The sequence below is a fragment of the Bacillus sp. R45 genome (assembly GCF_021729365.1).
GTDB classification, from domain to species: domain Bacteria; phylum Bacillota; class Bacilli; order Bacillales; family Bacillaceae; genus Bacillus; species Bacillus velezensis.
Genome location: NZ_CP091421.1, coordinates 1935740 through 2050618 on the forward strand (window position 1 = coordinate 1935740; position 114879 = coordinate 2050618).

The 114879-nt window shown below is 44.2% G+C and carries 120 protein-coding genes, 1 tRNA gene, 1 other RNA gene, 3 pseudogenes and 1 riboswitch (2 of these 126 only partly in view); of the genes and pseudogenes, 27 read left to right on the forward strand and 98 right to left on the reverse strand.

The genetic code is table 11. From position 1 onward, the window contains the following. From L3V45_RS09155 to L3V45_RS09170, 4 genes are all read right to left on the reverse strand, one after another. Positions 1–4241 carry the 5' portion of a non-ribosomal peptide synthetase gene (locus L3V45_RS09155; protein ID WP_236837380.1) on the reverse strand. The gene continues 3418 nt to the left of window position 1, outside the view, so only the first 4241 of its 7659 coding nucleotides appear in the window; it begins with the start codon at positions 4239–4241; the stop codon falls past the left edge of the window. Positions 4242–4720: 479 nt separating this feature from the next. Then, positions 4721–6196 (reverse strand): D-alanyl-D-alanine carboxypeptidase/D-alanyl-D-alanine endopeptidase, encoded by a 1476-nt coding sequence (gene dacB / locus L3V45_RS09160; protein ID WP_014305120.1) that lies wholly within the window; start codon positions 6194–6196, stop codon positions 4721–4723. A gap of 18 nt (positions 6197–6214) precedes the next feature. Continuing rightward, positions 6215–7183 carry an aldose 1-epimerase gene (locus tag L3V45_RS09165; protein WP_272904914.1) on the reverse strand — a complete coding sequence of 323 codons (969 nt, stop codon included), beginning with the start codon at positions 7181–7183 and terminating at the stop codon, positions 6215–6217. Positions 7184–7298: 115 nt separating this feature from the next. Then, positions 7299–8687, reverse strand: coding sequence for an MATE family efflux transporter (locus L3V45_RS09170; protein WP_044053408.1), 1389 nt, complete (start codon positions 8685–8687; stop codon positions 7299–7301). A gap of 228 nt (positions 8688–8915) precedes the next feature. On the opposite strand from L3V45_RS09170, the gene L3V45_RS09175 reads away from it, so the two are divergent. The 3 genes from L3V45_RS09175 to L3V45_RS09185 all read left to right on the forward strand — a co-directional run bounded on the left by L3V45_RS09175 (position 8916) and on the right by L3V45_RS09185 (position 12082). After that, complete coding sequence (locus tag L3V45_RS09175; protein ID WP_015388142.1) at positions 8916–9458, forward strand: IseA DL-endopeptidase inhibitor family protein; 543 nt, start codon at positions 8916–8918, stop codon at positions 9456–9458. Between the two features lie 342 nt (positions 9459–9800). Continuing rightward, positions 9801–11627, forward strand: a complete 1827-nt coding sequence (locus L3V45_RS09180) for a T7SS effector LXG polymorphic toxin (protein WP_236837390.1) — start codon at positions 9801–9803, stop codon at positions 11625–11627. A gap of 14 nt (positions 11628–11641) precedes the next feature. Beyond that, complete coding sequence (locus tag L3V45_RS09185; RefSeq protein ID WP_024085400.1) at positions 11642–12082, forward strand: SMI1/KNR4 family protein; 441 nt, start codon at positions 11642–11644, stop codon at positions 12080–12082. Between the two features lie 60 nt (positions 12083–12142). Here L3V45_RS09185 and L3V45_RS09190 read toward each other — a convergent pair. The 33 genes and pseudogenes from L3V45_RS09190 to L3V45_RS09350 form a co-directional block, all read right to left on the reverse strand. Continuing rightward, positions 12143–12250, reverse strand: a pseudogene (locus tag L3V45_RS09190) (peptidoglycan-binding domain-containing protein); the annotation flags it as partial. An 11-nt stretch (positions 12251–12261) separates the two neighbouring features. Then, positions 12262–13593 carry a Kelch repeat-containing protein gene (locus L3V45_RS09195; RefSeq protein ID WP_070081923.1) on the reverse strand — a complete coding sequence of 444 codons (1332 nt, stop codon included), beginning with the start codon at positions 13591–13593 and terminating at the stop codon, positions 12262–12264. A gap of 61 nt (positions 13594–13654) precedes the next feature. Next, positions 13655–14593, reverse strand: coding sequence for an N-acetylmuramoyl-L-alanine amidase (locus L3V45_RS09200; RefSeq protein WP_236837398.1), 939 nt, complete (start codon positions 14591–14593; stop codon positions 13655–13657). Between the two features lie 45 nt (positions 14594–14638). Further along, entirely contained in the window at positions 14639–15061 is a 423-nt protein-coding gene (locus L3V45_RS09205) for a phage holin family protein (protein ID WP_222483151.1), read from the reverse strand. Positions 15062–15106: 45 nt separating this feature from the next. Beyond that, positions 15107–15487 carry a hypothetical protein gene (locus L3V45_RS09210; protein ID WP_236837399.1) on the reverse strand — a complete coding sequence of 127 codons (381 nt, stop codon included), beginning with the start codon at positions 15485–15487 and terminating at the stop codon, positions 15107–15109. After that, positions 15484–16665 (reverse strand): phage baseplate upper protein, encoded by a 1182-nt coding sequence (locus L3V45_RS09215; RefSeq protein WP_236837401.1) that lies wholly within the window; start codon positions 16663–16665, stop codon positions 15484–15486. The genes L3V45_RS09210 and L3V45_RS09215 overlap by 4 nt, the downstream gene beginning before the upstream one ends. 16 nt (positions 16666–16681) lie before the next feature. Next, positions 16682–19174, reverse strand: coding sequence for a peptidase G2 autoproteolytic cleavage domain-containing protein (locus L3V45_RS09220; RefSeq protein ID WP_236837403.1), 2493 nt, complete (start codon positions 19172–19174; stop codon positions 16682–16684). A gap of 108 nt (positions 19175–19282) precedes the next feature. Further along, a complete protein-coding gene (locus L3V45_RS09225) occupies positions 19283–20986 on the reverse strand; it encodes a phage tail spike protein (protein WP_025852360.1) in 1704 nt (567 codons plus the stop codon). Between the two features lie 11 nt (positions 20987–20997). After that, complete coding sequence (locus L3V45_RS09230; RefSeq protein WP_032858686.1) at positions 20998–21837, reverse strand: phage tail domain-containing protein; 840 nt, start codon at positions 21835–21837, stop codon at positions 20998–21000. Then, positions 21837–25712, reverse strand: a complete 3876-nt coding sequence (locus L3V45_RS09235; protein WP_236837405.1) for a phage tail tape measure protein — start codon at positions 25710–25712, stop codon at positions 21837–21839. Before L3V45_RS09235 ends, L3V45_RS09230 begins: the two co-directional genes overlap by 1 nt. A gap of 200 nt (positions 25713–25912) precedes the next feature. Then, positions 25913–26251, reverse strand: a complete 339-nt coding sequence (gpG, locus tag L3V45_RS09240; protein WP_015968224.1) for a phage tail assembly chaperone G — start codon at positions 26249–26251, stop codon at positions 25913–25915. 51 nt (positions 26252–26302) lie between these two features. Next, positions 26303–26905, reverse strand: a complete 603-nt coding sequence (locus L3V45_RS09245; protein ID WP_015968223.1) for a major tail protein — start codon at positions 26903–26905, stop codon at positions 26303–26305. Then, positions 26906–27259 (reverse strand): tail completion protein gp17, encoded by a 354-nt coding sequence (gp17, locus tag L3V45_RS09250; protein WP_230467099.1) that lies wholly within the window; start codon positions 27257–27259, stop codon positions 26906–26908. 23 nt (positions 27260–27282) lie between these two features. After that, positions 27283–27666, reverse strand: coding sequence for an HK97-gp10 family putative phage morphogenesis protein (locus L3V45_RS09255; protein ID WP_024085412.1), 384 nt, complete (start codon positions 27664–27666; stop codon positions 27283–27285). Then, the gene (locus tag L3V45_RS09260) at positions 27659–28018 is read right to left on the reverse strand and encodes a phage head closure protein (RefSeq protein WP_032858691.1); all 360 of its coding nucleotides are present in this window, start codon (positions 28016–28018) and stop codon (positions 27659–27661) included. The genes L3V45_RS09255 and L3V45_RS09260 overlap by 8 nt, the downstream gene beginning before the upstream one ends. After that, positions 27951–28298: a head-tail connector protein gene (locus L3V45_RS09265; RefSeq protein WP_236836916.1), complete on the reverse strand. Its 348-nt coding sequence runs from the start codon at positions 28296–28298 to the stop codon at positions 27951–27953. The genes L3V45_RS09260 and L3V45_RS09265 overlap by 68 nt, the downstream gene beginning before the upstream one ends. 15 nt (positions 28299–28313) lie before the next feature. Beyond that, positions 28314–28859, reverse strand: coding sequence for a collagen-like domain-containing protein (locus tag L3V45_RS09270; RefSeq protein WP_032858692.1), 546 nt, complete (start codon positions 28857–28859; stop codon positions 28314–28316). Positions 28860–28886: 27 nt separating this feature from the next. Beyond that, entirely contained in the window at positions 28887–29198 is a 312-nt protein-coding gene (locus L3V45_RS09275; protein WP_032858694.1) for a hypothetical protein, read from the reverse strand. A 15-nt stretch (positions 29199–29213) separates the two neighbouring features. Continuing rightward, the gene (locus tag L3V45_RS09280) at positions 29214–30416 is read right to left on the reverse strand and encodes a phage major capsid protein (protein ID WP_032858696.1); all 1203 of its coding nucleotides are present in this window, start codon (positions 30414–30416) and stop codon (positions 29214–29216) included. Positions 30417–30455: 39 nt separating this feature from the next. After that, entirely contained in the window at positions 30456–31082 is a 627-nt protein-coding gene (locus tag L3V45_RS09285) for an HK97 family phage prohead protease (RefSeq protein ID WP_032858698.1), read from the reverse strand. After that, the gene (locus L3V45_RS09290) at positions 31072–32322 is read right to left on the reverse strand and encodes a phage portal protein (RefSeq protein WP_032858700.1); all 1251 of its coding nucleotides are present in this window, start codon (positions 32320–32322) and stop codon (positions 31072–31074) included. Before L3V45_RS09290 ends, L3V45_RS09285 begins: the two co-directional genes overlap by 11 nt. A 5-nt stretch (positions 32323–32327) precedes the next feature. Beyond that, positions 32328–32558, reverse strand: coding sequence for a hypothetical protein (locus L3V45_RS09295; protein WP_032858702.1), 231 nt, complete (start codon positions 32556–32558; stop codon positions 32328–32330). Between the two features lie 11 nt (positions 32559–32569). Further along, positions 32570–34279 carry a terminase large subunit gene (locus L3V45_RS09300; RefSeq protein ID WP_032858704.1) on the reverse strand — a complete coding sequence of 570 codons (1710 nt, stop codon included), beginning with the start codon at positions 34277–34279 and terminating at the stop codon, positions 32570–32572. After that, a complete protein-coding gene (locus L3V45_RS09305; protein ID WP_032858705.1) occupies positions 34279–34785 on the reverse strand; it encodes a phage terminase small subunit P27 family in 507 nt (168 codons plus the stop codon). The genes L3V45_RS09300 and L3V45_RS09305 overlap by 1 nt, the downstream gene beginning before the upstream one ends. A 381-nt stretch (positions 34786–35166) precedes the next feature. Then, positions 35167–35541, reverse strand: a complete 375-nt coding sequence (locus tag L3V45_RS09310; protein ID WP_236836917.1) for an HNH endonuclease signature motif containing protein — start codon at positions 35539–35541, stop codon at positions 35167–35169. 348 nt (positions 35542–35889) lie between these two features. Further along, positions 35890–36828 carry a hypothetical protein gene (locus tag L3V45_RS09315; RefSeq protein ID WP_151292992.1) on the reverse strand — a complete coding sequence of 313 codons (939 nt, stop codon included), beginning with the start codon at positions 36826–36828 and terminating at the stop codon, positions 35890–35892. 167 nt (positions 36829–36995) lie between these two features. After that, positions 36996–37538 carry a tyrosine-type recombinase/integrase gene (locus L3V45_RS09320; RefSeq protein WP_236836918.1) on the reverse strand — a complete coding sequence of 181 codons (543 nt, stop codon included), beginning with the start codon at positions 37536–37538 and terminating at the stop codon, positions 36996–36998. Next, complete coding sequence (locus L3V45_RS09325) at positions 37535–37987, reverse strand: ArpU family phage packaging/lysis transcriptional regulator (RefSeq protein WP_236837433.1); 453 nt, start codon at positions 37985–37987, stop codon at positions 37535–37537. The genes L3V45_RS09320 and L3V45_RS09325 overlap by 4 nt, the downstream gene beginning before the upstream one ends. A gap of 54 nt (positions 37988–38041) precedes the next feature. Next, positions 38042–38218, reverse strand: a complete 177-nt coding sequence (locus tag L3V45_RS09330) for a hypothetical protein (RefSeq protein ID WP_236836922.1) — start codon at positions 38216–38218, stop codon at positions 38042–38044. Positions 38219–38308: 90 nt separating this feature from the next. Then, positions 38309–38968, reverse strand: coding sequence for a hypothetical protein (locus tag L3V45_RS09335; RefSeq protein WP_236836923.1), 660 nt, complete (start codon positions 38966–38968; stop codon positions 38309–38311). 22 nt (positions 38969–38990) lie between these two features. After that, entirely contained in the window at positions 38991–40280 is a 1290-nt protein-coding gene (locus tag L3V45_RS09340; RefSeq protein WP_236836924.1) for a PIN-like domain-containing protein, read from the reverse strand. A gap of 90 nt (positions 40281–40370) precedes the next feature. Next, entirely contained in the window at positions 40371–40547 is a 177-nt protein-coding gene (locus L3V45_RS09345; RefSeq protein WP_236836925.1) for a hypothetical protein, read from the reverse strand. Positions 40548–40558: 11 nt separating this feature from the next. Further along, positions 40559–40993, reverse strand: a complete 435-nt coding sequence (locus tag L3V45_RS09350) for a hypothetical protein (protein WP_236836926.1) — start codon at positions 40991–40993, stop codon at positions 40559–40561. Positions 40994–41101: 108 nt separating this feature from the next. Here L3V45_RS09350 and L3V45_RS09355 point away from each other — a divergent pair, with 108 nt between their 5' ends. Beyond that, positions 41102–41482 (forward strand): hypothetical protein, encoded by a 381-nt coding sequence (locus tag L3V45_RS09355; protein ID WP_236836927.1) that lies wholly within the window; start codon positions 41102–41104, stop codon positions 41480–41482. Between the two features lie 36 nt (positions 41483–41518). On the opposite strand, the gene L3V45_RS09360 is transcribed toward L3V45_RS09355, so the two are convergent. The 14 genes from L3V45_RS09360 to L3V45_RS09425 form a co-directional block, all read right to left on the reverse strand. Then, positions 41519–41791 carry a hypothetical protein gene (locus tag L3V45_RS09360; RefSeq protein ID WP_236836929.1) on the reverse strand — a complete coding sequence of 91 codons (273 nt, stop codon included), beginning with the start codon at positions 41789–41791 and terminating at the stop codon, positions 41519–41521. Continuing rightward, positions 41788–42003, reverse strand: a complete 216-nt coding sequence (locus tag L3V45_RS09365) for a hypothetical protein (RefSeq protein ID WP_236836930.1) — start codon at positions 42001–42003, stop codon at positions 41788–41790. Before L3V45_RS09365 ends, L3V45_RS09360 begins: the two co-directional genes overlap by 4 nt. After that, positions 42000–42230: a hypothetical protein gene (locus L3V45_RS09370; RefSeq protein ID WP_236836932.1), complete on the reverse strand. Its 231-nt coding sequence runs from the start codon at positions 42228–42230 to the stop codon at positions 42000–42002. Before L3V45_RS09370 ends, L3V45_RS09365 begins: the two co-directional genes overlap by 4 nt. Next, complete coding sequence (locus tag L3V45_RS09375; protein ID WP_236836934.1) at positions 42227–42604, reverse strand: hypothetical protein; 378 nt, start codon at positions 42602–42604, stop codon at positions 42227–42229. Before L3V45_RS09375 ends, L3V45_RS09370 begins: the two co-directional genes overlap by 4 nt. A 140-nt stretch (positions 42605–42744) precedes the next feature. Next, entirely contained in the window at positions 42745–42948 is a 204-nt protein-coding gene (locus tag L3V45_RS09380; protein ID WP_032859650.1) for an XtrA/YqaO family protein, read from the reverse strand. Between the two features lie 79 nt (positions 42949–43027). Next, a complete protein-coding gene (locus L3V45_RS09385) occupies positions 43028–43183 on the reverse strand; it encodes a hypothetical protein (protein ID WP_236836936.1) in 156 nt (51 codons plus the stop codon). Between the two features lie 12 nt (positions 43184–43195). After that, the gene (locus tag L3V45_RS09390) at positions 43196–43336 is read right to left on the reverse strand and encodes a BH0509 family protein (protein ID WP_151276547.1); all 141 of its coding nucleotides are present in this window, start codon (positions 43334–43336) and stop codon (positions 43196–43198) included. Between the two features lie 107 nt (positions 43337–43443). After that, on the reverse strand, positions 43444–43992 hold the full coding sequence (locus tag L3V45_RS09395; RefSeq protein ID WP_032859652.1) for a hypothetical protein: 549 nt from the start codon (positions 43990–43992) through the stop codon (positions 43444–43446). Further along, on the reverse strand, positions 43989–44147 hold the full coding sequence (locus tag L3V45_RS09400) for a DUF6906 family protein (RefSeq protein WP_015387915.1): 159 nt from the start codon (positions 44145–44147) through the stop codon (positions 43989–43991). Before L3V45_RS09400 ends, L3V45_RS09395 begins: the two co-directional genes overlap by 4 nt. Beyond that, positions 44144–44305: a hypothetical protein gene (locus tag L3V45_RS09405; RefSeq protein WP_154018700.1), complete on the reverse strand. Its 162-nt coding sequence runs from the start codon at positions 44303–44305 to the stop codon at positions 44144–44146. The genes L3V45_RS09400 and L3V45_RS09405 overlap by 4 nt, the downstream gene beginning before the upstream one ends. Then, entirely contained in the window at positions 44286–45143 is an 858-nt protein-coding gene (locus L3V45_RS09410; protein WP_032859439.1) for an ATP-binding protein, read from the reverse strand. The genes L3V45_RS09405 and L3V45_RS09410 overlap by 20 nt, the downstream gene beginning before the upstream one ends. Further along, positions 45094–45948 (reverse strand): phage replisome organizer N-terminal domain-containing protein, encoded by an 855-nt coding sequence (locus tag L3V45_RS09415; protein WP_161503422.1) that lies wholly within the window; start codon positions 45946–45948, stop codon positions 45094–45096. Before L3V45_RS09415 ends, L3V45_RS09410 begins: the two co-directional genes overlap by 50 nt. A gap of 228 nt (positions 45949–46176) precedes the next feature. Then, entirely contained in the window at positions 46177–46500 is a 324-nt protein-coding gene (locus L3V45_RS09420; RefSeq protein WP_017417255.1) for a DUF771 domain-containing protein, read from the reverse strand. A 63-nt stretch (positions 46501–46563) separates the two neighbouring features. Next, positions 46564–46770 carry a helix-turn-helix domain-containing protein gene (locus L3V45_RS09425; RefSeq protein ID WP_032858779.1) on the reverse strand — a complete coding sequence of 69 codons (207 nt, stop codon included), beginning with the start codon at positions 46768–46770 and terminating at the stop codon, positions 46564–46566. Positions 46771–46934: 164 nt separating this feature from the next. Between L3V45_RS09425 and L3V45_RS09430 the strand changes: the two genes are divergently transcribed. After that, positions 46935–47333 (forward strand): helix-turn-helix domain-containing protein, encoded by a 399-nt coding sequence (locus L3V45_RS09430; protein WP_014305167.1) that lies wholly within the window; start codon positions 46935–46937, stop codon positions 47331–47333. A 431-nt stretch (positions 47334–47764) separates the two neighbouring features. Here the strand turns inward: L3V45_RS09430 and L3V45_RS09435 are convergent, their stop codons facing one another. Further along, positions 47765–48865 (reverse strand): AimR family lysis-lysogeny pheromone receptor, encoded by a 1101-nt coding sequence (locus L3V45_RS09435; RefSeq protein ID WP_032858781.1) that lies wholly within the window; start codon positions 48863–48865, stop codon positions 47765–47767. A 242-nt stretch (positions 48866–49107) separates the two neighbouring features. On the opposite strand from L3V45_RS09435, the gene L3V45_RS09440 reads away from it, so the two are divergent. Then, positions 49108–50241 carry a tyrosine-type recombinase/integrase gene (locus tag L3V45_RS09440; protein ID WP_032858783.1) on the forward strand — a complete coding sequence of 378 codons (1134 nt, stop codon included), beginning with the start codon at positions 49108–49110 and terminating at the stop codon, positions 50239–50241. A gap of 127 nt (positions 50242–50368) precedes the next feature. Here L3V45_RS09440 and L3V45_RS09445 read toward each other — a convergent pair. From L3V45_RS09445 to L3V45_RS09455, 3 genes are all read right to left on the reverse strand, one after another. After that, a tRNA-Arg gene (locus tag L3V45_RS09445) sits at positions 50369–50441 on the reverse strand. 42 nt (positions 50442–50483) lie between these two features. Beyond that, positions 50484–51029 carry a site-specific integrase gene (locus L3V45_RS09450; protein ID WP_003153850.1) on the reverse strand — a complete coding sequence of 182 codons (546 nt, stop codon included), beginning with the start codon at positions 51027–51029 and terminating at the stop codon, positions 50484–50486. A 313-nt stretch (positions 51030–51342) separates the two neighbouring features. Continuing rightward, complete coding sequence (locus L3V45_RS09455) at positions 51343–51573, reverse strand: excisionase family DNA-binding protein (protein ID WP_003153848.1); 231 nt, start codon at positions 51571–51573, stop codon at positions 51343–51345. A gap of 243 nt (positions 51574–51816) precedes the next feature. Here L3V45_RS09455 and ggt point away from each other — a divergent pair, with 243 nt between their 5' ends. Next, positions 51817–53586: a gamma-glutamyltransferase gene (gene ggt / locus L3V45_RS09460; protein ID WP_052586070.1), complete on the forward strand. Its 1770-nt coding sequence runs from the start codon at positions 51817–51819 to the stop codon at positions 53584–53586. Between the two features lie 46 nt (positions 53587–53632). On the opposite strand, the gene L3V45_RS09465 is transcribed toward ggt, so the two are convergent. The 4 genes and pseudogenes from L3V45_RS09465 to L3V45_RS09485 all read right to left on the reverse strand — a co-directional run bounded on the left by L3V45_RS09465 (position 53633) and on the right by L3V45_RS09485 (position 56448). Then, entirely contained in the window at positions 53633–54808 is a 1176-nt protein-coding gene (locus tag L3V45_RS09465) for an MFS transporter (RefSeq protein ID WP_024085450.1), read from the reverse strand. A 143-nt stretch (positions 54809–54951) separates the two neighbouring features. After that, positions 54952–55254: an ArsR/SmtB family transcription factor gene (locus tag L3V45_RS09470; RefSeq protein WP_014305172.1), complete on the reverse strand. Its 303-nt coding sequence runs from the start codon at positions 55252–55254 to the stop codon at positions 54952–54954. Between the two features lie 37 nt (positions 55255–55291). Beyond that, positions 55292–55530 (reverse strand): annotated as a pseudogene (locus L3V45_RS19590) (His/Gly/Thr/Pro-type tRNA ligase C-terminal domain-containing protein); the annotation flags it as partial. Between the two features lie 51 nt (positions 55531–55581). Beyond that, the gene (locus L3V45_RS09485; protein ID WP_234949309.1) at positions 55582–56448 is read right to left on the reverse strand and encodes a LysR family transcriptional regulator; all 867 of its coding nucleotides are present in this window, start codon (positions 56446–56448) and stop codon (positions 55582–55584) included. Between the two features lie 118 nt (positions 56449–56566). Between L3V45_RS09485 and L3V45_RS09490 the strand changes: the two genes are divergently transcribed. Further along, a complete protein-coding gene (locus L3V45_RS09490; protein ID WP_234949310.1) occupies positions 56567–57547 on the forward strand; it encodes a zinc-binding dehydrogenase in 981 nt (326 codons plus the stop codon). A 375-nt stretch (positions 57548–57922) separates the two neighbouring features. Here the strand turns inward: L3V45_RS09490 and gltD are convergent, their stop codons facing one another. Together gltD and gltB are read right to left on the reverse strand one after the other, a co-directional pair. Continuing rightward, on the reverse strand, positions 57923–59404 hold the full coding sequence (gene gltD, locus L3V45_RS09495) for a glutamate synthase small subunit (RefSeq protein ID WP_003153838.1): 1482 nt from the start codon (positions 59402–59404) through the stop codon (positions 57923–57925). 16 nt (positions 59405–59420) lie between these two features. Then, positions 59421–63980 carry a glutamate synthase large subunit gene (gltB, locus tag L3V45_RS09500; RefSeq protein WP_236836938.1) on the reverse strand — a complete coding sequence of 1520 codons (4560 nt, stop codon included), beginning with the start codon at positions 63978–63980 and terminating at the stop codon, positions 59421–59423. Between the two features lie 145 nt (positions 63981–64125). On the opposite strand from gltB, the gene L3V45_RS09505 reads away from it, so the two are divergent. Further along, positions 64126–65028: a glutamate biosynthesis transcriptional regulator GltC gene (locus L3V45_RS09505; protein WP_003153836.1), complete on the forward strand. Its 903-nt coding sequence runs from the start codon at positions 64126–64128 to the stop codon at positions 65026–65028. A gap of 60 nt (positions 65029–65088) precedes the next feature. On the opposite strand, the gene proB is transcribed toward L3V45_RS09505, so the two are convergent. From proB to L3V45_RS09525, 4 genes are all read right to left on the reverse strand, one after another. Continuing rightward, positions 65089–66207, reverse strand: a complete 1119-nt coding sequence (proB, locus tag L3V45_RS09510) for a glutamate 5-kinase (protein WP_043867195.1) — start codon at positions 66205–66207, stop codon at positions 65089–65091. A 24-nt stretch (positions 66208–66231) separates the two neighbouring features. Continuing rightward, positions 66232–67080 (reverse strand): pyrroline-5-carboxylate reductase, encoded by an 849-nt coding sequence (proC, locus tag L3V45_RS09515; protein ID WP_076983312.1) that lies wholly within the window; start codon positions 67078–67080, stop codon positions 66232–66234. Between the two features lie 176 nt (positions 67081–67256). Further along, positions 67257–67625, reverse strand: coding sequence for a replication termination protein (gene rtp, locus L3V45_RS09520; RefSeq protein WP_003153833.1), 369 nt, complete (start codon positions 67623–67625; stop codon positions 67257–67259). A gap of 285 nt (positions 67626–67910) precedes the next feature. Then, complete coding sequence (locus tag L3V45_RS09525) at positions 67911–68627, reverse strand: 3-ketoacyl-ACP reductase (RefSeq protein ID WP_003153828.1); 717 nt, start codon at positions 68625–68627, stop codon at positions 67911–67913. Between the two features lie 129 nt (positions 68628–68756). Here L3V45_RS09525 and L3V45_RS09530 point away from each other — a divergent pair, with 129 nt between their 5' ends. Next, on the forward strand, positions 68757–69062 hold the full coding sequence (locus L3V45_RS09530) for a DUF948 domain-containing protein (protein WP_234949312.1): 306 nt from the start codon (positions 68757–68759) through the stop codon (positions 69060–69062). 65 nt (positions 69063–69127) lie between these two features. Further along, positions 69128–69889 carry a hypothetical protein gene (locus L3V45_RS09535; RefSeq protein ID WP_003153824.1) on the forward strand — a complete coding sequence of 254 codons (762 nt, stop codon included), beginning with the start codon at positions 69128–69130 and terminating at the stop codon, positions 69887–69889. Positions 69890–69919: 30 nt separating this feature from the next. On the opposite strand, the gene L3V45_RS09540 is transcribed toward L3V45_RS09535, so the two are convergent. Genes L3V45_RS09540 through L3V45_RS09550 form a run of 3 tightly spaced genes read right to left on the reverse strand, consistent with a single transcriptional unit; the run spans position 69920 to position 73690 of the window. Continuing rightward, entirely contained in the window at positions 69920–71167 is a 1248-nt protein-coding gene (locus tag L3V45_RS09540) for an RbtT/DalT/CsbX family MFS transporter (RefSeq protein ID WP_014305179.1), read from the reverse strand. 47 nt (positions 71168–71214) lie between these two features. Next, positions 71215–72681 carry an FGGY-family carbohydrate kinase gene (locus L3V45_RS09545; RefSeq protein WP_236836939.1) on the reverse strand — a complete coding sequence of 489 codons (1467 nt, stop codon included), beginning with the start codon at positions 72679–72681 and terminating at the stop codon, positions 71215–71217. After that, entirely contained in the window at positions 72674–73690 is a 1017-nt protein-coding gene (locus tag L3V45_RS09550; protein WP_024085460.1) for a 2-hydroxyacid dehydrogenase, read from the reverse strand. Before L3V45_RS09550 ends, L3V45_RS09545 begins: the two co-directional genes overlap by 8 nt. Positions 73691–73810: 120 nt before the next feature. Then, positions 73811–73903, reverse strand: a riboswitch (SAM riboswitch). A 146-nt stretch (positions 73904–74049) separates the two neighbouring features. Here L3V45_RS09550 and L3V45_RS09555 point away from each other — a divergent pair. Both L3V45_RS09555 and L3V45_RS19650 read left to right on the forward strand, forming a co-directional pair. Next, positions 74050–76113 (forward strand): molybdopterin oxidoreductase family protein, encoded by a 2064-nt coding sequence (locus L3V45_RS09555; RefSeq protein ID WP_095318464.1) that lies wholly within the window; start codon positions 74050–74052, stop codon positions 76111–76113. Positions 76114–76234: 121 nt separating this feature from the next. Continuing rightward, positions 76235–76373, forward strand: a pseudogene (locus L3V45_RS19650) (hypothetical protein). A gap of 43 nt (positions 76374–76416) precedes the next feature. Here the strand turns inward: L3V45_RS19650 and L3V45_RS09560 are convergent. Beyond that, positions 76417–76641, reverse strand: coding sequence for a hypothetical protein (locus L3V45_RS09560; RefSeq protein ID WP_025852269.1), 225 nt, complete (start codon positions 76639–76641; stop codon positions 76417–76419). Positions 76642–76837: 196 nt separating this feature from the next. On the opposite strand from L3V45_RS09560, the gene L3V45_RS09565 reads away from it, so the two are divergent. Further along, the gene (locus L3V45_RS09565; RefSeq protein ID WP_109567761.1) at positions 76838–77416 is read left to right on the forward strand and encodes a MarR family winged helix-turn-helix transcriptional regulator; all 579 of its coding nucleotides are present in this window, start codon (positions 76838–76840) and stop codon (positions 77414–77416) included. After that, positions 77409–77690 carry a hypothetical protein gene (locus tag L3V45_RS09570; protein WP_043867200.1) on the forward strand — a complete coding sequence of 94 codons (282 nt, stop codon included), beginning with the start codon at positions 77409–77411 and terminating at the stop codon, positions 77688–77690. The genes L3V45_RS09565 and L3V45_RS09570 overlap by 8 nt, the downstream gene beginning before the upstream one ends. Positions 77691–78082: 392 nt before the next feature. On the opposite strand, the gene L3V45_RS09575 is transcribed toward L3V45_RS09570, so the two are convergent. Further along, positions 78083–78829, reverse strand: a complete 747-nt coding sequence (locus L3V45_RS09575; protein ID WP_236836941.1) for an SDR family NAD(P)-dependent oxidoreductase — start codon at positions 78827–78829, stop codon at positions 78083–78085. A 199-nt stretch (positions 78830–79028) separates the two neighbouring features. Between L3V45_RS09575 and L3V45_RS09580 the strand changes: the two genes are divergently transcribed. Then, the gene (locus L3V45_RS09580; protein WP_173602960.1) at positions 79029–79358 is read left to right on the forward strand and encodes a winged helix-turn-helix transcriptional regulator; all 330 of its coding nucleotides are present in this window, start codon (positions 79029–79031) and stop codon (positions 79356–79358) included. A 598-nt stretch (positions 79359–79956) separates the two neighbouring features. Here the strand turns inward: L3V45_RS09580 and csaA are convergent. The 4 genes from csaA to L3V45_RS09600 form a co-directional block, all read right to left on the reverse strand. Beyond that, a complete protein-coding gene (gene csaA, locus L3V45_RS09585) occupies positions 79957–80289 on the reverse strand; it encodes a chaperone CsaA (RefSeq protein ID WP_003153809.1) in 333 nt (110 codons plus the stop codon). 68 nt (positions 80290–80357) lie between these two features. Next, positions 80358–81068, reverse strand: a complete 711-nt coding sequence (locus tag L3V45_RS09590; protein WP_003153808.1) for an AraC family transcriptional regulator — start codon at positions 81066–81068, stop codon at positions 80358–80360. 56 nt (positions 81069–81124) lie between these two features. After that, complete coding sequence (locus L3V45_RS09595; protein ID WP_236836944.1) at positions 81125–81685, reverse strand: TetR/AcrR family transcriptional regulator; 561 nt, start codon at positions 81683–81685, stop codon at positions 81125–81127. Then, positions 81685–82404 carry an MBL fold metallo-hydrolase gene (locus tag L3V45_RS09600; protein ID WP_043867202.1) on the reverse strand — a complete coding sequence of 240 codons (720 nt, stop codon included), beginning with the start codon at positions 82402–82404 and terminating at the stop codon, positions 81685–81687. Before L3V45_RS09600 ends, L3V45_RS09595 begins: the two co-directional genes overlap by 1 nt. 224 nt (positions 82405–82628) lie before the next feature. On the opposite strand from L3V45_RS09600, the gene L3V45_RS09605 reads away from it, so the two are divergent. Then, positions 82629–83150, forward strand: coding sequence for a CcdC protein domain-containing protein (locus L3V45_RS09605; RefSeq protein WP_003153804.1), 522 nt, complete (start codon positions 82629–82631; stop codon positions 83148–83150). 29 nt (positions 83151–83179) lie between these two features. On the opposite strand, the gene czrA is transcribed toward L3V45_RS09605, so the two are convergent. Then, positions 83180–83512, reverse strand: coding sequence for a Zn(II)-responsive metalloregulatory transcriptional repressor CzrA (gene czrA / locus L3V45_RS09610; protein ID WP_003153803.1), 333 nt, complete (start codon positions 83510–83512; stop codon positions 83180–83182). 191 nt (positions 83513–83703) lie between these two features. On the opposite strand from czrA, the gene L3V45_RS09615 reads away from it, so the two are divergent. Continuing rightward, complete coding sequence (locus tag L3V45_RS09615; protein ID WP_003153802.1) at positions 83704–84369, forward strand: lysozyme family protein; 666 nt, start codon at positions 83704–83706, stop codon at positions 84367–84369. A 64-nt stretch (positions 84370–84433) separates the two neighbouring features. Here the strand turns inward: L3V45_RS09615 and L3V45_RS09620 are convergent, their stop codons facing one another. Together L3V45_RS09620 and L3V45_RS09625 are read right to left on the reverse strand one after the other, a co-directional pair. Beyond that, positions 84434–84970: a DUF420 domain-containing protein gene (locus tag L3V45_RS09620; protein WP_003153801.1), complete on the reverse strand. Its 537-nt coding sequence runs from the start codon at positions 84968–84970 to the stop codon at positions 84434–84436. A 144-nt stretch (positions 84971–85114) separates the two neighbouring features. Continuing rightward, positions 85115–85897, reverse strand: a complete 783-nt coding sequence (locus tag L3V45_RS09625) for a VLRF1 family aeRF1-type release factor (protein WP_052586090.1) — start codon at positions 85895–85897, stop codon at positions 85115–85117. A gap of 188 nt (positions 85898–86085) precedes the next feature. Here L3V45_RS09625 and L3V45_RS09630 point away from each other — a divergent pair, with 188 nt between their 5' ends. Continuing rightward, positions 86086–86589 (forward strand): N-acetyltransferase, encoded by a 504-nt coding sequence (locus L3V45_RS09630; protein ID WP_014305189.1) that lies wholly within the window; start codon positions 86086–86088, stop codon positions 86587–86589. A gap of 64 nt (positions 86590–86653) precedes the next feature. After that, positions 86654–87631: a S66 family peptidase gene (locus L3V45_RS09635; protein ID WP_014305190.1), complete on the forward strand. Its 978-nt coding sequence runs from the start codon at positions 86654–86656 to the stop codon at positions 87629–87631. 31 nt (positions 87632–87662) lie between these two features. Here the strand turns inward: L3V45_RS09635 and L3V45_RS09640 are convergent, their stop codons facing one another. The 7 genes from L3V45_RS09640 to gerPC form a co-directional block, all read right to left on the reverse strand. Next, positions 87663–88055, reverse strand: coding sequence for a hypothetical protein (locus tag L3V45_RS09640; RefSeq protein WP_119891497.1), 393 nt, complete (start codon positions 88053–88055; stop codon positions 87663–87665). Positions 88056–88213: 158 nt separating this feature from the next. Next, on the reverse strand, positions 88214–89092 hold the full coding sequence (locus L3V45_RS09645; RefSeq protein WP_052586091.1) for a 3D domain-containing protein: 879 nt from the start codon (positions 89090–89092) through the stop codon (positions 88214–88216). Between the two features lie 235 nt (positions 89093–89327). Further along, on the reverse strand, positions 89328–91106 hold the full coding sequence (gene recQ, locus L3V45_RS09650) for a DNA helicase RecQ (RefSeq protein WP_003153793.1): 1779 nt from the start codon (positions 91104–91106) through the stop codon (positions 89328–89330). Between the two features lie 107 nt (positions 91107–91213). Continuing rightward, positions 91214–91399, reverse strand: a non-coding RNA gene (gene ssrS / locus L3V45_RS09655) — 6S RNA. 214 nt (positions 91400–91613) lie between these two features. Further along, a complete protein-coding gene (locus L3V45_RS09660; protein ID WP_003153791.1) occupies positions 91614–92240 on the reverse strand; it encodes an FMN-dependent NADH-azoreductase in 627 nt (208 codons plus the stop codon). A gap of 144 nt (positions 92241–92384) precedes the next feature. Then, positions 92385–92876 (reverse strand): TraR/DksA family transcriptional regulator, encoded by a 492-nt coding sequence (locus L3V45_RS09665; RefSeq protein WP_015388121.1) that lies wholly within the window; start codon positions 92874–92876, stop codon positions 92385–92387. A gap of 83 nt (positions 92877–92959) precedes the next feature. After that, positions 92960–93340: a spore germination protein GerPC gene (gene gerPC / locus L3V45_RS09670; protein ID WP_014305193.1), complete on the reverse strand. Its 381-nt coding sequence runs from the start codon at positions 93338–93340 to the stop codon at positions 92960–92962. Positions 93341–93432: 92 nt separating this feature from the next. Between gerPC and L3V45_RS09675 the strand changes: the two genes are divergently transcribed. After that, positions 93433–93666: a hypothetical protein gene (locus tag L3V45_RS09675; RefSeq protein WP_014305194.1), complete on the forward strand. Its 234-nt coding sequence runs from the start codon at positions 93433–93435 to the stop codon at positions 93664–93666. Here L3V45_RS09675 and L3V45_RS09680 read toward each other — a convergent pair. Beyond that, positions 93653–94135, reverse strand: coding sequence for an Hsp20/alpha crystallin family protein (locus L3V45_RS09680; RefSeq protein WP_003153787.1), 483 nt, complete (start codon positions 94133–94135; stop codon positions 93653–93655). The two genes, L3V45_RS09675 and L3V45_RS09680, sit on opposite strands and share 14 nt — an antisense overlap. Positions 94136–94205: 70 nt before the next feature. Here L3V45_RS09680 and L3V45_RS09685 point away from each other — a divergent pair, with 70 nt between their 5' ends. Then, positions 94206–94478 (forward strand): hypothetical protein, encoded by a 273-nt coding sequence (locus L3V45_RS09685; RefSeq protein ID WP_003153786.1) that lies wholly within the window; start codon positions 94206–94208, stop codon positions 94476–94478. Continuing rightward, positions 94475–94708 (forward strand): hypothetical protein, encoded by a 234-nt coding sequence (locus tag L3V45_RS09690; RefSeq protein ID WP_003153785.1) that lies wholly within the window; start codon positions 94475–94477, stop codon positions 94706–94708. The genes L3V45_RS09685 and L3V45_RS09690 overlap by 4 nt, the downstream gene beginning before the upstream one ends. Positions 94709–94752: 44 nt before the next feature. Here the strand turns inward: L3V45_RS09690 and L3V45_RS09695 are convergent, their stop codons facing one another. The 3 genes from L3V45_RS09695 to L3V45_RS09705 form a co-directional block, all read right to left on the reverse strand. After that, positions 94753–95097: a PH domain-containing protein gene (locus L3V45_RS09695; protein WP_003153783.1), complete on the reverse strand. Its 345-nt coding sequence runs from the start codon at positions 95095–95097 to the stop codon at positions 94753–94755. A gap of 292 nt (positions 95098–95389) precedes the next feature. Continuing rightward, complete coding sequence (locus tag L3V45_RS09700) at positions 95390–95530, reverse strand: DUF4025 domain-containing protein (RefSeq protein ID WP_003153781.1); 141 nt, start codon at positions 95528–95530, stop codon at positions 95390–95392. A 65-nt stretch (positions 95531–95595) separates the two neighbouring features. After that, positions 95596–95799: a DUF6501 family protein gene (locus L3V45_RS09705; protein ID WP_236836946.1), complete on the reverse strand. Its 204-nt coding sequence runs from the start codon at positions 95797–95799 to the stop codon at positions 95596–95598. Positions 95800–95981: 182 nt separating this feature from the next. On the opposite strand from L3V45_RS09705, the gene L3V45_RS09710 reads away from it, so the two are divergent. From L3V45_RS09710 to L3V45_RS09720, 3 genes are all read left to right on the forward strand, one after another. Next, on the forward strand, positions 95982–97469 hold the full coding sequence (locus tag L3V45_RS09710; protein ID WP_003153776.1) for an aldehyde dehydrogenase family protein: 1488 nt from the start codon (positions 95982–95984) through the stop codon (positions 97467–97469). Positions 97470–97565: 96 nt separating this feature from the next. Then, complete coding sequence (locus L3V45_RS09715; RefSeq protein WP_003153774.1) at positions 97566–99449, forward strand: terpene cyclase/mutase family protein; 1884 nt, start codon at positions 97566–97568, stop codon at positions 99447–99449. Beyond that, complete coding sequence (locus tag L3V45_RS09720) at positions 99446–100291, forward strand: superoxide dismutase (protein ID WP_003153772.1); 846 nt, start codon at positions 99446–99448, stop codon at positions 100289–100291. The genes L3V45_RS09715 and L3V45_RS09720 overlap by 4 nt, the downstream gene beginning before the upstream one ends. Before the next feature lie 40 nt (positions 100292–100331). On the opposite strand, the gene L3V45_RS09725 is transcribed toward L3V45_RS09720, so the two are convergent. Then, positions 100332–101669: a sodium-dependent transporter gene (locus L3V45_RS09725; protein WP_003153770.1), complete on the reverse strand. Its 1338-nt coding sequence runs from the start codon at positions 101667–101669 to the stop codon at positions 100332–100334. A 203-nt stretch (positions 101670–101872) separates the two neighbouring features. On the opposite strand from L3V45_RS09725, the gene L3V45_RS09730 reads away from it, so the two are divergent. Next, entirely contained in the window at positions 101873–102841 is a 969-nt protein-coding gene (locus L3V45_RS09730; RefSeq protein ID WP_003153767.1) for a bile acid:sodium symporter family transporter, read from the forward strand. A 27-nt stretch (positions 102842–102868) separates the two neighbouring features. On the opposite strand, the gene L3V45_RS09735 is transcribed toward L3V45_RS09730, so the two are convergent. The 9 genes from L3V45_RS09735 to cdaS all read right to left on the reverse strand — a co-directional run. After that, the gene (locus L3V45_RS09735; protein WP_003153765.1) at positions 102869–103615 is read right to left on the reverse strand and encodes an MBL fold metallo-hydrolase; all 747 of its coding nucleotides are present in this window, start codon (positions 103613–103615) and stop codon (positions 102869–102871) included. Positions 103616–103687: 72 nt separating this feature from the next. After that, positions 103688–104935, reverse strand: coding sequence for a 2-oxoglutarate dehydrogenase complex dihydrolipoyllysine-residue succinyltransferase (gene odhB, locus L3V45_RS09740; RefSeq protein WP_103695050.1), 1248 nt, complete (start codon positions 104933–104935; stop codon positions 103688–103690). Between the two features lie 15 nt (positions 104936–104950). Beyond that, positions 104951–107785, reverse strand: a complete 2835-nt coding sequence (gene sucA / locus L3V45_RS09745; RefSeq protein WP_236836948.1) for a 2-oxoglutarate dehydrogenase E1 component — start codon at positions 107783–107785, stop codon at positions 104951–104953. Positions 107786–108012: 227 nt separating this feature from the next. Beyond that, positions 108013–109929: a vWA domain-containing protein gene (locus tag L3V45_RS09750; RefSeq protein WP_015388114.1), complete on the reverse strand. Its 1917-nt coding sequence runs from the start codon at positions 109927–109929 to the stop codon at positions 108013–108015. Positions 109930–109939: 10 nt separating this feature from the next. Next, positions 109940–110830: an AAA family ATPase gene (locus tag L3V45_RS09755; protein ID WP_003153758.1), complete on the reverse strand. Its 891-nt coding sequence runs from the start codon at positions 110828–110830 to the stop codon at positions 109940–109942. Between the two features lie 77 nt (positions 110831–110907). Then, positions 110908–111498, reverse strand: coding sequence for a superoxide dismutase family protein (locus tag L3V45_RS09760; protein WP_234949315.1), 591 nt, complete (start codon positions 111496–111498; stop codon positions 110908–110910). A gap of 83 nt (positions 111499–111581) precedes the next feature. Continuing rightward, the gene (locus tag L3V45_RS09765; protein ID WP_234949316.1) at positions 111582–112823 is read right to left on the reverse strand and encodes a C40 family peptidase; all 1242 of its coding nucleotides are present in this window, start codon (positions 112821–112823) and stop codon (positions 111582–111584) included. Positions 112824–113141: 318 nt separating this feature from the next. Next, positions 113142–114353: a macrolide family glycosyltransferase gene (locus L3V45_RS09770; protein ID WP_063174267.1), complete on the reverse strand. Its 1212-nt coding sequence runs from the start codon at positions 114351–114353 to the stop codon at positions 113142–113144. Positions 114354–114471: 118 nt separating this feature from the next. Further along, on the reverse strand, positions 114472–114879 hold the 3' portion of the coding sequence (gene cdaS, locus L3V45_RS09775) for a sporulation-specific diadenylate cyclase CdaS (protein ID WP_014305204.1). It continues 219 nt past the right edge of the window; the window shows 408 of its 627 coding nt (coding positions 220–627); its start codon lies beyond the right edge, outside the window; it ends in the stop codon at positions 114472–114474.

The window sequence follows — 114879 nt, forward strand, 5'->3', positions numbered from 1 at the left end:
AAACTTGATACATCATGTTCGGTATGCTCTGATCGTGACGCCTTCAGACCGGCCAGATTTATCTCCTCCCGCTCCATATTCTGAAGAATAAACATCACGTCAAACAGCGGATTGCGGCTCATGTCCCGCTGCACGCCGAGCCGTTCCACAAGCTCTTCAAACGGATAGTCCTGATGCTCATACGCCTCAAGCGCCGCCTGGCGGACTTCCGCCAAATAATCGGTGAACCGTTTGTCCCCCTTCGGCTCCGTTCTGATGGCAAGCGTGTTGACGAACATGCCGAGAATCGGTTCAAGGTCTTTGTGCGGACGCCCGGCAATCGGCGAGCCGACGATGATGTCTTCCTGCCCGCTCAATCTCGCGAGTAACGTATTGTACGCGGCGAGAAGCACCATATACAAAGTGGAGCCGTGATCCCGGGCGATGCGGTGAAGGCCGGATGCCGTTTCAGCGTCAAGCGTGCACGATACGCTGCCGCCCGCAAAGCTTCTGACCGCCGGACGGGGCTTGTCAGCCGGAAGCTCAAGCACCGGAAGCTCTCCTTCTAGCCTCTTCAGCCAATAGGCTTCCTGCTTCTGATATCCTTCTTTCTCCTGAAACGACCGCTGCCAGACGGCATAGTCTTTATATTGAAGGCGCATCGGCGCAAGCGAACGGCCTGCGTACAGCTCGCCGAATTCTTTAATCAAGGTATTGACGGACACACCGTCAGAAATAATATGATGCATATCCGTTAATAAAAGATGGTGTTCTTCCGATTCTTTCACGAGGGCCGCACGGAAGAGCGGCGCTTCCTCCAGACAAAACGGCCGGACGAATGCGTCAGCTGACTCGGCCTCATCGAGCTGAAACGGCACGCTGTCATGGATGCACTGCACCGGTTCGCCGTCAGGCCCCGTTTCAAAGGACGTTCTGAGCGACTCGTGCCGCTCAACAAGCTGCCGGAACGTCTCCTCCAACCGGCTGCGGTCAAGCGGGCCCGTCAGTTCCAGCACAGCCGGCATATTGTAGCCGACACCGCCGTCTTCAAGCTGCTGGAGCACATACATCCGTTTCTGCGCTGAAGACACCGGGTAGGTATCTTGTGTTTGCGCAGGCTGAATCGCTTCATACGGGCTTTCTTCCAAGTCCTGAATAACCGAAGCGAGCTCTTCCACCGTCGGCCGGGCGAAGATGTCCTGTAACGGCACCTGAACACCGAACTCTTTGGCGATGCGGGAGACGAGAGCCGTCGCTTTTAACGAATGGCCGCCCCGCTCAAAAAAGTGATCCCGGATGCCGACGGGGCCGTTTTTCAGCACCTCTTCCCAAAGGACGCAAAGCTTCATTTCCGTGACGTTCCGCGGGGCGGTGTACGCCTGTCTGTCTGCCGATCCGCCGGGAGCCGGCAGCGCGCGGCGGTCAAGCTTTCCGCTCGGCGTGACCGGCCATTCGGTCATCTTTATGAACTGAGCCGGCATCATGTAGGCCGGAAGGCGTGCCGCAAGCTCCGCCCGCACGTCATCGCTTTTTCGTCCTTCAATATAGGCGTAAAGCGCGGTTTCGCCGTGTTCGGTCCGGGCGGTGACCGCCGCCTCACGAATGCCGTCGATGCGCCGGATCGCCGCTTCGATTTCCCCCGGTTCAATCCGGTAGCCGCGGACTTTCACCTGTCCGTCTGAACGCCCAAGCCATTCGACAAGGCCGTCTTCTGTCCAGCGTGCGATATCGCCCGTCTGATACATGCGTTCTCCCGGATAAAACGGATCAACGACAAAGCGCTCCTCCGTCAGCTCAGGGCGGTTCAGATAGCCCCGGGCCACGCCGGTCCCCGCGATGTACAGCTCTCCTGCCACGCCCGCAGGCTGGATGGTTCCTCCGCTATCTAATACATACAGACGGGCACCAGGAACGGGTTTTCCGATCGGAAGCCTTGTCCGTCCGCTGTCCCGTTTTCGGTCACAGACGTAAAACGCCGCATCAACCGTCGCTTCCGTCGGTCCATAGCCGTGAATGAGCACGGTCTCCGGCAGAAGATCGGCAAACCGGGCAGCCGTAAGCGGGGAAAGAGCTTCCCCTCCGGCGAACACGCGTGTCAGTGTTCTGCCGAGGCGTGTTCTTGTTTCCTCAGGCTCCGTTTCCAGCGCGTCTAAAAAGCTGTTGACCATCGCCGGAATAAAATGCGCGGTCGTCACCTTTTCTGAGGCAAACGCTTCAATCATCCGCACAGGATCTTTCTCCCAGCCGGCAGGAAGCAGATACACGGAGGCGCCGGACATCGTCCACCAAAACAATTGCCAGATGGAGGCGTCGAATGAAAAGGATGATTTCAGCACGATAATATCCTCTTCCGTTAACGGAAACTGCCCTTGCATCCCTGATAAAAAGGCGGCGGCCTGACGGTGTTCAACAGCCACTCCCTTCGGTGTTCCCGTCGAACCGGACGTATAAATGATATAAGCGAGCGAATCAGCATCCGCTTCGTCAGAGACAGCCCCTGTCTCCGTCTCACTTGTCAGAGAAGAAAGAGACGCTTCTAGCGTTTCACCGGAAAAACCGGAAACGGATAACCCCGGCTGTGCAAGCAGGAGACAAGCGCCGCTGTCCTCAAGCATATAGCGCAGCCTGTCCTCAGGATAGTCCGGGTCAAGCGGCACGTAGGCGCCGCCCGCTTTTAACACGGCAAGCACTGAAACCGCCATCTCCGGCGAGCGTTCAGCGAGTACGCCGACCATGCTTTCTTTGCGGACGCCTTTTTGGCGGAGCCGGACGGCGAGCCTGTCCGTGTACTGATCGAGCTCGGTGTACGTCAGCATACCGCCCGGAAAACGAAGCGCCGGACGATGCGGCGAAAGCGCGGCGCGGCGGGCAAACAGCCCGTGAAGCGTCGGGGCCGGCGGTTCAGCCGTTTCTGTACGGTTAAACGCAGTTAACACCCGTTTCTTTTCTTTTTCATCCGCCATATCAATATGCCGAATCAGCCGGTTTGGATTTCTAACGGCATTTTCAACGATCGTCAGCAAATGAGTTTGAATTCGTTTAATCGATGTTTTAGTAAATAAAGCGGATTGATAATCAAAATTCAGCTCAATCAATCCCGTATCTGTCCGCTCCTTAATTAAAATGGACAGCTCATTTGCCGTATGCCCGCTGAAAAACATCGCCGTTTCATAATCGAAACCTTCTGCCTGACGCCACGCGAGAGGCTGGTATTGCATCGAAATCCCGATGATATTTTGCAGGTCGTGATGAATCTGCCTTAATTCATTGACAAAAAGATTGTAAGGATATTTCTGGTGCCGCATAACAGACAGCTGCTGTTTTCCTACACTGCGGACAAAAGACACGAACTCCGCATCCGGATCTGCCGTCATTCTGATCGGCAGCGTGCTGACGAACATGCCGAGCATATCCTTTTCGAGCTTGGAACCGCGGTTTCCGTAATAAGTACCGATGGCAATATCCTTTTTAGCCGTCAGACGGCTGATGCATATGTATAACGAAGCCATAAACAGAGAGATGATGCTGACATTATGATCTTTGCAAAAACGCCGGATTGATTGTTCTAAGGAGTGGGAAAGAGTGATTGTATCTCTTGAAGCTGCAGTGCTTTGTCTAAGATGAGAGGTTCGTTCCGCCAGTGAAAGGTGTTCCGGAACGGTTCGGTATGTTTCAGTCCAAAATGAACGGTCTTTTTGAAAACGGGAAGACTGTAAGTATTGCTGTTCTTTTTCCATGTAGCTGAGATAGGAAGGGCTTTGGTGTTCGGCCAAATCCTCGCTTCGCATGATTTTTTGGTAGATTTCAATGAGCTGATTGCCAAGCAGATTGAGCGAGATGCCGTCCATAATAATATGGTGAAATTTTGAATAAAGCCAAACTTCTTCGTCTGACATGACAAGCAGGGTAAAATGATACAGCGGTGAATGAAACAGCTTGAACGGAACACGCGTCTGTTTGTCAATCCATGCATCCCGCTCTGATTGATCAATATGAGTAAAATCAACGGTCTCTAAAGAAATCGGCCGATGCCAGGCCAGATACAGCTGGGGTTCTGAGCCGTCCCCTTCCGTCAGTTGAAACCTGAGCGAATCATTTTGCAAGATAGAGAAATCTAAAGCACGGCGCAATACGTCAAAGTCGATATTCCCCCTGAATTTGACGCACGCCGCAAGATTGCAGATACTTGTGCCCGGCTCGAGCAGCTCTGTAAACCAGACTCTTCTTTGGGCGTGAGTTAAAGAATAAACAGTGTTCTTCAATGGAATCCCTCCAATTCAATTTAAGAGGATAAGAAAGTGAAATAATTACAATTAAATTTCGACAGCATATGACTAAATCATCCATATAAGCATTATTTTAAAACATATTTTAGAAATCACAATAAAAAATTAAATTTTTTCTAACATTTTTTAGAATATAGTATATATTCCTCACTTCACTTCTTCATTTCTATAATTTTTATACCATGTAAAACAGTATGTATGTACACTGCAAACTGGTTCTAAAACACTATAATAAGGAATAAAATGTATAATTAATTGCGCTTTTAAAAAGGTTTTGCCTTCCGAAAAGAAATTTTATGATAAAAAATGAAAAATCAGTGAACAAGTAAGAAAGTATCATGTAAAAAAAAGGAAGAATGTTGCCGATATTACTTTTTGAAAAGATTGATTCATAATCGCAATATAATGTTTTACAGACACCAAAAAAGCCGAACCCTCTAAGGATCCGGCCCTTCTTATTGATTTGCCAGCACGACTGCGATTTTGTCTTCAATGTCTTTTCCGTCATCTTCGTCAAGCAGCCCGTTTTGAAGCACGGAAAAAATAAGCGTATCTCCTGTTTTTGTGTCTGCATAGCCGGCAATCGAACTGACTGATGTTAGTGACCCGGTTTTTGCTTTAATTTTGCCCTCTGCCGGAGTATTCTTCAGCCGGTTCCGAAGAGTGCCTCCCGTCATTCTGTCGCTTGCACCGGCGACAGGGAGCGAACGAAGGAAAGCCGGGTACCACTTCTCTTTCTGAACCGCATACAAAAGCTCTCCGATTTGGCCGGCGGATACGCCGTTAATATGAGAAACGCCGGATCCGTCTCTTGCAATCAATTCATCCGGATTGAGCCCGAACGATTTGAGCTCCGATTTCATCACGTCCAAGCCCTTTTCCCAGCTGCCCTCCCCTTTTTTCACTTTTCCCATTTCCTTGATCAGAATTTCGGCGTGCCCGTTGTTGCTCAGTTTCATAAACGGGATCAATAATTCTGAAAGAGGCATGGATGTCCGTGATGTGACAAGCTGGGTGCGGTGCGGCATTGGGTCTGTTCTGATTTTCCCTTTTACAGTTATACCCTGTTTAGTAAGCGCTTGTTTCCATAAATCTAAAGCATAGGACGACGGATCCCACACTGCCGCCCATTCTCTTGCCTTTGCCGAGCCGGCAGGTATGGCTCCCTTTATCGTAATCACATTGCCACCGTGCTCCCGTTCAACCGTCAATTCTTTCTTTTCATCAGAAGCGACGGTTTTTACTTCATTTTTCACACGAACGATGTCCGTATAGGGAGAAATTGAAATGCGCGGCTTTTTACCGGGCTGTTTCGCCGGGCTGATTTCCGCAATCACCGTTCCGGTATCATAATCCTCATTTGGGGAAGCGGTAAGAGCTGATACTTGCGCGCCATAATATTGGCCTTCATCACTCCACGGAAGATCAACTGAATACCTGGTATCGTCATACCACGAATCATCCCCGACCAGATCTCCTTTAATGACATGGATGCCTCTGGCTTTGACCTGTTTAGCCATCTTCTCAAAATCAGAAGCCAATAGGGTCGGATCGCCTTTTCCCCTGAGATAAAGGTTTCCGCGCAGCTGTTTTCCTCTCACGGCGCCGTCTGCCCGTACTTCTGTCTTAAAGGTGTAATCTTCTCCGAGAACGGAAAGCGCCGAAGCTGCCGTCAGCAGTTTCATCAATGATGCAGGCCTCAGCCGCATATCTTCCCGGCTGCCGAACAGCACCTCCCCTGTTTTTGCTGACCGGACACTGACGCCCGCTGAAGCCCCCTTTAAAGCGGGTTCTTCATCCAGAATGTGTTCCAGCTCTTTTTGCAAAGTATTTTTTTGTTCAGCCGCCTTAGCCGCATCATCAATATAAGGAACTTCGGCAATGATCAAAAGCAGAATCACCGCGCACAAGCGTTTCACATATGTTTTCAATGTTATCCCGCCTCTTTCCTATTCTTCGTCATGCAAAATGGTGATCCTGGATGACGCAGCCGCTTCTTCGCCCGGTTTCAGAATCTGAAGCCCTGTCAGTGATGCAGGCTGATTCAGATTAAATGCATCTGTAACGGAAGTATAAGGCTCAAGACTGACAAACCCCTGCTTTCCGTCACCGTTATATACCACCCAATGCTTGAAAGACGTGTCTGCCTGATACAAAACGGATAATTTCTCATTCGGATGATAAATAACAGCTTCGTTATTGCCGCCATTCCGTCCGGAAGAAAGAAAAACATGGTCAAACTGTTTATTTTTCAAAGACATCCCGTGACGGAACGCTTCTTTATCAGGAACATCCAATAAACGGCCCGTCGGTACGAAACGTTCATTTAATTCCCACATGCGGTCAGCCGTCAAAAATAGACGGGATCGCTCTTCATTGAAAACAAATGTGGAATGATAGCCTAGCCCCCAAGGAAAAGCCTCCGTTCCCTTATTCATAATCAGCGCCCGCTGCGTAAACACATTGTCTTTTAATGTATAGGTCATCCGGACAATGACATCGTGCGGAAATTGTTTATGAACACGGGGAATCTTTGAAAGATCAATTTCTGTTTCGACTGTCATTCCATCCCCCTCTTCTCTCGCTGCCGCCGCTTTCCAATGCTGATTGTGAAGAAAGCCGTGAATATGATTATGTTTATCCTCTTCGTTTATCTCGAATTGATACGCGCGCCCGTCAAAACGAAACGTCCCGTCCGTAATCCGGTTCGGCGGGAATAAAACGGGAATGCCGTACAGCATCGGTTTTTTGAGGAATTCCTCCGCAGTTTCCGGTTCTCTCAGAAGCCGCATACCGGTTCTTTTATCCCGAAGCGATATGACATTTGATCCCCACTCCGGCACAATGATGCATTCAGCCTGATCAGTCTCCGCCTTTATGGCTGAAACTCCTAAATAAGTCGTATGTTCAATCGTCATAAGCACCTGCCCTTTCCTTGTTTTCTAGCATGTATAGGAATTCCATTTTCTAAACTCATTTTCCTTCTCTAAAAAAAACATCGCCCGTATGAATTGAGCGATGTGCGGTAAAACCTTATTGAATCAGCCGGGTAATCTGTTTTTTCTTCCATACAAACCGGTAATACCCGTATTGCAGCAGCAGGCTGACGACAAAAGCCGCCGGATAACCGACCCAAATGCCAAGAATGCCGAGATTCGTATAATGAGAAAGAATAAAGGCCACAGGCACTTCAATTCCCCAAATCGTAAAAATGCTGATAATCGTCGGCCATAACACCGTACCGCTCGCCCGCATTGTTGCTGAAACAATCTGAGCGTGACCGAAAATCAGATAGCTCCAAAGGGTAATCATAATCAGATTGCGGGCAATGCGGAGTGTATCCTGATCGGTTAAAAACAAAGCCAGTATCTGCCGGGAGAAGGTGTAAATCAGCACAATCAAAACCCCGCCGATCAAATAATTCAGGCCGATGCCGACTTTGATGACCTGCTTCAGCCGGCCGAATTGATTGGCGCCAATGGATTGGGCGGCAAAAATTGAAACGGCGATACCGAGGCTTACCGCCGGCATCTGCACATAACTCGCCACTTGGTTGACGACCCCGTAAGCAGCCGTCGCGTTTGATCCGTAATGATTGACAAATGAAATGACCGCAATTTCAGAAAGTGATACGAGAATCATATTGATGCTTGACGGAATACCGAGACGGAGTAAAAGCGCGAGCAGCTTTTTGTCCATTTTAAGAGAACGGAGCGCAGTCCGGTCAAATGCCAATGGATGTTTCCTTTTCCGCAAATAAACCATGAGTACGATAAATGTCACGATGTTTGAAATCACGGTTGCATACGCCGAACCGTAAATGCCGAACTTCGGAAGTCCGAAAAGCCCGAGAATCAATAAGGGCAAGAGCCCGATGTTTATGACTGTACTGACGATTAACGTATAAAACGGAGTCTTTGAATCTCCCGTTCCGCGTAAAAATGTCGTATACGCAAAATATAAAAACATCAGCGGCATTGCGCAAAACAAAATGCGCGCATATCGGACACTGACATCTATTACGTTTTCCGGCGTTCCCATCAGCCGCAGAATATCAAGCGTAAACACACTGCCGACAACTGCCAGAACAATACCGAGCATAAAGGTAAAAGTCAGTGTAGTGCCGACAATCGCCTTCATCCTCTCTTCGTTTTTCGCGCCGTAAGCCTGCCCGATCAGAATGGAACTTCCCGAACCGATTCCGATCGTAAAGGAGATCAGCAGAAAAAACAGCGGAAAAAAAGACGATACGGCGGCAAGCGCATCAACTCCGAGCCACCTTCCGACAAATACCATTCCGACCAATTGGCCGACAGATTGCAATACATTGCTTAAAAGCAGCGGCACTAAAAATAGTGACATCGATCGCCAGACAGACTGGCCGCGGCCTTCCGCTGTTTCTAAATGATCTTGTACTTCCATATGTAGGACTCCTTTTTTGATTTTCTTCCATTTTATTATTCAGCAGACAGCTTGTAAAAACCTTTTGTTCAATGAAACTCTTTATCTTATTCTCACGTCTTACATGGAAATAAACCATAAAAATAAAAAGTCCGGAAAATATTTCTGAAAAGGTATTGTAATCTTACCGTAATTATTGTAACATTTGTAACATAGGAGAAAGAGATTGATTGAAGGAGAGATTATATCATGAAAAAATGGCTATTATTCCTCACTACTATTACATTGATTCTGTCATTGGGCACTGCGGCGACCGCAAAAAATGCACCTAATGACCTTACACAAAAACAAGCACTTCAGCTGGCCCTGTCAGCGAGAGAACATTTCTGGAACACGATGAGCGGCAGTGCGCTTAAATCAAACGCAAACTGCACATCTGAACCGTTTGAATATCAAAATCTTCAATACGTCTTTATGTGCAAAGACCTCGGAACAAAAGCGAAAGCCGTAAAATATCTGACACCCGCTTTTACAAAGCAAGCGATTGACAAAGGGCTCAAAGATTACCACTTCACTGTAAAAGACGGCAAATTAGCTGTTCCGGTCGGCGACGGAGATAACCTCCTGAATTGGAAAAAAGCAAAAATGACCCTTCTTTCTAAAAAAGGAAGCGTTCAAACATACCGCTTCACTGTACCGACTCTTGACGGTTCCCCGTCAGCAAAACGCGATGTAACATTCGTAAAAGAAAACAACGTTTGGAAAGTCAATCAATTTGATGCTGTCATATAAGAAAAAGCCCGCTTGCTTACAGCGGGCTTTTTTCACATCATTTCCACCAGGCTCTTGCGAAATATTCAACTCAAAAACCCCTTGTATAACAAGGGGTTTTCTGTCTTGCCGACATTATTAATCCGCACCTATCTTATACAAAAAACGCTCTAGGAGAACGTACAATATACCTCTATATACGTTGATATATAAGGTTTACCGACAAAACTTGTGCTAAATTTGTGTAAAATATTTTAAGTGTTTTTATCTGTGCAAATTTAGAATTCTTAAAGATATTCATTTTACTCTGAGTTTTAACGTGGTAAAATTTTGAATAATATTTTATCGCGAAAGGATATGATTATGAAAATCTTTGAAGCAACCACCCTGCTTTCTGCCGCTAAACAACGCGCAAACGAATACAAAGAACTCCGCGGCCAGATGGTTAACCTGAAAAAAGCATTTCAAGGCATGGCTGACCTCGGTGACAGCGATTTCTCAGGCCGGGGTGCCGACAACATTAAAGCCTTTTTCCAGGATCACGCCGGCGTCACAGACAGCTGGCTTGATCTGATCGATATGAAAATCGCATTTCTCACAAGCCTTCCCGGCAAGGTCGAAGATGCCGGACTTTCCAATTCGCATGTGGAGGAATCATTTCTGGAGCACGAACTCACCCATGCCCTCAGTAAATCAAAGGCGATTATGGAAGAGCAGAAAAAGGACATGCGCTCCATCCTCGATGAGATCGATGACATCATCTCGCTTGATCTATTTTCAACGGAAAGCACAGATCAGAAGCTTTCTTCAGCTGATAAAAAAAGAAGCGAAACGATACATAAACTCGGCAAGCTTGATCACGATCTAACGAAAGAATACGCAGAAACCGAAGCAAACGAACAATTCATCCAAGCCGACTTTCAGCAGCTCCAAAACGCCACAGGCAAAGGAAAAAGCGCCACGCCGCTTCACTACAACGCCAAAGCGTACCGTGAAAGCGACATCCATAAGAAAAAAGGCGAGATTGCAAGACATTCGGATGCTTATTTGACGATTAAAAAGGAAGAAGCGAAAGAGCGAGAGATTGAAAAACTGAAAGAAAGACTGAACAATTTCGACTATGCGAATGCTGCTGAGTTCTACTCAATGGCCAAAACGATTGGTTATGAAAACCTGACAAAAGAACAGCAGCGCTACTTCACTCAAATTGAAAACACGCAAGAACTCACAGACGGTTTCAAAGGGGTTGCAGTCGGCCTTTATGATGTTGGGAAAGATACTGTGTTAGGGCTGAAAGATCTCGCTGTCGGCGCCTGGGACTTTTATCAGCTCTCTGATGAACAAAAGGTTGTTAAAACGATTTCTACTGTATTGAATACTCCGTCTTATGCAAAAATCATATGGACAAACCTAGCCGATTCGTGGAATGATCAAATGGTGAATGGTGATACGTACTCTAGAGCGCACTATGTCTCCTATGCGGTGGGCAACCTTGTCGGCCTGAAAGGTGTGGGCTCGACGGTTAACGTATCAAGCAAACTCGCAAAAACAGGCTTCTCCAAGGTGGGAAAAGTATTGGAGTCTGGCGCTGCAAGCCATGTACACACAGGAATAAAAAACGGAACAGACTATATCAACTCTTTATTGAAAAATAAAAATGAACCTGCTCTTGTTGGAATAGCGAAAGATATTGAAAACACCCATAATGTAAAAAACACCCCGCTTTTAAAGAAAGAAATTCTAAAAAAGCAAGATATGCTGACACAGGCCGCGCCGTTCACACATAAAGATGCCTTTGGAAATACAGTAACAACTAACTTAAAAAATGGACATTTAAAAAATGATGTGCATCCTATAACAGGTATACCTTATGATAAAGATGGTTTTCCAATATTTGATCCCGTTGTAGAAGTAAAAATTGATAAATCATTACATCTTGAAAAAGATACTGTACAGTTTAAAAAAGCAACCGAACTCCTGTTGCAAGAAATCAACAAAAATCCCCAGTTGAGAAATCACTTTACAGAAATGCAGTTGAAGCAAATTATAAAAGGGAAAAAACCAAAAGGGTTTACGTGGCATCATCATCAAAATGAAGGTATAATGCAGCTAGTTGATTCAGATATACATGGTAAGACAGGGCACACTGGTGGAAGAAATATCTGGGGCGGAGGTTCCGAATACAGATAAAGGAGAGTTATAACATGGTTGAATGGGATTTCGGTGAACATCCTATCAGTAACGAAGAAATTCAAGAAGTTGAAAATACGCTACAAGTAAAGTTTCCAAAAGATTATTTAGAATATGTCAAAAGCTATTCTGGCGCTACCCCAACTCCTGAGACTTTTGATTTTGAAGGAAGAAAAGGGATTGCTTTCGGATACTTACATAGTTTCCATGAGGATAGTGAGTCATACATAATTAACGTTTCTAATCGTTATCGAGACGGCAGAATGCCAGATAAAGTAATTCCTATTGCGGATGATGTGTTTGGTAATGAGATCTGTTTCGATTTTAGAAAGAATCATAGTAATCCCCCTCTTGTTTTTTGGGATCATGAAATTGCATTTGAAAATCCAGAGGGTGCTCTGAGTCATATATGTAATTCGTTTACGGAATTGGTAGATAAGCTCTACGAAGAATAGAAACAAAAAGTCCATATAAAGCAAAGCCCTTCCCCTTTTGCCTTTTGAGAAGGGCTTTTTTTATTTCATTAATATTTCCAGTTTTACTTTCGTTTTTGGTCCGTAAATTCCGTCAGCAGTTAACCCGTATATAGATTGGAACCGTTTGACCGCATTTGCTGTTTTGGGGACTATACGTGTTAAGTGGTTTTAGCACTTTGATTATTGCTTGTATTCGTTGAGTACTCATTTACTTCAAAAGTAAGGATATTCTTAAAGATTACATGATCTTTTCTGTTCTCAAACGGTCCAATATTATTATTGTGCTTGTCAATCTCGTATCTCGAAGGGCCTGTTCCTGAATCTTTTTGATCGTACCAGTTAATGAAATCATTTACCTCTTCCATCGAAAGATCAAATTCTTTTTCAAGTCCTGTTGTCATTGTTATAGTAAGGATAGCTCGATCACCCTCACTGTGCTGATCAGATGTTGGTTTATCTGATGTATCGGTATTCCCATCTGTTTGAGCATTGGTAGAAAACATCTCGACAGAATCTAAAACACCTAGTTTTGCATTTGTTATTGGATCATATTTAGATTGCCCACCAATAATATAAAGATCCTGTCCAATAGTTGCTGCTCCAGCCGCCATTCTAGCATTCTTAATTTCTTTAAACTCTGATATTGTATTGTCTTTTGGATTGTATACTTGGACTTTTGCGGAAACCTCTTTATTGCTAGTTGCTCCACCTATGATGTAAACTTCCCCATTTAATACAGTAGATGCAGCAAATGCTACACCAGTAATTAAATTTTGTTTTTCCAACCACGAATCAGTACTCTGATTGTACTCATAAATAACATCATAGGTTGTTTTCGGAGGTATCAAATTTTGATCAGAGCCGCCCATTAAATAAATTTTATTGTCTACAGTCTGTACTGTTGCACCATGTATTGATAAAGGTAAATCATTTTTTTTAGACCATGATTTTTGCTCTGTATCGTAACAATAGTTAGATGAAGGACCCTCATTGTTCCCCCACACCACATAAATTTTATTGCCGATAACTGCTGCAGAACCAAAACTTGATCCTTTAACAGGCATATCTGTTCCTTTCTCCCAAGTATCATTTTGAGTATCGTATATTAAAACGGTCTGTAGTTGAACACGTGTGCCATTGCTCCAATAAGACCCTCCAAGTACATATATCTTTTCCCCTACCACAACAGCTGAACCTGAAGATACAATTTGAGGCATACTTTTTTTCTGTATCCATACATTACTTTTCGGGTCATAAACATAAGTTGTACTCGTAGAATTTCCGTTATAGGTTCCTCCCAACACATAAATTTTCCCGTTAACACTTGCTGTCATAGCAGATGTTCGACTTTCAGGTAAATTAGCCTTGGGCACCCATTCTTTTGAGTCTGATTTTGACTCTGATGATGTTTGTTCTGCCTGCACTGGTACGTAACTTACTAACACAGCAAAAGCTAAAATTACAAAAACCACTAACCAGCTTTTTTTCACATATATCTCTCCTAACTTTTAATAGCACGCCATTTAATGTATCGGTTATTTTTTTATTCTTTCAAATTAATTTTTCAAGCTTTGCTTTTGTCTTCGGCCCGTAAATGCCGTCTGCCTTCAAGCCATGCATTGACTGGAATCGTTTAACAGCATTTGCTGTTTTCGGTCCGTAATAGCCATCTATTCCGTTGTTCTTTGCCCCTTTGTCTGGATAGTAGTAGAGAGCCGCCAGCGCTGTTTGAATCTGTTTTACGGCCGTCCCCTTAGTTAAGGGGCTTGTCACTTTTAAAATGCCTGACGGCAGCAGCGTGTAAGATGATTTCTTTCCGCTGGACGGAGAGCTAGCCGAGCCAGTCAACTTTAATACTTGACCGGCTTTGATAAAGTTCGGGTCCTTGATACCGTTCAAGCTTTGCAGGGTTGCCATGCTTACGCCTGTTTTCTGTGCAATGACAGAAAGGGCATCGCCTTTCTTCACGGTGTACGTCGGCCCGCCGATCTTGACTTCTGTTTTCGCAGGTGAAGATCGGGCACCGCTTATGCCGGCCTTAAAAGAGTCCCAACGATCAAGCAGCTTGCGCGGACAATACTTGCCGGACCAGTGCTGGTGAGGGACCACGTTTGCAACGGAAATGCCCTGCTCCTTCATGAGCTTTTTGATCAGCCATTGAGCATTCGCCACGGCTTTTTCAAAATCCCCATCGCTATTCTCACAAATTTCAATGCCGATAGATTTCCGGTTCCCGGTTCCCCGGTTTCCGTCGCCCGCGTGCCAACCGTTTTCATTCAAGGGTAGGTGTTGATAAATCTCTTTTTCGTCAACTGTAAAATGCCAACTGGTAGGTGTTCCCGGGTTTTTAGCATATCGAGCATGACTGGCAGCGTTTGCCCCCTTTTGCGTGTTCGCCGTGTTGTGAACTGTGATGTATGCCGGTTCCATTGCGTATCCCGGTCTGTTATTGTGACCTACTGGAATAAAGTCTTTTGTGATTTTCACCATGTTTCATCGTCTCCTATTCTGTTTTGGATTCAAAAAACAGCCGGATTAACCAGCTGCCTGATCGTCTTTTTCTGTTTTTTGATCATTGTCGCTTTCGATTACGTGCAGGCGCTCCGTGATGACGGCCGGAATTTTAACACCAATCTGTGCCAAGTTTTCCGTGATGGACAGGCCCTCATTTGCGATATAAAAAAGAACGGTTCCAAAAGTCAGGACACCGTTCAGATCCATAATCGTATCTATTGCATTTGCCACAATAACCACAAGGAAACTGAGCATTTTACGGACATAGCCGAACCATGCGCTCCGGCTGCGAAGCTCCTTGAATTTCCATGCTTTTATCACACCGGTAATAATGTCAATGATGTTCAGCACCAGCATTAAATCAAGGTATTTCACCTCCCCGAAAAGATATGTTCTTGCGATCTGTAAGCTTTCAAAATTCATCCACACTTGTATTCCCTCCAATTGTTATCACCTCCTTCGAGGCAAAATAAAAACACCTCTGGGGTGTTAGTTTGCGGCGCCGCCTAAATCCACACTGACAGGTTGTTTTGTCATTAGATAAAGATTGGCAATCATTTGCGCTTGTGACTCGGCAAGGCTTTGCGCTTCCGCAAGTTGTTCTGTAATGGCCGCGTTCTGAGCTTTCAATTCATCAACGGTAAAAGGCACCCGCCCGCTTTCAATTTGCTTTTCCAGGGCTTTTTTCTCTTCCTGGGTGGCCGCCTCCGTCCATGTCTTCTCAGCGGGATGATACATCGCCTTTATGAAAGACGGAGGCTGGACGGTTGTACAATTCTCAGGGATTGTGTAGTTTCCTTCTTCATCAGGCTCAACCGGAACGGGTTTAGTCAAAATGAAATTTTCATCGTATTCATAAACCTGAATCATGCTGTTCCTCCTTCCTGAAAGCCCACGACCACATCCAGATAGTAGCCTCCGCCCAGCTTACTTGAGTCCGCCGGGTCCGGATATTTTATTTTTAAATCCCCATTATCATAAATGATTAAATTGGCTGTGCCGCCTGTACCACTTAACGGCACTGTTATAACGGAACCGCCAGCAGGTGCGTACTCCGCGGGGATGGAGCCGAATATAATTTCGGCTTCTGTTTTCACATGCCCCCGTAAGATTAAAAACGCCCCCCACTTTGCGTACATCGGGTTCCGCGTCCCTGCGGCGGCTCCATTCTTCAGCATGATGTTGGCATAGGTGGCAGCTCCGTTCCATGTCTTCCGTTCAGCTTTAGAAATATGCCGTTCTTGGTTGTAATTATGGGCCGTGAACTGACGTAATAATTCTTCCAGTTCATCTTTAAAACCCGCTGTGAATAACTTTGATAATTCTTCCAATGTATCTTTGAAATGTTTGGTAACATGAATGTCCGTATTATTGGCGTGAGTGTTTACCTTCTCTTGCGCCCCGCTTTCTGTTTCTTTACTGTCCCAAGCCTTCCGATCTGCTGCAGAAACATGCTTTTCTTCATCATTCGCATGTTCATTTGTATAAGCCTTGGCCTTTTCCTCTGCAGCATTCGCTTTTTTCTGCGCGCCCTCTTTCGTTTCAATAGCTTCCAGATCGGCAAATTTCTTCTGTAATTCCTCGACAGTCTGACTGATTTCTTCGACGATGTGGTTTATCCCGTCTCTCAGCGTTTCAAAATCATCAATGTAATAATCAGCTGTCGGAACGATGTTCTGATCCTCTAACGTTTTGGCGATAGAGAAAGTAAAAAATGAAGTCGCCAGCGCTTGGCCGTTCGTGTAATATAGTTTGATTTCCGCCTTAACCGTTCCGTAATGCTTGAGTTCTGCATTGGACAACACATATTCCGCTGTGCCGTTTACCTTGTCAGTGATGGTGAGGCTCTTTTTATAAAACGATCCATCATCATACAGGAGGACAATTTTTGCATCTACGGCTGACAGAGGCAACGGCACACCATCCTTTGTAAAAGAAAAAAACAGCTTTGCGCTGCCAGTGTCCTGCGTCATAAATTGTATATTTGTACTCCGGCCATTGATTGGATTTGTATTAATGTTGATCGGCACGCTGCCCGTTTTATACATCGTCGCTTATTCCTCCTTAGTGCTGCGGCGTAACCATCATTTGAGCCACGCCGTATCCCTTTTCCGTATCATACGGGGATTCTAATCTCATCACGGTTCCGTAGCCGCCGCTTTCCGCCTTTGTCGCGATGCCGTCAACTGCTGAAACACTGTCACCGACGTTAACGGTATCATCAACCCGCACGAACACTTGACCAATCAATCCAATAATATGCCACTCGTCTCGTTCCTCTCGTGGCTTGTACTCAGCTTCCGGATCATAGTTCGGGTTCTCAGCTGGAATCGTAATGATGTCCTCACCGTCAAATACCTCCCGGTAGATAATACCGCCAAATTCATCACGGAGAAAACGATCATTCCAATAGAAAGCAGCTCCGCCAAGCACAACGCCGGCAGTCTTGGAAACGACGCCGAGTATCTTGTCGCCTTCTTGCGCTTTTCGAATTTTGTCCTCCTCTAACGCTACAAGATAAGATGCCTCTATCTTTGCTCCGTCAGCTGATTCAAAATACTCCGCCAAGTCTTTTAAATTCGATACACTTTCTATTGCGCCAGTAGCCTTGACTGTTCCATTCTTTGCGTTTAATTCAATTTTTTTGTTGGCTTCCGAGGCTTTGCCGTTTCCATGGCCTAAAGCCAATGTGTAAGATTTACTATTCTTGGTAGCCTTCGAGAACATGACACCCGAGGACGCCCCGTCTCCTGTTGTGTGAGAATCGTATGAAAACATGACACCGTTGCGCGATCCTTCCGAGGAAGAACCTCCCGCATTTCCTGCAAGCAGATTGCGCTCACCCTTCGCGTACGTCGCCCCCGTACACGCAATAATCGCACTGTATTTTGTCAGTGCATGGCCGGAGCCGGAAGCTGCTCGAAATCCTCCCTTGACGTTATTCGGAACGACTGAATGCTTTTCTCCGGCAAGGACAGCTGCATCCTTATAACCGTAAGCTCTGACAAGAAAAATATTGGTCTGGGTGTTCGGAGAGGTGATGCCGGCCGTTCCGCTTGCTACATGCAGAAGGCCATTTAACAAGTTGACATTACGCACGCCACCCCCTATCGCGATGCCGGTTCTTGCGGAATCATGGATAACAAAATCAGAAATAAATACATCGTCGGTCATCTGATCGCCGCCGGTGATATAAATGTCACAATCAGCCTTTTTAAACCCGGTAATGTGCAAGTTGTTTACTGTTATCTTCCTGCTTTTATACTGGAAGGCAATGATCGAGCCTTCTTTGTAGTCATATGTCGGATCACCAATCGCTTTAAAACCGATTATCTGAACACGCTGGTACGCCGAAACGACAAGGGCTTTCGGAGCTAATCCTTCATAAAGCGAATTATAGACGGGTTCACGGGATGTGCAGTCTACTAACGTCACATCACGAGCCGTCTCGCTCCAAGGGTCTTTTACAAGATGGTGATCAATATGCCGTAAATCAAATGAGCGAACGTCACGAAATGATTCATGACCGCGAATGTGAACGTCACTCGGTGCCGGCCATTCCTTATGAGCTTTTACCTCTACGCCTCGCACATTCCCCTCCGTATAATTATCTATAACCCAGACATGCTTAGAACCGTCGTCCACTTCAATTCCGTTTGAATTGGCTCCGCCTTTACGGTGTGCAGTGCCGCGCGGATTCGTCATCACATTGTTTGTGATGAAAACATACTCGCTGTAATGGGTCGTAATGCCGTCGTCACCATACCCCGAGCCGACACACTTGTCGATCCAAATATATTTGCTCCCCGTTGCCGTGTAATCTTTTGCTGTAATGTCATAAGAAGGCGCTGATACATCAAAACAATGTAAGCCGGGATTAATGCCTTCAACGCCGCGCGCAATACCAAACTTTACTTGTGCGAAAAGAAGACAGCTTGAATGTACACCTCCGGTTGCGCCTACTCCGCCCTGACGATCAGGATTCCAGTCAAGCGACATACCTTCCACAACGATATTCCGGTTGCCTTTCGCATGATCAGCATTTGTGACAACCCACTCACTGGCCGGGGTGTCTTCGTGCAGTTTTAGCGCGGTGACGCCCATGCCCTGGCCGATCAAATATGTCCATGACGGCAGCTTTACGCCCCTTATCACGTATTCTCCGGCTGATAGATTGAGCCGCACCTTTCCGTTTCCGATCGCTCTTTTGAATGCTTCTGTGCTGTCTGTCTCCCCGGTAGGGTCGGCCCCGTAGTCGTCTACGTTAACGTTTCTGGTGATCTTACGTAGAAGTTTGTTATATTCCTTATCAAGACGCTCTTTCAACAGTGGGGCAATTTCCCCATCAGCAGTAACACGGGCATCCACTACTTCTTTTACATTTGTCCCGTCGGCATTAAGAATGAGATTACGGACCCGGTTATAGAGTCCGTCAATATAAGTTCGTAAAGAAAAGCCCCCGTGATCAATTTGCTCAGATGTATGCGCCGTAGCAGCTTTCTTATGACGAGTAATTTCACTTTCAAGTCCGTTTACGCTACTTTCGATCGCTTCCATATCACCAGATAGCTCATCCTCATAACGAGAGTTTCTAGTGGTATCGTAATTTTTTTTCAACCTCAACACTGTATTCACTCTCCTTTTCGACAAAATAAAAAACGCCTATCAAAGCGCTGTCAGTATTTGATCAATATATCGTTTTTGTTCTCTCAGCTTCTTCGCCTGATTCACCGCAATATCTTGTATGTCTTTTCTGAAATTGGCAAAAGTCAGCTTCGGGCTGCTGTATGGATTTAGCGGATTGTATTGAATCGTTAAGAGCCGCACATCATCCTCATAAGTCGTGCCGTCTGCTGTGTCGGCTAAAATGTGGACTGTATCACCTTTCCAGAACGGCTTTTCAATTTTGAGCAATTTCGGTTCGTATACATATTGATAATCCACACTGACGACTGTTTCCGGATATGGATTCACATGTTTTTTCAGCGCAGAAACCATGCTACCCGACTTTTTTATAGTTTCGTCTCTGATCGGGTCGGCCCACTTCGGTTTCCCTTCCCGCAGGAATTTCTTTTCCTCTGGATGGATATACAAGATCGGCTCAAATACGTATTTCGGTTTTTTGTCTGTGCTCTTACTGTCTTTAGACATCGCACCATATCCCCATGCACGGGTAGAGCAATTTTGCGAGTTTGTTTTGATACTGATGCCCGGCATATTGTAACGAGAGTCAAATGTGAAAGGAATCTCTTTCCCCATTTTCTTATATACATGAATTTTATAATTATCCACGTCAAGCTCTAACTCATAATCATTTATGAGCTGATCTATTAATTCAGTGGAGTTTTTATCACCGAAATTTTCTTCTTCGGCGGTGGCGAATTTACTTTCAGGCTCTTCCAACACATATGAAAAATCAGTACCTTTTAACGCAATGTCAAAGGCCTCTTTTACGGTCAGTTTCTTCGTTACTGTATCATCCACTCGATTCTCAGCAAGCAGAACGGTAAAAATGTGGTTGGCCGTGATTGTTTTTGTCAGGACGTTTTTAGTCTGCTTCAGGTCTACATCTGTAATATAGTATTTTTGTTGTTTGAATCTCCTTTCGTCAATGTAAAGAATATTGTCGTTGATCAGTAAATCGAATTCAGTCGCATTGCTCTCTGTTTTGGTAATTGTAAAGGTAAAGCTCTTTTTTCCGGTAGTATCGTCTGTAAGATCAACGATCACGCCTGTTACTTCCACAACGTCATTTCCGTCTTTCGTGGAAACATGCAGTTGAGGAAAGTCCACATCTGACGGCAATTTTTTATTAAGAGGGATGTCGTTACCCGCGTATTCTTTACTCGGAAAGCTCGGTTCCTCTTCCGGGGTCTCCGGGGATTCTGGATCATCAGGCTCGTTCGGCAATCCTGACGTATCGTCATATTGCATCAACTTATACTGTTCGACCATGGTAATTAATTTATTAGCATAGTTGATGTCTGTTGCGTAGCCAGCTTTTTGAACGGCTCGGCATGCTTTTTTATAATCCGTTTCCCCTACCACTGCTTTATACCGATCAAGACGATTATATAAGCTTCCCAGATCGACCAAACTCTCAGCGTATGAAGGGTACTTTCTGAATTTAGCTTGTACCCTCTCCACATTTCCGTATTTGTCCTGCTCGCTGGTCCACATCAACACGTATTTTCCGTTATAGGTTCCCTTTATCCCAAACAAATTGTTAGCTTGTTTGGAAAGGCCGCTCGTGCCGAACCCACTTTCCAGACAGCCTTGAGCAATGACAAGGCTAGCAAGGACGTTATATTTTTTGCGTACCTTTTGCGCCCCCGGTACCAGGCTTTTAATAAAGTCAGCCGCAGCCATGTCATCCCTCCTTACTTATAATAAAAACGAGTATCAAATAAAATTTCAAAGTCATTTGAGTTTATAATTTCAAAATCGTTCCATCCTACATCCAGTGTCGGCAGACGGCCGGATGTTTTCAGACGCTTATCCCCGATTACAGTGTACTGTCTGATGAATGTGACTTTTTGCGAGCGTTTTAGCTCCTGCTCAATTTTCAATTTTTCCCCGTTCGTTCGATTCGCAATGGTTACGTTTGTCCCTTTGGCCCACAGATAGACGTTATAATCATGCTGCAGAGTGTTGACCGCGGCGCCGCCGGGATTGTAAACGCTGAATCGTTTTTGGTTCTTGAAATGATATTCAAGATCATCTCTCCGAAGGATTCCCATGCCGGGACTCCAGTGCTCTCCATTGAAATTCTGGATGGTAGAAGAGGTATATTTCGACTCGGCAAGCCCCAGAATGTCCGTGAAATCTACTGTAAATGTGGCATGGTTTTTCTGCTTGTCCTTAGTGATAGTGAAATTCCCGTCACACGTAACAAGAAACCGACGGTTAGGCAGAAGGTCCGTTGAAATATAATAAGGAAACGGCTGCACTAACAATGAATAAAGTTCATGCCTGTTCTGATAAAAGGTTTCGGGAATGATGGAATCTAATAAAAAATCAACTTTGATGTCTCTCTCTTTGTAGACAACGTCCCGTGGGTGCTGTGGCAGCACTAAACCGTTAATCCTTGGGAGGGTTGTTGTTTCTCGTTCAATATTCGGTGAGTCTGGCGTGAAGCTGCGCACCTTAAAACGGCGGAGAATACGTGATAAGCTTTGCTCCCCCATGCCATTATTAAAATCAATATATAAATCTAGCATTATGATCTGACACCGCCTTTATAGGCATTCTGGTTGTATCGGTCTGCAGCTTTCTGATCAAGTATCCTGCCATCTCCTTTTTCAAAAGCGATCGTCGCAATTTGTTGGCCGTCCATATGCACCGGAGCCGGATGGATGATAATAGGCTGCTGAGGTAGCGCGGCCTGTCCTGATCCGCCAGACTGTTGTTGAGACAGGAGTGTGATTAGAGCATCGAGCTTTTGGTTTAAGGCAGGCGTGTCAACTTCATTCCGGATGGTAAGCTCCGACTTCATTGAAATGAGCTGATCAGCAGCCCCCTTTATGTTGAAAGCCATCTGATTTAATTCCTGCCTAAACGAGGTCATCGCGTTCTGCGCCATAAAAGCAGCACTTTGTTTCACGCTCTTAGCCTTGTCCTCTATCCCTAACGCAAACCCATCAGAAAAGTTGTTCCCCTCCGCTTTTGTTAGTTTGGAAGGAGAATGGGAGTCAATAGATTTCTTTAAAGACCTCAAGGCGGATTTCCCCAAGTTCCACGCCGCGCTGAAGAGAGAGCCGTTTTGCGATCCCATTCCATTTATAAAGCCGGTTACAAAATCAGAACCAACACTATGTGTCTTAACGCTTTTCAGCCCTGTTTTTGCGCTGTTTGCAACACTTTTTCCGGCGGTATTTGCTGAGCCTTTTTTACTAAGAACGCCGCTGGCTAATTCAGTTCCGGCCTTTTTACCGCCTCCGCCGTCTGAGGTTTTGGCTAAATTGCTCGTTACCGATGAGCTAAGAGAGCCGGCCGCAGATGTATTGGCGCCTTTGGTAGACGTTAAACCAGCTTTATGCTTATTCCCTTTGTTTTGTCCTGCTGCATTTGCTTGCCCGCCGCCTTTCCTCATCTCGCTTAAAGCAGATTGGAGTACAGACGCCCCCGCTTGTGCATTACCGGGCTTTGTAGAATTGATGCCGGTACGAAAGGCATTTCCTTTATTTTGTCCGGCTTGTGCGGGCGTGGTATTATCTGCGGAAAGTGAATTGTTAAGGGCCTGCTGTAAGACCGTTCCCCCGCCAATAACTGCTGGTGTGGACTGCTTCAAGCCAGCGGAAAAATCCTCAGCAACCTTCTTTCCTGATTGCTCGGCGCTTGTCGGCTTATCTAATTCCCCTTCAACATTGGCAACCATTTGACTTGCTTCTTCACGGGCTTGTTCTTGGGTCATCCCCATGCCCTTGTAAAACTCTTCTAAAGCCTGTTGGGTAGTCTCAATTGCTTCTTCTTTGGATTGTCCTAATTTTTGAAGAAAATCTATTTGCCGGGCTGCCCATCGCTCTTGATATTGAGCTTCTGACTCTTCAGTTTTGACCATAATCCCCATTGAATTAGATATAAATTCATCTTGTCTATCCAATGCCTTTCCGGTCTCTAAATCAAGCAGCTTGCCGTCTCGTGACATTTTAGAAAATAAGGCGCTTGAATTTTTTTCATAGGCATCCGTGTTTTTTGCTAATGCGGTATTATAGTCAGCTGTACTTTTGCTCAGCAATGATCTTCTTTGTTCAGCTTCTATATATCCCTGCGCAAACAACTTCTCAATAACATCATTTCTGTATTCCATGTCTTTCTTGGCGGCTTGTTTACCATCGTCATAGACTTTTTTAATATCGTTGTTGTACTTCTGAGCTTGTTTAAATGAAAGCTGTCCTTGCTGATCCGTTACTACTTTTTGCATTGCTAAGGCTTCTTTTTGATTGGCAGCAAATTTACTTGTAGACAACTCAAAATAAGAAACAATGTCATTGAACTGCTTCTTTTGTGAGGCATTCATATTAGAGGAGACAAGGCCTGTCTCTTTTTGCAGAGCATTTAACTGTTTCAGTTTATTTCTAGCCTCTTGCATATCTTTATCAATTGCGCCGACCATCTTGTCAGTCATCTTTTCGCCGGCTTTTTTTGTTTTCTCATCGGTGTCCGCATATAGCCCTTTCAAGACAACCAGAGCATCCTTTTTAAGTCCTTCAAGTTCTTGTATCAACTGGTCGCGCATGCTGGCATATGTTTCAACTAATTTAGCTGACATCTTTTGAGCTTCTGAACCAGATACCCGCGTCAATTCAAACAGCTGCAGTTCTGCCTTTTCCCTTAAATCCACATAGGCGGAAGCAGATTTTTGTGTTGCTTTAGAAACGCCATCGCCGTAAAGCAAGGCGGATTCCCGCGCCTCTTCTTGCTGCTTTTTCTGGTTCTTCAATTGCTCAGTGTAAGCGTAAGTAGCAACCGAAATACCGCCAAGCAACGCTGTGCCTCCCACAATCGCAAGGCCGACAGGACCGGTAAACGCCAAAAGCGCTCCTATTCCAGCTGTAAGGGTGGCGACAGCTGTCGTAACCCCTAATACACCTGTTGCCAGAACGGCTGTTTTCGCTATGGTTTGCACGGTGCCGGAATCCAGATTATTAAACATCATAATCAAGTCGCTGCCCTTGTTTGCTAAATCGCCCAGGGCAGGCAAAAGGCTTTCCGTCAGTTTGATTTTTGCCCCTTCAAGTGCTGACTGAAAAGCTACTATGCTTCCGTGTGCATTATCCAGCATCGTATCCGCCATCTTTTTGGCGGCTCCATCTGATTTTTCAAGCGCCTTGGTATTATCCCCAAGAGCCTTTGAACCTTTTTGAAGAAGGACAGCCCAATGTTTATATGCTTCAGCGCCCACGATCGTTTTTAATGCGGCCGCCTGTTGCTCTTTGGTCATGCCTTTCAGACCTTTTTCCATTTCCTCAACGACTTCCGGCATGCTTTTCATGTTTCCGGCTGCATCGAAGAAATCAAAACCTAATTTTTTGACAAGCTTCGAAGCCTTCCCCGTTGGCGAAGCGAGACGGATCAAGGATGTACCAAAAGCCTGCCCTGCAATTGAACCTTGCAGACCTGCGTCACCAAAAGCCATAATGGCGGCCGCTGATTCTTCCATTCCCCAACCAAGAGAATTAGCGTTCGGCGCCAAAAACTTCATGGCTTCGCCCATCTGTTCGACGTTGGTGTTTGCGTTGGCTGCGGCGTAAGCAATGACGTCCGAGGCGTGTCCTGACTCTTTTGCTTTTAGAGCAAAGGCAGACATGATATTTGATGTAATATCCGCGGCTGCACCTAATTCCAGTTGGCCGGCTGCCGCCAGACTGAGCATCCCGGGCATTGCATCATAAATGTCATTAACCTTAAATCCGGCCATTGCCAAAAAACCCTGTGCATCCGCTGCCTGACTTGCTGTAAAGACAGTGGTTGCACCGAGTTCTTTTGCTTGCTCTCTCAATTTCGCGATTTCTGCCGCCGATCCGCCGGAAATGGCCTGGACCTTACTCATTTGCTTTTCAAAGTCAATACCGACCTGAACAGCATCACGTAGGGACAGAGCCAACGCACCAAAGGCGATGCCCGATGTCATAGCTACTGACGAACCAACGGAACGCATTTTTCCGCCAATTGAATCCATTCGTTCGCCCATGATCCGAACGCGGGAGGAAGCTCTTTTCGCTGCCTCCTCTAACGCTTTTATCCTCTGAGTCGTACTATTTAGCGCGTTTTGCGTCTTATTCATTGCGGCAGTAGCATTATTTAAACGGCGGGCGAGGGTTTGCGTTTCTTTTATGTCTTTCCCTTTTTTTATAGCCGCGTCTGCGTAAGCTCTCTCAAGCGCCTTTACTCTGCGTTTATGTGTTTCCAATTGTTGTGTTAATGTTTTTTCGGTTACTTGAGCAGTTTTTAATTCGTTTCCCCACACACCCACTGCCGTACGGTTTTTTTCAAATTCCGACTTCAAATTTTTCATTTGAACAGCACAGGCGCTCATTTCTTTTTTAAACTCAGATGAATTCGAATACAGCCTGACCTTTATGTCTTTGCTCAATCGGGCACCTCCTTATCCGAGAATTTGATCAATATACATAGGTTCATCATTGTTTTTTGCCTTCGTTCGTGCCTTCTCTTGTGATTTTCTCCGAGCCAGTCTTTTCAGATGATAGACAATGTCCATTTCGTCAATTTGATTCTGCGTATATCCTATTTCCTCAAGGGCGTTGTACATATCAAGGACTGACTCAGACAGACTTACTCCCCCGGCTCTTCACCATTGGAAATTTCTCCGCTACTTAAAAGAGCCGTTGCATCTGCAATGTTCCCCAACACATACTGTGCAGCAGCAAAAATTGTCCTTCCTGCTAACCGGGCGTCAATCCCTTCTTCAAACTCATCAGGCGTGAATTTCTGGCCAAAGGTATTACAGACGAATTCAATTTGTTCATCAGTAAAAAGACGTTCAGAATCTTGGGATTCAAAATCATCAGTAATTTTTGCAGCCTTCCGGAACAATAAACCTGTAATATGGTCAGGTGTAACAAATTTTTTATCTTTGCCATCAAGCCGAAGTGTAATAGACAATGCTTCCATGTAAGTTCCTCCTTTTCCATATAAAAAGAGCGCTCTTAGGCGCTCAATGAATTATTTACCAACATCAACGACAGGCGGTTCCTCTTTTGTGATGTCCTTATAGACAACTTGTTTAAACCATGTTTCGGCGTTGATTCCGTTGCCCTCTTCCGCCTTTGCTTCCCATCTTTTCTTTCCTTTTTTCAAATTTGTTAACGGGCTGAATTTTATTTTGACTTGGGTAGGTTGAGGAGAAGGTTTTCCTTCCTCTGTTTTATGTTCAACAGGTACTAATTCTGGTTTTCCTTTCAAGGCCCAATAATAACGGTATCCACCCGTTGAGATTTTGGCGCGGAAACCCAATGCAATTTCAAGAGTCCTGTCATCTGCACTAGAGAAATGAATACCACCTTCAACTGTTTTCCCGAAAATTTTCGCCTGCATATCAAGGGGTAAATCCGCAACTTCCATTTCCCCGTCAATGTCTCCTAAGCTGCTTAACTGTGCAAACGCACCGTTATCTGCATAGAAGGTTTCTGTTTCAGATTTCGGATCAAGTTTCATACTAACTGCGCCTGGCAATTCCTCTGGAACCGAAAATTCAAGTTCATCTTTCGTGTCTTTCAATACTTCGGCGATATGAAACATATCCAAGCCGGATAATACTTTCCCCATCTAATTTACCTCCTGATAATAGGTTTTTTTATAACGTCTGGCCTTATGAAAGACCTTTGTGTCTGTTTCGTATAAATCTTGAGAATCATACCGGCTGTAGCCGATTCCCCGCATAAGCCTGTCTATTTCGGCAGCAATCGTTGTTTCTTTGCCGCGGGTGCTCGCTTGAGTGAATATGCTGATCTGATAACGCACCTCAAACGAATAGGCCTTGTTGTCTGCAAAGTCCTCATCAGCGTCTTGAATCTCTGAAAAAACTACTCTTGGAAATGCGCTGACATCATTCGCACCGAGGTTATGAATTCCGCCAGATGCCAGGCCTTTTAATAAGGCACTGGAATTAAGTGTGCTCACCAATTCAATTTTAGGAGAGTAGGTCATTTGATCGGCGCTGTAAGTATTCGCTCCATTAATTCCACAGCAGGCCCCTCCCCTTCTTTCCCGCCTTTTTCTATGAACGGTTGCGGCGGCATTTTTGAAGTTCCCCACTCCAAGAAACTCCCGCGATACGCTACCTTTTTATTCGGACCAACAGCCACAAACCTCACTCCGTCCTTGGATTCTCTGACATTGGAGACTGTGATGTTGTCCTGCATATGAGGTTGTTTTTTATCACTCCGGTTAACATGGGAGCGTTGCCGTTCAGCGATAATTTCACCGCCGGCCTTTAGCGCTACGGGTTCCACCTTTTCGATGTCTCCGCCGATTTTTTCAAAATACTGCGTTAGATCATCTATGCCGTCAAAGCTCATATCAGCCATTGATTCCCACCTCCTGACAAAGAATCTCAAGCTCTTCCCCTTGATCATCCGGATCGTTAGTGTCCAAAATATCAAAAACGCGTTCCGTCTTTTCTTTAGGAACGCGCTTAACAATCCGCATATTCGGTTTTATATCCTTCCGGTAACGCACCGTGATTTTTTTGGGGGTCTTGACTCCCAATGCTCCGGCAATCATAGATTCGCTATTCCCAAGAGAACCAGCCCCCTCCACAGCTCCCCAGACCGTGAATAAGTCCACATAGGTTGCATTCCAGTTACCTTCTTCATCCTGTGTCTCGGTTTTCTTTTGAAAGGTCAGACGGTGCCGGAGTTGGCTGATCTTTTTTCTCATTTTCTAGTTCCTCCACAGATACATAACGCAGCTGCGTCAATATATTTTCAGCAGTAAAAGGGATAGACGAGCCGGTTTTCCCAGACTCATATATCCCTTTGTTTTCATACCAATGTTCAACAAGCATTTGAAGTACCAGCTCAAATTGCGGGTGCCCTTCAATATACCGGCCTATTCCATTGATGATATGACTTTTGGCCGCCACTATTTGATTCAAGAGCTGGCGATCATCCTCTTCATGCTCGACTTTTAAATAATTTTTAATAGCCTCTAAATCCATTCAGGACACACCGCCTTATTCTGTCGGTTCTTCTTCTGTTCCTTTCAAAGCAGCCAGGTCACTTTCAAGGTTATTCATTTTTTGTTTCAATTCATCAAGCACTTTTGTAATTTCGCTGTTTAGGTGCTCCGGCATCACGCTTCCAGTTCCGATGTTTTTACTCCGAACGGATTTTTCTGCAAGCATTTCATACGTAATGCTTCCCTCTTCAATAACAGCCGGATCACCTTTGTCTCCCTTCTCACCTTGGGATCCTTGCTCACCTGTATCTCCTTTTGGTCCTGCCGGTCCCGGTTCACCCTGTGGTCCCGGTTCACCGGGTTCGCCCTTATCGCCTTTTGGTCCCTGCGGGCCAGTTTCACCCGGTTCTCCTTGAGGACCTTGTTTACCGGTATCGCCTTTGTCTCCTTTCTCCCCTTTTTCACCCTGCAACCCTTTTACAAAAAGAGGATTTTCTTCGCTGTTTTCTTTGAGATAGACTGGCGTTATCGCCTTGCCGTCTTTTCCTTTTTCAGATGAAGTTTTGACTCCGTTACTTTCATATAAATAATCTTCAACCATCTGTAATCATCCTGTTCCTTTTATTTTTTATTCCGTTTTTCCGTCAGACTGGGAACTGGCAAGCTCTTTCAATTTATCTTCAATAGCCTTGAGACGATCTAAAATAGATGAATTTAAGTGTTCTTCCATTACACTGCCGGTGCCGATATTCCTGCTGCGGACCGACTTATCCGCCAGCATTTCATTGGTTATGCTTCCGGGTCCTGGTTCAGCTTGGTTGCCGCCGTCTAAACTGACCTCTTGTCCATCTTTAATAACCTTGCCCCCGGCAATTTCTAAAACACCGCCGATGACGGTACGATTTCCCCCGTCGGCAGTGTAGTTTTTAGTTACTCGCATGATAGCCCTCCTTTATTACTCAGCAGACAACGTCAATTGACCGTACACTACAGCCTCAGAATCCCACAACTTCACGTCTTCACGCTCAATTGCGCGCACTTTAGTTGTATTTGTCTCAAATGCACCGGCCCCGACATCAGTAGAGGCAATTGATTGCTGCTGACGGTCAAATAAAACAATAGCTTCCTTCAAGTCACCAATAATCATTGGCGCTTTTCCAGAGACTGTCTTGAGGACTTTATTCGAAATAACCACGACACGGCGGCCGAAGAGCATTTTGTTTGTTGGTTCAGTTGGAATGTCTTTTAATAGATACTTTCCATCTCCGTCTTTGAGTTGATCAAGATAATCAAATCCGTCTTGGTTCGTCATGATAATAGCTCCGGCAGAGATAGCAGGATCAAGGGTCACGTTAAGTGTCTTTTTAATGTTATCCAAGCCTTTGAATTGAACCTTTTTCAAAGAATCAAGGATTGAAAGAATTAAAGCATTCCGCGTCGTGATTGATTTCTTCACAAACCATCTTGCGACATAAGACATAATAGCCTGGTCAGTATCTTGCAAAAGAGTATTTGATAACGGCAGGATGCCCGCATAATCAGTAATGTTGTAAGAAAGCTTGGTAAACTTCGGTTGATCTGTCTCTGCAATTTCGTCCATTTCTTCCAAGACCGCAAACGGCGTCATGTCACTGTTTTTCTCAAGCATACGTGTACCTGAACGGGTCGCAACCGGCTCAACCGTTACATATTGTTCAAGCTGTTGCTCTTGTTCCCGTTTCAATTCCTTGATCGTTCTCGAAATATCTTCCGGAATTAGAATGCCGCCGTCTTCTTCATTTTTACCGGACATCGCACGAAACTCTTCACTTTCAAACAGATCGCGCTCTTCCTCCGTTAAGCGTTTGCCGCGGAGGGATTTCATGAAAGCTTGAGTGAACATTTTTTGTCGCTCTTCTTTTGCCCCTGTATCGCCGGCCCTGCCTTCTGGGTTGCGCTCTTGCTCGGGCACAAAGTTTACACCGCCCGGTAAATCTGGAACATCAAGTGAACGTCCCTCGGTCATCAATTCGATTTGATTTTTAAGCTGTTTCACTTCATCGAGCAATGCACGCGCTTCATCGGTATTTCCCTCCTGCAGCGCCTTGTCTGCTTGCTGCTTCTTTTCAGTAAACTGTTGTCTTAATGCGATTTCTTTTTTGCTCATTTGCATTGCCATAAAATCATTTCCTCCTTGTTTTCTGAACTAAAAAAGACCTTACTCCGGAAGTACAAGGCCTAATAGTTCCAATTCCATTTTTAACGCTTCATCTGATGAATTACGTCTTTCTTTCAGCTGCTCAACCTTTTCTAAACTGCGGGCACCCACAACCGCCTCAGTATCGCTGTAAGCAGGCGTAGTGACGAGTGAAATATCGAAAATGCGATTGATTTTATTGATTCGTCGCTCGTAAATGTCCTCATCTTCATTGATACGCCATTCATCTGCCTCAGCATCCCCATAATCAAGTGAAAAAGCAAAAGAGCATTGATTGATCACACCGCTCCGGACATTCTTTATTAAATCACGCGCATACGACGTGTCTGAGGGCTTAAATCGGAATTTGAGGCCTATCCCGTCTATTTCTAATTCAAGACGGCCAGTATCCTCGGAAACGGTATTTCTCGCTAAGGGAAAATCCTGCTTATGATTGAAAAGGGCGATGACGTTAGACATGTCAGCTGAGTCAAGAGCTGTTCTGCTGATTATCTCTTTAAACCAGCCCAAGCGTTCTGACCATTTTTCGAATTTGAGAGCGTACCCTTCGATATATTCACTCTGCTCCTCACCTTCGGAACGCAGCTCAATCGGCGTCGTCAAATGCCGAACCTCTTTATCCTTCATTTTTGTTGTCACCCCCCTTCATGGCGCCGCCAGCTTTAAGCCGCTGATATTCTTCCACGAAATCGAGGAACACATAGTTTAAGCTGGAAATATACTTGTCGCCATTTTCAATAGGGTTGCGTTCAAGCAATTCTCTGATTTCGTCTTTATTCAGCACTCCTGTTTCATGCAGTGTTTTCAAATACTCTGCCTGCGTCTTACTGTCGCCGCGCAGCTCGCTGTCTATATTGAATTTCACGTAATGGCCGCTTTTCTGATCGTGATCTAAGAACAATTTAACGTTTAGTTCTTGTTCAAAATTCACAATCCATGGCTGTAGCGTGTTTCTGACATATTCAATGGACTGATGCTCAATATTTGAAAATGTTGCTTTATCCAATTCGTTCAGCTTATGCAACGGTACTTTATAAATCATGGAAATCTGTGCTTTGTTAAACTTCATAGACTCAACGAATTGAGCTTCTTGCAGAGGCATAGAAATAGATTGATATTCCAGTCCGTTATCTATAATGGCGATATTTTCACCTTGATTCACCCGTTTCCACTCTTTGCGCACGTTCTCTTTTGGTTTTTCATCCAGGAACGCCGGGACTTTCAATATCCCCCGAGGAGTTGCCTCGTTCTTGTACAGTTTGGCGTTATATTTTGTGGCAGCCGCTTGCGCCCCGATATGCTCCCGTACAACGCCAATAGGTGATTTACCATGTATTCCGTCAGTCGAAAGCCCTTTAAAATGTAGTACTTCGTAGTCGTATAATTCAACGGCTTCCCCGTTTATCACAGTTTGATACCACAGCATGCCTGTTGTCGGATGAACGTAAGCATTCGTGTAATCAGGGCGCAAGGGAAAGAGCGCTTCCGGGTAACCATGTGGTCCGAATTGAATATAGGAATATGCATTTCCCCAAGTCAGAACATGAGTCATCATAAGCTTTTTCCATGTGAAGGCTGTCATGTAAGGATTCGGCCGAGCATAAACAGCATGCGCGGACATGTGCTCCGGTTTCCGCTCTATGCCGCCGTCTGTTCTTTTATATGTGTGAATCGGCAGTTTTGCAATGTCATCCGACAATACATTGACACATGCAAATATGTCCGGCTGCACAAGTGAGTTGCTTTCACTCACTCTTTCGCCGCTTGCTGTTTTCCGGCCGCCGAACATGTTTAATAAAATGTTGTTAAAACCATCTTCATGATCTGACGAGCCAGAACGTTTCTCAAACATTCGTTCAAGCAGCATTTATATCACCTCGCTTTCTTTGATATGAGGTAAGCATAAAACATTAAAAAGACACCCGTCAGAATAAGACCGATGTTTGTGCTCCATCTATAGACAGCTGTCAGGATAAAGGCGGCTCCCGCCATAAACAGCAGATCATTTAATATCAAGCAGAAAAAAGAAAGCAGGGCTTTCATATACCTGTGGTGAAAATCCCACTTGAAAAAAGCTTTGATCTTTTTCCTGGCTTTTTTCATTTTCTCACATCCTAAAAACTGAAATTACCAGAGCCGAAGTGATTATTTAAATCTACTCTATGGTTTGTGTCGTGATACATCGCTCTGGCGTAAGCATTTATAACAGCCGCAATAGGGTCGATTCTCTGCGGTGATTTTGCTTTATCCAGCATGATATTTTCTTGCGGGTCCATTTTCATAATTGCGTTATTAACCGCCCATGATAAAACCGGATCATTCCCATGTACAACTTTCCCTTCATACACCTTCTCTCGGAAGCTTTTTGTAGGTAATGACAGATGATTGATTCTCTGCGGCAGTTCCACCATTGTATGTCCTTTTGATTCAAGCCGCTGAGCTAAGTGAAGAGCATTCCACTTGTCATACGCGGTCTCTTGTGGCCGAAAACGGTTTTTATGGATAAATTCAATGATCCACTGTTCGACTAATTGATAGTCAACTGCTTCGCCAGACGTATAAGTGATAAACCCCATCTCTCTCCACAAATCATATGGCACTTTATCCGTCGCCATTTTTTCTTTTGCTCGGGCTTCAGGCATAAAGGAATGTTGACCGACATAGAAAAAGCCATCTTGCACGGCCACATACCCTACGGAGGTTAAGTCTGTTGTCATTGATAAATCAAGACCCAGATAAACGGGCAGTCCTTGCAGATCAGGAATTTCCCCACTGCAAGCGCGCCATTTTGTCATATTCATATAACCATTGTCCTTCTGGTCAACCCATCGGTTCATATTTTTGGTTAGGAAACTGCGCATCTTTTCAGGCACTTCAAGAGCCACTTTTAAAGCAGAACGTAATGACTCCATTCCCTCGGGGTACGTTGCCACAATCGGATTCGCCTTGATCCAGTTTGATTCATCTTTTATGTCATCTTCCGGGTCCAGTTCACAGATCATAACAAAATAATCATCATTCTCCGTATCAATGTCTGGATCAAGAATTTTACTCGTATATTGATATTCCTTAAAGCATGGCCGCTCCATGTTGAAACCCGCTGTCGTAATAACGGCCATTAACGGACTGCGCCGGGCGACCATCCCGCTGTCCAGGACGTCGTAAATCTCACTTGTTTCATGTGCGTGGTATTCATCCACAATTCCCAATGATGGGTTTTTACCATCCCCGAGTTTCCGAGCCTCACGGGAAAGAGGTTGGATAATGGAGTTCGTTTTATATTTTTTCACGCGGCCATTGGCAGAGGTATATTTCCCTTTGAGTATCGGCGCGTGATGCAGTTGCTCAAGAATTGCCTGGTATACTTCATCTGATTGTTCACGGGACCAGCCTGCGATAAATACCCGGTGTTTTTCTTGTGTCGGGAAAATCTCATACGACGCGATTAAAGCTAAAAATTGCGATTTCGCATTTTTACGGGCCAGCTGGATATAAGCTTTCCGAAACCGGCGGGCGCCATTTTCTTTTTTATAGAATCCGTATATGTTGGCTGCAATAAAAAGCTGAAAGTCTGTTAATTCAATCGGCTGCCCTGCAAGTATACCTTCGACATGATTAAATTGCCGCGACCATTCATAAAAATCCACCACAGCTTCAGCATCAAAGTAATAAGGGCAGTCATCTTCTGCGAGCCGGTCAACATCTTTAAAAAATCGCTCTACAGCCCATTTTTGCTTTTTGCCTGCCTTAATTTCTCCGGAGCGAATTTTCTCAGCATATGACCAAACCCGCTCAATGAGAATTTCGGCTGTAATCTCTTGCATTACATGCGGCCCCCGAACCGTTCTTCCTCTTTTGACTTCGGTTTCCCATCATCTTTTTTCGGGATAACAAGTTTACAGCGAGAGGAAATGGTCAGCCCTAAATCACTAGAAGCTTGCCGGCATTGTTTGAACAGCTTGTCTTGATTGATAAGCAAATCACTGTATGTCTTGTTCGCTACTTCAAATTTATTTCCGTCATCATCCTCAACTAATGCAGTAATGGGCGTTTCGAGTAAGACTTCGGTCATTTCCAAGTATTGTTTTTGAGCAAACAAAAAACGGGCAAGCGCGTCCACATCTAAATTAGTTATAATTCCGATGTTTTTTAGCTCATCCGCTATCTTTTTAAACTCTCTTTTTAAGTCTTTTGGCAAATATGATGGAGCTTTTACTTTGTCGTTTGGTGCCTTTACTTCCTGTGCTCGACGCTCCTCAATCTCTTGCTTTGTCAAGTTTTTCTTGCCTTTTACCAGTAGCAAGTCAACAGGTTGCCGCGGTCTAGCCATTCCCTCACCTCCTTCCGAATTTTCATTTAGGGAATTTTTCAAAATGGGGAGGGGAGCGCGGTCTCCGGCAAACGTCCTCTAGGGATTTAAGGGTGGGGGGGCTCCATCTCCGTTCTCAGCTGGCTCATGGCTGCTTGTATTTCCGTTTGTGCTGCTTCTATCTTCTTTGAATATAGATCAACAGCTGATTCCTTTTTCATGTTACGGCGAAGAGCAAACATCTTTCTTATTCTATGCTGCATTCGTCTGATGTCCTCGTTCGTATAGAAGGATGTATACTCAGCCTTGCAGCGTGGACACTTGATATAATGCTCTTTGATTCCGTTGTCGTGCTTCCTGATCTTTGAACAGCCTTTGATAAGAAGTCTGGTCATGCATTGATCACACACGCATGTTTGATGTAGTGTTTCCAAATCCCCCGTCCTCCTTTGCCGTCTTCCGGCTATGGCACGGCCCGCAGAGAGGCTGCCAGTTACCCGAGTCCCAGAATAGTTTCTTGTCGCCTTTATGCGGAACGATATGATCGACAACTGTCGCCGGAGTTCTTCTGCCTTGCATTAAGCAGGCGGCACATAACGGATGCTTGGACAGGTAGCCAGCGCGCGACTGCCTCCACTTGCTGTTATACCCCCGTTTGGCAGCAGACTCCCGGTATTGATCATAAGCCGGCTTGGTTCGCTTATGCTGTTCGCAGTAGCCCTCTCGTGTGAGGTTTGGACAGCCGGGTTCATTGCAAGGCGTCAAAGCTTTCTTCATTCCAATCCCTCCAATCGTATTCTTTCTAAACTGCCCCCGCACTCAAGCCGTTAACCGCCAATAGTCTATCCTGAGATTTACCGGACGCAGTTTACAGAGAACATAAAAAGCGCCCCCCATCGGAAGCCGCTCTCATCATCATTTATCTTTCAGAAGAATATAAATACCTAATTCTTTATTCCAGATAAGATCATCCTTAGACGGTTTTCCCTTCGCCACCACTCGCACCTCCCACCATATAAAAAGCGCCTTCCCATGTGGGTAAGCGCCTGCCTGTTTATTACCTATTACCATAGTACCTTATCGAAAACAAAATGGTGTGCCTCAATTCTGCCACAAATGTGCCATTTATTTTTTATATTCAAATTCCTTACTTTTCAACACTTTCATAAATGTTTCGTCATTAAAATACATTGGCACTTTTAATCTCATATTTATTTTCATTTCACCTTCTGAATCACGATCGTTGCTATCTATCCGCAAATCATTTTCTAAGGGGTCAAGGTCTAGCTCACTCAACGTGTCCAATAAAAGACTAAGTAAATTATCTTTATTTAGAGTAGTTTTAAAGCTGCAATTAAAATATTTCACGTTTGTTTGAGATTTATTCGAGTTATTAGAATTATTAATCAAATTTGACCTTACTAATTGTTCTATTTCACTCAGTCTATTTAAAACTAAATATTTATCAGGATCTTGATCCTTCACATGCTGCAAAATCATTGACTCATTTGACGCTCTATAAATAGGGTTGTCTGACTCTTTTTCATTAAGCGCTGCTTCTACATATTTTTTGAAGGTTCCCTTTACCTCTATAACACCCATCATATCATTTGTAAAAAATATAGTACGCTCAGCCCCTAAGTCAAAAGGCAATTTAGTACCATGTTCACAAACATGGACTATTGGCTTCCGAATAGCATGCCTTACAGCTATTTCATACATTACATTTGGATTCAATCCCGTTAAGTTCGCAATAACTAAATCATCTTCTAAAATTCTACTAATTAATTGATTTGTTATAGATCCCCCATCGCTCATTCTATGGGCAACCGTTGTTTCAAATCCTAGCTCATTCAAAATTGGTACAATTACAGCATCTATAAAACCTTCCGCAGAACGCCTGATACTTGTATTTTCGTTTCCAATTGGAGTTATAACAAATGCTCTTTTATTCGTCTTTTGTTTTACTTCTTTCCGAACCCCAGTTCTTGACAAGTTTTCATACCCCCAAATATTTATATTAAGATTATAATGTATTATTCCTTGTTTATCCACATAATCCACGAATTACCCATATGTTATATACTGTGCAACTGCCCGAAGTACCGTCAGCCCTTTCCACCCTTGTTTTCAAGCAATATCCCTAAAATGAATTCCACGTTTGCTTTTTGAGGGGAATCAATAAAAATATGCAGAAAAAAAGACTCATCCGGTTTATGAGATGAGCCTGCTTATATCTTAAATTTCTTCATGGCGTTGTTCATGGCATCCTGATTGATTCCAATGTATCGAAGGGTTGTCCGCTGGTCAGAGTGGTTGAAAATCTCCTGCAGCATGGCAACATCTTTTGTTTGCTTGTAAAAATGGTACCCGAATGTTTTCCTCAGCGTGTGCGTACCTATATCATCCAAACCGACATGCTCAGCGGCAGCCCTTAAAATTTTATAGGCCATCGACCGGGAAATAGGCTTGTTAATCCCTTCTCGGCTTTTGAAAAGATATTCATGATCTTCCTTCCCCTCAATATATGCTTTTAATTCCCTTTGAAGAACCGGCGTCATGTCAATTCTCTTTTTCTTTTTGGTTTTCTTCTCTATAAGATTGAAATACGGCCGCTTGGCGTCCCTTACCCTCAGTTCCAGTATATCTGATATGCGAAGCCCTGAGTTTATCCCGGTGACAAATAGAATGTGATTCCGCTCACTCTGTTTTTTTAGAAACCGTTTGATATAGAAAATGCATTCCGGATCTCTTATCGGCTGAACAAAATTCATTCCGACGCTCCTCCATCCTTATAGACTTCCACGCGAAGAGCAAAGGCCAGCCGGTAAAACGCTTTTGCTTTCGTCCGGTAGTAGCTCCGCTGACTGAGTCTCATTTCTGCATAGACTTCATAATCATACATTTCTTCATTCTGCATATAGAGCATGACGAGAATTTGCCGCTCCTTTTGTGAAAGCCGGTTAACCGCTCTTTGCATTCTCTTTAAAAACCGTTCCCTTTCAATCTCCCAATCCATGCGTTTTAATGCTGCGTCTTCTGTGGAGGAATGAAATTCATTCGAAAAGCTGGGCGGAACTAGGCTGTATGTCGCGGTCACTTTCGGCAAAAAATCCTCCGGCACTTGTAACAAGTACATGCGATATTGTTCGAGCAGCTTTTCTGCTTTCGTTCTCGTTGCTTCTTCGTCAATTTGAGGTATGTTCAATCTCAACTGGTCCATTTTATTTTCATTGTTGTTTTTATCTTTTTTATCCATAGCATTTCCCTCCCATTATTATTGCTGTCTAAAAGCTCCACCACGGCCTCTTTTATATGTAGGCCTGTTTACACCCATGAGATTCTCCAAATCTCTCTCAGTAAGCTTCTGCGGCTTTTTTTCGAAACTCTTGCGTGACGATGGCTGTTTTTCTTTAAAACCAACGTTCTGCGCGACGTTTTTCTTCGCTTTCATACCGTCCCTCCGCTCAAATAAAAAACGGACACCAATCAGAGCACAGTGATTCTGTGCAATGATTGGTGTCCGCAGGCTCTCCGTCTTGGACTAGTTATTAAGTTTTAAAAACTCTCGTTCATTTGTTTCTATAATTTCATTAAGTTTTCTTAATTCTGATTCCAATTTATTAATTGCTTGTTTAACCCCTAACTCACGAGGTGTATGTATCTTTAGAAAATAAAAATAATGTTCTAATGTTGAACATACTTCTACAATTGCAGAATAATGTTGGACATACTCAAAACTAAATTTATTTTTATCTACATTTTTAAGATTATTTAAACATCTGATAGCATATTCCTCATTTGATATTTGTGCTTTAGACAACCCCCTTCCATATTCTGAATCATCGCGTTTAATTGGTGCATTAAGTCGTTCTTTAATTTCTTCTGTAATAAGAACATATTTTTCCAAACAACCCTTAAGAGACATAATATTATCCCTAAAATATATGGCTTCAATTAAAAATTGTTCAAGTCTGTCAATTTTTTTGTTCTTTATTTCTCTCTTGGCATTTGCTTGCATGATCATTATTGCTACACATGCTGAAATAGTTGCTCCTATTAATGAACCCCATAAACCAGGACTCAAGAATATTCCTATAATATTATTCGCCGTTTGAGCACTACTCGCCGGAAAATAAAAGTTAATATTTATAATTTTCCCCCTCCATTCAGAACAGGCTTTTATTAAATGATCTGTTTTCACAAGCTCTCTGCCTTGGACATAATTAATTTAAAAATACAATTCTAAGTATCAAGGGTTCAATATCCTTTTCAAAAAATTGATCCATTAACTCTTCTTCAATGCTTAATCGCTCATAATCATTAAATGCACTATTAACAGTTACTACTAGTTCAAAATTAAAATAGCCTTTAGCAACATTAACTTCAATAACTTCAATTGTAATTGATTCTTTATAAAAATAATCAGTAAGTACACCAACAATTTCATCTGAATTTAATTGTTTTTCTGTTTGAAGAATTAACCGAAATTTTGTTTTATTTCTTTCAAGGACTGCAAGTAATTTTTTGGTTGAGAGTTCTTTGGAATAATTCTTTAATTCATTAACCTCTTTATCATGTAGTTCTTGGAATCTCCCTTCAAGACTTAAAGAATACTGACTTCTGACCTCCCTGACTTCTGATATTAAATTATCAGAAAAACTTTCACTATAAATATCCCCTGCGTCTTTCATAAACACTTCAGGCTTAAACATATAAAATTCCATGCCCGTTTTATAATTAAATTCATTTAGCAACTCACTTCTGGGCCCAATTGTTTTTCCTTTGCATTCGTACCACCAATCTTTTTTTTCATCATCTGTTATAAATATAATGTCAGTTTGTTTTTCATTTGCAAAATCAATAATTTGCTGCCAAAGAATATAATCTCCATACTTCTCCAATATTATCTCACCATTATGAAACTTTGCTCCTTTTTTAGAAGCATCCCTGTATCCTGGTGGGATCTCTAAAGCATATCTTTTGTCAGCTTCTTTTTCTATTTCCTTGAGTTTTTCCTGTTTATACGGTGACCCCACTTTATCTTCAAATAATTCAGTGATTTCTCGCTTGATATGATCATTTTTTAATAAAATGGGGTGATCTTCTTTTTCTTTTAATATTTCAGATATTAAACCATCTATAGATGATTTTATTTGATCAATTATAGAATCAATACTGAGCGTCACATGTTTTTTTCGATAAGAGCCCAACTCTTTTTTTAAGCTGCTCTCTATTTCAGATGATTTTTTTCTCAGAATTGATTCTATTTTTTCATAAGAAGTCTGTTGATCTAAAATGACATTCGTTCTATTCAAATGAAATTCTAATGCTATTTGATGCGGTAACCAAAGGCGGTCTTTTGACTTTTCTAATAATGCAAATAATTTTTCTGATGTTTCCTTAGAGTATCTATAAAGGTTAAGTAGAATATTAGTATCTAGTACGATTACTGAATTAATCCAAATATCAGTGTTTTTATTATCAAAATAAAATTCTTTAAATAAAGATTTCATAATAACCCCTCTAATCCTAAAAAATTCTAGATGTCTGTTATTATAAAGGATCATACGGATCATTTCTATTGAAAAATCAAATCCAGTTCATTATTTATCGTCCTTATTCCCGATATAGGTCTCAATATCCTGAAAATAAACCGCAGCCTTGAATGCAGTGATTGCGCCTATTAACGTAATGTTCGCCTTTATGTCCAATCTATATTCGTACTGGAAATAAAACCAGAATCCTAACCCCATCAGCAGAAAAACTATTCTCAGCGCCATCGAATTCCCCCTTATTTGATTTGAAATTTAGCTGATTCAAATGTTCCGATATAGTTCATCTTGACTGAATCAGAGTAGCAGTCCAGCTGGATGACATAAGATCCCTTTCCGGTCTTATTCCGGATCGTTTTCGCGTTGAATGATTTCAGAGGCGTTGCCGTTTTGAAGCTGCCCCGCTGTACTAAATTCGTATCAGTCAGCCCGCCACCGCTGCGCTTCTTGTATACGCCGGCCGTGTAATAAAATGTTCTTGATCCTTTTTTCTCGGCTTTCCAGTCCACCGTTGAGGCGCCGGCCGTGTATGTCGCGGCATCCGTAAACACCCGGCCGCTGTACCCGGATTCATTTTGCAAGCCGGACCATGCGGCGGAAACAGACGGCGCAACGGCCGCCGCTCCCATAAGTAATACAGCTGATAGAATGATTGATTTGAATAGTTTTTTCATTATTTTCCCCTTCCTAGTTCACAAATAATTAACATTTATTTACAAGGATAATCATTATTTTGCTCGAATTATTACTGTGTTCCATAAAAAACCTAAGGAGTGTTTAAAATGAATTTCAAAAAGACTGCTGTGACTGCCTTTTCAATCCCTGTACTAGCTTTATCAATTTGTAGTGTAGCTTCCGCAAAAGAACCTTCTCAACCTATACAGTTAAATAATCAATCTATCTTTTTTCAAGATATCGGTAATTCAATAGTGGATTCTCCTTTTAAAACTATGAAAAGAAGTGTAACTATAGATGTAGGAGAAACCTATCCATTTGATGATAATGCTGCATGGGGAAAAGTTATTGAAGGAACACAATATGCCAAAGAAGAAGGACATGGTGTTAAGGGTTTAAAAGACTCAGGCACTAAACAAGCAATAGCCCGTATGTGGAAATCTAATGGTGATATATTGGGCGATATTTATATTACGGTTAAAAAATAGCGTATGAGCCTCTTAATGAGGCTCCTTTAAATTTTTTCATAATCCTCTAATTTCACCCCCTATCCCTGGTAGAATCGCAATTACAAAGAATAAAACCACAATCACCGCCCCAACCAACCAGATATTTGTTTTATCCCGTTTCGCGATAATTGTATGGTCGCCGATCATTTTCAGATCGTCAGACCGAGCGACCAGCGTCGGGATGTAGTCCGGGTGAACCTTTAAAAGCTCGGCCGCCTGCTCGACAGTCATTGCTTCATCCTTCGTGGCCTTCACGTTCCGTTGCAGTTCTACTTGTAATGGCATCATTCTGCCCCCACCTCCCGCGCTTGTGGTAAGTTCACTCTTTGCAGAAATTCAACCAAGAAGTATCCTGAAAATCCTTCTAAGAAAACAACTTGCTGACCAGCTCTATCTGTAAATTCATCACTTTTACAAGCCCAAATCCTTCCGTCATAATGCTCTGCCTCGCCGCAAGTGTGCATTACAACTAATTCGCCCTTTTTAAGTAGGTTTCTCATTCCGCATCCCCTACAATCTGAAGATTTTTATAATGAGCTATATGTCCGCAGGGGTTCTCCCAAGTATGAATTTGTCCAAAGAATCCGTCCTCGGTATACTGCCTTAACTGAGGATTTCCCATTTCCCCGCCACAAGTAGGGCATTCCCAAAGTGCATTAACTTCCCTGAACCCGATCAGGAAACCATTGGTATCGCGGGTAGGAATCGTTACTTTTCTTGTCTTCATTCTGCAGCCCCCTCCAATGCTTCAACTTTATCTTCCAATTCCTCTATCTCGTCCTCTAAATTGCTGTTTTCAAATTCTAAATCTCTTATTTCTTCTTCCTGTCCCTCGACTTTTGATTTTAGTTCTTGGTTCTCCGCCTGCAGCAACTTAATATCTTTCTGTGCCTGCCGGAATTGATTGGCCGCAATATCCTGCTGACGCTGGTGTTCTCGATTCATAGCCTGCTGCATGATTAACTCTTCCGCGAGCTTTTCGGCTGCTGCTTCTAAAGAAATTTGCTCAGGTGTACTGGCCGGCGTTTTTGAAAGGGCGCAAATGTAAGAGCCAGTATATAAAACTTCACCTTTTGATAAGTTGATTTTGAATTCTTTCATGCTCGGGCCTCCCGGTCTAAAAGACATGTTTTGCATACAACCCAATGAGCTGAATAATATATTTTTCCGCAGCGTTCACACTTGCGGGCAATTTCGTTTTGATACATGTTCCGTTCCTCCCCCGCAGGGGAAAACCCCTGCTAATTGAATTTATGGCCGATCTCGTAATCACAACGAGCCAGGCCGCCCTTTACTGTTTGAATGATTGTTTTACCGTGTTCGGGTGCCTCAACGACATATGCGGCGTTTTGGTTGCCGTCTAACACGATGACAGACACCTTCCCCGGCTCAATAAATTGAGAAACACTTGTATTTTGATTGATTGATATATGTTTTGGCTGCATGTTCAAAGCCTCCGTATGGTATAATAAAAGTGTCGAGTTTTTATTTACCATACGGTGGCGGTTGCTTTAGCGGCCGTCCTTACATCCAATATTTTGACGGGAAGAGCTGCATACCAGCTTTTGGTGTTTTCGTCGGAATGATTGGGTGTTTTTTTATATACTCCATGCGTTCCTCTTCGCTCATCACCCGCGTTGTGACTTCGCCGTGCCGACGCAAGTTTTTGTTTTCTGTCATGGTGCTGTCCTCCTATTCTTTGTTCATGCCTTTGATTTGAAGATTATATAAGCGCTCAAGCTCCTCATCTGTCTGGCGGTTTAGAAAAGCTCTGCCAAAAGAGCCGATAAGCAAAAGCCATTCAATTAAATGCTTTCGTTCTGCCTGTCCCAACGTCTGCCACTCCCTTCATAATCAGCATTTGTAAAGCTGCGTTCCGTACCTCCGGGGCACAGTCTTCATAACGCACGATGACCATAAGTTGCTGCGCCGTTGCTTTTTCAAAATGGAAGTTTTTGTTTGTCGCGTTCATCTTCTGATGCTTCCTTTCCGAGCAAGCCGGATTCCCGAGGCTCTATGAGGTCTTTTTTTGCCTGGTCGATGATAAGGAATAACGTTTCGTCTTCATTCCGATTCAGCTCTTTTGCTATGTTGAGATATGACTCATTTGCCGCCCATAGCTCCCGGAAACGTCTGATTTCGCTGTCATAAAACATGAAGTTTAGTTCCTGAAAAGGGATATACACTGGGCTCTCTTCAAACAAATAGCGCAGCCGAATCATTTTCTCTTTCAACGTTTTCTCAGATATTCTTATTCTTTTGTTAGCGCGTAAACCGTTCTTGCGGGCGGGCAGGATGTTTTTTCTTGCAAAGTCCATGACCAACAAAATGATTTCATCCGAATCCCTGTTTAATAATTCCGACATATCAAGAATTGATTTCCCATCATGCCAGTATTGAACGACCTTTTGCAGCTGGACCATTGACCACTCATAATTCATATTTTCTAAAGCCAGTTCGAACCGTTCTGCATTGACCATCTGACTCATGCCCAGCACCTCCGGACCGTTCCTGTATTCCGATGAACGATAATAAGCCGGTGTTCATGCTGCAGATTTTTGCTTACAAGCCAGTTATTCGGGTTTAAGCCGTTTGCCTTAATGACATTTTTCTGTGCGCGCGTCGGGCGCTTCCCGTGTTTCACACTGCATTCCCCCTAAAGTTCTGATAGTCTGCTATTTTTTGATCAAGAAGAGCAATAAGATTATCAAGCTCTTGTTTACGTTCGGCGTCGGTAAGCTTTCGTTCTGCCTTGAATTCCCAAACGCCGGGCATGATCATATCAGCCTTGGTTCCAAGCACTATTTCCACCTCCTTTAATGCGTCTGTCCTCTCCGGTAAACTTGACAACCCTCGTCCCTGGCATCATTCGAGATATGATCCGGCCGCCGTGTGTACCGTATTTGCTTTGGAGGCTTTCAACGTTGTAGTTGGTCGTTATGATATTGGGCTTGTCCTCTCGAGACTCAATAATTGTCAGAATCAAGTCAGCAGCCCATGATTCCTCCCCGTCTTTATCCTTCCTGACGTATTCAGCTCCAAGGTCATCCAGCACCAGTAACTCGCATGATTCAATGTTTTTCAAAATGTGTGCTTCTGTCTCTTTTGAATCGCCATAAGAGTTTCGGATTTTTCTAAGCAGCATTTTTGTATTGGCGAAGATGACATTTTTTCGTAGGCTCTTCACATGTTGCGCGACACTGTGAGAAAGGTGGCTTTTTCCGATTCCGTAATTTCCTTGCAATAACAAAGAATCAAAATCCCCCCAGTTTCCAAAGTTCTCCGCATACCATTTCAGCTTGCGAAATGCATCCTGTTGCGAATCAGATAAACCTTTCAAATTAAAATTTTCGAATCTGGTTTTCTGTGTATCTGGAGGGACAAGACTGTTATTCCAGAAAAAAGCGTCCGCTGCTGTTTCCTCTTGAAATTGAATCATTTCTTCTTCAAGCGCTAAGTTATCGCATGATAAACACCGGCTATGCCTAACCCCGTTTTGCATGTAGATAGGAACCGTATTGCCGCATGATTCGCATTCTCTTTCTCCGATCTTGTCAGGAAACAAATGCTGAAGCTTTTCAGGGAGCGCTTTAGAAAAGGCCTGAGTATTGGTCTTTCTCGGGCTTTCCGCTCTGAGCAATTGAACCCCCTCCTTTTTGGTTTAGATATGATTCAAATTTTGTCCCGAACAATGTTTCAGGACGCAAAAATCTATTCATAGCAGGATCATTGAGCCATTCCTCAGTTTTTACTAGAATGACATGTTTAAAATCTTCAAAGCGAAAACCTTCGTTCCAGCGTGCCTTGATGTCTTTTTTTGTTTTTGGTGTAGTAGGTCGGTATCGTTTGCCCGCTACTTTGTTCAGCAGATCAATGATCAGTTTGTAAGGAATCTCGTCCTTTTCGTTTTTGGAAGAAGATGCGTCGTCGGGTTTACCCGACAATATATCTTTTAATTCTTCTTCTTCTTTCTTCTTTCTTCTTTCTTCTTCTTGTTCGTTACCTTGCGTTACTGTAACGTTACCTGTAACGTTACTAGGTTGAGAAAGCTGTAAAGCCTTTTGTTTTTCCCGATATTTAGCAACTCTTTTGCGTGTATCTTCCCTGATTTTATCCATCGCATCGACGTTCTGATGCTTTTCCCAATTGCAAATACTGATATAGTTCTGATCGTTAATCTCGATCATCCCGAACCGTCTAAATGTATCCAAGGCCATTCTTACAACCCCCAACGGCCGCGAGAAAATAGCTGCAAGCATTTCGTCAGTATACGGAACATTTTCACTAAGAAAGATGTAACCGGAGGCGTTGGTTTTACCAGCTTGAGCGAGTAATTTCACCCAAATAATTAACAAAGTGTCAGCTTCGGGCATCTGTTCAATAAGCTTAATTTTTTCGTCATCAAACATATGGGTGCTGAGCTTTACGAATTTAATTTCGCCCATTCAACTCCCCCCTTTCTGACTTGGTCAAAGACCATACAGACCGCTTGCCGTTGACAATTACAGAGCCGAGGGTGTTTTGCTGACATTGATCAGACAGGCAGGTGCCGCCTTGAGCTTCTAGTTCGGCAATTGCCCTTTCGTGAGTATTAACAGACTCGCTTATAATTACGTGAATTTGATTATGCAGCCAGATGTGGCTTTCTAAAAACACATGTATTCTCCTTTCGGCTATTTGTTGAAAATCTCAGCAAAGTGCTTATCTAAAAAGGCAGCCATTTTAGAAGCTTGAAAGCTCCAGTTTTGCCCTTTGGCTTGCGGGTAAAATACAAAACCCCCGTTTACCGAATCTAAAACTTTGCGGAACCGACTTGGGTATAAAATGTTTTCTTTGATCCACTCGCTTTTACGTGCTGTCTTTTTCTCAAGGTCTTTCATGTTCCAATAGACCCCGGATAACGATTGTTCTCTTAGTTCCTGGAGTTCCACCTTGCTGATGAGAATTTTGTCAGCAGGGATCGGAATTGACAGGCTAACATCAAGAAGTTGTTCCATAAGTTTCTCCTCTCATGTCTTTTAAAAATTTTACTCACTTTTATTTTGTTCCTATCAGTACCATTATTGTTCAAAAAAAAATCGGATCTTAATATTAAGTTTCTTCGTGACCTTTTCAATCGCCTGCATAGAAAGATTCGCTTTCCCTCTCTCAACTCTTGAGATGTATGAAGCTGTGTACCCTAAGAATTGAGCGAATTCGATTTGAGACATTTTCCGCTTTTTTCGGATTTTTTGGAGCAGACGTCCAAACTCTTTCAGATCGAACATTTGTTTTAACACATCCTTTTTGTACCTGAAAGGAACAATTTGATCTTAACATAGCGATTTTTTTTACACAAGTGCTTTTTAAAAGAATTTTCTCGTGAGGTACACGATATGGTATAATTACCTATGAGGAATAAGGTTAATTTTTCAAAAGAGCAGGTGTTATTATGGGAAATATGAAAATGGGAGAAGCGATTCGGCGTATTCGTAAGGAAAAGAAAAAAACATTAGATGAAGTTGCCGAAGCTGTGGGAATTACACACAGCTACCTTTCAAGAATAGAAAGAAATTTACAACAGCCATCAATACAAGTAATAGAAAAAATCGCTGACTATTTAGGCGTCCACAAATCATACTTGTTTTTTGATGAAGAGAGCCTAGAAAAGTATTCAGAACCAGAGAAGCAGCTTCTTTCACAGAAGAGTATAACAATAGATGATCTCAAGAAGCTAAACATTGTCCACGATAACGGAAGTAAGATAACAGAAGAAGAATTGCAAATGGTTATAAATTATTTAAAGGAATTAAGGGAATTAAAAGAACGACATTTGAAAGATTTAAATTAACCAACTTTAAGTTTTTTTGTGTCCACATTTTTCTCCTTTTCAATTTCCTTTTTTAGATTCCCGATGATGTTCTCGAATGTAATATGCATGATGTGTTTCCCCTCCCAAAACAGAACGTTTGTTCCTATTATATTTAATAACAATTTTAAAATAAATACTTTTTCAGGAATTTCCTATTTTCGTTTTTCCGGAAAACAGGAAATATCCCCGAAAAGTACGAAAGACGTTGCCAGTCATGGCAGCGTCTTTTTGTTTTTTTATGTACTTTTCGGGAGTCAGATATACTACATGCCTACTCTTATCTCAGTCGTTTGAAAACTTCCGCCTGCTTCAGAATGGTTTAACGAAACACCCACAAAAGCAGTAGTCAGTATACCGAACGCTAAAACTAAGGTCAATGACATTTTTCTCATCTGCAACACCTCCCACTTCTAAATATTAAAATTAAATCCTAATTTTATCAAGTCAATTTTAGGAAGAGTTGCTCTAAATTGATCTTGCTGTTGAGAAAAATAATAAAGGGATAGCAATAATTTTTCAGCGTTTTCTTCTCTTTTCCCATCAAAAAGAAGAGCATATTTTTTATAAAAGGAATCCGAATAGAAAGAGTTTAATGGGTCGGATCTTCCTAAAGCCTTTGCGAATTCAGTCACTTGAAACTCCTTTGAAATTTCTTTGTTCCAATAATATTGTAATATGGCTATTTCCTCTTTATTCTGGACCATTTCCTCACTGCGATCAGGGAAATTTGCAAGTAAGTTCAAACACCTCAAATAGTACCTATAAGAATGGCAATATGATTCATTCATATAAGACAATGCCAATATGTACAAAGCTGTCATATTCAAATTGATACTGAGGTCTTTTTCAAGGAGAGAGAAGGCCGCCTCTCTCGCCTTATTAACGTCGTTGTTTTGTTTTAAATATATATTCACTAAGACTTCTTCTATACGAGCAGTAAATGCGATTTTCAAAAATGGATCTGATAAATTTTTAATAAGACTTCGAATGGATCGAATATGGTATAGAGTGATCTCATACCTGCCATTATAAAAGTACCCATACATTTCTAGTATACTCAACAACGTTCTCATTTCGTCACAAGAAGGACTAAACTTCTTTAATCCTTCGGTATACTCAATATTCCCAAAAGAGAATCTTGAATTAAGAATAAATCTATAAATATTAGACCATTGATCGTATTTGCCATCCCTTTCAATCTGGGCGCTTATCAATGCCTCTATAACAGAATATAATTGCTTAGTGTAGCAATATTCCAAAGCAGAAGCATAATTTTTCTTTTTCACTCCAGTTAAGCAGTGCTGTTCCATCAATGCAGTTTCATTTTCTGGATCAACATACCTTATGATCTCTCGAACCATCCAAAAATTAATTTCTTTTCCGCTAAGAAACTTACTTAAATAGCCTTCGCTAATCCCGATTTTAGCAGCTATAACATTCTGCTTTTCATCAGAGGATTTTATTAATTCTTTTAGATGGATCCTTATATCTCTAGCTGCTACTGTTTCCATATGATCACCTTTTCACCTCAAATTTAACATAATCACAAAGAAAATTTTGTCGAACGATGGCGATAAGATTTAGAATTTTTTGATTTTTTACGTTATAATTTATTCCTCTCAATACTTATTATAACTTATTTTACAATGGTTAACTAATCGAAAAGCCTTATTCGGGACAATCTTTTAAATAAATTAAGATAGTGCTATCCTATTATTGGAGAATTAAAGTTCCCCCTATAGGAGTGAATGAAATGGCTAGTTTCCTAAAACGCGGTAAAACGTGGCAGTATTGCGTTAGCGCTAAACCCAAGCCCATCAGGAAAGGCGGATTTAAAACTAAGAAGGAAGCTCAAGTTGCTGCCGCAGAGGTTGAAGAAAAATTGAGGAAATATAAAACGCCGGGCACAAAAAAAGTCCTCTTTGATGAATACTTTAAAAGTTGGGTAAATGTTTATAGAGCTGATATTGGTGCCATCACTCGTGAAGGTTACTATATTACACTTAGAGAAATTTCAGAGAATTTTGCAGGAAGATATATCAATGACATCACTAAACGAGAATATCAAGAGTTTTTAAATAAGTTTGGATCTGAACACGCAAAAGAAACTGTTAGAAAAATAAATACGCACATTAGAGCTTGTGTGCAAGAGGCAATTGAAGAAGGGATTATTCAATTTGATTTTACCCGGAAAGCAAAATTGATTGGAAGCGTGGAATCAAAACGCCCGGAAGAAAAACACTTGAATTATGTTGAAAGTCAAAAGCTTTTAAAAGAATTATATGTGCGCAAGGATCAGTCTATCGGATATTATTTATTAATACTGGCCCTCACTTCAGGAATGCGATTTTCTGAAATGTTGGGATTAACACTCGAGGATTTCAACTTTGAATTAAATGAAATTACAATCAACAAAACCTGGGATTATAAAAAAGGAACGGGTTTTGCTACGACAAAAAATGCGTCTTCAAATAGGACCATTAAAATGGATTCTAATACAATGGATTTATTCAAAAAGTTGTTATCCGAAATGCCTGATAACATACATAATCTTGTATTTTATAGTCCTCGCAGTTCTAGAAAAGTCATCACTAATGAATTTGTCAACAAAATATTGAAAAAGACATTGACGGACTTGAAAATAGAACCAATTTCAATACACGGGTTAAGACATACACATGCCAGCGTGTTACTCTACAAGAGGATTTCAATTTATTATGTCTCAGAGCGTTTAGGGCATGCTAAGATAGATACCACGCATAATTATTATTCACACGTAATTAAAGAACTACGTGAAGAAGATACCCAAAACACCCTTAATTTATTTGAAAAAATGCCTGACGTGAAAACATCCGGAAATGTGCAAAAAATGTGCAAAAAAAAATAAAATCGCATCGTTTTTCAGCGGATTCTCACAAAAATAAAAAGCTTGCAAAAACGACGAAAACCCTTGTGTGACAAGGGTTTTTCTGTTTTACCGCCATTATTAATCTGCACTTATCTTATGCGGAAAACGCTCTAGGAGAGATTCGAACTCCCGACCTGCAGTTTAGGAAACTGCTGCACTATCCGCTGTGCTACTAGAGCCTGCTTCTATTATAGTAACGCTGGCGGCCGTTTTTTTCAAGCCTACAGCCCTCCGAACACTTTATAGGCGGCTCTCGTCGTATCTTCATCTATTCCGATATAACGCATTGTAATAGACGGAGAAGAATGATTCAAAATCCTCTGCAGTTCAGCAATGTCTTTTGTCCTCTGATAAAAATGATACCCGAACGTCTTTCTAAGCGTATGCGTCCCGATTTCCTCCAATCCGCACGCGGCAGCTGCTTCCTTTAATATTCTGTATGCCTGAATCCGGGAAATGGGCTTATTCGTCCGTTTCGATTTAAACAAATAGTCATCTTCTTTCATGTCTTTTGTATAAGCGTATATGTCGGCCTTTAAAGACTCCAGTATCAGAATTTTTCTTTTCTTTCTCGTTTTGCTTTCGGTTGCCCACACATGGTCTTTGTTCCTTACATCCCTCACGCGAAGCGGCAGAACATCAGAAATCCGCAGTGCGCTGTTCATGCCGAAAATAAATAAAAAATAATCACGATCACTTTTCTTCATTAAATACTGTTTGACTTCCTGGATCTTCTCCAAACTTCGGATCGGCTGTACGATATGCATCAAAAAACCCCTTATAATTGGTAAAGTAACATATTGAGCATTATGTTACTATTATAGCCGAAACCCGTTGAATGATAAAGGATAAAGGGCCTTATGTAACATAATATACATAGTGTTACATAAGGGGAATAAGGCACACAGTTTCATCGGAGTCTTCAAAAACATCATTTTCGACCCGATGACGGGATTTTAAATCAATAGAGACTCACGGTGTTAAAAAAGAAAAACAACGCCCTTAAAACGAAATCTGAGCATTCGTTTTTTGTGAGCAACCGGAAAAAATGAAAAAAAAGACACAATATGAAATTGTGTCCTAGTCTTCATCTTTTACATCAATGTCTTCAGGAAGCGGCTCATTTAAAAACTCTTGAATCATTTCCTTATATTTTTCCAGCTGTTCGAGATGGGTTTGAAATTGTTCCTTGTTGATTAAATATTGCTGTCCGTCATGTACGGCCCTTATTTTATTCGTCAAAACAAGATTGTGCACATATTCTTCAGGAAGACTGGTAAACTCAGCTGTCTCTTTGATCGTTAAATACATGGCTCACGTTCCTTTCATATGTCATGTGAGTGAATTCTGTTTTGTTTATTGTAGCTTATTTTTTGTCTTTATGCTTGTTTCACAGCTTTTTCTGCCCGGTTTCCCATTTAGCCTATTTGCGGCTGATTATATTCACACAGAAACTCCGGCTTTTTGCGCACCGGACTATTCCGTTTGTCACTTGTGAAAACAGCACATTTTACTTACTCTATAATTGTAAGCGGAAAACAAAGGAGGCAGACTATGAAAAAGTTTATGAATCTCTGTTTTATCGTTCTGCTCAGTACTTTGCTCACGGCCGGAAGCATCCCTTATCACGCTCAGGCTAAGAAACACCCGTTTTCCTATGACGACTACAAACAGGTAGATGTCGGCAAAGACGGCATGGTTGCCACCGCCCATCCTCTCGCTTCACAAATCGGTGCCGACGTGCTGAAAAAAGGAGGGAATGCAATTGACGCCGCGGTCGCCATTCAATTCGCATTAAACGTAACTGAACCTATGATGTCGGGAATCGGCGGCGGCGGATTTATGATGGTTTATGATGCGAAGACGAAAGACACCACCATTATCGACAGCCGGGAACGCGCACCGGCAGGCGCAGCACCGGATATGTTCCTTGACGAAAACGGCAAAGCCATCCCTTTCTCCGAACGCGTTACTAAAGGGACTGCAGTCGGTGTTCCGGGAACATTAAAAGGACTTGAAAAAGCGCTCGACAAATGGGGCACACGCTCCATGAAACAACTCATCACCCCTTCCATTAAACTTGCCTCAAAAGGCTTTCCGATCGATTCGGTTTTAGCTGATGCCATCTCAGATTATAAAGACAAATTATCACACACCGCTGCAAAAGACGTGTTTCTTCCGGACGGAGAACCTCTGAAAGAAGGAGACACACTCATCCAAAAAGACTTAGCCAAAACATTTACAGCTATTAAGTACAAAGGCACAAAAGCATTCTATGACGGTGCATTCTCCAAAAAGCTTGCGGAAACAGTGCAGGAATTCGGCGGCTCAATGACAGAAAAAGATATCAAAAACTTCAATGTGACGATTGACGAACCGATCTGGGGGGATTACCAGGGCTATCATATCGCAACTGCTCCTCCTCCAAGCTCGGGCGGTGTTTTCCTGTTGCAAATGCTGAACCTTCTGGATGATTTTAAGCTTTCTCAATATGATATCCGTTCTTGGCAAAAATATCAGCTTCTCGCAGAAACGATGCATTTGGCTTATGCTGACCGCGCCGCATTTGCCGGGGATCCAGAATTCGTCAACGTCCCTCTCAAAGGCCTCTTGAATCCAGATTATATCAATGCCCGCAGACAGCTGATAGATATTGATAAAGTCAATAAAAAACCGAAAGCCGGCGACCCTTGGGCCTATCAGGAAGGTTCTGCAAACTATAAACAAGTGAAGCAGCCGACTGACAAACAAGAAGGCCAAACGACCCACTTCACGGTAACCGACCGCTTCGGCAATGTCGTATCTTATACGACAACGATTGAACAGCTGTTCGGTTCCGGCATTATGGTTCCCGGATACGGCGTTGTGTTGAATAATGAGTTAACAGACTTCGATGCGGTGCCTGGCGGCGCAAATGAAGTGCAGCCGAATAAACGTCCGCTCAGCAGCATGACTCCGACTATTTTATTCAAAAATAACGAACCTGTACTGACTGTCGGCTCTCCCGGCGGAGCAACGATTATTTCTTCCGTCCTGCAAACGATCCTGAACAAAGTTGAGTACGGCATGGATCTGAAAGCGGCGGTCGAAGAGCCGAGAATTTACACAAACAGCATGACATCCTATCGATATGAAAAAGGAGTGCCGGAAGAAGCCCGCACAAAACTGAACGAAATGGGGCATAAATTCGGCAGCAGCCCGGTTGATATCGGTAATGTGCAAAGCATCCTGATCGACCGTGAAAACGGCACCTTTACCGGAGTTGCCGATTCAAGCCGAAACGGAGCCGCAATCGGCGTAAACTTGAAACAATATAAAAAATAACTAGACAAAAAGCCTCGTTTCTCAAGCTGAGAAACGAGGCTTTTGTTTATTCTGCACTGTATTCAGATGAGGGTTTTTCAGATGTTAACGAGGCAAGTGAAAGCACGCCGCACATCGCGATGACAACACCAGCTGATCCGATCCATGTCACTGACGCAAGAGACAGATGAGTGACAACAATGCCCCCGATGCCCGCCCCGGCCGCCATAGCCAGCTGCATCACGGACTGGTTGAGGCCAAGTAATACACCCGATGATTCAGGCTCCATCGTTGCCAAATGGTACTGCTGAGCAGGTCCTGATGACCAGGCGGCGAAGGACCAAAAAATAAGCACTGCCGCCGCTCCGAAAGCAGAATGTGTGACAAACGGCAATAACATGAGCATGATAGCATGAAGCGCCATTCCGCCGGTTAATGTCATACGCGCCCCCCATTTGTCTGCGCTGAAACCGCCTGCTTTAGAACCGGCAAGACTTGCAACACCGAAAATAAGCAGCAATGTACTCAGTATTCCGCTGCCGATATGAGTGACGTTCAGTAAATACGGAGAAAGGTACGTATACGCAACCGAATAGCCTCCGAGCCAAAAAAACGTAATAGCAAGCCCGACAGCCACCTTTCGTTTCTTCAAAAGAGAAAATTGCTGAATAAGCGGCACCGGTTTATCTCCTTTTATCTCAGGCAACGCAAAACGTATAATAAGCATGGCAATGATTCCGATTGCCGCAATTCCGGCGAAAACCACCTTCCAGCCAAAAGCTTCAGACACGGTTCTTCCGATCGGAACACCGATAATGAGCGCCGCCGTAAACCCCATAATGACGGTCGCGAGAGAACTTGCCTGTTTTCCCGGGGGAGCGATTTTTGCTGCGATCGTAAGCGCGGTGACCACCACAGTTCCTGCTCCAAGCGCCATGATCACCCGGGCTGCCGCAAATAAGCCGTATCCCTGTACAAGAAATGAAATGATATTTCCGATTACAAACAATCCAAGAGCATAGATCATGAGCTTCCTTCTGTCCAGTTTTGCTGTAAGGGCCATCATGACAGGCGTTCCGATTGCATAAACAAGTGAAAAAATCGTAATCAGCTGCCCTGCTGCTGCCACAGTAACTCCCAAGGAACCTGCAATTTTATCAAGCATCCCGGATATCACATATTCAGACGTCCCCACTAAAAAGCTGATAATTGCCAAAATGTAAATCTTCCAGGTATTTTGCACCTGACACACTCCTTCATTGATGATTTATATAAAGATATATTGTGATATATCGATATAAAGAGTTGAACAAACAGAAACAAATCGCAATATGTCGATGTGTAGTCAGGAAAAGAAACTGAATCCCTCTTCTAAAGGATTCAGCCCTACATTTCGCGCTGAAAATAATCGGCCATCGCCTTTATCGCATCTTCATCTCTTTTATAATAGGTGTATTTGCCAATCCGTTTTGTTTGGATAAGGCCTGCGCGCTGAAGAATGGAAAGATATTGAGACGCCGTTGACTGTGTCATCCGAAGCTTATCGGTGATCTGGCTGACACATACTCCGATCTCATTCATATCAATGCCATCATGCGGTGCGAAGTGACGGTCCGGCTCTTTCAGCCATTGTAAAATCTCAAGCCGTGACTCATTAGACAACGCTTTAAAAACATCAATAGGTTTCATACGCTTTATTATATCGTGATTTTGCGATATGTCAATGTTATTTTTCTTGAATCTCTATTTTTTGTTTTGTCTCTCTTATGATCCGGGAAATAAAATCACTCACATTCTCTTCAAATGTGTTTTCCCGCCCGTATTGCCTTACATGTACAGAATGATGGCGGCACTCTTGATCTCCCACAACCGCCATATACGGTATTTTTTCATTTGTGCTTCTCTGATTTTATAGCCGAGTTTTTCATCACGCTGATCGAGCTCAGCCCGGATACCCGCTTTCTTTTTGAGAAAAACCGGAACGAAAAAATTGGCGTACACAGCTGTCCTGTTTTCTCATCTTCTGTTCGATAATGTCTTTAATCCATTCAGCAGTTCTTCAAACGCCGATGTCAAAAATAAATCACTCCGGTAGATGAATGATATATTCATATTCCGAAAATGTTCAGGAAGCTCATGAAGAAAAAGATTTTTCCTGTTTTGAAAATAACGGACGGCTGATGCAGGCAGAAAGGAAACCCCCATCCCCGCCTGCACCGCCCCAATAATGGCTTCCAACGTACCGAATTCAATGATTTTATGTGCGGGCACTGCCTCTTCTTTCAGTATGTTTTTTATTTTGCGGCGGTGCGAACAGCCCGCGGCAAAATACAGAATCGGCTCTCGCAGCAAGTCTTGCAAACTGCCTTCCCGCTTATTTGAAACCAAGACCAATTCTTCTTGAAATACAGCGAATTGCTCAAGATCTTCATATTCGACCGGTCCGTAAACAAAAGCGCCGTCCAGCTCATAGTGTAGAACGCGCTGCACTAAGGTATGTGTATCACCGGTTGACAGTGACAGCTGTACTTTCGGGTAGCGGCTGCAATACTCCGTGAAAAATTGAGGGAGGTGGACGGCTGCCGCCGTTTCAAGAGAACCGATTCGAAGCGGCCCGTTCGGATCGCCTGCCTCTTGCGCTGTTTTTTGCGCCTTATGCAGCAATTGAAGGATTCTGTCTGCGTCTTTTAATAAGTTTTCACCTGCTGGCGTCAGCGTCATTCCCCGATTTGTGCGGTAAAAAAGCTGTGTTTGCAATTGCCGTTCCAGCTGCTGAATCCGGTTTGTCACATTTGATTGAACATAATGCAGGCTTTCTGCCGCCTTTGAAATACTTCCTTTGCGGGCGACAGCCTGAAAAATCTTTAAGTCTCCGCTTTCCATGTAAGGGCACCTTCTTGCTATGATTTTTATTGATAGCCGGCTATCAATTTTCATTTATTTACTGCAGCTGATACAGCCTGTAAAATCTTTCTCATCAATCATAAAGGAGAGAAGAATGATGAATGCCCTTATCATACACGAAAATGGCTTTAATTTCAGGCAGGCACCTGACAAAAGGCCGGGGAACGGCGAAGTAAAAATAAAGCTGAAAACAGCCGGATTAAACCATCGTGATTTGTTTTTAATGAAAAAACACGAAACCGGAAACCATGAATTTATTCTCGGTTCAGACGGTGCGGGAATCGTAACCGAAATAGGACACGGCGTCCGGTCTCATTTACTGAATGCAGAAGTCATCATCAACCCGGTGCTGAATTGGAAGACTGTTGAGGACGTACCAGCCGTCCCTGATATTTTAGGCGGTTCGAGCGACGGAACATTTTCACCTTATGTCATCGTTCCTGCGGAAAATGCCGTTTTAAAACCCGAACACCTGACTTGGGAGGAAGCGGGCGTCCTGCCGTTATCAGCATTAACCGCTTATCGCGCCTTATTTACAAAAGGACAATTAAAAAAAGGCGAACACCTTATCCTTCCGGGCATCGGAAGCGGCGTGGCAACATATGCCTTATTAATGGCAAAAGCTATCGGAGCGACAGTCAGCGTCACCTCCCGCAGTGAAAACAAAAAACAAACCGCACTGTCATACGGTGCAGACCGGGCGATTGACAGCTACGGTGACTGGAATGAGGCGCTGAATGGCGAAAAAGCAGATATCATACTTGACGGTGTAGGCCCCGCTTTATATCAACACTATCTTGACATTATTAAACCGAATGGCCGGATCGTAACATTCGGCGCCAGTTCAGGCGATCAGCTCGGATTTCCCATTCGCTCGCTGTTTTTTCCGCAGATTCATATTCTCGGTACATCAATGGGAAGCAATGAGGAATTCGCGGATATGCTGGAATTGATAAACCGCTACGAGCTCCGTCCCATTATCGACCGCATGTACCCTCTCAGTGAAGCAGCTGCCGCTTTTAACAGAATGCGGGAAGGACGGCAGTTCGGCAATATCGGCTTTCGTATAGATGTCTAAAAAAAGGAACGGACCCGTCCGTTCCCTTATTTGTTTTTAAGCGTTTCCGCTTGAAATTCAATATGTTTTTCTTCATCGATTAAAATCTGCCCGCAAATCGACTGCAGACACACAGAGCCCGTCATGTTTTTTAAGGCGTCATTTTAAACGGCAGCGATGACTTCCGCCGTCAGCAGCACCCTGATCGATTGCGCAAGGCTTGCAAATCGTATCAGTCTGCGGAAAAAAACAATCTCTCCGCTCTGTAAAACAAAATTCCATATTTATCCTCCATTTCCACATTACCTTTATATGACCAATACAAGAAGAAGGAGGTTCCATTTCAATACGAAAAACCGGCTGATCCCAGCCGGTTTTATAAATAAACCCCTTTATTTACGGTAAAACAGTGCTCCCCATTAAATAACTGTCGACTTCGCGCGCTGCTTCCCGGCCTTCATTAATCGCCCATACAATCAGGCTTTGGCCCCTTCTCGCATCCCCTGCGGCGAAAACACCGTCAACATTCGTTTTATAATCCCCATATGCCGCCTGAATTTTATGATTTGCCGAATCGACTCCGAACTGTTTCAATAATGGCTGTTCTGTCCCTTCAAAACCGATGGCGATGAACACCAGCTGAGCAGGCCAGACTTTTTCTGTACCGGGCAGTTCATGAAATTCATACTTTCCGAATTCGTTTCTGACTTTTTCCATTTGAATGGTGTGGATCTCTTGTAAGCGGCCCTGCTTATCGGCCACCATTTTTGTCGTTTGAATTGAATATTCTCTCGGGTCTTTGCCGAACTTTGCCTGCGCTTCTTCATAGGCGTATTCAAGGGTAAAGACGTGCGGCTGTTCAGGCCACATATTGTCGTTCGTGCGCGTCTGAGGAAGTTTAGGATGTTTCCCGAACTGGTGCACGCTGCGCGCTTTTTGACGCAGCGCGGTTGCCACGCAGTCAGCTCCTGTGTCTCCTCCGCCGATCACGATGACATCTTTCCCTTTAGCGTCTATAAATTGTTTGTCTTTGAAGTTGGAATCTAAATAGCTTTTCGTCGCCAGTGTTAAATAGTCCATCGCATAATGGACGCCTTTTGCTTCCCGGCCTTCAATCAGCAGATTGCGCTGCTTTTGGGCGCCTGTGCACAAAATGACGGCATCAAATTGTTCTTTCAGCTCATCTGCCGTTATATCAACGCCGATTTCGGTATTTGTCACAAAATCTATACCTTCCTGCGTCAAAAGCTTAATACGGCGTTCGACGACATTTTTCTCAAGCTTCATGCTCGGAATGCCGTACATCAGCAGGCCGCCGGCTCTGTCGGCACGCTCGTAGACCGTTACGGAATGACCGGCTTGATTCAGCTGATCAGCGCTTGCCAGACCTGCCGGGCCTGAACCGACGACAGCGACTTTTTTACCTGTGCGTTTCGCGGGAATTCTCGGCTGAATCCATCCATTTTCAAAACCTTTGTCAATGATCGTCCGCTCGATGTTTTTAATTGAAACAGCCGGATCTGAAATGGCCAGCGTACAAGATCCTTCACAAGGAGCGGGACAGACCCGCCCTGTGAATTCAGGAAAGTTATTCGTTTTCAGAAGGCGCTCCAAGGCTTCTTTCCAGCGCCCCCGATAGACGAGGTCATTCCACTCCGGTATCAGATTATAAATCGGGCATCCGGAGGTAAAACCGTTGATATCAGCGCCGATTTGGCAAAACGGTGTGCCGCAATCCATACACCGCGCCCCCTGCCGCTTTGACGCTTCATCTGAAAATGGAGCCGAATACTCTTTCCAATCCTTTAAGCGAGTGAGAGGGTCCCGCTCAGCCGGTTTTTCTCGTTTTTCTTCCATGAATCCAGTTGGTTTCCCCATGTTCCTCTCCCCTTTCTTACTGTACTACCGCTTGTTTTTGATCTTTGGCAGGCGTTTGCTGAACCTTTGTATTGGCTTCAAAAGCATACATAATTGCGTCTTCTTCTGATAAACCCGCCGCTTTTTGTTCTTCGATGCTGAGGAGCATTTGTTTATAGTTTTTCGGAATGACTTTGATAAAGGTTTCTGCGGCTTTTTCCCAATTGTCCAGGAGATTTGCGGCTTTTTTGCTGTTTGTCAGCGCCGCATGCCGTTTGACCATTTCTTGCACTTCTTTGATCTCCGCCTCATCCGTCAGCTTTTCAAATGAAATCATTTCCATGTTGCATTTGCGTTTAAATGCTTTGGCATCTTCACTCAGGACGTATGCGATACCGCCTGACATTCCCGCCCCGAAGTTTTTGCCGACTTCGCCGAGGACGACAACCCGGCCGCCTGTCATGTATTCACAGCCGTGGTCTCCGATACCTTCTACAACGACATTGACTCCGCTGTTACGGACTGCAAAACGTTCACCGGCGCGCCCGTTAATGTACGCTTCCCCGCTTGTTGCTCCGTAAAATGCGACGTTCCCGATAATAACGTTATCGTGTGTTTCATAATTGAAGGCATCAGGCGCTTTCACGATGATTTTTCCGCCTGAAAGCCCTTTGCCTACGTAGTCATTTGAATCCCCGTTCAAATGAAGCGTCATCCCTTTAGGGACAAATGCACCGAAACTCTGTCCGGCTGATCCGGTAAAATGAAGTCTGATCGTATCATCCGGCAGGCCTTCCGCTCCGTAGCGTTTAGAAATTTCACTTCCCGTCACGGTTCCGGCTACGCGGTTTGTATTATTGATCTTGATTTCAGCTTCCGCTTCCTGACCGGCTTCAATTGCAGCCTGCACCGCCGGAAGAATAACCGTCATATCAAGCGACTCGTCGATTTTATGGTTTTGCGCCGTACGGAAAGTGCGTATGCCTTCAGGCTGGTACAGCAGTGTGGATAAATCAAGCTGGCCCGCTTTCCAATGCGCTTTCGCACGTTCACTGACATGAAGAACGTCTGTCCGTCCGATCATTTCATCAAGCGTCTTAAAGCCTAACTGCGCCATATATTCACGCACTTCTTCTGCGACAAACAGCATGTAATTTACGATATGGTCAGGATCGCCCATGAATTTTTTGCGGAGCTCCGGATTTTGCGTCGCGACACCTACAGGACATGTATCTAAATGGCAGGCGCGCATCATGACGCAGCCGAGAACAACAAGCGGCGCTGTAGCAAAGCCGAATTCCTCCGCACCGAGCAAGGCGGCCATCACGACATCTCGGCCTGTCATCAGCTTACCGTCCGTTTCCAATACCACGCGATCCCGTAAACCGTTCAGCATCAGCGTTTGGTGAGCTTCTGCAAGACCAAGCTCCCACGGAAGACCGGTATGTTTAATACTCGTTTTCGGCGATGCGCCCGTTCCGCCATCGTAGCCGCTGATGACGATGACATCCGCAGTGCCTTTTGCCACACCGGCCGCAATCGTGCCGACACCGGCTTTTGACACGAGCTTGACGCTGATTCGCGCGCTTCGATTTGCATTTTTCAAATCATGGATCAGCTGCGCCAAATCTTCAATTGAATAAATATCATGGTGAGGAGGCGGTGAGATCAGCCCTACACCTGGTGTAGAACCGCGGACATCCGCGACCCAAGGATATACTTTGTTCCCCGGAAGCTGACCGCCTTCTCCCGGCTTCGCTCCTTGCGCCATTTTGATCTGCAATTCATCCGCATTGACGAGATAATGGCTCTTTACGCCGAAACGGCCGGAGGCGATCTGTTTAATCGCACTTCTTCTGTCGTCGCCATTTTCATCCGGAACGAAACGTTTCGGGTCCTCGCCGCCTTCTCCGCTGTTGCTTTTTCCGCCAAGCCTGTTCATCGCTATCGCTAAAGCCTCATGGGCTTCCTTGCTTAATGAACCGAATGACATCGCTCCTGTTTTAAAACGTTTCACGATGGACGCAGCTGATTCAACTTCTTCTAATTTTAAAGGCTTGCGGTCTTCTTTGAAGGCGAACAGATTGCGTAAAAATCCGATTCGTTCTTCATCCGCTGCATGAGAATACTGCTTAAACAGGCTGTAATCATTTTTTCGGCAGGCCCATTGCAGCGTATGGATGGTTTTCGGGTTGAAAGCGTGGTGCTCTCCCCCGTTCCGCCATTGGAATTCACTTCCAGGATCAAGAGTTTGGCTGTAATCATCCTTGTACGCCGCTTGATGGCGCTGTTTCGCTTCTTGCGCAATCGTCTCGATATCGATTCCGCCAAGCTGAGATGCAGTACCGGTAAAGTATTTGGCGATAACGTCTTCACCGATGCCGACCGCTTCAAAAATTTGGGCGCCCCTGTAACTTTGCACAGTTGAAATCCCCATTTTTGACATCACTTTCACGACGCCTTCTGTTACGCTCTTTCCGTATTTGCTGACAGCTTCTTCATACGGAATATCAAGCCGGCCTTCATCGATTTCCTGCTTATACGTAGCGTAAGTCAAATACGGATTGACAGCATCGGCACCATATCCGATGAGAGCCGCAAAGTGATGAACTTCACGCGCTTCCCCGGATTCAACGATAATGCTTGCTTTTGTTCGCAGGCCTTGACGGATCAAATGCTGATGCAGCGCACTGACGGCCAAAAGCGGCGGAATCGGCGTCAATTCCCTACTCATTGCCCTGTCAGATAAAATTAACAGAGATACGCCTTCCTTGATCGCTTTTTCCGCTTGCTGAAACAAATCCTTCAGGCCTTTTTCCAGGTCATCGGAAAACAGCGTGCGGATGTTCTGGCTCTTAATATCAGGGTGCACAAGTGTTTTCAGCGCATAAAACTGTTCGTTTGATAATACAGGAGTATACAATTTTATGCGGCGTGCATTTCTTTCACTCGGATGCAGCAGATCACCTTCAGCCCCAAGCCATGTCACCGTAGAGGTCACAAGCTGCTCGCGGATCGCGTCAATCGGCGGGTTTGTGACTTGCGCAAACAGCTGTTTAAAGTAATGAAACAGTGATTGGGCGCGATCGGATAAAACGGCGAGCGGCGAATCATTTCCCATAGAGCCGAGCGGGTCCTTGCCTTCTTTAATAACAGGAATTAAATACTTCTGAATATCTTCATACGTATAGCCAAACGCTTTTTGACGTACGAGAAGATCATCGAATTGTTCCTCTTCTCGGATTTCCGGGTCAGGATTCACTTGAACCAATTCTTCTTCAAGCCATTTTTGATAAGGGAATTCATTGGCGATTTCTGTTTTTACTTCTTCATCTGAAATAATCCGGCCTTCCTCTAAGTCAATGAGCAGCATTTTTCCGGGCTCCAGACGTTTTTTATGAAGAATGTTCTCCTGCTCCACTTCAATAACGCCGACCTCAGATGAGAAAATAATATGATCATCTTTTGTCACATAGTAACGTGCCGGACGCAGGCCGTTACGGTCAAGGATGGCGCCGATTTGTTTTCCGTCCGTAAACGAAATGGCGGTCGGCCCGTCCCACGGCTCCATTAAAGAGCTGTGATATTCATAAAAAGCCCGTTTTGCTTTAGACATGTGAGTGTTTTCCGTCCATGGTTCCGGAATCAGCATCATTGCCGTATGTGCCGGTTTCCGCCCCGCCATCACGAAAAATTCAAACGCATTATCAAGAATGGATGAGTCACTGCCCTCAGCATTTAAAATCGGCAGCACTTTGTGAAGATCGTCTCCGAAGCTTTCTGAAACGAACTGCTGCTCCCTCGCTCTCATCCAATTGATGTTGCCCCGGAGCGTATTGATTTCTCCGTTATGAATCAGATAGCGGTTCGGATGGGCACGTTCCCAAGTAGGAAAGGTATTTGTGCTGAATCTTGAATGCACGAGTGAAAATGCAGATACGAAGGTTTCATCCTGCAAATCCAAATAAAAAGCGTCAACCTGCTCAGGCGTTAACAACCCTTTATAAACAATAGTCTGGCTTGACAGGCTTGCGAAGTAAAAATCAAGCTGTTCTTGAACGCCCCAATTTTCAGCCTGCTTCCGGATAACATACAATTTGCGTTCAAAAGCAAGGCTGTCTTTCAAATCGTTTGCGGCTCCGATAAATACTTGACGCACATACGGGCAAGTGCTTTGTGCCACTGTTCCGATTTTTCCGATATTTACAGGGACGGTTCTCCAGCCGAGAACGATCTGTCCTTCCTGCTCAATGAATGCATTCACCTGTTTTTCGATCTTTTTTCTTTCCTCTTCATTTTGCGAGAAAAAGACCATTCCTACCCCGTAACGGCCTTTTTCCGGCAGCTTCATTTCTCCGCACTCTTTCTTAAAAAAAGCATCAGGGATCTGAACCATCAGGCCGGCGCCGTCACCCGTATTCGGATCACTGCCCTGTCCTCCTCTGTGATCCAGCTGGCAAAGCATCTTCAGTCCTTTTTTGACAATGTCATGTGAAGGTTTCCCTTTTAAATGGGCATACAAGCCGATTCCGCATGCATCGTGCTCAAATTCCGGACGGTAGAGACCTTGTGCTTTCGGCATTTGATTGTAAGTCATAATTCCTCTCCCCCGATCAGTTTCCGTTAATTATCGGTCATAAAATCTGACAACTTTAAATTAATTGTAAGTTTTCAAAACAATATAAACAATATATAATTTAGATCAAATACATCTCAAAATGAGATAGATGGGTGTGAACGCAATGGAATTACGCCAGCTTCGTTATTTTATGGAGGTAGCAGAACGGGAACATGTGTCAGAAGCGGCTGATCATCTGCATGTCGCACAATCCGCCATCAGCCGGCAGATTGCAAATCTTGAAGAAGAGCTGAAAGTCACTTTATTTGAACGGGAAGGCAGAAATATTAAATTAACGCCGATCGGCAAACAATTTTTAGAACATGTTAAAACGGCGATGAAAGCAATTGATTATGCGAAGGAACAAATTGATGAATATCTTGATCCGAATCGCGGAACCGTCAAAATAGGATTTCCGACGAGCCTTGCAAGCCAGCTTTTGCCGACTGTGATTTCGGCATTTAAAGAGGAATACCCGAACGTTGAGTTTTTGCTCCGCCAGGGTTCTTATAAGTTTTTAATCGAAGCGGTAAGAAACAGGGATATAGATGCTGCGCTGCTCGGCCCCGTTCCGACGGAATTCCCCGACATAACAGGCAATATCTTATTCACGGAAAAGATTTACGCGCTTGTTCCGCTGCATCATCCGCTTGCCAAACAGAAAAATATCCATTTAATTGATCTGCGCGGCGACCAATTCGTTTTATTTCCCGAAGGGTTTATTCTCCGAAACATGGCGATTGACGCTTGCAGACAGGCCGGCTTTGCGCCGCTTGTATCGACGGAAGGCGAGGATTTAGATGCCATTAAAGGATTAGTCTCCGCGGGGATGGGAGTTACTTTATTGCCTGAAAGCACCTTTGCAGAAACCACACCCCGGTTCACGGTCAAAATTCCGATTGAATTTCCTCAAGTGAAGCGCACCGTAGGCATTATTAAACCAAAAGGAAGAGAACTGGCTCCGTCTGCAAATGATTTCTATCATTTTGTCATTCAATTTTTCTCCAAACTTGAACAATATCAATAAAAAACAAACCCGAGCTTCAAAACGAAGCCTCGGGCTTTTTCATATTTTTATAGATCTTTCTCAGCCGATCGGAATGGATAGTTCAACGTGGCAGACAAACGCTTCCGGATCAATGACTGATTGATCGGTCTGTTTGTGAGGCGTTTCTTTAAATGTCTTCAGCTGGGCTGAGGAATAGTTGACGATGCCGAGTCCGAGCTCTTCTCCCTGGTGATCAAGCAGCCTGACAACCGCTCCGCTGCTGAATCTGCCCTTAATCTGTTCGATATCCTGCGGTGACAGCGCCATATTTCCGTTCGCGACATCGCGGCTGCTTTTCTTTTCCATCACAATTTCGCCTTCGGGACCGGAATTAAATGCAAGCCATTGTTCTTTGTGGTTTAACGGCAGGGTTCCTTCCGCTTCAAAATAAGTTCCTTCAGCCGCCTCATCTACCGCTTGAAGCAGAATGTCCGGAATGTTAGCCTGCCCGAGAAAGCCTTTAATACCGGAGGCCATCACAATTTTAAAAGCATCCAGTTTCGAACGCATTCCGCCGGTTCCCATTTCACTCCCGGCATCTCCCGCGCTTGCTTCTATTTCCGGAGTGATGTCACTTACATGTCTGATTCTTTTCGCTTTCGGGTTGCTGCGCGGATTATCATCATATAAACCGTCAATGTCTGATAAAATTACAAGCATGTCGGCATCAATTAAACCTGCCACCTTCGCTGCAAGTGTATCGTTATCTCCGAATTTCAGCCGGTTGACTGTGACCGTGTCATTTTCATTAATAATCGGAATAATGCCCCGTTCCAAAAGGACGTTCATCGTATTGCGCACATTATGGTAGCGGTATTCATCGGAAAAGTCGCTTCTTGTAATTAATATTTGTGATGCGACATAACCGTGCGCTAAAAACAGCTTTGAGTAAGCCTCCATTAATAATCCCTGCCCGATGGAAGCAGAAGCCTGTTTTTCAGGGAGGCCTTCCGGTTTCTGAATAAATCCGAGCTTCCGATAACCTGCCGCCACTGCGCCGGAAGATATTAAAATCACTTCATAGCCGCTGTCCTTCAGCTGTGCGATTTGATCCACCAATGCTTCCAGCTTTCTTCTGCTGATTTCCCCGTGCAGGCTCGTCAGTGAGCTGCTTCCGATTTTCACCGCGACTCTTTTGATCTTCGTCCGAGACGTCACTGTATCACTCCTGTTTTTTAACGATTATAGTGCTGCCGTTTTTTCAATTGTTTTGCTGATCTCAATAGAACGTTCGGTCGCGTGTTTAATGGCTTTGGCAATGGCTTCTCCGCCGCCTTCTGACCTGAGCGCATCGAGGCCGGCTTCCGTCGTGCCGTTTGGAGAGGTGATGTTTTCCCGAAGCACATCCGGTTTTTCACCCGTTTCCATCAGCATTTTTGCAGCGCCCAATAACGTTTGCGCCCCGATTTTGCGGGACAGCCGTTTGTCTAAGCCGGCTTCTTCACCTGCTTTTTCAATAAACTCCATTAAATAATAGAAGTACGCCGGTCCGCTGCCTGCGATGCCGGTGAAAATGTCCATCTGATCTTCCTTGATCACGTACACTTCCCCGAGGCATTCCAAAAGAGATACCGCGGTTTTTGCTGCACCGTAAGAGACATGGTCTCCGAAAGCCGCAGCTGTTGCCGATTCGCCGATCATGCTGGATGTGTTCGGCATCACTCTTACAACTGGCTGACGGTCATGTAATGATTGTTGTATAAATGAGGTTGTTATGCCTGCCAGAACAGACAGGATGATTTGATGAGGTTGAATACGCCGTTTCAGCGTAGCAAGAGCGATTTCAGCATCCTTCGGTTTCATGGCTAAAATAAAGACATCAATGTCTTCGGTTTTCATGCTGTCAAAAGCAATGCCTTGAATTCCGTATTGATGTTCCAATTCAGCGAGTCGCTCTGTATTGCGGCGGTTTGTCACGCAGATGTTTTGGTTGGGAATTTTTTTTGCGCGGACCATGCCTGATATCATTCCTTCAGCCATTGATCCTGCTCCGATAAAAGCAACTTTCTTTTGATCTAAGATCGGTAACATCTCCCTTGTTCGTATTTTGTTCGTATTTTTCACACGTTTTTTATGTTACCACTTCAGGAGTCGATGTCAAGTTTGGAGGTTTTATTGATATGTATTGTTCCGAGCCTGTTATTATGTATAATGAATCACAGAACAAACCTTTTGAGCCCGGGAGGCCGGGTGCGTTCCGGCCGGATTTAAAAATTATCTGAAATGGCTTTTTCTATCAGCTTTTTGCAGCGGTCAAGCTCTGTCTTCAGCTGTTTTTTGTAAAGCTTCGCAGCTTCATAGTCTTTAAATTGATAGAGAACGACTTCCTGGAGTTTGGCTCCCTCTTTTTTCACTTTTACTTGCTTTAAAATCCCGTCATCCAAAAGTTCGTGAAGTGAACGGTACACCTCGGTATGATTCGGCTTAAAACCGATGGGTTTAAATTCCGAACGCAGCACCTCGAGAAGCTTCAGTCCGTAAAGCCGTTCCTGCTCTGTCATTGTAATCATGTAAAGCTTTAAAAAGGCTCTTTGTTTCACTAAAAAACCGGTTGAACTTCTTTTTTCTTCTTTCAATATGTGCCCACCTTTCCTTCTAACAAATTATTCCATGTACTAAATATTCTCTTTATATCCCGTTTTCCCTTTTATTGTTCGGACAGTTTGGTTTGTATTGATTTGTTTTTTGAATGCGGGGAAAAATAATCTTATTGAACATTTGGTACATAGTTTATTTAGTTTAATTATAGCTGATATCGGTTTCTTTTTCACTCTTTTTTCTGCAAAAACGGATCTTTATGCCTGTTTAATCGGGTTGCGGAAACAAAAAAAGACCCGTCACAAAGACAGGTCCCCTTTTGTTTAAGGATTAGTTGACCACAAACCGGCAGTTTTGATGAAAATGCGCGGGTGTAATTTCAATTGAGCAACCATATATTCTGCAAGATCCTCAGGCTGCATGACTTTTTCCGGATTGCCGTCTGTCAGATTTAATTCAATAGACATGTCGCTTGCAACCGTGCTCGGAGTCATTGCGCTGACACGGATATTGTGTTTTCTGACTTCCTGCATGAGAGATTCGGTCAGACCGAGAACGGCAAATTTAGAAGCGCTGTATGCACTTGTCGCCGCGGCGCCTCTTTGGCCCGCCGTAGAAGAAATATTAATGATATCTCCTGATTTTCTCTCAATCATTTCAGGAAGAACGGCGCGTGTCACGTGGTATACACCCATTACATTAACTTGAATGATGTCTTCCCACTCTTGAGGCGTAAGATCCAAAAATCCGCCGAATTTGCTGATTCCGGCATTGTTAATCAGGATGTCAACCTCACCGAGTTCTTCTTTAATAGAGGAGACGGCTTGTTCAACCTCTTTTTGGTTTTTTACATCGGCAGCAGCGAATGATGCCTTTACACCAAGGGCTTTCACTTCTTCCGCAACCTTTTCGACATTTGCTTCTGTACGGCCGATTAAACCGATATTGACTCCTTCTTTGGCTAAAGCGATAGCGGCGGCGCGGCCGATTCCTCTGCCCGCACCCGTGATAAGAGCCGTTTTGTTTTGTAAGCTTTCCATGTCTTTCACCCTTTCTGAATGTCCTTATGTACGATTTCACATTATAAGCAGAAAAAAAACAATTAGCAAATAAAATGATTCAGCACGATCGGTAAAGGGTATCAACTGAAAAAAAGGAGTGAAAAGCAGATGATCATCATTTTGTATATCAGTGCTGCCGTTGCGGCTGCCGCATTAATTTATGCAGCCGTATCCGCCGTGCATTTTAAAAGAAACACAGCGCCTGATATAAAGAAGATTAACGCCGCGACAGCGTCCATGCAGACGTCTGTTGAAAAAATCAAAACAGAAACCCGTTTGTTATCACAAAAGCAGAAAGAACTGCAGGAAGACTTTCTTACTAAAAAAACAGCCGTGCAAACGACGGCAGCCGAAGTTAAAGGAACGCCTCACGTCCTGAAAATGCTCTGGAACGCCGGTAAAAGCGGTTTATGAGCCTGCATGTCATCCGACGTTTTTGATGACACTAAGAGAAACTGGCGGATTCAAGGAGGCATAACATGATCTGCGATCGTGAGCGGCTTGCGCATTTTTTGCAGCAGCTTAAAGCATTATCATCTTCGGGAGGATTTACAAAATCGGATTTGCTGACTCCGGAGTTCCATTTAGCCAAGGACGGAGATCTGGATATGTATTATTCGCCTCATAATGAGTATATCAACCCACATGCTGCGGTTGTCATCTCCGGAATTACACCCGGTTTTTTTCAGATGCAGCGGGCTTACAAAGCAGCGGCACAGCTTTTAAAAAACGGCGAATCTCTTGAGGTGATAGCATATGAGACAAAAAAAGCGGCCGGACTTTCCGGTTCCATGAGGCAGCACATCATCGAAATGCTTAATGAATGCGGTCTGCCGGCCGCGCTTCACGTTGAGGATTCATCCCGGTTTTTTGATTCAAAACGGGAGCTGCTTCATACGACATCCGTTATTAAACACCCTGTTTTTTATAAACAGAAAAACTATACGGGACACCGGCCGGCCATCAGCAGATCAGCTCTTCTCAGCCGTTACGCGCTGACATGTTTTCCGGATGAAATAGAAATGATGAAAAAAGACATTCTGCTTATCCCTCTCGGAAAAGCAGCAGAATCAGCCTGCCGCACGCTGAAGAAGAACGGCAGAATGGGCCATGCGGTCATTCTGGAAGGCTTCCCGCATCCGTCCGGAGCAAACGGACATCGTTTCAAACAATTTCACGAAAACAAACAATCGTTACGTGAACAAATTCAGCGGTTTGCCGGGTTTCTTCAGCAGCCGTAAAAAAACGCCCCGATTTTCGGGGCGCTGCTGTTAAGAAGCGTATTCAGGCAATGCTTTATTGTGTTTTGCCGTTTTCTCTTCAGGTATTTTGATTTGATTTGTCAAGATCGCACTTACGAAATAGAGCGCTGCGAAAATCCATACAACGCCTTGTGCGCCGACAAGCCCGATGAACGCCCAGGCAAGCGCGGGGCCGACAAATGCCGACAGGCCCGCAGCTAGATTTAACACAGACATGGCAGCACCTTTATTGCTGCCGGCCGCCGTCGGCACGATAGCCCCGATCGGAACGAACCCGGCGAGGAGCCCTCCCCATATAAAACCGACAATGCTGACGAAAAGCAAATTCCCATGTGATACAACAGGAGCATAATATAATAAAAGAGTAAAAATGCCGCAGCCCACTCCTCCGAACCACATGACAGTCTTTTTCCAGCCGAAGGCATCGCCGACTGCGCCGAAGATTAAGTTAAAGACGATATTTCCTAGAAAAATCGTTCCCCAAATTTGCAGCCATACATTTGTAGAAATGCCGTGCTGCGCCATATGCATCGGGAGGAATACCGGAAATCCGTATGTTCCGATGCTGTTAATGATCCGAATGATCCCCCCAGAGAGCACGCGCGGATTTTCAGCAAGGATGGTGATTCCCTTCATTAATTCCTGCGCCTTTTCCCGCTTATCTGCCTTTTTCTTTTCAAAGCGGTCCCTATTTAAAATCAAAGCAAAAAACGCGCCGAGGCATACCCAGAAAATTGAACTCCACAGCGTATTCAAATAGCCGAAGGATTTGATGGCCCAGCTTGAATACCAAGCACCGAATACAAACATCCCGCAGCAATATGCAATCCAGAACCAGCCGACCGCCGTACTGAGCCTGTTTTTCGGCGACCGGTAAATCACCCATGTCAAAAAAGAATAGGCAAACAGCGGGTAACCCAGCCCTTTAATAAAATACGTGACATACATCACCGGCAAATTAAGATTCTCAAATCCGTATGCGATAAACGCGGCTGTTCCGATGACGTAAAACAACAGGCCCATAAACATCGTCCGCTTTGCGCCGAAGGCTTCGAGGCAGACCCCTGAAAACCACGACGCCACAGCAAGAGAAATACCGTAAACCGTAAACAGGGATGCTGATTGCTGTACCGTCAAGCCGTTTTCAACTAAAAACGGGCTGAGCCAGCCTTGTTCAAGGCCGTCTCCCATCATAAACAGCACGACCCCTAAAAATCCCCAGGCGAGCTGTTTCGGAATTCCTATTTTATTAAGCATTTTTGTTCCTCCTCAGCAATCTTTCATGTTGTCATCTCATCCCCAAGTCAGGCTTTCACCGCCGGCTGAAAATGAGTAAATAATTTTTGGGTATGTTTCCATTCTTCATATAGGAAGAGATCCGTCTGATCCGCTTCCGGCTCAATTATCTTTGTGCGGGTCGAAAGCTCTGCTTTCACACCGAGAGCTTCGTTGCAAATCATCACCGCTCCCATTGCGGATGCCTGGCTGAACCCCTCTCTCTTATAGATTTTCTTTTGAAGAAGGTTAGCAAGAAACTGCGTCAAAGCATCACTTTGGAAACCGCCGCCGCACACCTTCACATAATCTTGTGAAAAGGAAGCCGCCTCTGTTAACGCCTCATAGTTCCATTTGATTGAAAAAGCGATTTCCAGCAGTGCGGCTTTGACAAAATGGGCTCTGCTTAAGTTTTGGGACAGCGGAGCGTCAAAAATAAATCCGCCTTTTGCCAGTGCGTTTTTCTCAGGAGATAAATAGGAGCCTAACGCAGATATACAGGCATGATCATGTTTCGGCAGACTTGCGATTTCCCGTTCCATGACGCTGTAGGATTCATTCGGATAAAAAATGGATTTTAATTTTTGATAATTGAGTCCTGTTACACCCGGATTCGTTTCTAGAAGCCATTCACCTTCTTCTGTATGGCAATTCAGCCATGCATTCTCTAAACTTTCGGTTCCGGTCTCCGCTGTTATCTTTGTAATCGGCGTCGTCGTGCCGGATACGATGACGATATCTCCCGGCTTTGCATCTGCACTTTTGATGGCAAGCTGTGTGTCTCCCCCGCCTGCAATCACAGGCACTCTTTCAGAAAGACCGAGCACCGCCGCTTTCTTAAACGTTAACATTCCGACAACCGTCCCAGATCGGACGAGTGAAGGAAGAATGGCAGAAGGCACACCGAAGATGTTGCATAATTTCTCTGACCACGCCTTTTTCCTTACGTCAAACAGCAGTGTTTCAGCAGCCTGTGACGGTTCATAGCTTAAAATTCCGCTCAGCTCAAATGTCACCCAGTCACTGATGCTTGTGATGCACTTCACTTCTTTCCATAAAGACGGCTGTCTGGCTTTTAATCCGACAAGTTTCATGGCGGAAAATAAAGCGCTCGGAAGACGTCCGGTTTGCTGATGCACTTCTACTTCTGCCTCAATCCCGCCTTCCCATTCACGCCCTCTGTTATCAATGTTGGGCAGACCGAGAAATGCCTTTTTATCTTTATTGATCAGAACGATTCCCTGCCTCTGGCCTGTTGAGGTGATTCCGATTAATGTAATATGAGGGCTCTTGGCAATAGCCTTTCTTGCCATAGCGCTGATTTGCGTCCATAACCCTTCCGGTGAGAAATATCGTCCGTCCGGATAAAGCGGATCCGTCTCATATTCAATGTCTTCCCTTTCAAGCGCGGTCACTTCGCCGCCGGCAGTCACGACCGCGACTCGCGCATTCCCAGTCCCGATGTCAAATACAAGGTAGCCTTTTTGTTCAGCCATTACAGCCGCCTCCTTCCGTTTCAAGTTCTCTTTTGTTATAAAGTTCACGTATTGAACAGGTTTGATCTTGTTTCCATTTGAAAAGCGCTTCATTTAAAATCTTCACATGATGATCTTCCACTTCAAATGTTGCGCCCGCTAAATGGGGAGTCGCGAACACATTCGGCAAAGAGATCAATTCATAATCAGAAGATTCAGGCGGTTCGTGATAAAACACGTCAAGGATCGCTCCCTTAATCCGCCGTTCTTTCAGCACCCGCAGCAGCTCTTCCCTGTCTGTAACCGCCGCTCTTGACGTATTGACAAAAACAGCTTCCTGTTTCATCAATTGAAAGTGCCGGGCGCCGATAAGTCCGATGGTTTCTTCTGTGCGCGGCAAGTGAACGGAAACAATATCACTTTCAGAAAATACCCGTTCAATCGTCGTTTTTTCATACTCCCGGTTTTCATGACGGACAAATGGATCATAGTAAAGCACCTTGCAGTCAAAAGCGGCCAATAGCCGGGCGATTCTCTGTCCGACAGCTCCGAAACCGATAAGGCCGACTGTTTTCCCCGTCAGCTCATTTCCTCTGAATTTGACGTAAGCCTGCAAATAATCACCATTCCACTTTCCGTCCTTCAGCCACTGATGGGAAGAATACGTATGACGCAAAAATGAAATCACATTTCCGATAAACATTTCAGCAACGGCCTGGGCATTGCGGGCCGGTGTAAAGAAAACGGGGATTTTTCTTTTAGTCGCCGCCGCAATATCCACATTAGACGGCATTCCTCTGCAGACACCGATAAAAGCGGAATCCGGCAATATGTCAATAACACGCTGAGACACCTCATCAAGTTCGGTTATAAGCCCCGACGCGTTTGTCTCTTGAATCATCCGGATCAATTCATCTTCCCGATAGGCCCGGCCGTGCTTCTTCCACGGCCGGTGCACAGTCCGGCCGAACAGCTCAGCCAGCTCCTTCAGCCCCTCGTCGTGATATGGCGCGGTAATTAAAACCGTCATGGTGCAAAACATCCTTTTCACATAAATTTTTCATAAAAAAATCTCTTTCCTCAAAGAAGGAAAGAGATTCATATACCGTCTTTATCCGCTTGAAGCGCACAAATATGTATAGACCATTCTTTCCTATCTTTCAAGCATACGCTTGCTGGAATTGGCACAATAAATGTTGCCGAGGTTTCATAGGGCCAGTCCCTCCACCTCTCTGGATAGAAAATAAAATGATGAAATTGTCAGGCTGTTTAAAAGAATAAACTCATCATAGAAAAGTCTTTCCGTAATGTCAACACTTTTTTCTGAATTGACGTTCGATTTTGAAATGTTATAATGCTTACAATATAAACAAAGAGGAGAAATGGGCTATGAATTCTGCTGCAACACAGCCGAACGGGGTCTTTAAGTCGGTGTGCTCACTAGACTGTCCCGATCAATGCGGCTTGCTTGTGACAAAAAAAGACGGAAAAATCGTTAACATTCAGGGAGACCCCGATCACCCGGTCACATCAGGGAATATTTGCAACAAAGTCAGACACATGGCTGAGCGTATTTATGATGAGAAGCGCGTAACCGTTCCGTTAAAAAGGATCGGTAAAAAAGGTGAAGCCGCGTTTGCGCCTATTTCCTGGGAGGAAGCAATCAATACGATCAGTTCGCGCTGGAAAGAGCTTATTTCCGAAGAAGGAGCGGAAAGCATTCTTCCGTACAGCTTTTACGGCAATATGGGAAAACTGGCGGCAGAGGGAATGGACCGCCGTTTTTTCCATCGTCTCGGAGCGAGTCATCTCGAACGGACGATCTGCAGCAAAGCCGGTTCTGAAGGCTATAACTATACAATGGGAGAAGGAGCGGGTACTGATCCGGAGGAGACCATACATGCTAAGCTCTTTATTTTTTGGGGAATCAATGCCGTCAGCACGAATATGCACCAAGTCATGATTGCTCAAAAAGCCCGGAAAAAAGGGGCTAAAATTGTCGTTATCGATGTACATAAGAACCAAACCGGCCGGCTTGCTGATTGGTTTATTCCCATTCGTCCCGGCACAGATGCCGCACTCGCCCTCGGTATCATGCATATCTTATTCGCTGAGAACCTTCACAATGAAGCATTTCTCACAGAATACACCGAAGGCAGTGACGAATTAAAAGCGCATGTCAAACACTATGATCCGGAAACGGTTTCTGCTATTACAGGCGTTAAAGCCGACGATATCAGACGCCTTGCGAGAATGTACGGAGAAACCTCCCCTTCCCTTATCAGGATCGGAAACGGCATTCAGCACCATGACAATGGCGGAATGATCGTCCGCACCGTCTCCTGCCTTCCGGCTGTTACAGGGCAGTGGCTCAACACCGGAGGAGGCGCAATCAAGCACAACAGCGCGGTATTAAACTATAACAGACAAGCGCTCCAGCGGCCTGATCTGCTTTACGGCCGGAAGCCGCGATCATTTAATATGAACAGGCTCGGAAGCGTTCTTTTAGAAACAAAACCGCCCGTGCGCTCCCTGTTTATTTACGGTACGAATCCCGCAGTGGTTGCGCCGGAAGCGAATAAAGTCAGAAAAGGCCTGCTGCGGGAGGATTTATTTACAGTCGTTCACGATCTGTTTTTAACGGAAACCGCCAAATATGCGGATATCGTGCTCCCCGCTGCATCCGCATTTGAAAACACGGATTTTTACACGTCTTACTGGCATCATTTTATTCAGCTGCAAAAACCAGTGATCGAACCCTACGGGGACAGCAAATCGAATACGGAAGTGTTCCGTCTGCTTGCCGGAGCAATGGGATTTACCGAGCAGGAGCTTCAGGATTCCGATGAAGAATTAATCAGACAGGCGCTGGACTTTCCCGACAATCCGTATATCGAGGATATTGATTACGAAGCGCTCTCACGCCATTCCTTCATGAAAGCCAAACGGAAAAAACCGCTTTTTCCGGGAAAGCTCAAGACACCGAGCGGAAGAATTGAATTATATTCGGAAAAGATGAAACAGGACGGTTATTCGGCGCTGCCGACACACATCCCTCTTGAGAGCGATGACGATTTTCCGCTTTTATTTGTCCCGGGACCGAATCATAATTTTTTGAATTCGACATTTTCAAATAACGAAAAACACGTAAAACTGGAAAAAGCGCCAAAGCTTTTCATTCATACAGAAGATGCTGTACGCCGGAACATAGAAGACGGAGAAACCGTTAGAGTTTGGAATCACCGCGGTGAGTGCGAATTGACAGTTTCGGTCGGCGAACAGGTGCTTCCCGGCGTTGCGGTGAGCCAAGGTCTTTGGGCCGATATGGATGATAAAAAACAGCTCGTCAATTCGCTCACGCCCGATCGGCTGGCGGATATGGGCGGAGGCGCTGTTTTCTTCTCCGGAAAGGTGCAGGTGGAAAAGCTCAGCAATCAAAACCGTCCGCAATAAACGCACGGCGGTTTTGCTGAAGGCTGAATCCTCCGGCCGGCTTCACCGTATAAAAAATGATAACGTTTATTGGAGGTTTGGATATATTACCGGCATCGGAATCGCTTTAGCCGGATATTTCATCGGAGACGGATTGAAAACTTTAACTCACCTGATCCTCATGAACATCTGACATTCCGCATATCACGAGAAACGGAAAGCGGTATGTGCAGAAACCGGCATTAAGAGAATGGCTGACTTCCATGCTGGAAAAAGAATAACAGCTGCCATGAAAAGCGGGAAGAGTTTTTCTCTTCCCGTTCATTAAGGTTTGCCCCCCTGCCTCTCTTCAACCCCAAACATACGACGGATATCGTTCTTACGTAACGAAACATCCCCTTCTTTTGATTTCAAATAAAACCCTTTCTTATATAACCGTATGACTTCCTCATATGTAAGCTCATGACGAAGGAGCGCCATTAAACGCCCGTCTTTTTCATCTTGTTTATTGAACCATTCATACCGTTCTGACCAGTTCACTTTCTGCATGTCAAACACCTTCCCACTTTGGATTAATGCCCTTTTCGCATTTATTATACTTATTTCCCCTCTTGTAAACACTCCGACTGTCTGTGGCATTTTTGAAAAAGCCGTACCCGCCTATTAGTCACCATGTTGACTTATTTCCCTTTGTGATGTATATTATAATTGTCAACATGGTGACAATTTAGATAGGAGATAACTTATGGATATTAAATTACTAATGAAGGAACTGCATTTTATGCAACAAAGTTACGCATCATTATTTTCGGTTGTCAATAAGGTGCAGACTCGGGGGGACGAATACTTAGAAATGTTGACTTCCCGACAGCACATGACTCTTATTGCTATTGCCCATTTACCGACGGAAGATACCACACTTATGAATATCGCTAAAAAGCTGGGCACAACAAAACAAACCGCTAACAAATTAATTTCAAGTCTCGCGAAAAAAGGATATGTTCACACTGTGCCAAGCAAACTGGATAAACGTGCAATCAATATTGAGATTACCCCTGAAGGAAAAAAAGCGTTAATTTCCTGTTCAGAAAGATCCACCTATTTTTTAGCGGATATGTTTCATGAGTTCACAACTGAAGAAGTTGAAACATTCTGGAGGCTATTGCAAAAACTTTATCGTTTTGATGGTGAAGAACAGGACGGTTTTGAAGAAAAAGCACATTTGAAAGTTGAAGACCAGGCACAATCCATCTCAGATGACTATGAAGAAAAAATCATGGCTGAATTTTCAAAACGGCGATATGGGAGTGCAAACGATGAATAATATGCTTTATCGAAAAGTAAAAGAAACTGAGGATAAGATGAAGGAAAAATGCTATGAGCTGAAAGATAAAATTGATCAATTTATTTCTCATGCTAAATATAAACTTCATTGCAATCGTAAACTGGACCGAGCCGGCAATTATATATCAATTGCCATTGGACTCTTTATCCTAACTGCCTCATGGCTGACCGCAACACAATGGCTGCTTTGGATAGGCGCGGCGAGTATTTTGAGTAATGCCTGTTTGCTCATTATAAAGCCTGTTAAAAATTGAAAATCTGAAAAAAGCTCTCTAAAAGAGAGCTTTCTTTTATTAATCGTCTTAGTCTTCATCTTCTTCCCGATTTTCTTTCATCTCATGAAGTCTTTCATAAAAGAACTTTATAAAATGGAATTAAGTTCTTTATAGCCACCGAATTCACTCCAAATAACAACTGGACATTCTCCTTTCCGTTACTTTAAGTCATTTATTCACAAAGTAATCTTTTTTACAGGTCATTTAGTGGCAGCCCCAGGAAAATGCGAATTTACAACGTTAATCAAATTCAAACATAAAAAAGTCGAATTCCCTGTCCTTTAAGGAAAACGACTTTTTTATACCGCTTTCTTCAAGTAAATCCCCATTAACCTTTTTTGGGGAAGATTTGTAACCTCTGCGCAGTGAAATTATACCTGTGCTAGCCCGCCATCTACGAACAATTCAATACCCGTCAAGTAACTGCTTTCGTCTGAAGCAAGGAAAGATACAGCGTTAGCTACTTCTTCAGGTGTCCCAACTTTTCCAGCTGGAACAGTATTTCTGGCATTTTCCATCGCTCCTTCAAGTGCATCACCAAAAAGCTCATCGTATGCAGGTGTAAGAATCACTCCTGGACTTACCACATTTACACGGATTTCAGTACCTTTTAGGTCAAGAATCCAGTTGCGAACCAGTGCTCTTAATGCTGCTTTAGATGCTCCATATACACTAAATGCTGGGTTGCTAATTGATCCAGCAGTAGAGCCCGTTACAATAATAGAACCTACTTTGTCCGGGAATAGTGATAGCGCTTTTTGAACAGTAAAAATGGTTCCTTTCACGTTAATGCCGAACGTTCTATCAACCTGCTCTTCAGTAATTTCACCTAATGGAAGGAAGCTGCCGATGCCCGCATTAGCAAAAAGGATGTCCAACTTACCTTTTTCCTGCTTTATCATGTCATATAGTTTGTCTAAGTCTTCAAGCTTAGAAATATCACCTTGAACACCGGTTACGTTCTTGCCAATTTGGTTAACAGCTTTATCAAGTTCGTTTTGTCTACGTCCCGTGATATAAACATATGCACCTTCGTTTACAAATTTTTGTGCTGCAGCAAGACCAATCCCACTTGTTCCACCCGTTACAAGCGCTACTTTACCTTCAAATTCACCCATACTTAACACTCCTTTAGAATGAATATTATTTTATGTCTAGTACCTTTAAGTACTTGAAGAACAACTTACAAGTAATAGTATCCTTCAGTAAGCACATTATCGGAAGTACCCACTTTTTTGTGATATAGTAACTAAAAAGTAATAAATGTGGAATGGAGAGCTTGAGACATGAAAAAAAAAATTTAGTTGTGGGTTTGAAGTGACAAAGGAAGTGATTGGCGGAAAATGGAAAGGCCTTGTATTATACTTTTTAATGAATGGACCAAAGAGAACGAGTGAATTAAACCGCATTATCCCAAATATTACTCAGAAAATGCTGATTCAAACACTTAGAGAGCTTGAAGCCAGTGGACTTGTGAGCAGAAAGATGTATAACCAAGTACCGCCGAAGGTTGAATATTCATCCACTGAACTTGGAGAATCTCTTAAACCTATCTTGCAGGAGCTCTGTCAATGGGGAGACCATTATGCGGAGCAAAAGTATGCAGAAGGTGAATATGAAATTGTACAGCCAGAACAACTAAGTTAGGATTGATGCAGCTGCTGAAGTAAATGCTAAACAACTTCAATACCATCACCTAACAGATGAAGAACAGTCAGAAATAAATGAGATATTCAATTTTGAAAGTGAAGTTATAATAAGAAGTGTCATGGACTATATTCAGGAGAACTTTGATGAAATTCAAAAAAGAGCTGTTTCAAATGCTAAAGAGAAGGTTCAGAAACTTAGCCAAAAGATAAATGAAGACATCAGTAATAACATTTAATGCCTATATGGTCTCTTCGCATGCATCTTTTACACAAAAAGACCCGGATTTTAATTCCAGGTCACACTTCGGTCACAACTTGCTCAAATTCCCTCTTGCATTTGTCGAACTGCTTTATTCAAGATCATAAAATTTCAAACGAAACCTTACACGAAGGAATCGGGGATCGGCAAAACAAAGCCAGATATAACATATATTAAAAAATCTCTTGCATTTCCACACCCGCCATGCTATATTCATATAGCGATGAGCTGAATTGTGTAAGCCGATGCACATGCCCTTGCGGCACACACGAATGTGGCGTGTGGTGTATCGCCTCAATACGCAAAAGACGTTTGCTTCTGCAAACGTCTTTTTTTATTATCCGATTTTCGTTCCGTTCGGTACTGACTGCTCTGGCGTAAGCAGGACAACATCTCCTTTTTCCGGGATGCCGCCAAGAACGAGAACTTCTGACTTAAATCCGGCGATCCGCCGCGGCGGAAAGTTGACAATAGCGGTAACCTGCCTGCCCGTCAGATCACCCGGTTCGTACCGTTTTGTAATCTGGGCGCTTGATTGTTTCATGCCGATCTCTTCGCCGAAATCTATTGTCATCTTAATGGCCGGCACCTTTGCTTCCGGGAATACTTCCGCTTTTACGACCGTTCCTATTCTGAGATCGAGCTTGATAAAATCTTCGATGACTGCCATATCAAAAACTCCTTTTTTACAATCATGATACCAAAAAAAGACGCAGTTTATTTAACTGATTTTCAGGATTATTTATCAGATTGAAAGGTGTTTCGGAAGACGCGCGGCGTTATTCCCTTATGTCTGACAAACCATCTGGTAAAGGAAGACAAATTTTGAAAGCCGACCTCCTGACTGATGTCTGTCAGCCGGCATTTTGTTTCAATAAGCATTTGTTCCGCTTTCTTCATACGGAGCTCAGCAATATAAGCTTGCGGGCTTTTCCCCGTCTGCTTTTTAAACCAGTCGGAATAATACGCCGGGTGGTAATGTTCCATTGCGGCAAGCTCTTTAATTGAAAAAGTCTTTGAGAGATTTCGGCGGATATACGCAATTGAATCATTCGTACGGTTTTCTTGTATCTTTTCAGCAATATATTCTGCAAGCAGACTCAATGAATGAGCCGACTGCTGCTTAGTCTCTTCTGTCAGCAGAAACCGAATCGATGTCCAAAAAGAATCAAGCTTATTCAGAACGCCGGGATCAAATGAACCTTTGAAAAAATATGCCGGTATGTCGAGAACGAGACATTCGTTTCGCTCCAAAGAACGGAACCGATGTTCATGCCCGGGCGGAATATACAGCATTTGATCAGGTTTTAATCTGATTTCACGTCTTTCTGTCTCCAAGTCCAGCTGTCCTTCGAGCGGAAAGAGCATTTGGCAGTATGTGTGTGCATGAGAATCAAAAATATGTGAATAGGTGCGCCGCTCACAAATGATATGTTGTAATGAATCCATTTGTCCCTCCTTTTACTGATGCGTTTTTTTATTTAGTTTACATAATAATATTATTGTTACCTACCCTGTAAACCTCTTAGGAAAGCAACAACTGCAAACTTCCGGCTTTCCTTAATTGATTCGGTTAATTCAAATGCACTCTGTTTTCTCAACACGGCAAATCCGTGAAGAAGGCTCCTCAGTCCTCTCGCAGCATGAATCGCAGTGTCAGACTGTGCATAACCGTTAGCTGTCAGCTGCCTGACAACAAGCTCTACAAGCAGGCTTGACAGATTCTCAATCCGGCCGTCTTTTATCTTTTGAAATGTTGCGTCATATAATCCGGGATTGGCTCCGGCGAAATTGATATAGGCATCGGCAAGAGCGAGCAAAGCCGTTTCACCCGTCAGTCCTTCTGCAGAGGCCGCCATTTTTTCAAATAACATAGTTAAACCGGAGACAGCCAGCTCTGTTTTAATTCCTTGAAGGCCATTGACAAAATTGTAAAGGGAAGGCGGTTTTACGTTTAAGGACTTTGCAACGGCCGCAAGCGTCACTTCGTTCAGCCCTTTTTCGTCAGCGATGCCTGCTGCGGCTCTCAATATCATGTCAAGGCTCATTCCGACTCTCGGTGACATTATGATCGGCCTCCCGGCAGGCTTCGTTCAGCTTCCTCAGCAGCCTCAGCCATCATTTCAACGGGATTGCAGAGAACATTTCCATGTCCGGCGGCCAGACTGCTTGGTTGATGAGCGATAAGCGTTCTTGCTGTTTTTACAGCTTCTTCTTTATTCCACGTAGCAAAAGCCGGAAACGGAAATTTCCATTTCAGCTTCCCTGAAACAGCAAGGCCGCCCCGTACTTGAAAGGCATCTCCGACGATCAGCATATCATTTCTCATATCTTTAAAAGCGAGGCTTCCCGGCGTATGACCGGGAGCGGGAATGACAAGTAAAGATCCGATCCGCTCGCCGCCTTTCAGCAGGCGATCAGGTTCGGTCTGAACATTTTTCGGCACTCCCCCCTTTATCGGCGTTTGTGCTTCATACTCAAATAATGAAGTGTCACCTTTCAGCAAGAAAGAATCCCGCTCAGAAATACAGACGGAAGCATCCGGAAATTCCGCAGCTAATGAGTCAAGCGAACCGATGTGATCCCCGTGCGCGTGGGTGAGTAATATGTCATTCAGCGGCTTCCCAAGCTGCCGCAATGCTTGTTTGATTCCTTTATGACTGTTAGGCAGTCCGGCGTCAATCAGGGTTACTCCTACTTCTTCTTCGACCAAATAACAATTCACCGGGAAAAGCGCTGGAAAAAAAGTCAGCTGCCAAACCCTTCCGTATTGTAAGATTCTCATCAACATCCCCCTAAAACTAACATCGTTAGTTTTATTATAACTAATACCGTTAGTTTATCAAGAGTTTTCTGTTTAAATCCTGAAAAAGGCGCGGGCGCTTCTCTTATGCAAAAAAAAGAAACGCGCATACTGTGATAAAAGATGCTTTCAGCCTGCGAATAAATCAGACTACTAAAACCAGCCGGATAAGCATACACTACTCAACGGAGGGGGAGTTTCACACCATGCATATCACACTTCAAAGCATCTGCCCTGTCTTAATGATTGCCTTTTTTCTGTATAAAAAGGTGAAACGGTCCGTCGGCTTTCAGCCTTTGAAACCCCGCTGGCTTTATACAAGAATGATTTTGTTTTCATTGCTGGCCGCAGCTCTGGCGTTTTTCAGCATCACACACCCGGCTTTATACGGCCATCTTATATTCGGCACTTTTTGCGGCTGGCTTCTGGTCCTGTTTGCCAAACGGAATATTTCTTTTGAAGAACGCCGCGGAAAAATGTATTTTCGCACTCACCTGTGGATTGAACTTATTCTATTAACATTTTTCCTATCGAGATTTGTTTATCGCGTTATTGAAATTTACCGGGTCACAGCGGACTTTACCCATCCGGAGGCATACAGCCAAACGGTCGGGGCCGATCCGCTGACCATCAGTATCTTTTATTTCATCGCAGTTTATTACAGCGGCTTCTCTTTTTATGTTTTAAAAACGAGCAGAGACCAAACCAATAACAGTCAGTACGGCTGACATCCCTGTCTAAAAAGCAGGGATGTTTTTTAATCGTGCCGCGTATGGTGAATCATTTGCTGAAGCACATCTAACACATGTTCATCCTCAGGAGAATAATAGATGGATGTTCCTTCTCTGCGTGATTTGACGAGGCGCAGATTTTTAAGAAAACGCAGCTGATGAGAAACGGTAGACTGCAGCAAATTCAGCTTTTCTGCGATATCATTTACCGCGTGTTCACCCTGTGACAGCAAATGGAGAATTCTGATTCTGGTCGGATCAGACAGCGCCTTAAAAGTCTGGGCAACCAAAAATAAAGTTTCCTCATCTAAATCGACAGCGGGGTCATTCGTCTTTCCGGATTCGTGAAATTCAGTCATATACCTCACCCTTCTTTTCTCAAGTAGCCCAATTATACCAAATGTCAATTGATGCAGATACATCCTGCGCCTGACAAAAGAACCGTTATTTTAAATTTATGTTTCAAATACGGGTTTCCGCTTGGTTTCGCGCATTCATCTGTGTCATAATGAAAAAGTCATAATGCTCCTGAAATTGAGGGTGAAACACAGTGGAGAAAAAGAAAAAAGGCTGTTTCGCTGCCGCGGGTCTTATGATGATATGTGTTTTTGTCATGGTTTCCTTCTTCCTCATTCTGTTATTTTCAAATAATGAATGGCTCAAAAGTCTTCCGTTTGATGTCAAACCGATCGTGCTTGAACGGCTGACAGATTACAAACCGCTTGTTGAAGACGAGCTGGATGAAAAAGGACTCACCAAATATACATCGCTTGTACTCGGCATGATATATCAGGAGTCAAAAGGAAGAGGAAATGATCCCATGCAGTCTTCAGAATCTCTGGGTTTAAAGCGAAATGAGATTAAAAACCCTCAAACCAGTATCAAACAGGGAATCAAACAATTCACTCTCATGTACCAAACAGGCAAGAAAAAAGGCGTAGACTTGGATACGATTATACAAAGCTACAACATGGGAGCCGGCTATATTGATTTTGTGGCTGAACATGGAGGATCGCATACTGAGGAACTGGCAAAACAATACTCCGAGCAGCAGGTCAAAAAGAATCCGAAACTTTACACTTGCGGAGGGAACAAAGACAATTTCCGTTATCCCTACTGCTATGGTGATTACACGTACGCAGAAAAAGTAAAAGCAAAAACAAAAACCGTTGAACAATCCTTAAATGTAACAACACTTGAAACGCTTGAAGAGTAAAAGGCGCCCTGATGAGGCGCCTTTTTCCATCAATAGAAAAAAGCCGCGCAGAGCACGGCTTTTTTTAATAATACGGTGAGATCATTAAGTATACAATGACACCCGTCAGACTGACATACAGCCAGAGCGGCATCGTCCATCTCGCGATTTTTTTGTGGCGCTCCACCTGCATGCTGAATCCTCTGATCAGCGTAAACAGCGCAAGCGGCACGATAACGGCGGAAAGACAGATGTGCGTAATCAAAATAAAGAAATAAATCCCCCGAATGATGCCGTGGCCGCCGAATAAAGTATTCTCAGCTATCGAGTGGTACACGACATAGCAGATCAAAAACAGCAGAGTCGTCGTAAACGCCGCCAAAATAAAGCGTTTATGCGCTTGAATATTTTTTTGCTTAATCATAAAAAGCGCTGCCAGCAAAAAGATAAAAGTAAAGCTGTTAAAAATAGCATTTAACATCGGCAGAATATGAATATTGGCAATGCTGACCTGTCCCGATTTCGGCATAAAAAACAGCACCGCAATTAACCCGTTGATCAAAACGGTCAATGTCAGCACGATACCGGTATAACTTTTAGGTTTGTTTTCTGTCTGATTCATCTTATGACCTCTCTCAATTTTACTGACTATCCAAATGGTATGAGAATTCAGCTTTGATGTCAACGGTTTCGTCCGCTTCGTCAGAAATTAGACAAACTTAAGCCCTAAAAAGACCGGGTGTTTGAGACCCGGCCTTTCGTCATATTATGCTTCCTTCAACAGTTCTTCTATCACTTTATGTTCGTTTTCATTCAACAGATTTTTTGGAATGATCCGATCTATCGGTTTATTCATATGCTGATCGAGAATATCGGCTGTTTCTTTGTCCCCTGCGATTACGAGACGCTCCCATTGGTGTGAAGCGGCCTTTTGATCAAGGTTTGAAGCCAATCGTTTATACAGCCTGTTTTGGTTTTCTTCGACATGGGCTTTGGCGGCGTCTTCGTCCATTGATGCGGAGCTTCCGCTTACATCCTGCGGTTTCCACGATTCATTGATGACGTCGTATTGATAATGCTCCACCCCTTCAATTTTTCCGAGTACGGTTTCTATGATCTTCACTTCATTCTGCTGGGTGAGAATAAAAGCCGTGCTTGGAAATTGTTCACGGAGAAGTTCTAATTGATCAAGGACAGCCGTTTCTTCCCAATAAAATCGTGTTTCGACAGGCACCTGCAATTCAATCGTCTCCCAGACACCGCCTTCCCCCGATGCAAAAAATACGAGGCTTCGCGGCATCTCTTTACCAAGCCCATCGATATATTGATAGACACGTTGCATGATGCGGACGAGAGATTTTTCTTCTTCCGGATCACTTACAGACAGATACTCTTTTAATCTCCGAAAACCGGTTTTCAAGGCGATTTTCCACTCTCCCCCCTGCTGATCCGGATTTCTCATATCCGTATTTACATATAAGGAAAGCATTTTATCAGGAGATTCCGTCATTACGTACTTCAATTTGCCGATGAGTGAGTCAATTGCCATTATAGATTCCTCCTTTTTCCGCTGCTCACTGTTCCTTTCCCTATCCCCACCGCCTTAAAAACGTCAATCCACATATAAACGGCAGACTTTTCTAAAAAAGTTTTTGCAAAACCCATTTACAAACCAAGACATCATTTACTACAATGGATACTTGTGTTTGACTAAGACTTTTACGCTGTGAAAGGAGTATGATTTTGTTTACTGCAGAAGAAAGAGATCAGAAAGAGCTGGAAAAAGAGCTTCATAAACTTGAATTTCAGATTTTCAGAATGCGGGAAAATCTGATAGATGTATCAAAAGACGCGCGAGTGCTTGGTATTGATCAATCGAACAATGACGATTGGATCATTGTTTCCTCGATTGATGATGGCCAAACATGTAAGATTATGCTGACTGATTGTGAATCAGCCTACCGGGGAAGAGGCTGTTTTTCACTGATCGCTTCTTATTATGACAATGCCATTCATATCGGGGATATTAAAGGCCCGCCGAACCACGGCTACGGCTCGATCTGCATGAAATTTTTAAAACATATCGCCAGAGAGCAGAATATCCCGAAAGTGACGGGCGACATCGCTAAGCGTGATTGGGATCATGTCGACCGGCTCGTTCATTTTTATGAAAAGCATCAATTTGATGTCTGGATTGACAATGATACGCAATCAGGCGGCATTAAATGGGTCGACCTGTAAAAAATGATAGATAAACCCTCGTTAATATGGTGTAATAGATTAAACCATTTAAGGAGGGTTTTTTTTGTATCCGGAAAAATTGAAAAAAGGCGACGGCATCCGTATTGTGTCTCCGGCCACAAGCATGTCCGCTATGTCAGATGAAAATATAAATGCCGCGAAGACAAAATTGGAGGAGCTGGGCTTTTGTGTCTCTTTTTCAGAGAATGCAAAAGAAATAAATGAATTTCATTCATCATCGATTGAATCGCGTGTACGGGATCTGCACGAAGCTTTCGCTGATCCTGACATCAAAGCGATTTTGACGACACTCGGCGGGTTCCAATCAAATCAGCTGCTCCGCTACCTTGATTATGAAAACATCAAGCGGCATCCGAAAATCCTTTGCGGCTATTCAGATATTACCGCTCTCGGCCATGCCATATATCAAAAAACCGGCCTTATTACATATTCCGGTCCCCATTTTTCTTCATTTGCCATGAAAAAAGGGCTGGACTATACGATTGACTCTTTCTTGGCCTGCTGTGCTTCTGACAACCCGTATGAGGTAAAACCTTCATCCGAGTGGAGTGATGATAAATGGTATTTGAACCAGGAGGACAGACGTTTTTATCGGAATCCGGGACCGCTCGTTATTCAGCCCGGATATGCGGAAGGAACACTGATCGGAGGAAATCTATGCACGCTGAATCTTCTGCAGGGCACCGAATACTTTCCGGAGATGGAACAAGTGATTCTGTTTATAGAAGATGATCATATGTCGGACATTCATATGTTTGACCGGGATTTGCAGTCACTCATCCATCTTCCCGCTTTTTCAGCCGTGAAGGGAATTGTCATCGGACGTTTCCAGCATGCTTCAAATGTGTCTGAGGAGGCTCTGCGTGCCGTCATCCGTACAAAAGAAGAACTGTCATCCATGCCTGTTATCGCAAATGCTGATTTCGGCCATACCTCCCCTTTGATGACATTCCCGATCGGAGGAGCATGCAGGATAGAAGCCGGCTCAGAAGGCGGACGGATATGGATCGATCGGCATTAATACATAAAGACGGGAAAACCGCCCCGTCTTTTTATTTTGACGCCTTATGCCGCGGCGTGCGAGGAGCGATCATAATTCGTCCGCCAGCCGCTGCCGTCACCCATACGGAAGCTCCTTCATAAAAACGGCTGATCTCTTCATTATATACGGCGTGTGTCAGTTCACGTTTATCATGCGTTCCGTCTTGGTTTTTTACGTTTAAAATAAGTACAAGCTCGTGCCTGCCATTCTTCATCACGCCAGTACGTCTCACCTTTTCAATAACGGCTGGCCTTCCTCTCCCTCTGTCAAGCGCCTGAAACAGCCTGACAGCAGGCATAGACAGTCCGATAACGAGCACAATGGCGAAAGCGGTGCATATACCTGCTTGAAACACCGGTGATTCTGTGAAGGTATTCCATAAACATATACATTCCGGCTCCATCAGATTCATCCCTTCCGATTCTTTTTTCACATCCATTCCTTATTATATTAGAGAAACGCTTTTTCTTTTTCCGCATATAACGATTATATACAGTCAAAAAAGGGAAGAAAAAAAGAACACAAAGCATTTCGCCTTGTGTTCTTCATCTCTATATGAAACTAGTCTAATACTTTAACATTTACTGTTCTGACGCCCCAGTTGTTAGCGTCACTTTTCTTTGCAACAAATACGTCAATTTTATTTCCTTTAATTGCGCCGCCTGTATCTGCTGCTGTTGCCACTCCGTAACCTTCAACATAAACCTTAGAGCCAAGCGGGATGACACTAGGGTCTACCGCGATGACTTTTGCATCAGGGTTTTTGTTTAAGTCAACACCGGTTGCCGTTACACCGGAAATGCCGCCGTCGTTAGCAGAGTAAGCAGTTGCAGTCATTGTCAGCTGCTTTTTAGGCTCTTGTTGGTTTGTATTTGATTGAACAGGCTGCTGTTTTGCTTCGACAGCCTTCGCTTCTTGTTTAGGTTGTTGTTGTTCTTGAACAGGTTCTTGTTTAGGCTGCTCGTTTTTGACAGCTTCTTGTTTCGGCTGTTCTGTCTCAGCAGCTGGTTTTTGTTCAGTTTGCGGCTGGCTGGCTTCTTGAGCCGGCTGTGCAGCCTGAGCCTGAGCCTGACCTTTCACATTTAACGTTGTGCCTGCGTAAATTATATCTGATTGCAAGTTATTCAAGCTTTTCAGATTGCCGACTGATGTTCCGAATTTCTGAGCAATTTTCCAGAGGCTGTCGCCCTGCTTCACTGTGTACTGCCCAGATGTGGTTGTTTCTACTGAAGAAATAGTCAGTTTCTCTCCTTCAATGATTAAATCAGAAGATAACTGATTCCATTCTTTTAAGTCCTTTAGGTTCACTCCGTTTTTTTGCGAGATCCCCCAGAGCGTGTCACCCTTTTGCACCGTGATTTCTTTAGCAGAAGCGTGAGCTCCAAATGCAGTTGTTGAAATTGCTGCAACTGCGACAAAGGACATAATCGTCTTCTTCATAAGTAAATCCTCCCTTGTTAGCTTTTTATTGGCGGCTAACAGGTGATATCGTAACATATGAAAATGTCAGTTCAATAACAAAACGATTTGAATTAGATTACAGTTCCTTTACATGAAACATTTCTCTCGCTTGGCAAGTCTTGCTGAAACCTTGATACAGCAAGGGTTTTCAGGCTTCTGATTTTTCCGGCGCCCATGAAAAACACAATGTGCAAATTTCTAAAAAAACTTTTTTTCACTCTGTTTCTCTTACATAATTTCGGATTTCTTCTAAAAAAACCGCTCCGTATTTCAATCTTTTTTGTTCCCCGACCCCTTTTACGGAAAGAAGATCCTGATCTGTTTTCGGAAGTTTCGCCGACATTTCTTTTAACGTCTGATCTGAGAACACGACAAATGGAGGCACACCCTGTTCAGCTGCAATCTCTTTGCGGAGACGCCGGAGAAGCTCAAATAATTCATCATTTTCGGTAACGGCGGCGGCCTGTAAGGCTTCTTTTCTCGCGACTGCGCTTTTTCCAAGCAGAACGTCCCTGCCTTTTTGGGTGACCATAAGCGTGGGAAATGTGCCGTCCGCCATTCTGATATATTCATCTGAAATAAGAAATTCGATAAAATCACTGATTTCCGCTGCGGATTGATGCTTCATAATGCCGTAAGTGGACAGGCTGCTGAAGCCGTTTTCCAGCACTTTTTTATTTTTAGACCCGCTAAGCACCTGCGCCACCATCGTTTTTCCGAAGCGCTCATTCATTCTGATGATGCATGACAATACCATCTGCGCTTCTTTTGTGACGTCATGGGCGGTCCTTGTATCAGTGCAATTGCCGCACGCTTCGCAAGCTTCCGCCTCATTCTCGCCGAAATACTTCAGAATAAACCGCTGCAGGCAATCTTCCGTATGACAGTAATCCACCATCTGTCTCAGTTTTTTGAGATCCTGCTTTTGTTTTTCTTCTCCGGCGGCCGATTGGTCTATTAAAAAACGCTGCACCATAATATCCTGCGGCGAAAATAAGAGCACACACTCGCTGTTAAGACCATCGCGCCCGGCCCGTCCGGCTTCTTGGTAATAGCTCTCCATATCTTTCGGAATCTGCGCGTGTAAAACAAACCTGATGTTGCTCTTATCGATTCCCATTCCGAAAGCGGACGTAGCTACCATCACTTGTATCTGATCATTAAGAAACCGCTCCTGCTGGTCTTTTCTGTCGTCATCCGCCAATCCGCCGTGATAACGGCCGGCATTGATGCCGCTGCGTTTTAATTTCTCATATAAACGGTCGGTTTCTTTTCTTGTCGCTGTATATATAATGCCGGCTTCGTGTTTATTTTTTTCGAGGTACCGCTCGATAAACCGGTCTTTGTTTTCGCCCTTTACTACTTTAAACGTTAAATTCTCTCTGGCAAAACCGGTATATACAGTTTGTTCTTTCTTAATATGAAGCTGCTTGCAGATGTCATCATGAACCTCAGGCGTAGCCGTCGCCGTTAAGGCGATGATGACGGGCGGTTCTTTTAATTCATTAAAAAGGATTTCGATATTCCGGTAACTCGGCCTGAAATCATGTCCCCATTGCGATATACAGTGAGCTTCGTCAATTGCGACAAGAGGAACCGTAATATTCTGCAGGATGTGAATGAATTCAGAAGAAGTCAAACGCTCCGGTGTGATGTAAAAGAGCCGGTAAGCCCCTTGTTTCAAACCGGTCAGGCGCTCATGGATGTCACGGCTTGTCTGGGTGCTGTTAATATAAGCTGCCGCGATACCCGCTTCTTCAAGCGCGTCGACTTGATCTTTCATTAAGGAAATAAGAGGGGAAATAACGATTGTGGTTCCTTCAAACAGCAGTGCGGGAATCTGATAGCAGATTGATTTTCCGCCCCCCGTCGGCATAATGCAGACCGTGTTTTTTCTCTCCTCTGCAACTGATTGTATCGCCTGCTTTTGGCCCGCGCGAAGACTGTCGTAGCCAAAATAATGCGCCAGAAGGGATTGGGCTTTATCCAGCATATGTTGTAAAACCTCACTTTGTCTTTGATTCTTTCATTTTATCATACTGATAAAGTACGCTGCTCAAGGGCAATTCAAAATAAAAAGCCATCTCCGCAAGGGAAATGGCTTTCGCTACGTATGCCGTACGCAAGTAAGAAAGTTTTAAACCACCACTCCTCAAAGTGGGTGTTTGCAGAAGCGTTCCTGTCGTCCTCTGCAATGGAGGCATGACATTCCGGCTTCGATATAAAACTCCCTATTACAGCTTAAAGGTTAAAACTTAATTAACAATACGAACAATGTAGCTTCTCTTATATCCTACACCATCAGTCGTATTTTGGCAAGAGGGTTAATTCTTTTACAGAAAACCTTTTTTCTTTGTAAAAAATGCTTTATTCTACATAAAAATTGTTTTTTCGACAAAATATCAATATATCAATATAAGATCAGATCGAAAGCTGCCGCCAGTTTCTTCTATAATAGAAAAAACTCTCACACCCTGTAGGGGCGCAAGAGTTATGGCAATTAGAATTTTGCAGCCAGATCTTTCGCTTCTTGCAGTCCTTTTTCAATGATCGCTTGAGCGTTATCCGGTGCAGCATTATGACCTTCAACGACAACAGTGTGAAGATCTTGGACACCCCAGAAACCGAGAACGGTTTTCATGAAGTTTAATGACATTTCAAGAGATGCCATCGGTCCTTCAGAATATACGCCGCCGCGTGCGTTTAAGAGCGCTACTTTTTTATCTCCCATCAGACCTTTAGGGCCTTCAGGCGTGTATGTGAAAGTAACCCCTGCGCGAGACAGGTAATCAACATAAGTATGAAGCACAGCAGGCACTGTGAAGTTCCAAAGCGGGAATGCAAACACGACTTTGTCAGCTTTGACAAATTGATTTAAGTAAATGTCAGCAGTTGACGCTTGTTTTTTCTCTTCGTCTGTCATTTCAATTCCTTTTGAAGCTTTGAATGTTCCGTTAATCATATCTCTTCCGAGGTAAGGAAGGTTTTCTTTATGAAGATCAAGTTCGATCACTTCATCATTCGGATTGTTTTCTTTATAAGCAGCCAGAAACGCTTCGTATAATTTTACGGATACGCCTTCTTCAGCCGTACGGTCGCTTGATTTTACAAATAATACTTGAGACATTCTAAATTCCTCCCGGTAATCTTTTAATATTTACTTACAAATAGTATGTTACTTTCTTTTTTATATAAAGTCAATGATTTTATTTCGATTCTGAGATTTTTTATGGAATAAAAAAACAGGTACATATGAATGTACCTGCTGCTATTATTGTGAATCCTGCTCGCGATCCAGGATTTCGTAAGTTTGTGAGCTTTTTTGATCAACGGTTTCTTTATTTGAGAGGTCTTTCACCTGCTCGTGAAATTCCCTTTCATATGACGGAGCGTCTGTTTTCACATCCCCTTCTGTTTCTCGCTGCGCTTCGACGGTCATTCTGGCGTACGGTACGGCTTCAAGTCTTTCATAAGGAATTTCTTTTCCCGTTTTCTCGCAAATCCCGTATGTTCCTTTATCCATTCGTTCAAGCGCGGCATTCACCTCATCTAAAAGATTCTGATCGACACCGTCCAGCGTCTGATTCGTGACCCTGTCCAAATAAATGCTTCCGTGATCAGCTAAGTGATTATCTACTCCGTTCGACAGTTCTCCTGTGTCTTCGCTCATTGAATGATTTTCTTTTGATTCTCCCTGAAGACTTTCCTTTAAATCGATTAATTTATGATAAAGGCTGTCCTGCTGTTCTTTTGATAATGCCATATTCATCATCTCCTTTTTCGTCTGTATTCTTCGCTGCATCTGTTAATACATACCCTCGAAAAAGGAGGATGAAACAATGGGGGTCAATGCTTTCTCCCCCTGATGGTGACATTGGGTGTCTGCTGCTTTGTCTGTCTTTTTTCTTTCGCAGCATCATTTTGCGGGTTGTCCCGACTTTCTTCAGCGCAGGCTTGTTTGAGCCTGTGCGCCGGTGTATGGTAAGTGGCGCCGATATTCAGCATACCGCTCAGCTCTTCTATACTCAGCTGTTCAAAATCAATATTGTATTCAATCTTGTCCACTTTGACGTGCTCAATATGGACATATGTTTTTTCCCCTTCAACCGTTTGCGGCTCAAAATGACACTTATCCTGAAGCTCATCAAGCTGTTGTTCCACTTTCTTAAGCCGGTCTAATTCTTCTTCACACACTTTTTTGAAAATCTCTTTCATTATTTTTTTCAAAGAAAATCACTTCTTTCCCCGTCACTCTTGGAAAGTTCTATGCGTCCCGTATTGCGAATATATAAACATGATATACAAAAAGGAGGCGAATCATGATGTTTTTTCCATCCGTTATCAACTTTGAGTATATAAAAATGAACGGAATCAGCGGCGGAGCGGCTTTTAACACCGGCTCTTCCGTTATGGTGAGAAACACAGCAGCCAATAAAAGAAATGAAGGGTACGGTGAACAAAACGGTGATTGCACCGTTGTCGCCATCCCTATCATGAGTATCGATGATTCAGATCTGATAGATGGCACAGCGAACAAGATCAGCCTTCGATAATGATCTGGCTTGCATCCCCCAGATGTTTAGCAATCGATATATATAAAATCCCGTCTTTGAATACCGCCTGCATTCCCTTCGTACCTTGAGCGGAATGCGGAAGATCGAGTTTTTTTTCAAAATCGCCGTATTTTCCGGTCTTCTGTTTAAAATCCTGTTCATTGAAAAAGGATTTTCTCGTGCCTTTTACGACAATATATTCTCCGTAGGACAAAAGCTGAACATCTTGTTTCCGGTAGCCGGGCAGATACAGCAAAAATTGGAGCTCATCATGGGTTTCCACAATATCTATAAGAGGAAAAGCATCCTCATTTCTTCTCATTTGCCCATCTCCCTGTTGAAAGGGAAAATGAGAATGGCCGTTTTGAAATGATTTCAGTTGTTCATCATCAAAAACGTTTTTCCAAAAGTCGCCGCCGGACATGTTTTGCGCCATTTCCATCCATTGCTTCATCTTATCGAAATCCATTTTTATCGCCCCCTGTCTAAGCATACGGTCATAACAGCCGGCATACACCTGTATTAAAGGAGGTTTGCCTGTGGTTCAACCAACTCCATATATCAATATTAATATTTTCATGTTGAAAATTAATTCCTTTGAAAATGCTTCAGCGGTGAATGTCGGACAAAATTTACTGGCGGAATGGCAGAATTCTGATAAAAAGAATCAGGGATACGGACAGAACTTCGGAGATGCAAGCGGCTTCATCGGCACGAACGGCAAAGTGGATGACCGGGATCAAATTGATTCTCCATCAACCTTTGAGTCTGCATGCGACAAAATCCCTGCCGGAAAAGGAGGCCCATTATGATGTTTTCGCCGGTTTTGGTAAATGTAGGAGGCTTTAAAGTAAATGCGGTCGACCGCGGTTCTTCCATTACGATCGGCCCGTATCAGCAAATCGATTATTTTTTATCCAATAAGATCAACTACGGATTCGGTGAAGAAAATGGTGATTTGGCGCCGATTTACATCCCCATCAGTTCTATCGCTGATCCGGATCTCATTGATTCAAACTCCGGAAAAACAAGCATTATATAATAAAAAGGCCATCCGCATGCATTCGGATGGCTTTTATGTGATATTTAACTGCATAAGTATTTTGTTAAGATGGCTTGAACCTCAGTCAAGTCCGTTTCTTTTGCAAATTCCAATTCGAAAGTTTTTCCCCTTGTCATTAATACAAGCCCGGTATCGGGATCAAACATCCCCGCTTCTTGAATGGCGAAGCTTTCAATTGTTTTATATGGAAGAAATACGCGCACTTTCTTTTTGGAGAACATTTTATTATCAAAGAAAATCACTCGTTTATTCGTAAAGCATATTTGGTCAACCCGCAGTTTATAAATCGTTTCGATCCGTTCTCCCTCAACGAGCAAAGCCTCCAGCTTTTTTGTGTCGGTTGATCTGCTGACAGAAAAAATTCCCAATGAAGAACCCCACTTTCTGCTTCTATACTATTGTTTTATTACAATCATAAAAAATAAGTTCTTTATCCCTATATAAGAATACGACATAGACGGCATTTAAACCATTACGAACAGATTACATTTTTAGAACGTTCATCAAAAAAGCCCTTCGCGAAAGGTGCCGCAGTTATGAAGTAATACGGTTCAGCGGAAGAAAAGGTTTCAAGAAAACGGTATTTTTTTCGAAAAGTCAGTTTTTTATTTTCGCCATAAAAAACCGCGGCTTCTCCAATGCCGCGGTTTCAACAAAACATCAACGATCCGTATCTTCAATTGTTCCTTCTTTATAGGTATCTGAAATTTGTTCCATCGTCGTGTCGGTGCCTTCTTCAGGTTGCACTTGCTGAAGCTGATCTGATGTTTTATTTTGTTTGTCTTGCTCTGTTTTTTTCATTTTGCAGCCACCCTTTATATGTAGTCTTTTTTAGTATGGCTCAGGCAAAATAAATTCATTCAGCTTTAAACTTCTTCAAAATACGCTTTGTAGAAGCCTCCGACTTTGTTTGTATTGTCTGCAACAAAAATGAATTCTTCTGTTTCATTTTTGACTTCATACTCTTTACCCGGCGTCAGCACATTTTTGACAATGTATTTTTTCGCATCTGTATGTACGCATTTGACCTTTTTGACGCTTTCTTTTGTCTGCCAATTATTAAGAATCATTTATAAAACTCCTTTTCTTAATCGATAAGCTTATTGTAGCCGTTTTTTCTTGTGAATTGCAATAACGGTTATCGATTGATTTTACCGGGGGTGTTATTATAGAATGACTGTATGCGCTTACTTTGCGCGGACATCAAGATGCTCAAAACAGACCATAAAAAATTTCGGGAGGTTTGTTACGAATGAGTTCTTTAACGATGCAGATCACAAAAAGGCTGGAAACATTTTTACAGGGTACGAAGAAACTTTATATTGACGGAAAATTTGTTCCGAGCGCTTCAGGATCAACATTTGTCACACCGAATCCGGCAACCGGAGAAACGCTGATGACGCTTTACGAGGCACAGACAGAAGACATTGACAGTGCAGTGAAAGCGGCACGCAAAGCCTTTGATCACGGCGAATGGCGCACTATGCCGGCCGCTTCCAGAAGCAGGCTGATGTATAAGCTTGCCGATTTAATGGAAGAGCACAAAACGGAACTCGCGCAGCTTGAAACACTTGATAACGGAAAACCGATTAATGAAACGACGAATGGGGATATCCCGCTCGCAATTGAGCATATGCGTTATTATGCCGGGTGGTCTACAAAGATAACCGGACAAACGATTCCGGTCGCCGGCTCATATTTTAATTACACCCGCCATGAGCCTGTCGGCGTCGTGGGGCAGATCATCCCTTGGAACTTTCCGCTCCTTATGGCGATGTGGAAAATGGGCGCCGCCCTTGCCACAGGCTGCACAATCGTTTTGAAACCGGCGGAGCAGACACCGCTGACCGCCCTCTATTTAGCGGAATTAATAGATCAGGCGGGCTTCCCTGACGGCGTCATCAATATTGTCCCAGGGTTCGGCGAGACGGCCGGGGAAGCGCTGACCAACCATGACGATGTCGATAAACTCGCTTTTACCGGTTCTACAGAAATCGGCAAAAAAATCATGGAAAAAGCCGCAAAAAAAATTAAACGCGTGACACTGGAGCTTGGCGGAAAGTCACCTAACATCATTTTGCCTGATGCCAATTTGAAGAAAGCCATTCCCGGCGCTTTAAACGGGGTCATGTTTAATCAGGGACAGGTATGCTGCGCAGGCTCCCGTGTCTTCATTCACAAAGACAAATATGATGAGGTCGTAAGCGAAATGGTTTCATATGCGAAATCGCTTCAGCAAGGCGCCGGCCTTCACCAAGATACACAAATCGGCCCGCTCGTCAGCCAGGAACAGCATGAGCGCGTGCTTTCATATATTGAAAAAGGAAAAGCGGAAGGAGCCAAAGCTGTCGCGGGCGGCAGCTGCCCGTTTGAAGAAGGGTATTTTGTCTCCCCGACTGTATTTGCGGATGTGGATGACAGCATGACCATCGCAAAAGAAGAAATTTTCGGCCCGGTCTTAGCCGCCATTCCGTATGATACGGTTGATGAAGTCATTGAGCGGGCGAACCGCTCGGAATACGGTCTTGCAGCCGGACTTTGGACTGAAAATGTGAAAAACGCTCATTACATTGCTGACCGTCTCCAAGCCGGCACCGTTTGGGTCAACTGCTACAATGTTTTCGATGCGGCATCTCCTTTCGGCGGCTATAAGCAATCCGGCCTCGGGCGGGAAATGGGCTCTTACGCGCTGAATAATTATACAGAAGTGAAAAGCGTCTGGATCAACCTGGAAGATTAAATCAAACAAGAAACTGCTGCCTATCAGCAGTTTCTTTCTTTTGTCATGCCGCCTTTTACATATGAATATATATGCTTCTGAAGGAGTTGAGCGAGTGTGAGCACAATTCATGAAAACGTCAGAAGCTGCCAAAAGAAAACCATCTCCCTATTAAGAGAAACGCAAAATCCGGACGGCTCATGGTCATTTTGTTTTGAAGGTCCGATTTTGACAAACGCCTTTCTGATCCTCCTTCTCACTTCTCTTGGAGACAATGATAAAGAACTGATCGCTGAGCTTGCAGAAGGCATTCGCGCTAAACAGCGCCCGGACGGAACTTTTGCCAACTATCCTGATGACCGGAAAGGAAATGTGACCGCTACTGTACAGGGCTATGCCGGCTTGCTGGCTTCCGGTTTATATAGCCGTTCTGAGGCGCATATGATTCAGGCTGAACGCTTTATCATCTCAAATGGCGGCTTGCGCAACGTACACTTCATGACAAAGTGGATGCTTGCGGCAAACGGCCTTTACCCATGGCCCGCGCTGCATCTGCCATTATCTTTCTTAGTCATTCCCCCATCCTTCCCGCTGCATTTTTACCAGTTCAGTACATACGCTCGTATTCATTTCGTACCGATGGCCGTGACGCTTAACAAAAGATTTTCGCTGAAAAATCCCAATGTTCCGTCTCTCGCGCATTTAGATCGGCATATGACTAAAAATCCGTTTACATGGCTTCGTTCCGATCATGATGAGAACAGAGACCTCTCTTCTCTTTTCGCCCACTGGAAGCGGCTTTTGCAGATTCCTGCCGCTTTTCACCAGCTCGGTCTGCGTACGGCCAAAACGTATATGCTTGACCGGATTGAAGAAGACGGCACATTATACAGCTATGCGAGTGCCACTATTTTTATGGTGTACGGCCTGCTCGCTCTCGGTGTATCGCGCCACTCCCCCGTTATCAGAAAAGCGCTTGCCGGCACGAAAGCTTTGCTCACGTCTTGCAGCGATATACCGTACCTGGAAAATTCAACGTCGGCCGTTTGGGATACGGCGCTTCTCAGCTATGCGCTTATGAAAAGCGGCATCTCAGATAACGATCAAATGATAACCGGAGCCGCCCGGTTTCTGCGTGAACGGCAGCAGACGAAAGTCGCTGATTGGGCCGTTCACAACCCGCATGCTGAACCGGGAGGATGGGGTTTTTCAAACATTAATACAAATAATCCTGATTGTGATGACACAGCCGCAGTGCTCAAAGCCATCCCGCGAAAACGTTATCCCGCCTCATGGGAACGCGGACTGAGCTGGCTTTTGTCCATGCAAAACAGTGACGGCGGCTTCTCTGCTTTTGAGAAAAATGTCAATCATCCGCTGGTCCGCCTGCTGCCGCTGGAATCGGCTGAGGAAGCTGCCATCGATCCTTCAACAAGCGACTTAACCGGACGGGTGCTGCACTGTTTAGGAGAAGCGGGGCTTTCTCCTGATCACCCTCAGATTGAAAAGGCCGTCCAATGGCTGATCCGCCATCAAGAAGAGGACGGATCGTGGTACGGCAGATGGGGTGTCTGCTATATTTACGGCACATGGGCAGCGCTGACAGGGATGAAGGCTTGCGGCGTGAGCCAAAACCACCCGGCCGTGAAAAAAGCGATCCGCTGGCTGAAGTCCATTCAAAACGAGGACGGAAGCTGGGGAGAATCCTGTAAAAGCGCAGAAGTCAAAACCTATGTTCCGCTTTCTTACGGGACGCTTGTACAGACGGCTTGGGCGGCCGAAGCTTTGCTGCAATACGAAAAACCTCATCATCAAGCCGTCACAAAAGGCATATCTTTTCTTATTGAAAACCGGCATTACGAAGGAGACGCTTTCAGCTATCCGACCGGAATCGGCCTGCCGAAACAGTTTTACATCAGGTATCACAGCTACCCGTATGTGTTTTCTTTGCTTGCGCTCAGCACTTTTATGAAAGTGAGTGAAAAGGAGGAAGAAAAATGAAACGGCACGCTTATCAAACCGAAATGCTGAATTGGTGTGAAACCTTGAAGGAACAAGTCATACAGCAAGGTCGGTTCGATCGCTTCGCGGCACAAATCGACCGGATTTTTCACACCCTTCAGGATGATGGATTAACGGAGGCGGAATGGTACGAACAGGCATCAGCACTTTACCGGGACATTACCGAACCGGAAGAGCCGGATGAGCGCAGAGCCTATGTGCCGATCGGCAAGCATGTCCTCCCTAAACTGCCATACAGTTATTCCGCACTGGAACCGTATATTTCAAGAGAGATTATGAAACTCCACCATACTAAACACCATCAGAGCTATGTTGACGGTCTGAATAAAGCAGAACTGGAGCTCAAAAAAGCGAGACAAACGAAACAGTACGACTTAGTGGCGCATTGGGAGCGGCAATTGGCGTTTCACGGTGCCGGCCATTATTTGCACAGTATTTTTTGGTTTTCCATGAATCCAAACGGAAAAAGACGGCCGACGGGTGCGCTCTTTCAAATGATTGATGTGTCATTCGGAAGCTATTCCGCTTTTAAAGAGCAATTTTCTCAAGCAGCAAAAAAAGTCGAAGGAGTCGGCTGGGCTATCCTTGTCTGGGCGCCGCGCTCCGGACGGCTGGAGATTTTGGCCGCTGAGAAGCATCAGCTCTACAGCCAATGGGACGTCATTCCTTTGCTTCCGCTGGATGTATGGGAACACGCCTATTATTTACAATATAAAAATGACCGCGCGGCTTACGTGGATCAATGGTGGAATGTCGTTGATTGGCGGGAGGCGGAGAAACGGTTCGAGCAAGCGCGCCGCGTGATGTGGCCGCTTTATTAAAAAAGGCCCCCGTCTTGAACGGGGGCCTGCTTCTTTTGGTCTAAAAAATACCAAGCACGTGCAGAAAAACGATAATAATGGCTACAGGAGCCACATAACGGATTAATAGGAGCCAGACTGCAAACCATTTTCGTTTTATACCGGAACCGCTTTTCAGTTCGTCAAACAGCATCTGTTTCGGAATTTTCAGCGGTACGAACACGGCAATTAAAAGCGCGCCCAACGGCATTAAGACATTGCTGACCAGAAAATCCGCAGCGTCAAAAATACTGCGGTGAAAAATAGAAACATCACTCAAAATGCCGTACGACAGCGCCGAAGGGACCCCGACAATAAATATAGCAAGTCCCCCGATCCATGCATACCGCTTCCGTTTTGCCGAATCGCCTTTTGACAAAACAGCAACTAAAATTTCAAGCATTGAAAAAGCCGATGTCAGCGTCGCAAATAAAAACAGCAGCAAAAAGGCGAGTAAAAACACGATGCCCAACGGCATTTGGTTAAAGACGGTCGGCAGCACGTTAAATAAAAGCTGCGGACCTTGATCCGGCTTGAGACCGAATGCAAATACCGCCGGAAAAATCGCCACTCCCGCCATCACGGCAACAAGGACATTTAATACCGTCACCGATACGGCGGATTGAACAATATTTTCTTCTTTTTCTAAATATGCGCTGTATGTAACCATTACGGACACTCCGACGCTTAACGAGAAAAATGATTGACCCATCGCATATAAAATGGTATTGGCATCCATCGCGCCAAAATCAGGCATGAAGAAGAATTTTAACCCCTTCGCTGCATCATGCAGCGTAACGGAGCGGATCATTAAAAGAATAAACAGAATAAACAGAGCCGGCATCAGCACCTGGCTTACCTTTTCGATGCCGCTGCTCACCCCTTTTGCCACAACTAAAATCGTCAGCACGATAAACAGCAGCTGACCGAAAACCGCTGCATAAGGGTTTGAAATGGTATCGATAAATAACGTATCAAATCCCGAAGAAAGCGTTAAACCGCCTGTAAAGCCTTTTATAATGTAGATTAATATCCATCCCCCCACTACGCTGTAGAAGGATAATAGAATAAAACACGTTATGATTCCGAGATATCCGATCCAGTGCCACTTTTTCCCCGGCGCCAGCGCCTTATAGGATTCAACGGCGTTTTTTTGTGTTTTTCTGCCGATAATAAATTCAGCAAGCAAAAGCGGCAGTCCGATTAAAACAGTAAATAAAATAAAAACAAGCAGAAAAGCGCCGCCTCCGCTGGTCCCCGCTACGTAAGGGAACTTCCATATTGCGCCGAGCCCGATTGCAGAGCCGGCCGTAGCTAAAATAAATCCCAGCTTAGATGACCATTGATTAGCTTCTTTCACTTCAGCACTCCCAATTCATTTCAGTATAAAAATCAATTGTAAGAATATATGTCTGAATAGTCAAGAAGATATTAGTTTACATAATAATTTTATCGAAAACTTATATTTAATATTGAATTATTCAGAATATTATTTATAATGGAGTACAGAAAAGTCAGTCATATTTTCTGACTGATTGATTGGATGTAAAAGGAGCTGTGTTTATGGAATGGCTGAAAAAAATAAGCGGGTTTGCGGGCCAAACCTTTGGCTTGTGGGTTATCGTCTTTGCCGGTTTGGGATTCGCCTGCCCTGATTTGTTTTCTTGGATCAGTTCTTATATGACGATTTTCCTTGGTATTATTATGTTTGGGATGGGGCTTACTCTTCAAGCAGACGATTTTAAAGAATTAATCAGAAAGCCTTGGCATGTCGTGATCGGAGTCGCTGCCCAGTTTACGATTATGCCGCTTGCGGCTTTCTGTTTATCAGTCGGGCTCCGCCTCCCCGCAGAAATCGCCGCGGGCGTCATTCTGGTCGGATGCTGTCCGGGCGGTACGGCATCAAATGTCATGACGTTTTTGGCGAAAGGCAATACGGCGCTTTCTGTTGCGGTCACCACGATCTCAACATTGCTTGCTCCTATTGTAACGCCGGCACTTATTATGCTGTTTGCGAAAGAGTGGCTTCCCGTTTCTTTCGGTTCACTGTTTGTTTCCATTATGCAAGCCGTGCTTTTGCCGATCGTCCTCGGGGTGATTGTGAAGCTGTTCTTCAAAAAACAGGTCGGACAAGCCGTGCACGCACTTCCTCTCGTATCGGTAATCGGCATCGTAGCGATTGTATCCTCTGTCGTCAGCGTAAATCGTGAGCATCTGCTTCAATCCGGACTGCTGATTGTGTCTGTCGTCATCTTACATAACGGAATCGGATATTTGTTAGGATTCCTGACTGCAAAGCTGTTCAGAATGGATTATGCTTCACAAAAAGCGATTGCGATAGAAGTCGGAATGCAAAACTCCGGACTGGGCGCAGCGCTTGCGACAGCGCATTTCTCCCCTTTGTCAGCCGTGCCGAGCGCAATTTTCAGCATATGGCACAATCTGTCGGGGTCTGTTCTTGCCACCTACTGGTCTAAGAAAAAAGAGAAAAACAGCGCCGAAGAAGAAACGGCAAAGATTCCGTTTTCATAACTGAACAAGGATAGGCTGCCGCCGCTCCTATCCTTGATTATTCTGCAGATCACGAAACAGGCGCAAAAGCGCTTTTTTTACATCCCCCTGAAATAAACCTCCATGATAACAAATCAATTGGCGGATATCGTAATCAAGCAGCCGCTGCACAGATCGGACCGCATCATCCATATGTAACGTATAGTCAGGATTAGCAAGTTTCAGCTTTCCGTCTTCAATGACGACCGCATCACCTGTGATCATTGTTTTTTCGGCAGGCAGATAAAGACTGATATGGCCGGGTGTATGACCCGGCGTGGCTACAACGCGAATGCCTCCGCACCAAGGCAGCAGCTCACCGTCAGTAACTGTCCGGTGAACTGGAGCCGATTCGACTGATTGAAGCGAGCAAATGAACTGTTTTGCATAAGGCTTTGCATCCTCTGGCAATGAACTAAACGTTGATTCAGCCTGCTCAAGCCGTAAAGATTTTTTAGAGCCGTCAATATACGGCGCTTCACGCTCATGTACTGTCACGCTGATATCCGGGTGCAAACGATGTAATGCAGCGAGTGAGCCGATATGGTCTATGTCGTGATGCGTTACAATGATTTTTGTCAATGAATGAAGCGACATTCCATGCCGGGCAGCAGCATGTTGAAGATGGTTTGTAAAACCGGGATATCCGCAGTCTATTAATATCGTGTCATGTTCGTCTTGCAGAAGAACCGGAGTGATAGAATGCAATTCTTCATTATATTCAAATTCGATCTCAAGCGGATAACAGCTTTTCATATAAATTCTCCCCTTCGCTCAATAAAAAAGTACACTGCTTGTAAGGGCAGTGTACTTTTTGTCTGTTTCAAATTATCCTTCCAGCAGCAGCTGTTCCGGATCTTCAAGCAGGTTTTTAATGGTGACAAGGAACCCGACCGCTTCTTTACCATCTACAATTCTGTGATCATATGATAAAGCGATGTACATCATCGGACGGTTTTCAGAGCGCTCCGCATCAATTGCTACTGGGCGCAGCTGAATTTTGTGCATACCTAAGATCCCGACCTGAGGGCTGTTTAGGATCGGTGTTGACATAAGCGATCCGAATGTACCTCCGTTTGTGATCGTGAAGGAGCCTCCTTGCAGCTCACCTAATGTTAATTTATTGTTTCGCGCTTTCTTCGCAAGTTCGCCGATCTCTCTTTCAATGCCGGCAAACGTCAGGCGGTCAGCGTCACGTACGACTGGGACGACAAGCCCTTCTTCAGCCGCGACAGCGATACCGATGTCATAGAATTTTTTCACGATCAGCTCATCGCCTTGAATTTCAGCGTTAAGGAGCGGGAATTTTTTCAATGCAGCCACGACGGCTTTTGTAAAGAACGACATGAAACCGAGTTTTACATCGTTTTGCTCAAGGAATTGGTCTTTACGGCGTTTTCTTAGATTCATAACGGCCGTCATGTCAACTTCGTTAAATGTAGTCAGCATCGCAGAAGTCTGCTGCACTTCAACCAATCGTTTCGCGATCGTCTGTCTGCGGCGGGACATTTTTTGCACTTCGACAGGTTTGTCAAAGCTTTGCTGTGTTTTTTGAGCCTGCTGTTTCGGCTGTGCCTCAGGTTTTGAAGCCGGTTTTTCATAAGCTTCCACATCTTGTTTGCGCACGCGGCCAAGCGGGTCCCCCGTCGGAATTTGTGATAGATCAATCCCTTTTTCCCTTGCCAGCTTGCGTGCAGCCGGAGACGCTACCGTTCTGGATTTCGCTTCTGATTGTGCTTCCTGGCTGACTTCTTGTGCAGCAGGTTCAGCTTTTGCTTCCTCTTTCGTTTGTTCATTGGCTGGAGCACTTTCTGAAGGGGCGGGTGCAGAACTTTCGCCAGCGCCTTCTGTAATGGTACCGATAATTTCTCCTACTTGGACGGTATCACCCGAATCTTTCAATACCTCTTTTAGAACACCCGATTCTTCTGCTGTCAATTCAACATTTACTTTGTCCGTCTCCAGTTCAAGCAAGTACTCACCCTGTTCTACATAATCACCGGGCTGCTTTAACCATTGGGCTATCGTTCCTTCTGAGATTGATTCTGCTAATTCAGGTACCTTAATTTCCGCCATTTTTACATTTCCCCCTTAGTTTTTGCGAGTCAAGCTATCAGATACAATGCGTTCCTGTTCTTTTTTGTGGACTGTCGGATCTCCTTCTGCGGGACTGGATCGTCTTCTTCGGCCGATGTATTGGACATTTACTCCTTTTGGCGCAATTTCCGTCAGATACGGGCTGATATAACTCCATGCCCCCATGTTCTGCGGCTCTTCCTGAACCCAAACGATCTCTTGCAGGTTCGGCAGTTTGGCGAAAAGCTCCTTCGTATCTTTTGCCGGGAACGGATACAGCTGTTCGATTCTGGCAATATGAAGCCAATCCTTATCGCCTTCCATTTTGTTGAAGTGATCGCTGATATCAATTGACACTTTTCCGCTTGATAATACGACGCGAGTCACTTTTTCGTAAGCATGGGAAAGACCGGACTGCTCATAGACAGGCTTGAATCGGCTTTCGCTCAGTTCCTGCACTTCAGATACCGTATTCGGGTTGCGCAGCAGGCTCTTCGGCGTCATGATCACAAGCGGGCGGATTTCCTCACGAAGCAGCATTTTCGCTTGTCTTCTTAAAATGTGGAAATACTGAGCCGCACTTGTCAGGTTGGCCACTGTCCAGTTGTTTTCCGCCGCCAGCTGCAGGAACCGCTCGACGCGGCCGCTGGAGTGTTCAGGGCCCTGCCCTTCGTAACCGTGAGGCAGCAGCATGACCAGCCCTGATTTTTGTCCCCATTTTGCCCGTCCTGCAGATATGAATTGATCAAAATAGACTTGAGCCGCATTGGCAAAGTCCCCGTACTGCGCCTCCCACAACACAAGCGTTTCAGGCGAATACACGTTGTATCCATATTCAAAGCCGAGAACCGATCCTTCAGAGAGCGGGCTGTTATGCACCGTAAATGAAGAAGCGCAGTCGTCTAAGTGATGGAGAGCAACAAATTCTTCTCCTGTTTCGCTGTCATGCAGCACAAGGTTTCTTTGAGCGAACGTTCCGCGCTCTGAATCCTGCCCGGTCAGCCGGATCGGCGTGCCGTCTTTCAAAATGGAAGCAAACGCAAGCGATTCAGCCAATGACCATTCAACTTTACGGTCATCATCAAACGCTTTTGCACGTCTTTCCAGGATTCTTTTCAGTTTGCCGAACACGTTAAAGGATTCCGGCCAGTTGATAAGTTCGCCGTTCAGCTTGCGGAGAACATCAAAATCAATGGCTGTGTCAACGTCTGGAAAACCGTTGGACACCGGCTCCGGCAATTCAATTTCCCGTACGGCGTCTTCTTTTTTGGCGGGCACCTTTTTATAGGCGTCTTCAATTCGTTTTGTCACTGCCATTTCGATGTTTTGCGCTTTTTCCTCGCTCATCAGTCCTTCACTTACGAGTTTTTCCGCAAAGATCCGCTTGACAGTCGGGTGTTTTCTGACGGCATCATACAGCATCGGCTGTGTCGTTGACGGCTCATCCATTTCATTGTGGCCGTATCGTCTGTACCCGATTAAATCGATTAAGAAATCTTTATTGAACCGCTTCCGGTATTCAACCGCAAATTTAACGGCTGACAGGCATGCTTCGGGATCATCCGCGTTGACGTGAACGATCGGAATTTCATAACCCTTCGCCAAATCACTGGCATATTTTGTGGATCGTGATTCATCGCTTTCAGTTGTAAAGCCGATCATATTATTGGCGATGATATGAATGGCCCCGCCCACCTGATAGCCTTTCAGTGAGCTTAAGTTCAGCGTCTCGGCGACAATGCCTTCTCCCGGGAACGCTGCGTCACCGTGAATTAAAATGGCGAGCGATTTTGTTTCGTCTTGAACCGGGTACCCCTTTTGCGTTCTTGTTTCCTGTGCCGCCCGCGTGCTTCCTTCCACAATCGGATTGATGAATTCCAAGTGGCTCGGGTTATTTGCAAGCGTAATCCGCGCGCTTTTGGTTTCAGCATCCTGAAGCTGTCTGTCTGCACCGAGGTGGTATTTAACATCGCCCGTCCAGCCGTAGCTGATGCCGGTCGATCCTTCAGACGGCACAAGGTCTTTATTCGGCGCGTGCTGGAATTCTGAGAAAATAATCTCATACGGTTTGCCGAGCACATGCGCAAGCACATTTAAACGGCCTCTGTGCGCCATCCCGATATTGACATTGGTTGTGCCCGCTTTCACAGACTGGGCGATAATGTCGTCAAGAACCGGCACAAGCGCGTCTAATCCCTCAATTGAGAAACGCTTCTGACCGACGAATGTCCGGTGTAAAAATTGTTCAAATCCTTCTACTTCCGTCAGTCTTTCTAAAACGGCTGACAGTTTTTCCGGTGAATTTTTCCGGAACAGTTCTCCGGACTCGACCATTTTTGTAATCCATGCGCGCTCTTCGAAATCATGCACATGGTCAAACTCGAAAGAGATGGTTCTTTTATAGGTATTGCGTAAATGCTGGATGGCTTCTAAGCCGTTTGTTATATTGGCAGGTGCGTCTTTACAGATGACAGACGCGGGTATTGCTTTCATTTCTTCTTCTGTAAGCCCGTACTCGGATAACGGAAAGAGCTCGCTCTTTTTCGGATCCTTTCTGAGCGGATTGACGGAAGCGTTCAGATGGCCATAGGTTCGAATATCTTCTGCAAGTTTAACTGCTGCTGCGATCTTTTGAATCAGATCTGCGGTGACGCGTCCCTGTTCCTTTGTTTCCGATGCCTCTTTTATTTGGCTTGGCGGAGCGCCTAGTTCGTCAAACATGTCTTTCAGATCCGGATCAATGCTGTCTGGATCTTCAGCATATTGGTCGTACAGCTCCAGTGCGTAGCCGAGGTTCGGTCCGTAAAAATCTTCCCAATTCATTCTTTGTTTCATATTATTTTGAAACATTTGAATATTACCCCCAACCTAGATAATCAAGTGATCAATTCACTATCTTGAAATAACTTTTGAACGCTGTGCCCAAAATTATGTAATAAAAACGCTTCCAAGGATATTTTACCACTGATTGCGTTTGGATTCTACCTTGATTGTTCACAAAATAGTAAAAAAAACAGATCAATACCGAAAAAATTAAATCATTTTAAAATAAAAAGCGAAAAAGCATAGGGAAAAGCCTATCCTATGCTTTTATGAAGCAGTTTTTTCAAAAGCGGATACAGCACATCGGGCAGCTGATCGACATCCGGAACAAAAATACTGTACTTTCCGTACATATCCTGAATGGTTTTCATCTGGGATTCTTCTATCGCAGTATTGGACAGAAAAACATTTATGACTTCTATCCCTTTTTTTCTCGCTTCGATGACAGCCTCGCTCGTATCGACGATGCCGTTTTGTTCGTATCCGAATGCTGCCGGCTCTCCGTCTGAAAACACGATTAAAAATTTTTGCGCCTCACTCCGCCGCATCAGCTGTTTCGTCATTTGTCTGATGGCGTATCCGTCTCTGTTATCTTCTTCGGGCGCAAGCTGCATGATCAGCGGACCCGCCGCCTGCAGCAGGGACTCTTCAAACGGAATGACGGTATTGAAGAAATTCGGCTGGCTCGTTTCGGTCGCTTCGTTTGTATCCTCCCAAAATCCGACGATTTGATGCGGTACGGACACTGATTTCAAGGCCTCATGAAAAAGAACGATCCCTCTTTTTGTTTCATCCATTTTGTCGAACATGCTGGCCGAACAGTCGACAAGCAATGTAAAAACGGCGTCAATGTCTGAAGACGGGTCCTGCTTTTTATAGAAAAGGCGCGGGTTCCGTTCCGTAAAATAGCGGATCAGTTTGCGATTCAGCCGGCCTGCGTGAAGGTCGGTCCGCGGGAGCGTTTTTTTGTGCTCAAGTGTTTTTTGTATCATCTGCTTCAGGCGTTTTTGATATGATTCTATCGTTTTTGCCTGTTCTTTATAAGACTGCTCCTCTTCAGGAGACGCTTTTTGAGGCGTTTGATAAACCGGGAAGGCAAATTTGTTTTCTTTTCCGTCAGCCAGCCCGGCGCCCTCATGTTCATCCTGAATGGATTCAAGCGCTTCCAGTTTGGAGTAATCCTCTCTTTTCGTCTGACGTGCGGAACCTTGAACGGAGCCGAGCGCCTGGTCACCGTCATCGCCTTCTCTGGCCGCGTCTTTCCCAAGATCTGATTTCGCGCCGTGCTCAATATCAAATTGAAGGAAGCTTTTTGACGGCGCTTCGGTTTCCCGGTGCCACGTATTCATTTTCTCTTCAAGGATTTCTTCATCTCCGTCGGAAGACTCAGGGAGCGTGAGATCGTCACTTAACGAAGGCGCTTTTTTTACGCTTTCGAATAAAGGCTCTTCAGCCGCTTTTTCGTAATCAAGTTCCGGCAGAAAAAAGTATGTGTTCAGCATATCTTTCTCAAGCACTTCATCAAGGCCTTCCATGAGGTCTTCCGTTATTGTTGCGATTTGTTCCGTAGAATCCGCCTCATACACCCGGATGAGCTGACGTTCAATATACGGTATCATCATATCAATATTTTCATGCATGGAAGGAATGCCTTCTAGCGGAGACTCAGCCGTCAGCTTGACAAACATCGCGCAATACAAAGCGTCGGTGAAAATGCTCCGTTCTAAATTCAATGTCAGCTGCGTCGTGAAATATTTCCTGTACATCTCTCTCCGCTTCTGAAAAACACGTTTCGTTCCCGGCCGTTCTTTTTTGATCAGCTCTTCAATTCTGATATCCTCAAGCAGCATAAACAGCTGCTTGGCAAAGCTTTGGCGGGTGAAGTGCCGGTGAACGTCATTTAAAAACCCCGCAAATACCCGAAATGAGCTGCTGCGTGTTCCGACAGCGCGCAAATACACATCGCTTTTCAGGCCGGCTTCCATATCCCCGGCTGATCGGTCTTTCCAAAAGTGGCTCATGTAAATTTTCTTTTCAAAGGGATTGTAGTAAGACTGCACGCCGTATTCCACTTCAACTTCACTGCTTCTGGTCAGTGTTTTGGCCAGATCAGTCAGCATCATGAACAAAAACGAATCAATCGTGCTGTCGTTAAATTTGATAAACTTCATTGTATATCCCTCATTCGAACAGCGTTTCTGCAATATTTCTGACAGCGGCTTTTTCCCTGTCGTCGTCAAGTTTTTCCACGATGCCTCTTTCAATCGCCCGTTTCGGCGGGATGTACGCAGCCAAGTCGCACGTATCTATGAGAGCCCTGATGGACGCCGCTTCTTCTGACACTTGTCCGTTATGCGCTTGTGCGATTAAATCAGAAGACAGCGTCATAAAGCGCTCAATTAATTTCTCATCTTTTAAGACAGACTGAGATGTCAGCACCTGTTTCAGGAGGCTTCCTTTAATATACGGAACATCAATGATGACAAAACGGTTTTTAAGGGCTTCGTTCAGCGGAACGGTGCCGACGTAGCCTTCATTAATCGCGGCGATAACACCGAATCCTTCGCTTGCCTTAATCACTTCTCCTGTAAAGGGATTTGTCATCATTTTTCTGTAATCAAGCACGCCGTTTAGAATCGGAAGGGTTTCAGGCTTTGCCATATTGATTTCATCAATGTATAAAAAATGTCCCTCGTTCATTGCGGTTGTTACAGGTCCGGGAACGAATTCAATTGTCGCCTGCCCCTGTTCATTTTCAATCGTTTTATAGCCGACAAGCGCTTCTGCATCGAGGTCTACGGAGCAGTTGACGCTGTGCATCGGTTTATGAAAATAGTTCGAAAGCGTTTCCGCCAATTTTGTTTTTCCCGAACCCGTCGGTCCTTTTAATAAGATATTTTTTCCCATTGTCAAAGCGATGACGGCATCGAATACAATCGCCTTATCTTCGGCCTCATAGCCTGATGATCCGATTAAATCCCGGAATTCTTGGGAAACGGGATGATTTTGATAAGCCTGCAGTTTGTTTTGTATATCTTCCGGAAGTGATAGGTGCTGTAATTCTGAAGTCATAGGTGATGTTTCCTTTCCATTTGTATTCCATAACCGAGTATACTAAAAAAGCCCTTGTATACTCAATACAAAAGGGCTCATTCCCTGCGGGCGCTTTTTGTCAGGGGAGCGCAGGCGATTCTGGCTCCGGAATTTCCGCTCGGGTTTGTTAAATAATCGTCCGTATGTTCATGAATGACGAACGCGCTTCCGTCCCGGTCGAGCAGGCTGAGTCTGCTCCCTTCTTTTAATGAAGTTTGCGGCGCGTTCATAATGACATCCACTTTACCGTCAGCCCCCACTTCAAGATTGGGGAGATCTCCGGCGTGATGACCCATCGGATTGTTGAAGCCGTGTTCTTTGTTCAAAGGGTTGAACGGACCGCCGGCTGATTCGAAATCAGGTGCCTCACATGTCCCTTTTTCATAAATATGAAATCCGAGAGAAGCGCCGGGCGGCAGATGTCCCGCTGATATATGAATGTCTGATCCTTCATCATCAGATTCCCTCACTTCGATATATCCGATCGTTTTTCCGTTTTGATTGATGAGTCCGGCATGCTCACGGTATGCAGATGCTTCCAATGCGCGGCTTTCCCCATGTTTTTTGGGCGGAACAGGAGCGGGTCTCGCCCCGCAGCCGCAAAGCGTAATTGATGCGAGCATGAGAAAAAGCAAGAGACGATTCATGCTTCCTCCCCCTTATTTTTTTACCCATCAGTCTTGTCAAAACGTGAAAATGGTAAACAAAAAAAGCCCCGAAAGGCTTTTTTTTAAAAATAACTGCGCGCTCCTAAATAAGCTTTTTTCCAATATGGATTGCTTAAGTTTGAAATTTCAACCCCGGAGGAGCTTGCGTGAATAAAATCTCCTCCGCCTAAATACATTCCCATATGAGAAGGGCCCGCTTTATATGTCGTAAAGAAGACAAAGTCGCCTGCTGACGGCTGGCTGATATGTTTCATCGTATTCCAATATCCAGCCGTGCTCAGACGTGAAACAGAGCTTACCTTATTTAAAAGGTAATAGATGTAACCGCTGCAATCGAAGCCCGCAGGCGTATTGCCTCCCCAGCGGTAAGGCACGCCGACATGTTTTTTCGCCTCGCCTATCATTCTGTCAATCTTTGACCCTGTCACCGGAGGTTCGGGAGTATTTGGCTTGTTTGGCTTTTCCGGTTTGTTATCCGGCTGACGCACAGGATCTTCTGTTTTTCCCGTTCCGTTAATCACCAGAACCTGTCCGATTTGAAGCACATCAGTTGTCAGTTTATTTTTTTCTCTGATGAGCTGAGCGGTGATGCCGAACCGATTAGCAATTTTCCAGAGGGAATCGCCTGCTTTTACTTTGTAAGTGGATGGCTTCTCAGAAGGATTTGAATGAGATGGCGGTGTTGTGCCGCTGTTTCCGTTATGTGAAGAACCTTTGATCTTTAATACTTGATTCGGATACAGCATGTCTGATGTTAATTGATTCAGCTTTTTCAGTTCGGCGATGGTGATGCCGGTTTGATTGGCGATTTTCCACAGCGAGTCACCCGGCTTCACAGTGTAAGTCCCTGATGCGCCTTTATCAGGCTTTGTCTGTCTGCCGCCTCCGTCCGTGCCGCCGGCAGACCCTTTAATTTTCAGTTTTTGGCCCGGATAGATGACATCTGAACTCAAACGGTTCAGGCTTCTCAGCTCAGAAACGCTCATTTTGTATTTTTTTGCGATCACCCATAATGAGTCGCCGTATGTAACTGTGTAAGCACCAGTGTTTCGTTTTCCTTTTTGCCCCGTTTTATGTGTGCCGCTCCCGTCGGGAATGTGCAGCCGCTGTCCTGGGTGGAGTATCGTTGATTTCAGTTTATTTTCCGCCTGCAGAGCTGAAATACTTGTATGATATTGCCGGGAAAGCTTCCAAAGAGAGTCGCCGCTTTTTACTTGAATGGTTTTTGCTTCAGCGGGATGCACGGCGAAGGTTGAAGTCATTACTGCAGATACAGCCAGTCCGGCTGCGATTTTTTTCTTCATATAACGAAAAACCTCCTATTTATCATTGCTGAAAGGGACGTCCCTTTTCTTTGGACGCCGCCTGTTATGCAGGATTCATTCAGAAGTCGACATTAATTCCGATTCATTTGTCTTAGATCATCACCAATGCCACACATTTTACATAAATTGAGAACATTTCACAAAAGACTTTGGAATCATTTTCATAACATGGCTTTTTTCCGCGACATTCCACCTTTCTTGTCTGTTTTTCATACAATTCTCTTCACGGCGTGAAAATCCTCCCGAAAAACAAACAAAAAAAGCCCGCTTCCTATAAAGGAAGCGGGTGACGGCTGATTACAGAACTTGGGTCTCGGCAGTTTTCACGTCTTCTGCTATCAATTCCGCTGCACGCTGTGCTCCGCCGGCCGCTTTCAGGGATTCTCCGATTTCAGAAGCTTTTGTCTGATATTCAGGATTTTCGCTCAATTCTTTTATTGCTTCAGTGAGCAGTTCCGCTGTTACATCTTCTTTTTTAAACATCTTGCCCGCGCCCGTGTTTTCCACTTGGCTTCCGACGGCGAACTGATCTGCTCCCATCGGAATGACGATCATCGGGGTTTTGTAGTAAAGCCCTTCGCTCGTACTGTTCATTCCGCCGTGAGTGATAAATAAGTCCGCTCTCTTCAGGATCTCAAGCTGCGGAACATAAGGCTTTACAATAACATTCTCAGGAATTTCATCAAGCTCCGTCGGATCAAGATGTTTGCCGATTGACATGACGGCTTTTCCGTTAAAGTTCCTGACCGCTTTTAAGCATTTATTAAACAATTCCTTCTGATTGTTAAAAATCGTGCCCATTGAAATAAACAGGACTTTTTCTCCTTCAAGCTGGTCAAACGGGAAATCCTGAGCCGCCGGCCTTTCAGTTATGGACGGACCGACAAAGAGATAAGAATCGCCAAACTCTTCTTCTTTCGGCTGAAACGCTCTTGAAGTAAATACGATGGTTTTTCTGCCGTCATTTGAGAAAATATCATACGGCGTTTTAATGTCTGCGCTGAATTCTTCATTAAGCCGGCTGACCGCTTCGGTATAAGCCGGATAATGAGATGATTCCTCTGATATAAGGTTTGTATTTGAAAACACTTCTTTAATAAATGCTTCATTCATTGCAAATGTTGTGCAAAGTGAATATGCCGGCAGTTTCAGCTTATTTCTCACAAGCCTTCCTGCCAGAAAATGATGATCATAAAGGATGTAGTCGTATGATTCATCTTTTACTTCCTCAAGAATACGGAGTGCGGCTTTTTCGGAAGTCTCAATCATTAACAGTAAAAACTCGGTAGCATCCCGCTGTTCATCACCCGTTGCGTTTTTTCCGAATTCATCTTTTCGGAAATCTTCACATTCACGGAATTCCGCTCCGCTTGACGCGATTTTGTGCTCATATTCCTTCACGCCGTAATATACGACATGTTCCCCTTTTGCCTTCAGTTCTTTTACGACGCCTAAAGACGGATTGATATGGCCTTCTCCCGGAAAGCCGATCATCAATACATTTGCCATCTTTCCACTCCCTATTCTTTTAAATTTTATGTATATTTAAACGATAACACCAATACAGAAAAAGGTAAAGATGTTCACCTTATTAATATTAAATGGGTACAATATTCCCATTTTCTTATTATTTCGTATGAAGCGCCCGCGGCGAAACAAGCGGATACAGTCCGCCGTCTTTAGCAAAAGACATTTTTCCCGTTTCTTCTGAAACAACGAGCACTAGTGCATCAGTGACGGCCGAAAGTCCCATCGCAGCCCTGTGGCGCGTCCCGTATTTGAGATCGACATGTTTTGTTGTGAGCGGAAGCACATTGGCTGCTGATACAACCCGGTTTTCTCTGACCAATACGGCTCCGTCATGAAGCGGATTGCCGGGATAAAAAATACTCTCAATTAAAGCTGAACTGATCTCGGCATGCAGACTGGTCCCTTTTTGTATCATTCCGTCCAGCGGATCTGCACGTTCAATCACAATCAGCGCTCCGTGCTTTTCTTCCGCCAAGTGCTGCACGGCCCTCGCCAGCTCTGTATA

What these genes read in the sequence shown, in the direction of transcription:
- L3V45_RS09165 (WP_272904914.1), bottom strand. Translation starts at nt 7,183, where the DNA reads ATGACGATTGAACATACGACTTATTTAGGAGTTTCAGCCATAAAGGCG.
- L3V45_RS09170 (WP_044053408.1), bottom strand. Translation starts at nt 8,687, where the DNA reads ATGGAAGTACAAGATCATTTAGAAACAGCGGAAGGCCGCGGCCAGTCT.
- L3V45_RS09175 (WP_015388142.1), top strand. Translation starts at nt 8,916, where the DNA reads ATGAAAAAATGGCTATTATTCCTCACTACTATTACATTGATTCTGTCA.
- L3V45_RS09180 (WP_236837390.1), top strand. Translation starts at nt 9,801, where the DNA reads ATGAAAATCTTTGAAGCAACCACCCTGCTTTCTGCCGCTAAACAACGC.
- L3V45_RS09185 (WP_024085400.1), top strand. Translation starts at nt 11,642, where the DNA reads ATGGTTGAATGGGATTTCGGTGAACATCCTATCAGTAACGAAGAAATT.
- L3V45_RS09200 (WP_236837398.1), bottom strand. Translation starts at nt 14,593, where the DNA reads ATGGTGAAAATCACAAAAGACTTTATTCCAGTAGGTCACAATAACAGA.
- L3V45_RS09210 (WP_236837399.1), bottom strand. Translation starts at nt 15,487, where the DNA reads ATGATTCAGGTTTATGAATACGATGAAAATTTCATTTTGACTAAACCC.
- L3V45_RS09215 (WP_236837401.1), bottom strand. Translation starts at nt 16,665, where the DNA reads ATGTATAAAACGGGCAGCGTGCCGATCAACATTAATACAAATCCAATC.
- L3V45_RS09220 (WP_236837403.1), bottom strand. Translation starts at nt 19,174, where the DNA reads ATGGAAGCGATCGAAAGTAGCGTAAACGGACTTGAAAGTGAAATTACT.
- L3V45_RS09225 (WP_025852360.1), bottom strand. Translation starts at nt 20,986, where the DNA reads ATGGCTGCGGCTGACTTTATTAAAAGCCTGGTACCGGGGGCGCAAAAG.
- L3V45_RS09230 (WP_032858686.1), bottom strand. Translation starts at nt 21,837, where the DNA reads ATGCTAGATTTATATATTGATTTTAATAATGGCATGGGGGAGCAAAGC.
- gpG (WP_015968224.1), bottom strand. Translation starts at nt 26,251, where the DNA reads ATGGAAGCATTGTCTATTACACTTCGGCTTGATGGCAAAGATAAAAAA.
- L3V45_RS09245 (WP_015968223.1), bottom strand. Translation starts at nt 26,905, where the DNA reads ATGGGGAAAGTATTATCCGGCTTGGATATGTTTCATATCGCCGAAGTA.
- L3V45_RS09255 (WP_024085412.1), bottom strand. Translation starts at nt 27,666, where the DNA reads ATGGCTGATATGAGCTTTGACGGCATAGATGATCTAACGCAGTATTTT.
- L3V45_RS09260 (WP_032858691.1), bottom strand. Translation starts at nt 28,018, where the DNA reads ATGAGAAAAAAGATCAGCCAACTCCGGCACCGTCTGACCTTTCAAAAG.
- L3V45_RS09265 (WP_236836916.1), bottom strand. Translation starts at nt 28,298, where the DNA reads ATGGATTTAGAGGCTATTAAAAATTATTTAAAAGTCGAGCATGAAGAG.
- L3V45_RS09270 (WP_032858692.1), bottom strand. Translation starts at nt 28,859, where the DNA reads ATGGTTGAAGATTATTTATATGAAAGTAACGGAGTCAAAACTTCATCT.
- L3V45_RS09275 (WP_032858694.1), bottom strand. Translation starts at nt 29,198, where the DNA reads ATGCGAGTAACTAAAAACTACACTGCCGACGGGGGAAATCGTACCGTC.
- L3V45_RS09280 (WP_032858696.1), bottom strand. Translation starts at nt 30,416, where the DNA reads ATGGCAATGCAAATGAGCAAAAAAGAAATCGCATTAAGACAACAGTTT.
- L3V45_RS09285 (WP_032858698.1), bottom strand. Translation starts at nt 31,082, where the DNA reads ATGAAGGATAAAGAGGTTCGGCATTTGACGACGCCGATTGAGCTGCGT.
- L3V45_RS09290 (WP_032858700.1), bottom strand. Translation starts at nt 32,322, where the DNA reads ATGCTGCTTGAACGAATGTTTGAGAAACGTTCTGGCTCGTCAGATCAT.
- L3V45_RS09295 (WP_032858702.1), bottom strand. Translation starts at nt 32,558, where the DNA reads ATGAAAAAAGCCAGGAAAAAGATCAAAGCTTTTTTCAAGTGGGATTTT.
- L3V45_RS09300 (WP_032858704.1), bottom strand. Translation starts at nt 34,279, where the DNA reads ATGCAAGAGATTACAGCCGAAATTCTCATTGAGCGGGTTTGGTCATAT.
- L3V45_RS09305 (WP_032858705.1), bottom strand. Translation starts at nt 34,785, where the DNA reads ATGGCTAGACCGCGGCAACCTGTTGACTTGCTACTGGTAAAAGGCAAG.
- L3V45_RS09310 (WP_236836917.1), bottom strand. Translation starts at nt 35,541, where the DNA reads ATGAAGAAAGCTTTGACGCCTTGCAATGAACCCGGCTGTCCAAACCTC.
- L3V45_RS09320 (WP_236836918.1), bottom strand. Translation starts at nt 37,538, where the DNA reads ATGAATTTTGTTCAGCCGATAAGAGATCCGGAATGCATTTTCTATATC.
- L3V45_RS09325 (WP_236837433.1), bottom strand. Translation starts at nt 37,987, where the DNA reads ATGGACCAGTTGAGATTGAACATACCTCAAATTGACGAAGAAGCAACG.
- L3V45_RS09330 (WP_236836922.1), bottom strand. Translation starts at nt 38,218, where the DNA reads ATGAAAGCGAAGAAAAACGTCGCGCAGAACGTTGGTTTTAAAGAAAAA.
- L3V45_RS09340 (WP_236836924.1), bottom strand. Translation starts at nt 40,280, where the DNA reads ATGAAATCTTTATTTAAAGAATTTTATTTTGATAATAAAAACACTGAT.
- L3V45_RS09345 (WP_236836925.1), bottom strand. Translation starts at nt 40,547, where the DNA reads ATGGCGCTGAGAATAGTTTTTCTGCTGATGGGGTTAGGATTCTGGTTT.
- L3V45_RS09350 (WP_236836926.1), bottom strand. Translation starts at nt 40,993, where the DNA reads ATGAAAAAACTATTCAAATCAATCATTCTATCAGCTGTATTACTTATG.
- L3V45_RS09355 (WP_236836927.1), top strand. Translation starts at nt 41,102, where the DNA reads ATGAATTTCAAAAAGACTGCTGTGACTGCCTTTTCAATCCCTGTACTA.
- L3V45_RS09360 (WP_236836929.1), bottom strand. Translation starts at nt 41,791, where the DNA reads ATGATGCCATTACAAGTAGAACTGCAACGGAACGTGAAGGCCACGAAG.
- L3V45_RS09365 (WP_236836930.1), bottom strand. Translation starts at nt 42,003, where the DNA reads ATGAGAAACCTACTTAAAAAGGGCGAATTAGTTGTAATGCACACTTGC.
- L3V45_RS09370 (WP_236836932.1), bottom strand. Translation starts at nt 42,230, where the DNA reads ATGAAGACAAGAAAAGTAACGATTCCTACCCGCGATACCAATGGTTTC.
- L3V45_RS09375 (WP_236836934.1), bottom strand. Translation starts at nt 42,604, where the DNA reads ATGAAAGAATTCAAAATCAACTTATCAAAAGGTGAAGTTTTATATACT.
- L3V45_RS09380 (WP_032859650.1), bottom strand. Translation starts at nt 42,948, where the DNA reads ATGCAGCCAAAACATATATCAATCAATCAAAATACAAGTGTTTCTCAA.
- L3V45_RS09385 (WP_236836936.1), bottom strand. Translation starts at nt 43,183, where the DNA reads ATGACAGAAAACAAAAACTTGCGTCGGCACGGCGAAGTCACAACGCGG.
- L3V45_RS09395 (WP_032859652.1), bottom strand. Translation starts at nt 43,992, where the DNA reads ATGAGTCAGATGGTCAATGCAGAACGGTTCGAACTGGCTTTAGAAAAT.
- L3V45_RS09415 (WP_161503422.1), bottom strand. Translation starts at nt 45,948, where the DNA reads ATGGGCGAAATTAAATTCGTAAAGCTCAGCACCCATATGTTTGATGAC.
- L3V45_RS09420 (WP_017417255.1), bottom strand. Translation starts at nt 46,500, where the DNA reads ATGGAACAACTTCTTGATGTTAGCCTGTCAATTCCGATCCCTGCTGAC.
- L3V45_RS09425 (WP_032858779.1), bottom strand. Translation starts at nt 46,770, where the DNA reads ATGTTCGATCTGAAAGAGTTTGGACGTCTGCTCCAAAAAATCCGAAAA.
- L3V45_RS09430 (WP_014305167.1), top strand. Translation starts at nt 46,935, where the DNA reads ATGGGAAATATGAAAATGGGAGAAGCGATTCGGCGTATTCGTAAGGAA.
- L3V45_RS09435 (WP_032858781.1), bottom strand. Translation starts at nt 48,865, where the DNA reads ATGGAAACAGTAGCAGCTAGAGATATAAGGATCCATCTAAAAGAATTA.
- L3V45_RS09440 (WP_032858783.1), top strand. Translation starts at nt 49,108, where the DNA reads ATGGCTAGTTTCCTAAAACGCGGTAAAACGTGGCAGTATTGCGTTAGC.
- L3V45_RS09450 (WP_003153850.1), bottom strand. Translation starts at nt 51,029, where the DNA reads ATGCATATCGTACAGCCGATCCGAAGTTTGGAGAAGATCCAGGAAGTC.
- L3V45_RS09455 (WP_003153848.1), bottom strand. Translation starts at nt 51,573, where the DNA reads ATGTATTTAACGATCAAAGAGACAGCTGAGTTTACCAGTCTTCCTGAA.
- ggt (WP_052586070.1), top strand. Translation starts at nt 51,817, where the DNA reads ATGAAAAAGTTTATGAATCTCTGTTTTATCGTTCTGCTCAGTACTTTG.
- L3V45_RS09470 (WP_014305172.1), bottom strand. Translation starts at nt 55,254, where the DNA reads ATGAAACCTATTGATGTTTTTAAAGCGTTGTCTAATGAGTCACGGCTT.
- L3V45_RS09485 (WP_234949309.1), bottom strand. Translation starts at nt 56,448, where the DNA reads ATGGAAAGCGGAGACTTAAAGATTTTTCAGGCTGTCGCCCGCAAAGGA.
- L3V45_RS09490 (WP_234949310.1), top strand. Translation starts at nt 56,567, where the DNA reads ATGAATGCCCTTATCATACACGAAAATGGCTTTAATTTCAGGCAGGCA.
- gltD (WP_003153838.1), bottom strand. Translation starts at nt 59,404, where the DNA reads ATGGGGAAACCAACTGGATTCATGGAAGAAAAACGAGAAAAACCGGCT.
- gltB (WP_236836938.1), bottom strand. Translation starts at nt 63,980, where the DNA reads ATGACTTACAATCAAATGCCGAAAGCACAAGGTCTCTACCGTCCGGAA.
- L3V45_RS09505 (WP_003153836.1), top strand. Translation starts at nt 64,126, where the DNA reads ATGGAATTACGCCAGCTTCGTTATTTTATGGAGGTAGCAGAACGGGAA.
- proC (WP_076983312.1), bottom strand. Translation starts at nt 67,080, where the DNA reads ATGTTACCGATCTTAGATCAAAAGAAAGTTGCTTTTATCGGAGCAGGA.
- L3V45_RS09525 (WP_003153828.1), bottom strand. Translation starts at nt 68,627, where the DNA reads ATGGAAAGCTTACAAAACAAAACGGCTCTTATCACGGGTGCGGGCAGA.
- L3V45_RS09530 (WP_234949312.1), top strand. Translation starts at nt 68,757, where the DNA reads ATGATCATCATTTTGTATATCAGTGCTGCCGTTGCGGCTGCCGCATTA.
- L3V45_RS09535 (WP_003153824.1), top strand. Translation starts at nt 69,128, where the DNA reads ATGATCTGCGATCGTGAGCGGCTTGCGCATTTTTTGCAGCAGCTTAAA.
- L3V45_RS09540 (WP_014305179.1), bottom strand. Translation starts at nt 71,167, where the DNA reads ATGCTTAATAAAATAGGAATTCCGAAACAGCTCGCCTGGGGATTTTTA.
- L3V45_RS09545 (WP_236836939.1), bottom strand. Translation starts at nt 72,681, where the DNA reads ATGGCTGAACAAAAAGGCTACCTTGTATTTGACATCGGGACTGGGAAT.
- L3V45_RS09550 (WP_024085460.1), bottom strand. Translation starts at nt 73,690, where the DNA reads ATGACGGTTTTAATTACCGCGCCATATCACGACGAGGGGCTGAAGGAG.
- L3V45_RS09555 (WP_095318464.1), top strand. Translation starts at nt 74,050, where the DNA reads ATGAATTCTGCTGCAACACAGCCGAACGGGGTCTTTAAGTCGGTGTGC.
- L3V45_RS09560 (WP_025852269.1), bottom strand. Translation starts at nt 76,641, where the DNA reads ATGCAGAAAGTGAACTGGTCAGAACGGTATGAATGGTTCAATAAACAA.
- L3V45_RS09565 (WP_109567761.1), top strand. Translation starts at nt 76,838, where the DNA reads ATGGATATTAAATTACTAATGAAGGAACTGCATTTTATGCAACAAAGT.
- L3V45_RS09570 (WP_043867200.1), top strand. Translation starts at nt 77,409, where the DNA reads ATGAATAATATGCTTTATCGAAAAGTAAAAGAAACTGAGGATAAGATG.
- L3V45_RS09575 (WP_236836941.1), bottom strand. Translation starts at nt 78,829, where the DNA reads ATGGGTGAATTTGAAGGTAAAGTAGCGCTTGTAACGGGTGGAACAAGT.
- csaA (WP_003153809.1), bottom strand. Translation starts at nt 80,289, where the DNA reads ATGGCAGTCATCGAAGATTTTATCAAGCTCGATCTCAGAATAGGAACG.
- L3V45_RS09590 (WP_003153808.1), bottom strand. Translation starts at nt 81,068, where the DNA reads ATGGATTCATTACAACATATCATTTGTGAGCGGCGCACCTATTCACAT.
- L3V45_RS09595 (WP_236836944.1), bottom strand. Translation starts at nt 81,685, where the DNA reads ATGTCACCGAGAGTCGGAATGAGCCTTGACATGATATTGAGAGCCGCA.
- L3V45_RS09600 (WP_043867202.1), bottom strand. Translation starts at nt 82,404, where the DNA reads ATGAGAATCTTACAATACGGAAGGGTTTGGCAGCTGACTTTTTTTCCA.
- L3V45_RS09605 (WP_003153804.1), top strand. Translation starts at nt 82,629, where the DNA reads ATGCATATCACACTTCAAAGCATCTGCCCTGTCTTAATGATTGCCTTT.
- czrA (WP_003153803.1), bottom strand. Translation starts at nt 83,512, where the DNA reads ATGACTGAATTTCACGAATCCGGAAAGACGAATGACCCCGCTGTCGAT.
- L3V45_RS09620 (WP_003153801.1), bottom strand. Translation starts at nt 84,970, where the DNA reads ATGAATCAGACAGAAAACAAACCTAAAAGTTATACCGGTATCGTGCTG.
- L3V45_RS09625 (WP_052586090.1), bottom strand. Translation starts at nt 85,897, where the DNA reads ATGGCAATTGACTCACTCATCGGCAAATTGAAGTACGTAATGACGGAA.
- L3V45_RS09630 (WP_014305189.1), top strand. Translation starts at nt 86,086, where the DNA reads ATGATTTTGTTTACTGCAGAAGAAAGAGATCAGAAAGAGCTGGAAAAA.
- L3V45_RS09640 (WP_119891497.1), bottom strand. Translation starts at nt 88,055, where the DNA reads ATGGAGCCGGAATGTATATGTTTATGGAATACCTTCACAGAATCACCG.
- L3V45_RS09645 (WP_052586091.1), bottom strand. Translation starts at nt 89,092, where the DNA reads ATGAAGAAGACGATTATGTCCTTTGTCGCAGTTGCAGCAATTTCAACA.
- recQ (WP_003153793.1), bottom strand. Translation starts at nt 91,106, where the DNA reads ATGCTGGATAAAGCCCAATCCCTTCTGGCGCATTATTTTGGCTACGAC.
- L3V45_RS09660 (WP_003153791.1), bottom strand. Translation starts at nt 92,240, where the DNA reads ATGTCTCAAGTATTATTTGTAAAATCAAGCGACCGTACGGCTGAAGAA.
- L3V45_RS09665 (WP_015388121.1), bottom strand. Translation starts at nt 92,876, where the DNA reads ATGGCATTATCAAAAGAACAGCAGGACAGCCTTTATCATAAATTAATC.
- L3V45_RS09675 (WP_014305194.1), top strand. Translation starts at nt 93,433, where the DNA reads ATGATGTTTTTTCCATCCGTTATCAACTTTGAGTATATAAAAATGAAC.
- L3V45_RS09680 (WP_003153787.1), bottom strand. Translation starts at nt 94,135, where the DNA reads ATGGATTTCGATAAGATGAAGCAATGGATGGAAATGGCGCAAAACATG.
- L3V45_RS09690 (WP_003153785.1), top strand. Translation starts at nt 94,475, where the DNA reads ATGATGTTTTCGCCGGTTTTGGTAAATGTAGGAGGCTTTAAAGTAAAT.
- L3V45_RS09700 (WP_003153781.1), bottom strand. Translation starts at nt 95,530, where the DNA reads ATGAAAAAAACAGAGCAAGACAAACAAAATAAAACATCAGATCAGCTT.
- L3V45_RS09705 (WP_236836946.1), bottom strand. Translation starts at nt 95,799, where the DNA reads ATGATTCTTAATAATTGGCAGACAAAAGAAAGCGTCAAAAAGGTCAAA.
- L3V45_RS09710 (WP_003153776.1), top strand. Translation starts at nt 95,982, where the DNA reads ATGAGTTCTTTAACGATGCAGATCACAAAAAGGCTGGAAACATTTTTA.
- L3V45_RS09720 (WP_003153772.1), top strand. Translation starts at nt 99,446, where the DNA reads ATGAAACGGCACGCTTATCAAACCGAAATGCTGAATTGGTGTGAAACC.
- L3V45_RS09730 (WP_003153767.1), top strand. Translation starts at nt 101,873, where the DNA reads ATGGAATGGCTGAAAAAAATAAGCGGGTTTGCGGGCCAAACCTTTGGC.
- L3V45_RS09735 (WP_003153765.1), bottom strand. Translation starts at nt 103,615, where the DNA reads ATGAAAAGCTGTTATCCGCTTGAGATCGAATTTGAATATAATGAAGAA.
- odhB (WP_103695050.1), bottom strand. Translation starts at nt 104,935, where the DNA reads ATGGCGGAAATTAAGGTACCTGAATTAGCAGAATCAATCTCAGAAGGA.
- sucA (WP_236836948.1), bottom strand. Translation starts at nt 107,785, where the DNA reads ATGTTTCAAAATAATATGAAACAAAGAATGAATTGGGAAGATTTTTAC.
- L3V45_RS09750 (WP_015388114.1), bottom strand. Translation starts at nt 109,929, where the DNA reads ATGAAGTTTATCAAATTTAACGACAGCACGATTGATTCGTTTTTGTTC.
- L3V45_RS09755 (WP_003153758.1), bottom strand. Translation starts at nt 110,830, where the DNA reads ATGACTTCAGAATTACAGCACCTATCACTTCCGGAAGATATACAAAAC.
- L3V45_RS09760 (WP_234949315.1), bottom strand. Translation starts at nt 111,498, where the DNA reads ATGAATCGTCTCTTGCTTTTTCTCATGCTCGCATCAATTACGCTTTGC.
- L3V45_RS09765 (WP_234949316.1), bottom strand. Translation starts at nt 112,823, where the DNA reads ATGAAGAAAAAAATCGCAGCCGGACTGGCTGTATCTGCAGTAATGACT.
- L3V45_RS09770 (WP_063174267.1), bottom strand. Translation starts at nt 114,353, where the DNA reads ATGGCAAATGTATTGATGATCGGCTTTCCGGGAGAAGGCCATATCAAT.